General features: G+C 44.1%; 89 protein-coding genes and 3 tRNA genes (1 of these 92 cut by a window edge). 62 read left to right on the top strand and 30 right to left on the bottom strand.

Going from position 1 to position 101,314, the window contains the following annotated elements:
• From DKT75_RS13130 to DKT75_RS13155, 6 genes are all read left to right on the top strand, one after another.
• A protein-coding gene (locus DKT75_RS13130) for an acyl CoA:acetate/3-ketoacid CoA transferase (RefSeq protein WP_109823894.1) crosses the window boundary here: on the top strand, nucleotides 1-1,762 show its 3' portion. 170 nt of this gene lie to the left of the window's left edge; only the last 1,762 of its 1,932 coding nucleotides appear in the window; its start codon lies off the left edge, out of view; it ends in the stop codon at nucleotides 1,760-1,762.
• A 473-nt stretch (nucleotides 1,763-2,235) separates the two neighbouring features.
• Entirely contained in the window at nucleotides 2,236-3,231 is a 996-nt protein-coding gene (locus DKT75_RS13135) for a TRAP transporter substrate-binding protein (protein WP_109823895.1), read from the top strand.
• A gap of 98 nt (nucleotides 3,232-3,329) precedes the next feature.
• Entirely contained in the window at nucleotides 3,330-3,824 is a 495-nt protein-coding gene (locus DKT75_RS13140) for a TRAP transporter small permease (protein WP_109823896.1), read from the top strand.
• Nucleotides 3,821-5,131 carry a TRAP transporter large permease gene (locus DKT75_RS13145; RefSeq protein ID WP_109823897.1) on the top strand — a complete coding sequence of 437 codons (1,311 nt, stop codon included), beginning with the start codon at nucleotides 3,821-3,823 and terminating at the stop codon, nucleotides 5,129-5,131. The genes DKT75_RS13140 and DKT75_RS13145 overlap by 4 nt, the downstream gene beginning before the upstream one ends.
• Nucleotides 5,132-5,310: 179 nt before the next feature.
• Nucleotides 5,311-5,658 (top strand): RidA family protein, encoded by a 348-nt coding sequence (locus DKT75_RS13150; RefSeq protein ID WP_109823898.1) that lies wholly within the window; start codon nucleotides 5,311-5,313, stop codon nucleotides 5,656-5,658.
• Between the two features lie 67 nt (nucleotides 5,659-5,725).
• Nucleotides 5,726-6,136 carry a GFA family protein gene (locus DKT75_RS13155; RefSeq protein ID WP_109823899.1) on the top strand — a complete coding sequence of 137 codons (411 nt, stop codon included), beginning with the start codon at nucleotides 5,726-5,728 and terminating at the stop codon, nucleotides 6,134-6,136.
• Between the two features lie 33 nt (nucleotides 6,137-6,169).
• Here the strand turns inward: DKT75_RS13155 and DKT75_RS13160 are convergent, their stop codons facing one another.
• The gene (locus tag DKT75_RS13160) at nucleotides 6,170-6,439 is read right to left on the bottom strand and encodes a helicase-related protein (protein WP_281271427.1); all 270 of its coding nucleotides are present in this window, start codon (nucleotides 6,437-6,439) and stop codon (nucleotides 6,170-6,172) included.
• A gap of 94 nt (nucleotides 6,440-6,533) precedes the next feature.
• On the opposite strand from DKT75_RS13160, the gene DKT75_RS13165 reads away from it, so the two are divergent.
• Nucleotides 6,534-6,782: a VF530 family protein gene (locus DKT75_RS13165; RefSeq protein WP_109823901.1), complete on the top strand. Its 249-nt coding sequence runs from the start codon at nucleotides 6,534-6,536 to the stop codon at nucleotides 6,780-6,782.
• A 139-nt stretch (nucleotides 6,783-6,921) separates the two neighbouring features.
• Here the strand turns inward: DKT75_RS13165 and DKT75_RS13170 are convergent, their stop codons facing one another.
• Nucleotides 6,922-11,085: a DEAD/DEAH box helicase gene (locus DKT75_RS13170; RefSeq protein ID WP_109823902.1), complete on the bottom strand. Its 4,164-nt coding sequence runs from the start codon at nucleotides 11,083-11,085 to the stop codon at nucleotides 6,922-6,924.
• Between the two features lie 24 nt (nucleotides 11,086-11,109).
• Nucleotides 11,110-11,589: an SsrA-binding protein SmpB gene (gene smpB, locus DKT75_RS13175; RefSeq protein WP_109823903.1), complete on the bottom strand. Its 480-nt coding sequence runs from the start codon at nucleotides 11,587-11,589 to the stop codon at nucleotides 11,110-11,112.
• 88 nt (nucleotides 11,590-11,677) lie between these two features.
• Between smpB and DKT75_RS13180 the strand changes: the two genes are divergently transcribed.
• From DKT75_RS13180 to holA, 3 genes are read left to right on the top strand one after another with little or no spacing between them, the layout of a single operon-like run.
• A complete protein-coding gene (locus tag DKT75_RS13180; RefSeq protein ID WP_109823904.1) occupies nucleotides 11,678-12,115 on the top strand; it encodes a type II toxin-antitoxin system RatA family toxin in 438 nt (145 codons plus the stop codon).
• Nucleotides 12,102-12,410 carry an RnfH family protein gene (locus tag DKT75_RS13185; protein WP_109823905.1) on the top strand — a complete coding sequence of 103 codons (309 nt, stop codon included), beginning with the start codon at nucleotides 12,102-12,104 and terminating at the stop codon, nucleotides 12,408-12,410. The genes DKT75_RS13180 and DKT75_RS13185 overlap by 14 nt, the downstream gene beginning before the upstream one ends.
• Nucleotides 12,407-13,444, top strand: coding sequence for a DNA polymerase III subunit delta (gene holA, locus DKT75_RS13190; RefSeq protein ID WP_109823906.1), 1,038 nt, complete (start codon nucleotides 12,407-12,409; stop codon nucleotides 13,442-13,444). The genes DKT75_RS13185 and holA overlap by 4 nt, the downstream gene beginning before the upstream one ends.
• On the opposite strand, the gene DKT75_RS13195 is transcribed toward holA, so the two are convergent.
• The 3 genes from DKT75_RS13195 to DKT75_RS13205 are packed head-to-tail and all read right to left on the bottom strand — an operon-like array spanning nucleotide 13,441 to nucleotide 15,848.
• Nucleotides 13,441-14,592: a cytochrome-c peroxidase gene (locus tag DKT75_RS13195; RefSeq protein WP_158278867.1), complete on the bottom strand. Its 1,152-nt coding sequence runs from the start codon at nucleotides 14,590-14,592 to the stop codon at nucleotides 13,441-13,443. The genes holA and DKT75_RS13195 overlap by 4 nt on opposite strands.
• Before the next feature lie 28 nt (nucleotides 14,593-14,620).
• Nucleotides 14,621-15,046 carry a hypothetical protein gene (locus DKT75_RS13200; RefSeq protein ID WP_109823908.1) on the bottom strand — a complete coding sequence of 142 codons (426 nt, stop codon included), beginning with the start codon at nucleotides 15,044-15,046 and terminating at the stop codon, nucleotides 14,621-14,623.
• Nucleotides 15,036-15,848, bottom strand: coding sequence for an amidohydrolase family protein (locus DKT75_RS13205; RefSeq protein ID WP_109823909.1), 813 nt, complete (start codon nucleotides 15,846-15,848; stop codon nucleotides 15,036-15,038). The genes DKT75_RS13200 and DKT75_RS13205 overlap by 11 nt, the downstream gene beginning before the upstream one ends.
• Before the next feature lie 447 nt (nucleotides 15,849-16,295).
• Between DKT75_RS13205 and DKT75_RS13210 the strand changes: the two genes are divergently transcribed.
• From DKT75_RS13210 to DKT75_RS13260, 11 genes are all read left to right on the top strand, one after another.
• Nucleotides 16,296-16,721, top strand: a complete 426-nt coding sequence (locus DKT75_RS13210; RefSeq protein WP_109823910.1) for a hypothetical protein — start codon at nucleotides 16,296-16,298, stop codon at nucleotides 16,719-16,721.
• A 268-nt stretch (nucleotides 16,722-16,989) separates the two neighbouring features.
• Nucleotides 16,990-17,823: a helix-turn-helix transcriptional regulator gene (locus DKT75_RS13215; RefSeq protein WP_109823911.1), complete on the top strand. Its 834-nt coding sequence runs from the start codon at nucleotides 16,990-16,992 to the stop codon at nucleotides 17,821-17,823.
• A 117-nt stretch (nucleotides 17,824-17,940) separates the two neighbouring features.
• Entirely contained in the window at nucleotides 17,941-19,206 is a 1,266-nt protein-coding gene (locus tag DKT75_RS13220) for a glutamate-5-semialdehyde dehydrogenase (RefSeq protein ID WP_109823912.1), read from the top strand.
• Nucleotides 19,203-19,829 (top strand): nicotinate-nucleotide adenylyltransferase, encoded by a 627-nt coding sequence (nadD, locus tag DKT75_RS13225; RefSeq protein WP_109823913.1) that lies wholly within the window; start codon nucleotides 19,203-19,205, stop codon nucleotides 19,827-19,829. The genes DKT75_RS13220 and nadD overlap by 4 nt, the downstream gene beginning before the upstream one ends.
• Entirely contained in the window at nucleotides 19,829-20,197 is a 369-nt protein-coding gene (gene rsfS / locus DKT75_RS13230) for a ribosome silencing factor (protein ID WP_109823914.1), read from the top strand. Before nadD ends, rsfS begins: the two co-directional genes overlap by 1 nt.
• 10 nt (nucleotides 20,198-20,207) lie before the next feature.
• Nucleotides 20,208-20,681 carry a 23S rRNA (pseudouridine(1915)-N(3))-methyltransferase RlmH gene (gene rlmH, locus DKT75_RS13235; protein ID WP_109823915.1) on the top strand — a complete coding sequence of 158 codons (474 nt, stop codon included), beginning with the start codon at nucleotides 20,208-20,210 and terminating at the stop codon, nucleotides 20,679-20,681.
• A 3-nt stretch (nucleotides 20,682-20,684) separates the two neighbouring features.
• The gene (locus tag DKT75_RS13240) at nucleotides 20,685-21,257 is read left to right on the top strand and encodes a Maf family protein (RefSeq protein WP_109823916.1); all 573 of its coding nucleotides are present in this window, start codon (nucleotides 20,685-20,687) and stop codon (nucleotides 21,255-21,257) included.
• A 23-nt stretch (nucleotides 21,258-21,280) separates the two neighbouring features.
• The gene (gene rng, locus DKT75_RS13245; RefSeq protein WP_109823917.1) at nucleotides 21,281-22,768 is read left to right on the top strand and encodes a ribonuclease G; all 1,488 of its coding nucleotides are present in this window, start codon (nucleotides 21,281-21,283) and stop codon (nucleotides 22,766-22,768) included.
• A 57-nt stretch (nucleotides 22,769-22,825) separates the two neighbouring features.
• Nucleotides 22,826-24,268, top strand: coding sequence for a metalloprotease TldD (tldD, locus tag DKT75_RS13250; RefSeq protein WP_109823918.1), 1,443 nt, complete (start codon nucleotides 22,826-22,828; stop codon nucleotides 24,266-24,268).
• On the top strand, nucleotides 24,268-25,608 hold the full coding sequence (gene pmbA, locus DKT75_RS13255; RefSeq protein WP_211665422.1) for a metalloprotease PmbA: 1,341 nt from the start codon (nucleotides 24,268-24,270) through the stop codon (nucleotides 25,606-25,608). Before tldD ends, pmbA begins: the two co-directional genes overlap by 1 nt.
• A 72-nt stretch (nucleotides 25,609-25,680) precedes the next feature.
• Nucleotides 25,681-27,345: an AMP-binding protein gene (locus DKT75_RS13260; protein ID WP_109823919.1), complete on the top strand. Its 1,665-nt coding sequence runs from the start codon at nucleotides 25,681-25,683 to the stop codon at nucleotides 27,343-27,345.
• Here DKT75_RS13260 and DKT75_RS13265 read toward each other — a convergent pair.
• On the bottom strand, nucleotides 27,307-28,182 hold the full coding sequence (locus tag DKT75_RS13265; RefSeq protein ID WP_109823920.1) for a polysaccharide deacetylase family protein: 876 nt from the start codon (nucleotides 28,180-28,182) through the stop codon (nucleotides 27,307-27,309). The two genes, DKT75_RS13260 and DKT75_RS13265, sit on opposite strands and share 39 nt — an antisense overlap.
• Nucleotides 28,183-28,351: 169 nt before the next feature.
• Between DKT75_RS13265 and DKT75_RS13270 the strand changes: the two genes are divergently transcribed.
• Together DKT75_RS13270 and recJ are read left to right on the top strand one after the other, a co-directional pair.
• Nucleotides 28,352-28,428 (top strand) — tRNA-Pro (locus tag DKT75_RS13270).
• Nucleotides 28,429-28,532: 104 nt separating this feature from the next.
• Entirely contained in the window at nucleotides 28,533-30,257 is a 1,725-nt protein-coding gene (recJ, locus tag DKT75_RS13275; RefSeq protein WP_109823984.1) for a single-stranded-DNA-specific exonuclease RecJ, read from the top strand.
• A 24-nt stretch (nucleotides 30,258-30,281) separates the two neighbouring features.
• Here recJ and bamB read toward each other — a convergent pair whose 3' ends face one another.
• From bamB to DKT75_RS13315, 8 genes are all read right to left on the bottom strand, one after another.
• Complete coding sequence (gene bamB / locus DKT75_RS13280; protein WP_158278868.1) at nucleotides 30,282-31,481, bottom strand: outer membrane protein assembly factor BamB; 1,200 nt, start codon at nucleotides 31,479-31,481, stop codon at nucleotides 30,282-30,284.
• 4 nt (nucleotides 31,482-31,485) lie between these two features.
• Nucleotides 31,486-32,097: a YfgM family protein gene (locus DKT75_RS13285; protein WP_109823922.1), complete on the bottom strand. Its 612-nt coding sequence runs from the start codon at nucleotides 32,095-32,097 to the stop codon at nucleotides 31,486-31,488.
• Between the two features lie 2 nt (nucleotides 32,098-32,099).
• Nucleotides 32,100-33,380 (bottom strand): histidine--tRNA ligase, encoded by a 1,281-nt coding sequence (hisS, locus tag DKT75_RS13290; RefSeq protein WP_109823923.1) that lies wholly within the window; start codon nucleotides 33,378-33,380, stop codon nucleotides 32,100-32,102.
• Between the two features lie 20 nt (nucleotides 33,381-33,400).
• Nucleotides 33,401-34,417, bottom strand: coding sequence for a RodZ domain-containing protein (locus tag DKT75_RS13295; protein WP_109823924.1), 1,017 nt, complete (start codon nucleotides 34,415-34,417; stop codon nucleotides 33,401-33,403).
• 65 nt (nucleotides 34,418-34,482) lie between these two features.
• Nucleotides 34,483-35,205 (bottom strand): type IV pilus biogenesis/stability protein PilW, encoded by a 723-nt coding sequence (gene pilW / locus DKT75_RS13300; RefSeq protein WP_158278869.1) that lies wholly within the window; start codon nucleotides 35,203-35,205, stop codon nucleotides 34,483-34,485.
• Nucleotides 35,206-35,209: 4 nt separating this feature from the next.
• Nucleotides 35,210-36,322 (bottom strand): dual-specificity RNA methyltransferase RlmN, encoded by a 1,113-nt coding sequence (gene rlmN / locus DKT75_RS13305; RefSeq protein ID WP_109823926.1) that lies wholly within the window; start codon nucleotides 36,320-36,322, stop codon nucleotides 35,210-35,212.
• A 16-nt stretch (nucleotides 36,323-36,338) separates the two neighbouring features.
• Nucleotides 36,339-36,770, bottom strand: a complete 432-nt coding sequence (gene ndk, locus DKT75_RS13310) for a nucleoside-diphosphate kinase (RefSeq protein ID WP_109823927.1) — start codon at nucleotides 36,768-36,770, stop codon at nucleotides 36,339-36,341.
• Between the two features lie 133 nt (nucleotides 36,771-36,903).
• Nucleotides 36,904-37,488: a Maf family protein gene (locus DKT75_RS13315; protein WP_109823928.1), complete on the bottom strand. Its 585-nt coding sequence runs from the start codon at nucleotides 37,486-37,488 to the stop codon at nucleotides 36,904-36,906.
• Nucleotides 37,489-37,652: 164 nt separating this feature from the next.
• Between DKT75_RS13315 and DKT75_RS13320 the strand changes: the two genes are divergently transcribed.
• The 6 genes from DKT75_RS13320 to pgsA all read left to right on the top strand — a co-directional run bounded on the left by DKT75_RS13320 (nucleotide 37,653) and on the right by pgsA (nucleotide 42,961).
• Nucleotides 37,653-38,186 (top strand): YceD family protein, encoded by a 534-nt coding sequence (locus tag DKT75_RS13320; RefSeq protein WP_109823929.1) that lies wholly within the window; start codon nucleotides 37,653-37,655, stop codon nucleotides 38,184-38,186.
• A gap of 38 nt (nucleotides 38,187-38,224) precedes the next feature.
• Complete coding sequence (rpmF, locus tag DKT75_RS13325) at nucleotides 38,225-38,431, top strand: 50S ribosomal protein L32 (protein WP_109823930.1); 207 nt, start codon at nucleotides 38,225-38,227, stop codon at nucleotides 38,429-38,431.
• 92 nt (nucleotides 38,432-38,523) lie between these two features.
• Complete coding sequence (gene plsX / locus DKT75_RS13330; protein ID WP_109823931.1) at nucleotides 38,524-39,561, top strand: phosphate acyltransferase PlsX; 1,038 nt, start codon at nucleotides 38,524-38,526, stop codon at nucleotides 39,559-39,561.
• Nucleotides 39,562-39,571: 10 nt separating this feature from the next.
• Nucleotides 39,572-40,537, top strand: a complete 966-nt coding sequence (locus DKT75_RS13335) for a beta-ketoacyl-ACP synthase III (RefSeq protein ID WP_109823985.1) — start codon at nucleotides 39,572-39,574, stop codon at nucleotides 40,535-40,537.
• A 13-nt stretch (nucleotides 40,538-40,550) separates the two neighbouring features.
• A complete protein-coding gene (gene uvrC / locus DKT75_RS13340; protein WP_109823932.1) occupies nucleotides 40,551-42,371 on the top strand; it encodes an excinuclease ABC subunit UvrC in 1,821 nt (606 codons plus the stop codon).
• A gap of 38 nt (nucleotides 42,372-42,409) precedes the next feature.
• Nucleotides 42,410-42,961 (top strand): CDP-diacylglycerol--glycerol-3-phosphate 3-phosphatidyltransferase, encoded by a 552-nt coding sequence (gene pgsA / locus DKT75_RS13345; RefSeq protein ID WP_109823933.1) that lies wholly within the window; start codon nucleotides 42,410-42,412, stop codon nucleotides 42,959-42,961.
• Between the two features lie 65 nt (nucleotides 42,962-43,026).
• Here the strand turns inward: pgsA and DKT75_RS13350 are convergent, their stop codons facing one another.
• Nucleotides 43,027-44,034: a class 1 fructose-bisphosphatase gene (locus DKT75_RS13350; protein ID WP_109823934.1), complete on the bottom strand. Its 1,008-nt coding sequence runs from the start codon at nucleotides 44,032-44,034 to the stop codon at nucleotides 43,027-43,029.
• A 124-nt stretch (nucleotides 44,035-44,158) separates the two neighbouring features.
• Here DKT75_RS13350 and DKT75_RS13355 point away from each other — a divergent pair, with 124 nt between their 5' ends.
• From DKT75_RS13355 to DKT75_RS21835, 7 genes are all read left to right on the top strand, one after another.
• Complete coding sequence (locus tag DKT75_RS13355) at nucleotides 44,159-45,124, top strand: phosphotransferase (RefSeq protein ID WP_211665424.1); 966 nt, start codon at nucleotides 44,159-44,161, stop codon at nucleotides 45,122-45,124.
• A gap of 115 nt (nucleotides 45,125-45,239) precedes the next feature.
• Entirely contained in the window at nucleotides 45,240-47,831 is a 2,592-nt protein-coding gene (leuS, locus tag DKT75_RS13360; RefSeq protein ID WP_109823936.1) for a leucine--tRNA ligase, read from the top strand.
• Nucleotides 47,832-47,852: 21 nt separating this feature from the next.
• A complete protein-coding gene (locus DKT75_RS13365; protein ID WP_109823937.1) occupies nucleotides 47,853-48,347 on the top strand; it encodes an LPS-assembly lipoprotein LptE in 495 nt (164 codons plus the stop codon).
• A gap of 60 nt (nucleotides 48,348-48,407) precedes the next feature.
• On the top strand, nucleotides 48,408-48,740 hold the full coding sequence (locus DKT75_RS13370; RefSeq protein ID WP_109823938.1) for a DUF1820 family protein: 333 nt from the start codon (nucleotides 48,408-48,410) through the stop codon (nucleotides 48,738-48,740).
• A gap of 67 nt (nucleotides 48,741-48,807) precedes the next feature.
• Nucleotides 48,808-48,898: transfer RNA gene (locus tag DKT75_RS13375), tRNA-Ser, on the top strand.
• A gap of 85 nt (nucleotides 48,899-48,983) precedes the next feature.
• Nucleotides 48,984-49,074 (top strand) — tRNA-Ser (locus DKT75_RS13380).
• Nucleotides 49,075-49,203: 129 nt separating this feature from the next.
• Nucleotides 49,204-49,380, top strand: coding sequence for a lipoprotein (locus DKT75_RS21835; protein WP_158278870.1), 177 nt, complete (start codon nucleotides 49,204-49,206; stop codon nucleotides 49,378-49,380).
• A gap of 110 nt (nucleotides 49,381-49,490) precedes the next feature.
• On the opposite strand, the gene DKT75_RS13385 is transcribed toward DKT75_RS21835, so the two are convergent.
• From DKT75_RS13385 to DKT75_RS13390, 3 genes are all read right to left on the bottom strand, one after another.
• The gene (locus DKT75_RS13385) at nucleotides 49,491-50,369 is read right to left on the bottom strand and encodes a hypothetical protein (protein WP_109823939.1); all 879 of its coding nucleotides are present in this window, start codon (nucleotides 50,367-50,369) and stop codon (nucleotides 49,491-49,493) included.
• A 370-nt stretch (nucleotides 50,370-50,739) separates the two neighbouring features.
• Nucleotides 50,740-50,931 (bottom strand): hypothetical protein, encoded by a 192-nt coding sequence (locus tag DKT75_RS21740; RefSeq protein WP_146201378.1) that lies wholly within the window; start codon nucleotides 50,929-50,931, stop codon nucleotides 50,740-50,742.
• Between the two features lie 291 nt (nucleotides 50,932-51,222).
• Nucleotides 51,223-52,089, bottom strand: coding sequence for a DUF72 domain-containing protein (locus DKT75_RS13390; protein ID WP_158278871.1), 867 nt, complete (start codon nucleotides 52,087-52,089; stop codon nucleotides 51,223-51,225).
• Between the two features lie 193 nt (nucleotides 52,090-52,282).
• Between DKT75_RS13390 and ybaK the strand changes: the two genes are divergently transcribed.
• Entirely contained in the window at nucleotides 52,283-52,750 is a 468-nt protein-coding gene (gene ybaK, locus DKT75_RS13395) for a Cys-tRNA(Pro) deacylase (protein ID WP_109823941.1), read from the top strand.
• 128 nt (nucleotides 52,751-52,878) lie between these two features.
• Here the strand turns inward: ybaK and DKT75_RS13400 are convergent, their stop codons facing one another.
• Nucleotides 52,879-54,162: a DEAD/DEAH box helicase gene (locus tag DKT75_RS13400; RefSeq protein WP_109823942.1), complete on the bottom strand. Its 1,284-nt coding sequence runs from the start codon at nucleotides 54,160-54,162 to the stop codon at nucleotides 52,879-52,881.
• A gap of 296 nt (nucleotides 54,163-54,458) precedes the next feature.
• Here DKT75_RS13400 and DKT75_RS13405 point away from each other — a divergent pair, with 296 nt between their 5' ends.
• From DKT75_RS13405 to DKT75_RS13415, 3 genes are all read left to right on the top strand, one after another.
• Entirely contained in the window at nucleotides 54,459-55,088 is a 630-nt protein-coding gene (locus DKT75_RS13405; protein WP_109823943.1) for a phosphoadenosine phosphosulfate reductase domain-containing protein, read from the top strand.
• A 24-nt stretch (nucleotides 55,089-55,112) separates the two neighbouring features.
• Entirely contained in the window at nucleotides 55,113-55,403 is a 291-nt protein-coding gene (locus DKT75_RS13410; protein ID WP_109823944.1) for a hypothetical protein, read from the top strand.
• Nucleotides 55,404-55,558: 155 nt separating this feature from the next.
• The gene (locus tag DKT75_RS13415; RefSeq protein WP_109823945.1) at nucleotides 55,559-56,233 is read left to right on the top strand and encodes a GTP cyclohydrolase II; all 675 of its coding nucleotides are present in this window, start codon (nucleotides 55,559-55,561) and stop codon (nucleotides 56,231-56,233) included.
• A 20-nt stretch (nucleotides 56,234-56,253) separates the two neighbouring features.
• On the opposite strand, the gene DKT75_RS13420 is transcribed toward DKT75_RS13415, so the two are convergent.
• The 3 genes from DKT75_RS13420 to DKT75_RS13430 form a co-directional block, all read right to left on the bottom strand.
• Nucleotides 56,254-57,120: a 1-aminocyclopropane-1-carboxylate deaminase gene (locus tag DKT75_RS13420; RefSeq protein ID WP_109823946.1), complete on the bottom strand. Its 867-nt coding sequence runs from the start codon at nucleotides 57,118-57,120 to the stop codon at nucleotides 56,254-56,256.
• 64 nt (nucleotides 57,121-57,184) lie between these two features.
• Entirely contained in the window at nucleotides 57,185-57,709 is a 525-nt protein-coding gene (locus DKT75_RS13425; protein ID WP_109823947.1) for a YgaP-like transmembrane domain, read from the bottom strand.
• Nucleotides 57,710-57,839: 130 nt separating this feature from the next.
• Nucleotides 57,840-59,642: an endonuclease/exonuclease/phosphatase family protein gene (locus tag DKT75_RS13430; protein WP_109823948.1), complete on the bottom strand. Its 1,803-nt coding sequence runs from the start codon at nucleotides 59,640-59,642 to the stop codon at nucleotides 57,840-57,842.
• A 97-nt stretch (nucleotides 59,643-59,739) separates the two neighbouring features.
• Here DKT75_RS13430 and DKT75_RS13435 point away from each other — a divergent pair, with 97 nt between their 5' ends.
• Complete coding sequence (locus tag DKT75_RS13435; RefSeq protein ID WP_109823949.1) at nucleotides 59,740-60,075, top strand: DMT family transporter; 336 nt, start codon at nucleotides 59,740-59,742, stop codon at nucleotides 60,073-60,075.
• On the opposite strand, the gene DKT75_RS13440 is transcribed toward DKT75_RS13435, so the two are convergent.
• Entirely contained in the window at nucleotides 60,055-62,544 is a 2,490-nt protein-coding gene (locus DKT75_RS13440) for a GGDEF domain-containing phosphodiesterase (RefSeq protein ID WP_109823950.1), read from the bottom strand. The genes DKT75_RS13435 and DKT75_RS13440 overlap by 21 nt on opposite strands.
• A 161-nt stretch (nucleotides 62,545-62,705) precedes the next feature.
• Here DKT75_RS13440 and recC point away from each other — a divergent pair, with 161 nt between their 5' ends.
• Entirely contained in the window at nucleotides 62,706-65,984 is a 3,279-nt protein-coding gene (gene recC / locus DKT75_RS13445) for an exodeoxyribonuclease V subunit gamma (RefSeq protein WP_109823951.1), read from the top strand.
• Nucleotides 65,985-66,037: 53 nt separating this feature from the next.
• On the opposite strand, the gene DKT75_RS13450 is transcribed toward recC, so the two are convergent.
• The 3 genes from DKT75_RS13450 to DKT75_RS13460 all read right to left on the bottom strand — a co-directional run bounded on the left by DKT75_RS13450 (nucleotide 66,038) and on the right by DKT75_RS13460 (nucleotide 69,586).
• Complete coding sequence (locus DKT75_RS13450) at nucleotides 66,038-66,559, bottom strand: outer membrane beta-barrel protein (RefSeq protein ID WP_109823952.1); 522 nt, start codon at nucleotides 66,557-66,559, stop codon at nucleotides 66,038-66,040.
• 369 nt (nucleotides 66,560-66,928) lie between these two features.
• A complete protein-coding gene (locus tag DKT75_RS13455) occupies nucleotides 66,929-67,552 on the bottom strand; it encodes a thioredoxin family protein (protein WP_109823953.1) in 624 nt (207 codons plus the stop codon).
• 21 nt (nucleotides 67,553-67,573) lie between these two features.
• Nucleotides 67,574-69,586, bottom strand: coding sequence for a protein-disulfide reductase DsbD family protein (locus tag DKT75_RS13460; protein ID WP_109823954.1), 2,013 nt, complete (start codon nucleotides 69,584-69,586; stop codon nucleotides 67,574-67,576).
• 211 nt (nucleotides 69,587-69,797) lie between these two features.
• Between DKT75_RS13460 and DKT75_RS13465 the strand changes: the two genes are divergently transcribed.
• The 3 genes from DKT75_RS13465 (at nucleotide 69,798) to DKT75_RS13475 (ending at nucleotide 71,583) form a co-directional block, all read left to right on the top strand.
• The gene (locus DKT75_RS13465; RefSeq protein ID WP_109823955.1) at nucleotides 69,798-70,469 is read left to right on the top strand and encodes a hypothetical protein; all 672 of its coding nucleotides are present in this window, start codon (nucleotides 69,798-69,800) and stop codon (nucleotides 70,467-70,469) included.
• Between the two features lie 66 nt (nucleotides 70,470-70,535).
• Nucleotides 70,536-71,009: a hypothetical protein gene (locus tag DKT75_RS13470; protein ID WP_109823956.1), complete on the top strand. Its 474-nt coding sequence runs from the start codon at nucleotides 70,536-70,538 to the stop codon at nucleotides 71,007-71,009.
• A gap of 82 nt (nucleotides 71,010-71,091) precedes the next feature.
• On the top strand, nucleotides 71,092-71,583 hold the full coding sequence (locus DKT75_RS13475; protein WP_109823957.1) for a hypothetical protein: 492 nt from the start codon (nucleotides 71,092-71,094) through the stop codon (nucleotides 71,581-71,583).
• 8 nt (nucleotides 71,584-71,591) lie between these two features.
• On the opposite strand, the gene DKT75_RS13480 is transcribed toward DKT75_RS13475, so the two are convergent.
• Together DKT75_RS13480 and DKT75_RS13485 are read right to left on the bottom strand one after the other, a co-directional pair.
• On the bottom strand, nucleotides 71,592-73,307 hold the full coding sequence (locus tag DKT75_RS13480; RefSeq protein ID WP_211665425.1) for a tetratricopeptide repeat protein: 1,716 nt from the start codon (nucleotides 73,305-73,307) through the stop codon (nucleotides 71,592-71,594).
• Nucleotides 73,308-73,546: 239 nt separating this feature from the next.
• The gene (locus DKT75_RS13485) at nucleotides 73,547-74,506 is read right to left on the bottom strand and encodes a P-loop NTPase family protein (protein ID WP_109823959.1); all 960 of its coding nucleotides are present in this window, start codon (nucleotides 74,504-74,506) and stop codon (nucleotides 73,547-73,549) included.
• A gap of 219 nt (nucleotides 74,507-74,725) precedes the next feature.
• On the opposite strand from DKT75_RS13485, the gene DKT75_RS13490 reads away from it, so the two are divergent.
• From DKT75_RS13490 to DKT75_RS13515, 6 genes are all read left to right on the top strand, one after another.
• Complete coding sequence (locus DKT75_RS13490; protein ID WP_109823960.1) at nucleotides 74,726-75,736, top strand: Ldh family oxidoreductase; 1,011 nt, start codon at nucleotides 74,726-74,728, stop codon at nucleotides 75,734-75,736.
• Between the two features lie 150 nt (nucleotides 75,737-75,886).
• Nucleotides 75,887-76,357, top strand: coding sequence for an Hsp20 family protein (locus tag DKT75_RS13495; RefSeq protein ID WP_109823961.1), 471 nt, complete (start codon nucleotides 75,887-75,889; stop codon nucleotides 76,355-76,357).
• A gap of 141 nt (nucleotides 76,358-76,498) precedes the next feature.
• A complete protein-coding gene (locus tag DKT75_RS13500; protein ID WP_109823962.1) occupies nucleotides 76,499-77,500 on the top strand; it encodes a metal-dependent hydrolase in 1,002 nt (333 codons plus the stop codon).
• Between the two features lie 6 nt (nucleotides 77,501-77,506).
• Nucleotides 77,507-78,184: a response regulator transcription factor gene (locus DKT75_RS13505; RefSeq protein WP_109823963.1), complete on the top strand. Its 678-nt coding sequence runs from the start codon at nucleotides 77,507-77,509 to the stop codon at nucleotides 78,182-78,184.
• A gap of 186 nt (nucleotides 78,185-78,370) precedes the next feature.
• The gene (locus tag DKT75_RS13510; RefSeq protein ID WP_109823964.1) at nucleotides 78,371-79,501 is read left to right on the top strand and encodes an FIST C-terminal domain-containing protein; all 1,131 of its coding nucleotides are present in this window, start codon (nucleotides 78,371-78,373) and stop codon (nucleotides 79,499-79,501) included.
• The gene (locus DKT75_RS13515; RefSeq protein ID WP_109823965.1) at nucleotides 79,492-81,675 is read left to right on the top strand and encodes a sensor domain-containing protein; all 2,184 of its coding nucleotides are present in this window, start codon (nucleotides 79,492-79,494) and stop codon (nucleotides 81,673-81,675) included. Before DKT75_RS13510 ends, DKT75_RS13515 begins: the two co-directional genes overlap by 10 nt.
• 10 nt (nucleotides 81,676-81,685) lie before the next feature.
• Here DKT75_RS13515 and DKT75_RS13520 read toward each other — a convergent pair whose 3' ends face one another.
• Complete coding sequence (locus DKT75_RS13520) at nucleotides 81,686-82,978, bottom strand: sensor histidine kinase (RefSeq protein WP_109823966.1); 1,293 nt, start codon at nucleotides 82,976-82,978, stop codon at nucleotides 81,686-81,688.
• A 105-nt stretch (nucleotides 82,979-83,083) separates the two neighbouring features.
• On the opposite strand from DKT75_RS13520, the gene DKT75_RS13525 reads away from it, so the two are divergent.
• From DKT75_RS13525 to DKT75_RS13575, 11 genes are all read left to right on the top strand, one after another.
• Nucleotides 83,084-83,539: a nuclear transport factor 2 family protein gene (locus DKT75_RS13525; RefSeq protein WP_109823967.1), complete on the top strand. Its 456-nt coding sequence runs from the start codon at nucleotides 83,084-83,086 to the stop codon at nucleotides 83,537-83,539.
• The gene (locus tag DKT75_RS13530; RefSeq protein WP_109823968.1) at nucleotides 83,536-84,261 is read left to right on the top strand and encodes an SDR family NAD(P)-dependent oxidoreductase; all 726 of its coding nucleotides are present in this window, start codon (nucleotides 83,536-83,538) and stop codon (nucleotides 84,259-84,261) included. Before DKT75_RS13525 ends, DKT75_RS13530 begins: the two co-directional genes overlap by 4 nt.
• The gene (locus DKT75_RS13535; RefSeq protein WP_109823969.1) at nucleotides 84,258-85,517 is read left to right on the top strand and encodes an NAD(P)/FAD-dependent oxidoreductase; all 1,260 of its coding nucleotides are present in this window, start codon (nucleotides 84,258-84,260) and stop codon (nucleotides 85,515-85,517) included. Before DKT75_RS13530 ends, DKT75_RS13535 begins: the two co-directional genes overlap by 4 nt.
• Nucleotides 85,517-86,260 (top strand): DUF1365 domain-containing protein, encoded by a 744-nt coding sequence (locus DKT75_RS13540; RefSeq protein WP_109823970.1) that lies wholly within the window; start codon nucleotides 85,517-85,519, stop codon nucleotides 86,258-86,260. Before DKT75_RS13535 ends, DKT75_RS13540 begins: the two co-directional genes overlap by 1 nt.
• Complete coding sequence (locus DKT75_RS13545; protein ID WP_109823971.1) at nucleotides 86,257-87,519, top strand: SAM-dependent methyltransferase; 1,263 nt, start codon at nucleotides 86,257-86,259, stop codon at nucleotides 87,517-87,519. Before DKT75_RS13540 ends, DKT75_RS13545 begins: the two co-directional genes overlap by 4 nt.
• Complete coding sequence (locus tag DKT75_RS13550; protein WP_158278872.1) at nucleotides 87,497-87,997, top strand: DUF2878 domain-containing protein; 501 nt, start codon at nucleotides 87,497-87,499, stop codon at nucleotides 87,995-87,997. The genes DKT75_RS13545 and DKT75_RS13550 overlap by 23 nt, the downstream gene beginning before the upstream one ends.
• On the top strand, nucleotides 87,997-88,557 hold the full coding sequence (locus DKT75_RS13555; RefSeq protein ID WP_245923208.1) for a DUF3833 domain-containing protein: 561 nt from the start codon (nucleotides 87,997-87,999) through the stop codon (nucleotides 88,555-88,557). Before DKT75_RS13550 ends, DKT75_RS13555 begins: the two co-directional genes overlap by 1 nt.
• A 63-nt stretch (nucleotides 88,558-88,620) precedes the next feature.
• Nucleotides 88,621-89,592, top strand: coding sequence for an NAD(P)/FAD-dependent oxidoreductase (locus DKT75_RS13560; RefSeq protein ID WP_109823973.1), 972 nt, complete (start codon nucleotides 88,621-88,623; stop codon nucleotides 89,590-89,592).
• A 64-nt stretch (nucleotides 89,593-89,656) separates the two neighbouring features.
• On the top strand, nucleotides 89,657-90,202 hold the full coding sequence (locus DKT75_RS13565) for a thioredoxin family protein (RefSeq protein ID WP_109823974.1): 546 nt from the start codon (nucleotides 89,657-89,659) through the stop codon (nucleotides 90,200-90,202).
• 12 nt (nucleotides 90,203-90,214) lie between these two features.
• On the top strand, nucleotides 90,215-90,931 hold the full coding sequence (murI, locus tag DKT75_RS13570; protein WP_109823975.1) for a glutamate racemase: 717 nt from the start codon (nucleotides 90,215-90,217) through the stop codon (nucleotides 90,929-90,931).
• Nucleotides 90,932-91,053: 122 nt separating this feature from the next.
• Nucleotides 91,054-101,314: tandem-95 repeat protein (locus DKT75_RS13575; RefSeq protein ID WP_146201380.1), on the top strand; the 10,261-nt coding region annotated here is incomplete at its 3' end.

Consider the following 101,314-nt stretch of genomic DNA (forward strand, 5'->3'; position numbering starts at 1 on the left):
TGCTGCCCCAGGTGATGGACAAGAGCGAGGCTTAAATCGCTTAGCGATTCCTGGCTTGGTGAAGCGCGCCATCGGTGGGCACTGGTCATTAGTACCGAAGTTAGGTGCGATGGCTATTAATAATGAGATTGAAGCGTATAACTTACCCCTAGGTTGTATCTCACAGTTGTATCGGGATATTGCTGCGGGTAAGCCCGGCATGTTCTCTAAAGTAGGGTTACATACGTTTGTTGACCCTAGGCAAACGGGTGGTGCGATCAATGATTTGACGACTAAGCCACTCGTTGAACTCAAAGAAATCGATAATGAAGAGTGGTTGTTCTATCGATCCATTCCTGTCGATGTGGCATTGATTCGAGGTACTACGGCAGATCGCCTTGGTAACATTACGATGGAGCGTGAAGCGTTGACGTTGGACATGCTGTCGATTGCGATGGCTGCGAAAAACTCAGGTGGCTTAGTGATTGCGCAAGTTGAGCGAATTGCCGCTAATGGTAGTCTGGACCCTAGACAAGTAGTTATACCGGGTAATCTGGTGGATTGTGTTGTGGTCTCTGGCTCTGAGGAACATCTTCAGACTTATTCTACCGCTTATGACCATGCATTTAGTGGTCGTATGAGGGCTGACGTTGATCATGTGCAGTATATGGATCTTAACGAGCGCAAGATTATTGCGCGTCGTGCAGCGATGGAACTTCCAATTAATGGTGTCGTCAATTTGGGTATTGGTATGCCTGAAGGAGTATCTGCGATTGCTAATGAAGAGGGGATTATCGATAACATCACGTTGACAACAGAAGCGGGTGTTTTTGGTGGTATTCCTCAGTCTGGGCTCGATTTTGGCGCGGCAATCAATGCCAGTGCTGTTATTCAAACCCACCAACAGTTTGATTTTTATGATGGCGGTGGTTTGGATTTAGCCTGCTTAGGTATGGCAGAAGTTGATGCTCGCGGTGATGTGAATGTGAGTTGCTTTAAAGGCCGTTTTGCTGGCGCAGGTGGCTTTATTAATATTTCACAAAATGCCCGTAAGGTAGTGTTTGTGGGAACCTTTACCGCAGGGGGCTTAAAGGTTGAAGTGTCAGGTGGTGAGTTAAAGATCATTCAGGAAGGTCGTAACCGTAAGTTCTTGGAGGCAGTCGAGCAGATTACTTTCAACGGTGAATACTCTAGAACGCAAGGCCAAGAGGTACTTTACGTCACGGAGCGTTGTGTATTTCGTTTTTGTGACTCAGGGTTAGAGCTAACTGAGATAGCCCCTGGTATCGACTTAGAAAGAGATATTTTGAGTCAAATGAACTTTACGCCGCTTATTAGAAACGTAAAACTTATGGATGCGTGTATTTTTGATGAGCGACGTATGAAGTTGCGCAGTCATTTACTTGATATTCCGATAAAAGATCGATTGGTTCACGACGAAAAAACTAACATCGTTTTTGGGAACTTAAGTGGACTACGAGTCAGCTCAGTTGAGCAGCTTGAAGTTTTAAATGATGAATTAAATTCGTTTTTCAAAAATATCGGTAGAAAAGTTAACCTTGTATCCAACCATGATGGGGTGGATATCTCTTCTAAAATGGAAGCCAAGTTCGTTAACATGTTGCAGCAATTGGAGCGTGATTATTACCTCAAGGCATCCCGTTATTCTACGAGTGCTTTCCTTCGTCAGAAGCTTGGTAAAGATCTTAAGAATCGTTCTATTCCTTCTCATATTTTTGAAACGCGTGAAGAAGCCGCTTCTTTTATCTCTAAAAGTAAGTAGAAAAAAAAGACTCCAGAAGACATGTTTCCCGCTTTGCACTGCGAGGCGGGAATTTAGACTTTCCAAGTACTAGACTATTCCGTTCGTTTTAGATCATTCCCCCCTTTAAATTAATAAGCAGGCTTAAAAGTAAGCACTGTTTTATCGTTAAATTGACTCCTTTAGAAGTTTTTTTTACTTACTAGTACAACGGTACACTGGTTAAATTTCACTAATTCTATTTATCTAATATGCTACATAATTTGTTTATTTAGCTTTCACTATTGTCTTATCTTGGTGATAAATGTTTTTTTATAAGTGTTTTTAAGCGACTTATACACATTATTGCAATGTTTGTTTGCGCGCTTGATCTTTGTATTTGTAAGAAATAACTCGTAGACAGCTTACAAATTTTTACATATAGTCGATTCAACGGTTTGAGCGGTGTCGCTATCGATATCCACTTCAACCTCATCATTATCTGAGGAGAAATTATGTTATTTAATAAGAGCGTTAAGACGCTTGTAAAAGCTACTTTAGTAGGTGTTGCAATTGCAGCGTTCACTTCATCTGTAAGTGCTGAAACTTTACGTGGCGCAAGCATGTTCGACGATAAGCATACCTTTACCAAGACAATGGTTAAGTTCGGCGAGTTAGTTGAAAAGCATTATGATGGTGACGTTGAGTTTGACCTTCGTTTGAATAGTGAGTTGGGTGTTGAGAAAGATTATGTAACTTTCCTAAACCAAGGTGTAGCAATTGATTACACAATTCTTGCGCCTTCAAACATGGCTCGTTTTGCACCTTCGATTCCATTAATGGATATGCCTTTCTTGTTCCGTGATCTAGAGCACTGGAATACTGCATTAGGTAGCGATGTAATGGCTCCTTTAGAGAAAGAGCTTTCTGACAAGGCAGATATTGTTATCGTTGGTTATGCAGGTGGTGGAACACGTAACTTATTATCTAAAAACCCAGTGGGTAATTTAGAAGAGTTAAAGGGTCATAAAATGCGTGTTATGGGTGCACCTATTCAGGCACAAATTTTTGATGCTTTAGGCGCAGCTCCATCGGCTATTGCATATAACGAAGTTTATAATGCTATTCAAACAGGTGTTATTGCTGGATTTGAGAACGAAGCGGCAAGTATTCAGAACCTAAAGTTCTACGAAGTAGCTCCTAACGTTACTTTGACTGGCCATACAATTACTGTACGTCCAATCGTATTCAGTGGTAAGAAGTTCCGTAAACTGCCTGCTAAGCTTCAAGAAGCAATCATGCAAGCGGGTAAAGAAGCGGGTGCATTTGGTCGTGAACTTGAGTCTCGTGAAGATGCTATCAAGCTGAAAGAAATGTCTGATGCTAAGCAAATCATTGTTTCTGAGTTTGAAGGCCGTGAAAAGCTATTAGACATGGTTAAGCCAGTACAAGATAAGTTCGCAGAAAGCATTGAGGCAACAGAGTTACTGAAAGCTATTCGTAGCAAGTAAATAAGTCGCGTTACCCCCGTTCTGATATCCCCGTGGTCTTAATTGATCACGGGGATGTTTTTTTTAAGTTAACCCAATTGCCTCCTTGAGGATTATTCATGATTAAACGCGGATTAGAATCGCTGTGTACCGTACTTCGGGTGATGTTAGCTATATTAGTCGGAGTCCTAATTATTCCAGTTGCGATGCAGGTGATTGCTCGTTATACCGGCATTATTCCTGTCTACCTTTGGACCGAAGAATTAGCCACCTTTATTTTCGTCTGGGTCGTTATGATCGGTTCGGTGGTTGCTGTTTGGGATGGTACGCACTTTGACGTACAAGTCCTTCCAGATAGTTCTAGCCCATTTATTTTGTTTATCCAAAAAGCGATTGTACTTATACTCGTGGGTGGTTTTGGTGTGTTGTTCGCTTGGTACGGCATCGACTATGCGAAGTTTGGCTATGCTCAACATTCAGTGATGATGAATGCTAATTATTTGATAACGCACGTCACGATTCCACTGGCCGGATTGCTGTGGGGCGTTTTTTCTTTCTTCCGCTTAAGCGAAGCATTTACAGAATACAAATCGACTAAAAAGGTTGCTTCATGATTCTTTCTACCGGACTTGCTTGCGCGCTATTAGTGGGCGGCTTTTTACTTTTGGTTATCCTGCGTGTGCCAGTGGCATTTGCTTTGGGTATTGCCACCATTCCTGTTGTTGCGATGGATTTGCGTTTGACGCCATTCATCATCATCGACCGTATGTTTCAGTCGTATAACTCGTTTATATTATTGGCCGTACCGTTCTTCTTGTTAGCCGCCAACCTTATGAACTCGGGAAAGATTACCGATAAGCTCATCGACTTGGCAAGGGTGCTCACAGGCTGGATGCCGGGCGGCTTGGGTCATGTAAACGTTGCGGTATCAATGCTGTTTGCAGGTATCTCTGGGTCGTCTACAGCGGATGCAGCAGGTTGTGGAAAAATTCTTATTCCTTCGATGATTAAAGAAGGCTATGACCCGCGTTTTGCTATTGCACTGACTGCTTGCTCATCGGTTATGGGTGTCATCATTCCTCCAAGTATTTTGATGATTGTTTGGGGTGGTGTGATGCAGGTATCGGTTGGGGCATTGTTCTTAGCTGGCGCAATACCCGGCTTAATGATTGGTTTCGCGCTAATGGCGACGGTGTACGGTTACGCGAAAGTGTACAACTACCCAATCGCTGAGAAGCCTACACTTAAAACAGCCTTTAAAGCGTTTAAAGGTGCTTTCCTTGCGATGTTAACGCCAGTGTTCGTTATCTACGGTATCGTTGCTGGTGTTGTGACACCAACTGAAAGTGCAATTATTGCAGCGGGTTACTCGTTGTTCTTAGGTATGGTTGTTTACAGAACAGTGACGGTACGTGAAGTAGGGACTATCCTTTATGACACAGGTCGCTTTGCATCAATCTCGTTATTCGCGATTGGTACAGCGTCAGTGTTTGGTTGGTTGTTAGCATTCTATAAAGTGCCGTTGTTGATCATTACGTTTATGACTGACATGCAGCTAGGTAGCTTTGAAACTGCATTGGCTATCGCGTTCCTATTCTTGTTCTTCGGTTTGTTTATTGATGCGATTCCGACGATCATTATTTTGGGAACCGTGTTACTACCTGTAGCGGCTCAAGCGGATATTTCTCCGATTATATTCGCTATCATCGGAATCATCTCGTTGGCGTTTGGACTGGTTACTCCTCCTTATGGTCTATGCCTGCTGATCTCCGCCTCCATTGGTGGGATGAATGTGACTCAGGTGTTGAAGGAAGTGGTTATTATCCTTATACCGATGTTGCTGATTTTGTTGTTGATTATTATCTTCCCTGAGATTGCGCTTTGGTTACCTAAGCAACTTATGCCGGCTTCTTTTAATTAAGAGCGTTTCAAGCAGTTAGTACTGAAGAGGGAGTAATGAGATTTCATTGCTCCCTTTTTTGTTTCATGGAATGAGTAAGTTGTTTGGGAGGTTATTGTTGGGAGTATATTATTTATTCTATTAAAAATAACCTCTCTGTGTCGACCTTATAGACTATTTAGTAGTAGAGGAAAATATCAGTGATAGATCGCAAACATGGTATTTATAATGGCCGTAACAAGTCCTCCGCCTATAAAGACTTGGCATGGACGGTAGCCACATCATCGGATACCTCGTTAGATATCAAAGGGCAAACCAAATCAACACTAGATACAATTCAAGATAACCTAGTTGAGCTTGGTAGCGATAAAACTAGAATAGTATCTGCTCAAGTCTATATCGCAGATATGAAGTTCAAATCATCGATGGATGCTGTTTGGTGCGAATGGTTTGGTGAAAACTCTCAAGACTGGCCACAAAGAGCTTGTTTAGGTGTAGATCTTGACGGTGATGTGTTAATTGAAATAACCGTTACAGCAGTCCGTTAACTTACTTGTTAGTACTTCACTCAAAATGATAAATAACAAGGTGTTTGAAGCAAGCAGGAATAGAATCATGATCCAAAAGATTGGAAATACCAAAATTCAACCCAAGCACAAAGCTACATGTCACTGCGGTGCAGTTGAGCTTGAAATAACTTTGCCAAATGGTATTGAGAGTCCAAGGCGTTGTGACTGTTCAATTTGTCGTAGAAAAGGAGCTATTGTTGCTTCGGTTAAACTGGATAATATTCGAATAGTAAAAGGCCAAGATGTATTAAAGCTTTATCAGTTCGATACAAAAGAAGCTAAGCATTATTTTTGTACAAATTGTGGTATTTACACTCATCATCAGCGTAGATCAAATCCGACTGAATATGGTTTTAATGTAGGGTGTTTAGAAGGCGTTAACCCTTTTGATTTGGGTGAGATTGTTACTAATGACGGTGTAAATCATCCGTCTGATCGAAGCGCTCCGAGTGCTTAAGTGACGTGTCTAACGTAAACTACCAACACACAATCAAAGCGACTTTCTAGCAGACAAACTTCCACTAATATTACCACTTTCCAGTAAGCTATCAGCAAGATCACGTTTCTGCTGATGCTGTTTAATGATCTTCTGCTCGATAATATTTTCAGCAACTAAGCGATAAACCGTCACAGGGCGCGTTTGTCTAATACGATGCGCACGGTCAGACGCTTGATCTTCAATCGAAGGGTTCCACCAAGTATCCATGTGAACTACGTAGTTGGCTTCCGTCAAGTTTAGATCTGAGCCACCATCTTTCAAACTGATTAGGAATACATCGCCTATAGCTACTTCGCAGTTGCAACTTTTGGCGTTATGCTATGTATACTTTCAGAAAGGTAAGAAAATTTATAGTATGAGTAATAAACAGGAAAATAATTTCTTACACGGTATTACGTTAGAAAAAATGGTAACTGACCTAGTTGAGCATTACGGCTGGGACGGATTGGCTCAAAGGATCGATGTTAATTGCTTTAAGAGTGACCCATCAATTAAGTCATCTCTAAAATTCTTACGTAAAACGCAATGGGCGAGAGATAAGGTTGAAAGTTTGTATATTTCAACATTTTCAAAACCATCACCGTGGGATAATTTTAAAAAATAAGTGGGGCTTTTGTTGCCAGATCATTAGAGATTAGATAAACACTTCAGCACATGAATCAAACTAGATTTATCGCAGACATAAAAAAGGAGCAATGAATTACCATTGCTCCTTTTGAAATACTTCCAGCTAAACCTTAGCCTTAAATATCTCGAATAAGCGCCAACATTTCCTTAGCACCCAAACTACCACTAATATCACCACCTTCCAGTAGGCTATCAGCAAGATCACGTTTCTGCTGATGCAGCTTAATGATCTTCTCTTCAATAGTGTCTTGAGCAACCAGACGATAAACCGTCACAGGGCGTGTCTGCCCAATACGATGAGCACGGTCAGATGCCTGATCTTCTACCGCAGGGTTCCACCAAGGATCCATATGAACCACGTAGTCAGCAGCGGTAAGGTTTAGACCAGAACCACCAGCCTTCAAGCTGATCAGGAATATATCGCCTTCACCCGCTTGGAACGCGTCTACACGCTCTTTACGCTGTGCCATGCTGGTACTACCATCAAGGTACTGATAAGAGATGCCAGCTTGATCTAGGTACTCACGAATCAACTTCAAGTGCTTAACGAACTGACTAAAGACAAGCGCCTTATGGTCGTTCTCAAGCAGCTCTTCGGTCAGCGTCGCAAACTGCTGTAACTTACTACTTGGTAGCGTCGTTTCAGGCATAACCAATTTAGGGTTACAACTTGCCATACGTAGGCGCGTAATCGCAGCCAGTACTTTAAGGTGATCACCACCGTTCTCAGATTTACCCGGCTCCAAACCTTCAATAGCTTGCAGTCGAACCGCTTCATAAAGTGCGCGCTCGCCTTCACTTAACGGTACTTCTAGCGTTATCTCAGTACGAGGAGGTAGCTCACTAAGTACCTGTCCCTTAGTACGACGCAGCATAAATGGTTGGATCAATGCGCGAAGTGCATGACGTGCGCCATCATTCTTATCGCGTTCAATCGGCAGCATAAAGCGCTTCATAAACTGATCTTGTGTGTGCAATAGGCCCGGATTCAAGAAGCGGAATAAGCTCCAAAGCTCACCCAAATGATTCTCAATCGGTGTACCTGTTGTTACCAAGCGGAAGTCAGATTTAAGCTGGTGTGCGGTACGTGTACGCTTAGCGCCAACATTTTTAATGGCTTGAGCTTCATCCAATACAACCGTTGTCCACTGTGCTTCAATGAACTGTTCAGCATCTTGCTGAAGCAAACCGTAACTACAAATAATTAGGTCATTGGGCCCAGCATCTTTCAGTATTTCATCACGTTCTTTACCGCGATAAAAAATAGGGGTCAGTGTCGGTGCAAACTTTTCAGTTTCACTCATCCAGTTGTTACAAACGGATGTTGGTGCAACGACTAACGTTGGACCTTGCTCTGAACGCTGTAGGATCAATGCCAGTGTCTGGATAGTTTTACCCAAACCCATGTCATCGGCTAGACAGGCACCTACGCCCCATTCAGCCAAGCGGCATAACCACTGGAAACCTTGTTCCTGGTAGTCACGTAGCTCTGTATTAAGCGTGTCAGGTACTGCAGGAGTAAAGTCTTTTAGCGACTCTAGTCGTGCGAGGTGTTTAACCCAAGCGTCATCAACAATACGCTCGCCAATGTCTTGTGTTAACTCATCAAGCGCCAACGCAGCAAGACTACTAATACGAATTTTGCCTTCGTGCTCTTCAGCTAAGCTGTGTAGTGCATTCAATTTTTTCTGAAGCTGACGGGTTAGGGCAACATACTCGCCATCACCTAACTCAATAAAGCGACCGTTGCTTGATTTAGATAAGTCTAAAATCTGTTGCAGCGTTAGTACTAAGTCGTCATTAACAACTAAGCTACCATCTAACTGGAACCAGTCATCTGACTTGTTGATGTTAAGGCGCATACTGCCGCTATCAACACGAGACTCAACACGTAGTGCTTCACCTTCTGGCCAAGCGATAACGACTTCTTCGCCTAACTCACGTAGCTGCTCTAGTAGCTCCAAGCAATCCTGAGGATCTTCGATAATGTATTCATCATCGTAGTCATCTTCGTCATGCTCAAGCGTTGCACTGTGCATCAATATATTTTGCTGACGCTCAGTCTCTAAGCCAAGGTCACGTTCGGTTTTGTACTTATCGCCATAGTGCTCAGTAACAAGCTTTCTACGACCTTGTCCCGGAGGGTAAAGTGGACCAAACGAACCAAACGGCTTAACACGTAACGTGGCACGTAAACCTTCACCATAAGGTAATAAGTTAGCGTGAATACGCGTGTCAGACTCAACATCTTCTGCGTCAACCACACCTTCAAGGTCAGACTGAATACTGATCATCGGTGCTAGTGAGCCAAGTGTGTCGCGCAGCTGAGCTTCAGCTTCACGAGGAATAACCAAGCCTTGTGCCAAAATGTCATGCAGGCGCATAACCTGATCGTTTTTGCGGTAGATGCAAAGACGGGTTGGTGTTTCTTTCTGAAGTACAAACTGGTCATTCGTTTTGCTTGAGAATACCGGTGGATAGAAGCTGATGCGTAACTTGTCACCTTCCTCATTAACCAATAGTTCAAACTCACTCTGAACCACTTCAAGCGGTGTATGACGAGATTGATCCCAATACAAAGCAGGGTGGCTCACCAACACTGGCCAAGCTGTATTCATGTCAATATAGCAAGGCGAGCTAGTGTCTGACTGTAAGTCAAAGTCAGGTCTATGCTGGATAAGGTTACATAGCTCAACATCTTTATCGCTAAGGTAAGCTAGCTCGGTGTACTCAAGCTTTAAACGTGCCAGTGACAGTGTGCGACCTTTTGACCATCCACCGGCAGCTTTGCGTTTTTGCACTTTCGGCATCAAGTTATAGCTGTCGTGGGTATCGGCTTCAAGCAACCAAATTAAGCGTTCTTCGCTGTGACGAACTGCTTGTACTTGGTGATCTGCCAGCATGTTTAGCGCATCAAGTGCACGTTCCCACTTAGCTTTTGGTGTAATTAGACTAAACAGTGAGCTAGTGCCGAGTGCTTTGTGCGCTTGCTCAGCAATCGCCTTATAGTCTTCTTGTGACTCAGGCTTACCTAAAAACGCGAGCGCCTGTGCGTACTCTGCTGCTAACCAATGGTAATTGGCATCACTTGACTGTTTGTAGCGTGTTTCTAGTTCTGCCTGTGTGACTTCATCTAACTGCTGACTCAGCCAATGCGTTAACACGCAGAATAATAATAGATTTAACTGACCGTGCTCAATATCCACAGGTGTTTTACTAACACTGAAGACACCTGTCGAAACAGACTCTAAATACTGTTGTAGTAACGTATGGGTAGAGGTGCGTTGGCTTTGCGTTAGCGCCAATCGAGCAATATGCAGATGATCAGCGTTTGGGCTAGCCATTAACGCAAGCGTCGGCAGAACAGTGAGTTCATGGTTCAGTGTGATAACACTTGAGCCTTTCCCTTCGACGTCCATCCCAATTATTTCGAGACTTGCATCAACACCAGAATGAATAAGGTGGCGAATTGACTCCAATAAGATATTAGCAGGGTTATGTGCTGAATCATCTGGCGCAACATCTAACGCGTCTAACTGACCCGTTAGCAAACAGTATAGTGTTTGCGTTTCAAGTATTTCGTCAGTCGCTTCAGCTTGCTCCGTACTCTCTGAAGTCGCTTTACGTTGCTGCATCAACTCCCACAACGGCTGTAGGTTTTGCAGCTTCTGCATACCAGTATGCGCAAGGTCTTTAAATGCGTCAGATAGGATCGCAGGTTTAAGTGTTTCTAGTACTTCCGGATCTGGCGGCGTACCAAAAATAGGCTCATAAAAGCCTTTAGCATCCAGCGGTGTTTCGCTGTCTGAAAACTGTGCATAAGCTGTTTTAAGCGTCTCACGTAATCGCTCGCGGTCACCTCTAAATAGGTGAATACGAGCGTGAGAAATACCGTGTTCAAGATCCTGCCATGTCACCATGCCGTCAACTTGGCGTGGTTCAAATGCTTCTAAGATGCTTTCTGAGTAACTATCAAAGGTGCCATTACGCATAGCATCCATGGTAATTAGCTCACGCATTTCAGAGAGACAAGCAAAACGGTTGATGCCGGATGTAATCCAGCCACTATCCATCAGACCTTGAAGCACGGGTTTCAAACTATGTAGATTGAAACTCTCATCTCCGTCTGGGTTTTTAATGCCAACTTTGCGTGCACAGATTGCCAGTGGTGTCGCTGCCGTAGGAGCATAGATCACCGACAATAAGTGCAGTAGAGAACGCTCTAAGTCAGGTAGTGCTTGAAATGTGGATAGATCAAATTGAACGGTATTATCAGTCATAAAAGGTCTTAATAGATTTTAAGCTTAGGTGTTTTTCAACACGCGTTGTTTGTCGCGATTCCAATCTTTCTCTTTAGAGTCAGCGCGCTTATCGTGTGTCTGTTTACCTTTTCCAAGGCCGATCTCGAGCTTCACTCTGTTATTTTTCCAATACAGAGCGAGCGGAACAATAGTATAACCCTTACGCTCGACTGATTGACTCAGCTTTACTAGCTCTTCAACGTGAAGAAGTAGCTTACGGTTACGTAGTGGGTCAGCGACGATGTGCGTTGAGACAGTACTCAACGGGGATATGTGGGTGTTGTTTAACCACGCTTCGCCTTTTTTGATAAAGACGTAACTTTCTTTCAGTTGAACTTTGCCTTCTCGAAGGCTCTTAACCTCCCAGCCTTCCATCACCAAACCTGCTTCGAAAGTATCTTCGATAAAGTATTCGTGACGTGCAACCTTGTTCAACGCGATTGTTAAACCACCATGCCCTTTTTTCTTTTGCTTCTTAGCCATCCGTGTATTATACCCTCAGGTTGATTGCATTCGATACCGCTATTCGTTGATATTTTTAAGCAAGACACGTTTCAGGAAAGTTTACGCTATGCCCAGCATTAATCGCAGTGCACTGGTTTCTTACAGTGCAGAGCAAATGTACCAACTGGTCGATGATATATCCGCTTACCCAGAGTTTCTACCCTGGTGTGGTGGTTCTGAAGAGCATAATCGTTCTGAAGACCAAGTAAAAGCCTCCGTTACAATCCAAAAAGGCGCTATAAATAAGGTGTTTACCACGCAAAACACCCTTAAAAAAAATAGTCTAATTGAATTAAATTTATTGAACGGTCCCTTCAAAAAGTTGCATGGAACGTGGCGTTTTGAGCCACTTTCAGAAAAAGCCTGTCGAGTTACCTTCGATTTACACTTCGAATTTTCCAATATGTTAATCGGTTTGGCTATCGGTCCGATCTTTAATCAGATCGCAAATACCTTCGTTGATTCCTTTGTTGAGCGCGCCAAGGTCGTTTATGGCAAGTCTTAATGTGGAGATCGTTTACGCCATGCCTGAGAAGCAAACGTTGTTGAGCTTTGAGGTAGAAGAGGGCACGACGCTCGACCAAGCGATTGGTTTATCCGGCCTTCAAACACATTATCCAGACCTTGATTTTTCAGAAATGAAAGTGGGCCTATTTGGCAAGCTAACACCGCGCACTCATGTGTTGCGAGAGAAAGATCGTATCGAACTTTACCGTCCGTTATTAGCTGACCCGAAAGAAGTCAGAAAACAACGTGCGGCTGCAGGCAAGAAAATGAAAAAAGGCGGGGATACAAAGTGAATGTAAATGCTGACCAGTTTTTGCGTTTATTTGATGACGGTAAGCCGTTAAGCCCGATCTACTTGTTAAGTGGTGATGAGCCTCTGCAAATGATGGAAGCGGCTGATGCTGTGCGTAAAGCGGCACGAGATCAAGGCTACATTGAGCGTGAAATACTACGTGTTGAAGCAGGGTTTGACTGGTCATCACTTGGACAATCTGCTGATGAAATGTCATTGTTTAGCCAGCAAAAAATACTTGATCTTCGCTTAGAAAAACAGTCACCCGGCGCAAAAGGTAGTAAAGCACTGAGTGAATATGTGAAGCGTATTCCTGAAGATAAAATTCTACTAATAACGTGTCAGAAACTGGACTACCGGCAGAAGAACAGTGCGTGGGTCAAAGCGTTATCTGGTGCGGGTGTCTTTGTACAGTTTTGGGACTTATCGCTCGCGCAAACATTAGGCTGGGTGGCAAAGCGCCTGCGTCATAATGGACTGCAGCCAACGCAAGAAGCGGTGCGACTACTCACTGAGCGTGTTGAAGGTAACTTGCTTGCTGCCGCACAAGAAATTGATAAGTTAAAATTACTCTACGGCAAAGCGCAAATTAGTGAAGTAGAAGTTTTGGAAGTGGTCAGTGATAGTGCGCGTTTTAGCGTGTTTGATCTATCGACTGCAATAACCTCTGCGGACAGTCGTCGCGTACAACATATTTTGTATCATCTGCGTCAAGAAGGTGTACCAACGACTCTGGTGCTTTGGGTGGTGAATGACTTAGTCACTCAGCTGTCAGAGGCGAGCTTTGTCATGCGAAATGGTGGTAATGAACAACAAGCACTGAGCAAAGTACCTAAGCCCCGTCAAAAGGTATTTCAGCCGGCATTGCGTCGGTTACAGTCAGCGGATTGGCCGCACATTACAGAAAAGGCTATTGAAGTTGATCGCTTGATCAAAGGTTTGAGTCAGGTTGCGAACAAAGGCGATGCCCGTGTTTGGGTTGAGTTATTAGACTTGAGTTTGTTGCTAGCAGGTACTGAGATTGTCGGTAGTTAATCAGACAGTGAATGTAGAAAAGCGACAAGGTCACTGACCTCATCTTTAGAAAGCCCGAGTGGTTTTAAAACCGCTTCACCGTCCGCGTGTAAGCGTTCCATATCAATATTATTGTAGTGCTGTACGACATCTTCCAATGTTTTAAGCGAACCGTTGTGCATATAGGGTGCTGTTTTGGCAACGTTACGCAGGCTTGGTACGCGGAATATCCCAAAGTTAGAATGTAATTGAGTCACTTTCTGCACTGCCCAAGCGCCTGTCTTGTTTGGATCGTCGTTGTACTTTCCGTCTAGCGTAAAAGGTGACTCCTTTAAGTCAATAATACCTTGGTGACGACCTTTATCAACGACACCGGATCGGATGAAATAGGGCACGCCAGCATCATGAAACTCACCATTGGTAAACAGTGCGCCTTGATGGCAAAAGCTGCATCGTCCACGACCAACAAATAGTGCCAAACCACGTTGAGCGGCTTTTGGGTAGTTGGCTACCGTTACCCAGTCTTCTTTGGCTGCGGCATCTCTAAAGGTATCAAACGGTGTTTTGCCAGTGACTAATGTTTCTTGGTAGGCCGCTAGGGCTTTACCGATATTAACCAATATTTCCTCACTTGACTGAGGTTCGGGAGCGCCGAATAGTGCGTTGTATTGATTAGCTAAGTCCTTAGCGCTTGCAACATCCCGTATTTTTTCTATCGGCAAGTTCATTTCAGAAGTATGAAGGATAGGTCTTATCGATTGTGCCCAGAGGTTGTCGTTGCGCCCGTCCCAGCCGAACCAACGGTTAAACCTTACATTGACGAGTGTTTGGGTGTCGCGGTCTAACTCATGGTGGTTAAGTGATTTGGCTGACTCGCTAGTTGAGTCATTGGTAAACGCTTGATCGGGTGAATGGCAGGAAGCGCAGCTAGTGCTGTTGTCGCCAGACAAAGCGGTACTTGAGAATAACTGCTTACCAAAGGCAATAGCATCGCTATTTCCTGAGACTCGGTTACTTGGGTCTATCGGTGAATTAGATATTGATGACGGAGGCCAAGGGCCATGTGCTAAGGCACTGGATAATATTTGTGGCGACAGCTGTAAGTCTTTTTTACTTTTATCATTCGCAAGCACTAGGCCACAGTTTCCGAAAAGAACCACTGCCGCCATGAACAAAACCCAGAGTCGCTTCATGTGTCTAATTGATGGTTATGTTTTGTGAATAGTGTACTGCGAAGTCTCCCGTATACGTCGAAATATTCACAGTCCATTGGCCCGGCATGTGGAACAGGAAGTCCTTAATTTTGTAGGTCTGACTTGCGACGTCAAACGTAACGGTCGGTGTGTAGTTCATCCCATGCTGATGTGCAGGCATGATTGCAGTGGCGGTGACACGATCAGGTTGGTCTTTTTTGGTATCACAAAGGGCAACGTGAAATGAAAATGGCTGACCAAGGGTGATGTCATCTTTAGTTAAGTCACTCATAACAGGACCGCTCTCAGCTTCAGCTGTTTGGAGAAAGCTCCAGCCAGAGCCTGACCGACACTCTTGCGCAACAAACGCATAAGCGTCCGCTGCGAAACAGACGATTAAAAAAGTGATGGTTAATAGTTTATTTCTCATTGTGTAAACTCAGCATTGTTTCAGCGTTCTCATACGCAATTTTCTTAGCAATGGTTGCAGGTAAATCTTTTAGCCAACCACGCGTGTAATCTGCATGTGAGCCAATGTAGTACCAGCGTTCAGGCGCGAAGGTATCTGTGCCAACGACAAAGCGATCTGGAAACTCTTCAAAGGCGGCACGCCACTCTGCAGGTACTTTGTTTTCACTGGCTTGGTCGTCTCGAAACGCCAAGTCACTCCATAGGTTTTTATGCTTACGTAAAGACGCACGAATTTCGTCTGGTCGGCCAAACCCTGAGTGTGCCCACAGCACACGAGCGTCAGGAAATGTTTTGAATATGCGGTCAATAGCATCCGCATCGGAGTGAGCGTGTAGTAGTAAGTCATGCTGTTTCGCTAGTGCAATCATTCGCTGCAAAACGGGTGTGTCTATGTCATCACCATAAGCGTGGAATTCACCCAGCGCCTTGTATTTATATTTTGCGAGACGTGACTCTACATAAGTAATAACGGTTGGGTCATGCATCCATGTACTTATCTCGCCACGTCGACGGTAAGGGCGAAGCGCAGGGACGACAATGTCAGGTGCTTCTTTATAGATAGCTTGTGTGCCGTTGTCGTCAGAGCTAGAAATTAACGCCTTCTTTAAGCCTGCCTTACGAAGAATGGCTGCGGCTTCTTTTGGTGGTACTTGGATAACAGCATCATGGCTATAATGAATATGGGCATCGAAAACAGGCATATCCTTAGCGGTAGCCAGAGATGAGAGCAGTGCTAAAGGCAGTAAAATTAAATGTTTCATACGATGACCTATGATGTGAATGTGTTGATAAAGATACTAACTGATTTTATTTAATGAAATGTGTACCAATTGTGAGCTTTACCTATTTTTACAATAGCTTACTGAACTTTAATGGACAGTGAAAGTAGCCCTAGTCTAGTTATGTAAGCGTTTTTTGGGAGTATTATTTAGACTTTTAAGTACCTCTATAACTTGATTTGGGAAAGGTATGCTTGTATACGTTGGCTCTTCGGTAGCTGATGGTTTTTCTAGCTAAAATTTAATGCATTTTTCAGCATCCTTTTTTTATTTTTACGCGTATTGGTTTTGGTAGCGGTTGTTAAGCCGCCTTTTGTATACAGTTCAGTGTCACACAGGAAGATAATTTAGTTGGCAACATAGCTAAAATCGTTAATTGAAACCTTCTGTCACTGTCGTTAATTAAACAACCACGAAAAAAATAACATTATGAACACAGACTTGAATCAGCGCCTTAACCTTTCACTATTCCTGTTACGTTTAGGCGTTTTTATTGTAATGGGTATTTGGGCAGTCGATAAATTTGTTAACCCAACGCACACCGCTGGTGTTTTGTTAAACTTCTACTCTATCCAAGATGTAGGCGCAGGCGCATCTTACGCAATGGGCGCTGTACAGCTTGTTGTTTTGGCTGCATTTGTAACAGGTTTTAAGCGTACATGGGCTTATGGCATCGTGTTACTTATGCACGGTGTTTCAACGTTTATCTCTTACGAGCGTTACCTAGACCCTTGGGCGGGTGCAAACTTATTGTTCTTCGCAGCATGGCCAATGCTGGCAGCGATTGCCGCTTTGTTCTTATTGGCTGAGTACGATAACTGGACAATTGATGGTCTGACTAAGAAAGAATACTAAGAATAAAGGGATGTAGAGGCTTACCCTCTCTGACTTTTATTTATAAAACCACGCAGGCTTATCGGTCTGCGTGGTTTTTTTGTTTGGAGTGCTGAGAAAGTAGGTTGTTTCGAATATACGCATTCAATTTTTTCTTCGTTTTCTGTCTACAAGTTAATTATCACTTTCGTCGTAAAATCAACCATAGATAAATTAAGAGCATTGTCTGACGGCCGATTTAACTCAGCTAATGTGATAATGTTGTTTTATTCGGAGTTGTTGAAGTTATATGAGTGATTCTATGGAAGATTGCAGTTGTTTAGAATTGAATGATCTAATATCGAAAATTTATCGAGTAGGTATGGACTGGTCGAGCTGGGAAGAGATCCTTGAGTACTTCTCATCTTATGTGGAAAACGGTACAGGCTCTGTAACGGCAAGAGAAAAAGAGTCATTTGAAATAGATAAAAATAATTTTTATATAATCAAAACATGGAATATAGATAAAGATGCAGTTGAGTCTTATCTAACTAAGCACTATAAAAATGATGTGTGGGCAAAAATTGAGTGGGATAGCCCTGTTGGGAAAGTCACTGTTTTGTCCGACCACTTACCTAAAACACAATTACTAACAACCAGTTTTTATCAGAACTGGTTAAAGCCCGTAGGTGTCTCGGACGGGATGGTCATTCAGTTATTTGCATCTAGGCACTTCAGGATCGTCTTAAAAATTTTTCATAATGACAATACTGATGCTGTTCTAAAGCTTTGCGAAGACTTAGAGAAATTACTTCCTCATCTTCGTTTAGCCACTGAAATTCATATGAAATTACTTGGTATTGACAGTGACTCTGAATATAAAAATCAAGCAATACAACTTAAGGAAAAGTATAGACTTACTCCAAGAGAAATTGAGGTTGCTAAGTCATCAGTTTATTTAGGGACTAACAAAAAAATAGCGAATGCCCTTGGTATTGATGAAAGTACGGTGAAAAAACATATTAAATCTATCTTACAAAAAATGAATGTGAGTAAGAAAGATGAAATATCACATAAGCTAATCTGCTTCATTAATCCTAAGCTAGAGTTAGTTCACCCAATCAATGCAAAAACGATAGAGTAACTAATAAATAGTTCTGAAAGTGAGAGCTTCCTTAGGGCAGTCTATGTAATCTCTACTACCAATAACTTCTCAAGTTCAATAATATAGACCTCTAATATAGAACAACTTAAGGACCCCATGACACAAGCAACTATCGCCGAATACATGCAACAAGTTGGTAAAAACGCACGACGTGCCTCTACCGTTCTAGCGGCTGCAGAAGCTGCAACAAAGAACAAAGCACTCAACGTCATTGCCGACTTATTGGAAGAGAAAGGCGACTACTTAAAGACACAAAACGCATTAGACCTAGAGGCAGGTGCTGCCAAAGGTTTAGATGCAGCCTTGCTAGATCGTCTAGCATTAACTGATGAGCGTATCGCGAGTATGGCAGAGGGCTTACGCCAAATTGCTGGACTGGCTGATCCCGTCGGTGAAATCTCAGGCATGTCTTACCGCCCCAGCGGAATCCAAGTAGGGCATATGCGTGTGCCGCTAGGTGTTATTGGGATCATTTATGAGTCACGTCCAAATGTTACGGCTGACGCTGCGGCTTTGTGCCTAAAGTCAGGTAACGCAACGATTTTGCGCGGTGGCTCAGAAGCGATTCACTCAAACAAGGCGATTGCCGAGTGTATTCAGCAAGGTTTACAGGCGTCAGGCTTGCCGGCTGACTGTGTTCAAGTGATTGAAACGACTGACCGCGCTGCGGTGGGTGAGTTACTGAAACTGAAAGATAGCGTTGATGTGATCATTCCACGCGGTGGAAAAGGCCTTATTGAGCGCGTAAGTGCAGATTCACTGATCCCTGTGATCAAGCACTTAGACGGTATTTGCCATGTGTTTATTGATGAGCAAGCGGATGAGGCGAAAGCATTAGCGATTGCTGTGAACTCTAAAACTCACCGTTACGGCACCTGTAACACAATGGAGACGTTGTTAGTTGCCGCACCCATTGCCGCTACGATTTTGCCAAAGCTTGAAGCGTTGTATGCAGAGCACGATTTAGAACTACGTGGTTGTGATCGCACTCGTGACATTTTGCCAAACTGCGTTGTTGCGACGGATGAGGACTGGGATACAGAATACCTAGCCCCAATCTTATCCATTAAAGTGGTTGATGATATGGACGCTGCTATTGTGCATATCAATGCGCATAGCTCGCAACACACTGACACTATTGTTACTGAAAACTTCACTAAAGCGCGTCGTTTCTTACGTGAAGTAGACTCAGCGTCAGTCATGATTAACGCATCAACACGTTTTGCGGATGGTTTTGAATATGGCTTAGGTGCTGAGATTGGTATCAGTACGGATAAGCTGCACGCACGTGGCCCAGTAGGTTTAGAAGGTTTGACCTCTGTTAAATACATCGTGTTTGGTGATGGCCATATTCGTACATGATAGGTATTCGTGGCGGTACGTTTGACCCGATTCACACCGCACACCTGCGCGCAACGCTAGAAGTTGTAGAGGCTTTGGCCTTATCGCAGGTGCGTTTATTGCCGGGTAGCATTCCGCCACACCGACCTCAACCGCTGGCGAGTGCAGAGCAGCGGTTGGATATGGTTGAGCTTGCGGTGCAAAGTAATGATTTATTCATTGCTGATGACCGTGAATTACGTCGCGAAGGTGCGTCGTATACGGTCGATACGCTACGATCTTTTCGTGAAGAGTTTGGTGAAAAAGAGCCTCTGGCGCTGATTATTGGCATGGATGCGTTTCTTGATTTTACCAAATGGTATGAATGGGAGACCATCATATCGCTCGCGCATCTGGTAGTTACCTCTCGACCCGACTATACTGCGCAACCGTTGCAAGCTTGGGCAGAAGCCATTCGCAGCGATAATATGCAGGAACTGCACGCCAATGCGGCTGGTAAATTGTACTTTGTACAGACCACGGCACTGTCAATTTCCGCAACCGATATTAGACACCATCAGCAAGAGGGGCGAAGTATTCGCTACCTAGTTCCTGATGTGGTTTATGATTATATTAAGCAAAATCAATTATATAGAATACCATAATGGAATTAGATAAATTAGTAGAAGTAGCTCGTAAAGCCCTAGATGACATGAAGGCAATTGATATTCAAGTGATTGATATTCAAGGTAAGTCATCAATGACTGACTTCATTATCTTGGCAAGCGGTTCTTCATCGCGTCACGTTAAGTCTTTGGCAAACGGCGTTTCTGTTGCTGTAAAAGAAGCAGGCGATGAGCCAATGGGTACTGAAGGTGAAGGCGAAGGTGAGTGGGTGCTAGTTGACCTTAACTCGGTAATCGTTCACGTGATGCTTCCTGACGTTCGTGAGTATTACAAGCTTGAGAAGATGTGGGAACGTCCTGAAGCTGTTGAGAAAATCGCAGCGGTTCGCGAAGAAAACGAAGAGTAATTCTTCAGACATGCAGATTCATTTGATCGCTGTCGGCAATAAAATGCCAGACTGGGTGAAAAAAGGTTATGAGGAGTATGCAAACCGCATGCCTCCTCATTGCCGGATCGTATTGAAAGAAATTGTCCCTGAAAAGCGTGGCAAAAACGTCAATGCGGCTGACATTCAAGTCAAAGAAGCAGAAAAAATACGTCAGGCGTTACCGCCAAAGTGCCATATCGTGGCATTGGATGGTTTAGGTAAAATCTGGAGTACCGAGAAACTCTCGGAGCGTATGGAAGACTGGATGATGGGCGGCTCGGATATTGCGCTGATCATTGGTGGGCCTGACGGTCTCACTCGCGACTTCATACGTCTTGTAGATGAGCATTGGTCGCTGTCGAATTTAACATTCCCTCATCCTATGGTGAGAGTGATTGTTGCAGAGCAGCTTTATCGTGCTTGGACGATTACAGAAAATCACCCTTATCATCGAGCAGGTTAAATCATGCCTCTAGTATTAGCTTCTGCGTCACCTCGTCGACGCGAGTTATTAACTCAGATAGGCGTGTCTGATCTGATTCAGCATCCTGTTGATATTGATGAAACGCCACGTGTTGGTGAAACCGCTGTTCAACTTGTGCCACGTTTAGCATTAGAGAAAGCTGAGCAGGGTGTCATTGAGCAAGGTGATGAAAACCCCGTTATCGGTTCAGATACTGTAGGCTTATTAAACGGTGAAGTTTTGTGCAAGCCGGTTGATTATGCCGATGCAGAACGCATGTTATTAAACATGTCCAATCAATGGCACGAGATATATACCTCGGTTGCATTGATCTATAAAGGCGAAAAATACCAAACAACCTCGGTTAGCCGAGTCAAATTTCGTGAGCTATCGGTTGCAGAAATCAAAGATTACTGGGCAACAGGTGAGCCACAAGATAAAGCAGGCGCGTATGCTGTTCAAGGCTTGGCGGCTGTCTTTATCGAACGTATTGAAGGTTCCTATTCTGGTATTATGGGATTGCCGCTGTTTGAAACCGCACAGCTGATGCAACAAGCAGGCTACAAATATAATTAAACAATAAATTTAGGTGGTGAGTTGTGAGTGCAGAGATACTAATAAATGTCACCCCGCAAGAGTGTCGGGTCGCGATTACTGAAAATGGTGCTCTAGAAGAAGTGCTGGTGGAGCGCAATGCTCACCAAGGCATCGTTGGAAATATTTATAAAGGGCGTGTCAGCCGTGTGTTACCCGGTATGGAAGCGGCGTTTATTGATATTGGCCAAGAAAAAGCCGCGTTCCTTCATGCGTCCGATTTATCGGTGAAAAAGAAGGGTGATTTCATGGGTGACTCTTTAAGCAAAGAAGATCAGCCGCAGCCCAAAATAAACCAAGTACTTCACGAAGGCAGTCAAGTGATTGTGCAGGTGGTGAAAGACCCTCTCGGTACTAAAGGTGCTCGCTTAACGACTTATGTCACCATTCCTTCGCGCTACTTAGTGCTCATGCCTGATACGCCAACCATTGGTGTGTCGAGCAAAATTGAGACTGAAGAAGAGCGTCAACGTCTTAAAGCATTGGTTGCAACGATTCGCGAAGAAGAAAAGTACGACTTTGGTTTTATCATTCGTACTGTAGCGGAAGGCGTGTCAGACGAAGCGATTCGTTCGGATATGCGCTTCTTAAACAGGGTCTGGACGAAAGTCACGGAGCGTTCAACGCGCTCTAAGAAAGTCGCACAGCTTTATTCTGATTTGCCGTTAGCCAAGCGTATTTTGCGCGATGCGGTGAATGATGAGATCGGTAAGATTTTAGTAGACTCACGTGAGACTGCCCAAAGCTTAAATGAGTTCTGTGAGACGTATATTCCTGAGCTAGAAGGCAAGATTGGTCATTACCCTGGTGAGCGTCCTATTTTTGATTTGTACGGGGTTGAGGATGATATTCAAAAAGCCTTGAAGCGTAAGGTGCAGCTTAAATCGGGCGGCTACTTGATCATTGATCAAACAGAAGCGATGACCACGATTGATGTGAATACGGGTGGGTATGTTGGTAATCGCAATCTTGAAGAAACTATATTTAAGACTAACTTAGAAGCTGCGCAGGGTATTGCTAAGCAAGTCCGCCTGCGTAATCTGGGCGGCATCATTATCCTCGATTTTATCGACATGCAGACCGAAGCACATAAAAAGCAGGTGATCATCTCACTTGAGCGCGCACTGGAGCATGATACGGCTAAGACAGCGGTAAGTGGCGTGTCGTCATTGGGCTTGGTTGAAATGACGCGTAAGCGAACGCGTGAGAGCTTGCTGCAAGTTTTGTGTGAGCCGTGTGTTGTATGTAACGGTCGTGGTTTTGTTAAAACGGCAGTCACTGTCTGCTATGAGATTTTCCGTGAGATATCGCGTGAAGCACGTCAATTTGATGCAAAAGAATTGTTGGTACTTGCATCGTTAGACGTTGTAGATCTACTGTTGGACGAAGAGTCAGACAGTTTGGCAGAGCTGCAAGAGTTCATCGGTACGCCGATACGCTTCCAAGTTGAAGCGTTGTACACCCAAGAGCAGTTTGATGTTGTGATACTTTAGTCCCATAGTCTAAATAATAACTAACGTAATGTGCCGTGGCACGATAGGCAAAATAATATGAATCTAATGGATGTTGCCGAAGCAACTTTATTGACCCCGTATGACTTAGACACCAATAAGCTAGATCGAGTATTTGATGCGCTAGTTGGGCCTAGCACAGACTTGGCCGACCTTTATTTTCAATCCAAACGCTCGGAAGGGTGGAATTTGGAAGATGGCATTATTAAATCGGGTTCGTACAGCATTAGCCAAGGGGTGGGTGTGCGTGCGGTCAGCGGCGAAAAAAGTGGTTTTGCCTATTCTGATGATATCGGCCTTGATGCGTTATTGGCGTCTGCAAAGTCAGCCTCTGCAATTAGTAAAGCGGGTCAAAATGGTCGTGTTAATGCGTGGAAGCGCCAGTCTGCTTTTGACGCACGCTATACCGCTCACAGCCCGTTAGATAGTCTTACAGAAGTTGAGAAAATAGAGCTACTGCGTCTAGCGGATACCACTGCTCGTGCGGCTAGTCCGTATGTTGAGCAGGTGATGGCTAATATTGTGGCGACTCATGAAGTTGTGTTAGTGGCTGATCATAATGGTCATTTAAGTGCTGACGTGCGTCCATTGGTACGCATGGGTGTGACGGTCATTATTGAAAAAGATGGCAAGCGTGAAAGTGCCGGTTCAGGTGGTGGTGGTCGTTTTGGTTTGGACTATTTCACTCAAGCAGACCGTGTGAAAGGCTACGTGGACGAAGCAGTTAGACAAGCATTGATGAAATTAGAAGCTGTGGATGCGCCAATGGGCGAGCAAACAGTTGTCCTCGGTAATGGTTGGCCGGGTGTGTTGCTACATGAAGCCGTAGGGCATGGTTTAGAAGGTGACTTTAACCGTAAGGGTACTTCAGCATTTAGTGGGCGTATTGGTGAACAGGTAGCGTCTAAAGGCGTAACTGTTGTTGATAACGGCACTATGCAAGATCGTCGTGGCTCGTTAACGGTGGATGATGAAGGTGTGCAAACACAGTGCACGACATTGATCGAAGACGGCATCCTGAAGGGCTACATGCAGGATAAAATGAATGCAGGCCTGATGGGCGTAGCGTCTACAGGTAATGGTCGTCGTGAGTCTTACGATAGCTTGCCAATGCCTCGTATGACCAATACCTACATGCTTGCAGGTGAGCGTGACCCTCAAGAGATTATTGAGTCGGTTGAAAATGGTTTGTATGCGGTCAATTTTGGCGGCGGACAGGTTGATATTACTTCGGGCAAGTTCGTATTTGCAGCTTCAGAAGCTTACCTGATTGAAAACGGCAAGGTGACTCGTCCAGTTAAAGGCGCAACGTTGATTGGAAATGGCCCTGAAATAATGAACCGCATTAGCATGATTGGTAATGACCTTGAGTTAGATCCAGGTGTTGGTGTGTGTGGTAAAAGCGGGCAAAGCGTACCAGTAGGAGTAGGTCAGCCTACTTTGAAAATTGATGGAATGACAGTTGGCGGGACGGCAGGATAATGAAAACAATGGACTCTCAAAAACAGCGTTTACTCGACTTATCAAAGCAAGCTCTCGATGAAGCTAAAAAATTGGGCGCGAGTGATGCAGCCGTGGGCATTAGCACAGGTGATGGTTTATCTGTCGATGTACGCATGGCTGAAATTGATAAATTAGAATATTACCGCGACCAAGGTTTAGGGGTGACTGTGTACTTCGGTCAGCGCCAAGGTGCATCAAGTACCAGTGATTTGTCGGAAGGTGCTATTCGCGATGCGGTTAAAGCAGCTTGTAATATCGCTAAATACACCTCTGAAGATGACTGCTTAGGACTTGCGGATGCTGACCTAATGGCAACCGATATTCCAGACTTTGACTTGTATCACCCTTGGGACTTGACCGCTGAGCAAGCGATCGAACAAGCGATTGCCTGTGAGAATAGTGCGCGTGAGTTTGATCCGCGTATTACTAATTCAGATGGTGCCAGTGTTTCGACTTACAGCGGTATTAGTTCGTATGCAAATACTAATGGCTTTGCGGACGTTAGAGCGAGTAGCTCACACTCACTGAGTTGTTCTGTGATCGCTAACGAAGCTGATGGTGGCGGTATGCAGCGTGATCATTGGTACACCAGTTCACGTTTTTCTGATCAGTTAGATAGTGCAGCGTCAGTGGGTCGAAGAGCGGCTGAAGAAACACTTTCTCGCTTGGGTGCTCGTAAATTAACGAGTCGTCAGGCACCTGTTTTATATATGCCTCAATATGCGAGTGGCTTGCTGGGGCACTTTACCTCAGCGATTAGCGGTGGCTCTTTGTACCGCAAAGCCAGCTTTCTGGTTGATAGTATTGATACTAAGGTATTTCCTGATTTTGTTAATTTGTATGAACGTCCTTACATTTATCAAGGAAATAGTAGTTCTGCTTATGACGCTGAAGGCGTTGCAACACAGGACCGTGATTTTGTTAAAGATGGGATCGTTCAATCATATATTTTAGGCAGTTATTCTGCGCGTAAGCTAGGCTTAAAAACGACTGGAAACTCGGGTGGTTTGCGTAATTTTACGGCTGATTCTACTGGGCAGAACTTTGATGAAATGCTCAAACTAATGGATACAGGTTTATTGGTTACTGGCTTAATTGGTAGTGGAATTAACGGTATCACGGGTGACTATTCACGTGGCGCAGTTGGCTTCTGGGTTGAGGGGGGCGTTATTCAGTACCCTGTGGAAGAGATTACTATAGCGGGTAACTTGAAGGACATGTTTAGCAATATTGCAGCGATTGGTAATGACCGTGATGAGCGACTTTCAACGCGGACTGGCTCTATATTAGTTGAGCAAATGATGATCTCAGGAGAGTAGTGCTATTTCAGCCTCCTTGGCGTATTATAAATGAGGGCATTTATAATAAATCTAAGCGCGTGAGGGGTTGGATTGGAAAAAATCTGGCTAAACCAATATCAAGAAGGCGTTCCTGCGGTCATTGACCTTCGGGAATTTTCTTCGCTTGCAGATATGTTCCGCCGTAGTGTGGAGCGTAATGCAGACAAAACTGCTTTTATTAGCTTTGATAAAAGTATGAGCTACCGACGGCTTGATGTTTTGAGTCGTCGGTTTGCTAGCTACCTCGTCAATCAATTGGATTTGAACCAAGGCGACCGTATTGCCTTAATGATTCCAAATCTAATGCAGTACCCAGTTGCATTTTACGCTGCTTGTCGTGCCGGAATCGTTGTCGTTAATATTGACCCGCTGTGTACCCAATCTGAGTTGCGCTATCAATTAAAAGACTCAGGATGCCGCGCAGTTGTTTTACTTGAAGACTGTGCTAGAAGGTTGTCGCGTATCATCGCAGAGACCGATGTTGAGTCCGTTATTGTTACTCAAGTGGCAGACCTGCTAGGGCCTGTAAAGCGATTAACAATGAACAGTTATCACAAGTGGATAGCGGGCCGTGTTCCCATCTACCATTTACCTAATAGTGTCTCATTTAGTCAGGCACTGCGTTCATCTGTTTCAATCTACGCTGACCCTATAATCAATGCGCATGACCTTGCGTTATTGCAGTACACCAGTGGCACCGAAGGTGTTCCAAAAGGGGTCATGCTTAGTCATCAAAATCTCTATGCCAATGTATTACAAGCGAGCGCATGGACGTCGACAGTTGTCTCATTACAGGGAACTGCATTGGCTGTAATGCCATTTAGTCATATCTTTGGTTTTACTGCGAATTTCCTTTTTCCGATCAGGCAGGGTGCTTGTAGTTTACTGGTTGCAGACGCTAGAGACTGTGAGTCCATCGTCAAAATCATGGAGAAAAACGCCTGCTCAAGTCTTGTGGGTGTGAGTACTTTATTTAATAAACTCTTAGAGGCCAAAGGCTTTGAAGATTTGGACTTTAGCGAGTTAAAAATATGTCTTTCTGGTGGTATGCCGATACATAAAGCAGTGGCACGAAACTGGTCACAGGTAACCGGTTGTGAAATTACAGAATGTTACGGAATGACTGAGACGTCACCTGCAATTACAGCGAACCCACTTAGTTTATTAAAGTATAGCGGTTACCTTGGCGTTCCATTGCCTTCAACCGAAATATCTATTCGAGATATGCGAGGTAACGAGTTAAACCAAGGTGCTGAGGGCGAGCTTTGGGCCAGGGGTCCGCAGGTCATGCTGGGTTACTGGAAGCAGCCACAAGCAACTTATGGTGCGTTGTGTAAGGATGGTTGGTTTAGAACGGGTGATGTTGCGATGGTATCCGAAACCGGTATGGTCAAAGTAATTGATCGCCTACGGGATATTGTTAATGTGTCAGGCTTTGTTGTCTATCCCAGTGAGGTAGAGAAGCTAATGCTTACTCATGAGAGTGTGGAAGATGTTGCAGCGGTTGGTCTGCCAGATGATCGTTCTGGCGAAGTTGTTAAGCTCTTTGTTGTGGGAAAAGATGGCTTTGATGATACTGAGGCGCTACACGCATTTTGTAAAATAAAATTGAGTGGTTATAAGCGCCCCAAAGAGATTGAATTTGTTGAAAAGATACCACGTTTCAAGTCGGGCCGATTATTGCGCCGCGAGTTGAGAAAACCCAGCAGCACTTAATACCGGTGTTTGACTGCTTGTTTCGTTGCTTTTCGTTTCAGCATAATAAGCCTGCTTAAACGATGTCATGTCATAGTCTTTAATCAATCGACTTAATTTATTAGGTACGCCTTTGCGTCCTACAAACTGAGTGATTAGCCATTTAGCGGGTACTTTCCCGTATTCTTTTTTTACAAACTCCAGTTCATCAGCATCCACTTCATAAGGATGCATATAAAATACAGAAGAGTCTGGTAGTGGCTTACTTAAAAAGCGAGTCATTTGGTAAGGCGAAAGTCTGAAATATCCACCACCAAAGTAGGGCAGTTTGTAACTGCCAGCAGTGATGTAGCTTAAGTAGTGCTCGTCTATTTCGTAGTCTTTGAAGATACTTAAATCGTACTTTTTTTCTATACCGTACTTGATCACCTTCATCGGGAATAGCGAAGAGTCATAACGAATACCATTAGTCGCTAACGCTTCGCAGAACTCAGGGAAAAGGTGTTCGCGAATGGAGAAGTTGGGCGCACGAAAGCCAATGACTTTTTGGCCGCCTGCATCTTCAAGCAGTTTGACGGACTTGCTGATATCTTCCAGCATTTCCTTACTACTCATGCTGTAGATATTTTGATGTGAGTAGCCGTGAGAGGCGACTTCGTGGCCTTCTTCGGTCATACGTTGAATGAGTTGTGGGAACTTTTCAGCAACATTACCTAAGGTGAAGAATGTCGCTTTGGTATTATTCTCAGACAGGATGTCCATCACTTTGTGAGTGCTATGTAATACGCGCTCAGTGACAGGGTGATTTCGATTTAGAACAGACTGTGACCAGTCTTCAACATCAACTGTAAAAATCATTTTCAGCTCATTATTGTTAGATTTATAAGACAAGAATGCCGTCAGTCGGTTATAAAGTCTTGTAAAATGAGGACTAACGGGAGGCGATCAGATAAATGGTTAGGCTTGATGTGGACTATTTTAACACTTCCGTTATTTTATAAGTTCGGGTATTATTCTCCGCCTGAATCGGGGCGTAGCGCAGCCTGGTAGCGCACCACACTGGGGGTGTGGTGGTCGCAGGTTCGAATCCTGCCGTCCCGACCAGTATCCTTTCTTAAGTTAGCTTTCTTTTAGCTAAATAATACGCCATCATCGATAACCCAATCGGTGCTCTACAGCGAATGCCGATAGCAACGCTGAGTATCCTCATGACAAAAGCAACACTAATCCGCCGCACAATCCCGACTGATCTTCCTGAGTTAAGTAATTGCTCCGCGTTGTTACAACGTATAGTCGCAAGTCGTGGTGTGGTAGATGATGAGGCGCTCTCAACAGAGCTTAAACAGCTTCACCCGATTGGAAGCTTGTTAGGTATAACCGATGCCACCGATCGTCTGTCAGAGGCTTTAAAGCAGCAAGAGCGCATACTCATCGTTGGTGACTTTGATGCAGACGGTGCAACCGCTACATCTCTCATCGTTAGAGCGTTACGAGGTTTTGGTTTTCAGCATGTTGAATATATTGTACCTAATCGATTTGAATACGGTTACGGTCTCACGCCAGAAATCATTGATGTCGCAAGTCCTCATAACCCACAATTAATTATTACGGTCGATAATGGTATTTCCAGTGTTGAAGGCGTGGATTATGCCGCGTCACTGGGCATCGACGTCATTATTACCGATCATCATTTGCCGGGTCGTACTGCACCTGCTGCAGTAGCGATTGTTAACCCAAATCAGCACGGTGATGACTTTGCATCAAAGAACCTAGCGGGTGTAGGTGTTGTTTTTTACCTAATGCTAGCGTTCAAACAGGTGTTATCTAAAACGAGTTATTTTGCTGATTCAGGCGTTACGCCACCCAATATTGTTCAGTGGTTAGACCTCGTTGCGCTCGGCACTGTTGCTGATGTCGTACCATTGGATACCAATAATCGTATTTTGGTGGAGCAGGGCTTGCGACGTATTCGCAGTGGTCATTGTAGCCAGGGCGTATTGGCGCTACTAAGAATAGGTAAAAAGAACCCTCAACAAGTCACGAGTCAAGATCTTGGTTTTGTGTGTGGGCCACGATTAAATGCAGCTGGGCGCTTAGATGACATGTCACTCGGTATAGAGTGCTTGCTAACAGAGTCCGCTGATACAGCGATGGACTTAGCGGCTGAGCTTGATGAAATGAATCGTACGCGTCGTGAGTTAGAGTCGGGTATGAAGGAAGATGCGTTAAAGCAGCTAGATACGATTGATTTAGATCGTGATCAACTACCTCCCATTATTTGTTTGTTTCATGAAGAGTGGCATCAAGGTGTTGTCGGGATTATTGCAGCGCGTATTCGTGAACGTTATTTCCGTCCTTGTATTATTTTTGCACCGGGTACGACAGGTGAAATCAAAGGTTCTGGGCGCTCTATTCCCGGTATTCACATGCGCGACGTCATTGATCGGGTTGCAACCAAGCATACTGGTTTAGTTGAAAAGTTTGGTGGGCATGCAATGGCGGCCGGATTGAGCCTCAAGAATAATGACTTTGCTGAGTTTAAGGATGCAGTAGAGGCGATCGTCACTGAGCACACCGAACCAGAAGTGTTCCAAGAAGAAGTTCTGAGTGACGGCAGTCTAGAGACTGAAAATTATAGTTTAAGTACTGCTGAAGAGTTGGCTCAACGCATCCCGTGGGGACAAGGTTTTCCCGCACCAGTGTTTGACGATGTGTTTGAGATTGTAGAGCGAAGGGTGTTAAAGATGGTACATCTTAAGCTTATGCTTCGAGCGAAAGGTCACTCTGCGTTATTGCCTGCGATTGTATTTAACGTTGACCCTGAGGCGTGGCCTCAAGTGGGAGATAAAGCGCATCTGCTCTATCAGTTGGCAGTGAATGAATACAATGGCCAGCGATCGCTACAACTAATGGTGCAGCGACTGCTGGACTAAGTATTTCTTAATGACTACTAGCAGTTACTGAGATTTAGTCGCTGTTAGTACACCGCTACGACCAAGGGTATAAATAACGCCATCGCTATTAAGTGGAGGCGTATTGTAACCTGCAGGGTCACCTGAAATGCGGCTAGTAATTTTACCTTTCGGTGTCGCAATCCAGTGTATATTTCCTTGCTTATCTGCCACAACAATATGACTACCGTCTTGTGTCAGTGTCGGTGCTGTTGGTTGGCGGTTTTCAAGAGCATCTTGTTTCCACATTTGCTGTCCATTTTTTGGATTCAGCTTCCAAACATTACCGTTGTCATCGGTACTGTAAACACCACCAGCATTAGCCTCTGCACCCGTAAATGATGAGAATGCTCTCGTCCAGCCAACCGTACCTTCACCAATGTTAGCGCCAACAATACGTCCGTTGCCGTTACTTGTGAATAATGCGGTACCCAATGACTTTAGACGACCATCAATATCAGCAAGCTTGTCTACTTCAGAGCCGCTTTTTTGTGTTGATAATTTGATTTCCCACACTGGTTGACCTGTTTTAAGGCCGTAAGCCGCAACTACGCCGTTATCAAAACCAGCAATGACGCCATTACTAACAACTAAAGGAACACTTGCGCCATAGAGTGAAAGTTCAGGTGTGCGCTGAACACGTTGCCACAGGATCTCACCATTCTTGCTGTTGAGGCCGTGAAGCTTGCCATCAATAGTACGAACAACCACCACGCCTAATGACGCTTTTGATACTGCTAAAACTTCTGTTTCAACGTTGCTAATCCACTTGATAGCACCAGTAGTTGCATCTAACGCAACTGCTTTACCGCTATTAGTACCTGCGAATACAAAGCCTTCGCCACCGTTTACACCACCGGTGATGTGTTCTCCAAGAGACTGTTTCCATAGCGATTTACCGCTATTTTTGTCCCAAGCAGAAACACCACTACCAGCTGCCGCATACACCGCGATGTTATTGGCGTATGGGTGAATCTTTACGTGGCTTAAAGCGGTGCCAGTATTAACCTGCCACAACTTACTTGCTGTGGCAGTACTAGTAATCTTCTCAAGTGGTTTTAGCACGGGAGCAACATAAGATGCTTTTTGTTGCCCGCCTAATAGTTGACTACCCGGAAAGGATTGACCGCTGCAGGCGGAAATTCCAATACTTGCCGATAAAACCAAAATACTGTTTAAGACATGGGGGGGTAGTCTTTTATTCACGTGGTTACGCTCCTTTACCAAGGTTATCACGCTTCATTTGCAAGTACTGAACCGAAGTTCCGTCAGCGCTTGAGATGGCTTTGTCATAAGCCGTGCGTGCTTTGTCTAAATCCTTTTTAGCAACAAATAAGTCGCCTTTGATCTCTTCTACTAAAGAAGTGTAAGCCACGGCTAGACCCGTATCCAGCAAAGATTCTGCTTCGCTTAATTTTCCTTCAGCGATATAGACACGTGCTAATCGAAGTGTCGCAATGTCCGCTACATTCTTGTCTTTTGCATCTAATGCTACCTTCAAAGAAGCAATAGTTGCCGCAGGATCAGTCTGACTAGTCTCAGCAGCTGACGCTAGCGCAGCAAGTGCTGCATAAGGTGTAGAGCTATATTCTGATGTTACAAAGTTCAATGCTTTAACTTTATCAGTTGTTGCAATCGTTGCTTTTTGAAATAGAGCTGAGGCCGTTTCAGCTTGGTCTAAGTTGTATTGCTTCCATTGTTGAAAACCAAATACACCTGCTACAGCAACAGCAACACCTACTGCAACTGAGGTACCATTTTCACGCCACCAAGCTTTGAGTTCTTCCGAACGCTCGTCATCAGTCTTTAATTCATCAGCCATTATTATTCTCCGTCAAAATCTATAGTTGCTAGGTGTGAAGCTAAGTCATCAAATGAGACTTGGCTTTGCTCGCTTTTAAGGCGTAGCGGTTTCAAGCTTACGACTTTTTCAGTCAGCTCGTTATCACCTAAAATAATTGCGTAAGTAGCACCAGACTTATCAGCACGTTTCATTTGTGCTTTAAAGCTGCCACCACCACAGTTGTTTGTTATGCGTAAGTTAGGAAGTGCATCACGTAAATTTTCTGTGATCTTCAGTCCTGCCTTTTCAGCATCAGAGCCTTGCGTGACCACATAAATATTGGGTGCAAAGTCAGGTGTTTCAATACCTTGCTCCTCTAGTAATAGCAGGATGCGCTCTAAGCCCATTGCAAACCCAAGGCCTGTGTTTGGCTTGCCGCCCAATTGTTCAACTAAGCCATCGTAACGACCACCGGCACAAATAGTACCTTGTGTGCCAAGCTCAGTAGTTACCCACTCAAATACGCTGCGACAATAATAGTCTAAGCCACGAACTAGGCGAGGGTTAACGACATAGTCGATCTCCATCTCTTCTAGTAATTCTTTTAAGCGATCAAAGTGAATTTGTGATTCTTCATCCAAGTGATTTAGAAGCTGTGGTGCTGCTTCGATCATTTCCTGCATCGCTGGATTTTTACTATCTAGTACACGCAGAGGATTAGTTTTCATGCGACGCTTAGAGTCTTCATCAAGCAGCGCTTCATGCTGCTCAAAGTAGGCAACTAGTACGTCACGATATTTTGCGCGTGCTTCACTGCTACCCAATGAGTTGATTTGTAGTTCAACGTTCTTGAGACCTAGTCGCTTCCAAAGACGCGCAGAGATTGCAATAACTTCAGCATCAATGTCTGGACCTGCGATACCAAAAGTCTCGATACCTGCCTGATAAAACTGGCGGTAACGACCTTTTTGAGGGCGCTCGTGGCGGAACATTGGACCGATGTACCAAATTCGTTGTTGCTGGTTATACATGAGTCCGTGCTGGATACCTGCACGGACGCAACTAGCAGTACACTCAGGACGCAGCGTTAGGCTATCGCCATTTCGGTCGTCAAATGTGTACATTTCCTTTTCAACAATATCTGTAACTTCACCAATTGAACGACAGAATAGATCTGTTGACTCAAGTACAGGCGTACGAAGTTCACGATAACCGTATTGTGTAAAAAGTTCACGAATGGTGTTTTCGAGATGCAGCCATGAAGCTGACTGATCCGGCAGGATGTCGTGCATCCCGCGGATCGATTGAATGACTTTAGCCATAGTTAATATAAGTTTCTGCGTTATTCGATTGTAAAGTTAGCAACACTGCCGCGGATAAAAGGTGTCATATCAAACGGTTTTCCATCAACGGTTAGCTCAAGACCTTGTGCGTTACCAACACGAATAACCATTGGGCGAGCAAGTGTGAGTTCTTTGCTTTCACCTTTTTGAGAAAGGGCTTCAAAGAGCTTTTTCTTATCATTGTCACGAATACGCATCCAAACTTCATCATTAAAGGTTAGTTTTAGTACGCTGCTGCCTTCTGGCGTTGCTGTCGTGCCTTCTGCTGTTTCATCAGTCGCTTTTGCATCAGCTACTACTTGTTCTGTCGCTGCCGTAGCGTCTGTACTAGCAACTGTTGCATCTGCCGTAGCAGGTGTGTCTGCTGATACTGGAGCATCTCCAACGCCAGGGAAGCTAACGTTGCCATCAGTGCCTACAACTGCTTGGCCAGTACCAGTACTGTTCGTTGCATCAAGTGCTGAGCCACCGATAGGTAGTGGTGCTGGAATATTGCCAGTCAATAGAGGGTTGTCGCTCTGGTTTGTCAGGGTGAACCCTGGGTCAGATTGATCCGAAAACGAACTCCACGTATTGCCAGCCCATTCTCTAACGCTAGGTATCATGCTTAATATAGCAAGCAAACCAACTAACAGAATAAGCAACGCAAGCTTCAACATCCCCGAGCTCATGCCACGCTTTTTATTTCTAGTCGCAGGAGGGGTGTTGAAGTGGTAGTCCAGTTCGTTCGGCTTAGCACCACGTAACTTTTCGTAAGCGTTGATCATATCGGTAGGATCAACCTCTGTGTACTTTGCAAAACTGCGTATGTAGCCACGCACATACGGAGGCTCAGGCAACCCATCAAGGTTTTCAGCTTCGATAGCCGTAATGATTTTTGGCGATAGGCATAACGCTTCAGCAACCTGATTTACGTTTAAACCGTGCTCTTCCCTGTGGCGACGAAAGATAGAGGATAAATCACCCGGTAGTACGTCAGTTGCTACAGGTAACTCGTTTGTTTGCTCTGTTGCCATGAATGCCTAATTCCGTTTTATGTTGCTTCGCTATCAAGTGATGGAAGCTACTTACCAGTCTTTATTTACTTCTTCGATAATTTACTGCTGCATTGGTTAACAGCGCTTAAATCACCTAGTTGTGTATTTATTTTTTCGCACAGCAGTACTGTTTCAGGTACTACGTGGTTGTTCTCGTTGTAGCGCTGAAGGAAAGCTTGAGCTAGCGAGTAATCACCTTGCTCATATTTTAACTTTGCCATCTGAAATAGTGCGGATCCGAAGGTCGGTTTTCTTTCGAGTGATTTTCGGAAATATGCTTCAGCTTTTACAGTGTCCCCCGACTTTTTCGCGCAAATTCCAGCGTTAGTGTATGCGAATTCAGGCGTAGTATAAAGCGGATCATTAATTGCAGCTAAAAATTGTTTTGAAGCAGCTTGATAGTCGCCGTTTCTGCACAGGTGAGAGCCATAATTATTCAATAAGTGAGGATCTTTTGGTGAAAGGCGAATTGCGCGACGAAAATATTTGTCAGCTTCTTGGTTTTTACCAAGGCGCTGCTGCAATAACGCAAAGTAGTGGTGCACTTCACCAGAGTTAGGGTCTTGATCGAGTGCTTTCTTTAGTTTTTCGTTAGCTAGGTTAAGGCGGCCTGTTCGAGTGTACTCAGCACCAAGTCTTGCGTTGTAGCCAGCCGCTTCTGCTTTTTTAGGAGCAGGGCGGCTTTCATTGCTGCTACACCCTACGAGAGTAGCAAGGCATAAGATAAGTACGGTAAATGATTTTATTGTTATTATTTTTGTGTTCATTTTTCTAGGTGATTCCTTTTTCCAGCTTGGCAAAGTGGATAGTGCGTCGACTGCGGTCTTGAACTTCACCAGCAAGTTGTCCGCAAGCCGCATCAATATCTTCACCCCGTGTTTTACGGGTCATGACGACCATGCCAGCATTCGCTAAAATATCATAGAACCTGTGAATCCTATTATTCGACGAACGCTTGTAGCGTGTGTCTGGGAATGGATTAAATGGTATCAGGTTGACTTTAACTGAGAGTCCTTTCAGAACGTGTGCCAGCTCACGAGCATGCTCGTCAGTGTCATTCACGCCGTCTAGCATTACATATTCCATTGTAATGTGTTCACGTGCTGCTTTGCCTTCTAAGAAACGATGGCAAGCGGCGAGTAATTCTTTAATTGGGTATTTCTTGTTGACAGGGACTAGTTGGTCTCTGAGAGCATCATTGGGTGCGTGCAAAGAAACAGCCAGCGAAACATCGATACGATCACGAAGGCGGTCTAATGCAGGAATGACACCTGAGGTACTTAATGTCACGCGGCGCTTACTTAGGCCGTATGCATTGTCATCAAGCATTAAGGACATTGCATCAACAACGTTTTCGAAGTTAAGCAGTGGTTCGCCCATGCCCATCATTACTACGTTAGTAACAGCGCGGCTTGAGTTCGGGTCAGGTTGGAGGGCTTTTCTAGCAATCCAAAGTTGGCCAATGATTTCAGAAACGGTTAGGTTTCTGCTAAAGCCTTGTCTTGCGGTAGAGCAGAACGTGCAGTCGAGTGCGCAGCCTACTTGTGAGGATATGCACAGTGTTCCGCGTTCAGCTTCTGGTATATAGACTGTTTCAATACAGTTGCCGTCATGTAGACGCAGTACCCATTTGTGGGTGCCGTCTTCAGAGGCTTGATCTAATATCACTTCAGGCAGGCGGATCTCAGCCACTTCGGCAAGATCCGCTCGCATGGTTTTACTAATGTTTGTCATCTGATCAAGGTCATCAGCGAGATGCTGATGTAACCACTTGATCAGTTGCGTGGCACGAAATGGCTTCTCTCCACGTTCAATTAGGAAAGCTTTCATTTTGTCACTACTCAGATCGAGTAGATTCGTTTTCTTCGTACCAGCTTGACTCATTACTTAAACCTTAATCTTAACGTAGACGAGGGCAAAGCTCTTCTTTTGCAAAGAAGTACTCAGTCTCGATATTAGCATTTTCTAGACTGTCAGAACCATGAACAGCGTTCTCATCAATGCTTTGAGCGAAATCAGCGCGGATAGTTCCAGCGTCTGCTTCTGATGGGTTAGTTGCGCCCATTAGTTCACGGTTCTTAAGAACAGCGTTCTCGCCTTCTAGAACTTGAATCATAACAGGACCAGAAGTCATGAAAGAAACTAAGTCGTTGAAGAAAGGACGCTCTTTATGTACTGCGTAGAAACCTTCAGCATCAGCTTGGCTAAGCTGCTTCATTTTAGAAGCTACAACCGTTAGGCCTGCCTTTTCAAAGCGAGAGTAGATTTCGCCGATAACATTTTTAGCAACTGCATCAGGCTTAATGATTGAGATTGTGCGTTCGATAGCCATGAAAGACTCCAAATTATAGTGTTAAATTCCAAATACTTCGATGCCCATAGGGGGCAATTCGGGCGCCATTGTACTGTTCGTCGCATGGGGCGTAAACAGAATAATGAGTTACTTTCAATGTTTTACCGGATGTTTACGGTAATTCTAGCCCAAATGATCTTAGTATCCCGCAGAGTCGTATTAATGGTAGCCCAATTAATGCAGAAGGGTCGTCTCCTTCCATACTTTTAAATAAAGTGACACCCAATCCTTCTGATTTGAAGCTTCCTGCACAGTTATAAGGTGTTTCTAGTCGTAAGTATCGATCTATCTCCTCTAATGTTAGTTCTCTAAAGTGTACATAATAAGGAACAAGGGCGAGTTCGTAGTTGCCAGTCTTACTATCGAGTACGCATAAGCCTGTCAAAAAGCTGACTTGTTGTCCTGAGCTTTCTAATAATTGTTTAACGGCAGCATCGTGGTGTCCGGGCTTTCCATGTATGTTGCTATTTAATACGCTGCATTGATCTGAGGCGATGATTAGGCTGTCCTGGTGTCTAGACGCAACTTTGCGAGCCTTCTCTAAGGAAAGTCTCCTTACAAAGTCTTCTGGTGATTCATCTAAAAGTAGGCTTTCATTAATATCGGGAGAATCAGTAATAAAGGTAAGGTGGAGGCGTTCTAGTAGTTCTTTACGAAAACTAGAGCTAGATGCGAGTACTAAAGATTGCTTAGACATAATAATTTGGTGTTGATGGGCTTTCTGGAGTCATATTATAGGTGTGCTTATGACTAACGATTTGACCGAGTATGCATATAAAAGGCTAATAAAACCCTTTCTTAGTGAAAAGTAACGAAAAATACTTTACATGCCTAGGTAGAAATTCTTATAATCCCGCGCCTATGTCAACTAGGTTACCAATAGAAGTTAATCCATTCCGTCTTATCGAGCAGCGGCGCGAGCTCGACGGCGAATTTCCGATTAATCGCTTCTCACGAATCGCAGATCTATTAGCGGATAACGAAGGTGTTATCGAAGCTACGTTATCTTTTGGAAAAAATGAATTAAACTTACCCTCCATACATGGACACTTAACAGGGCAGTTACAACTGATCTGTCAGCGTTGCATGAAGTCGTGTATTTACATTATCGATCATCCAATTGATCTGGTAATGGTAACAAGTGATGAGGCGGCTGAGCGACTACAAGGTAGTCACGAAACCTATCTAGTTGAAGAAGGGCGGATTTTCCTTCAAGATTTTGTCGAAGATGAGATTTTGTTAAATATTCCGCAGATGGTAATGCATGATCAATGTGACCCTGCGCGACCATTGATAGAGGCATTACCAGAGACCGTATCGCAAACACTGGATGATGAGAAAGAAAATCCTTTTGCAGTGTTGCAAAATCTTAAGAAACCAGGCAATTTAAATTAACGTACTTCACAGTCGTTTGCCTACTTGGAGCTAGAACCATGGCAGTACAGAAAAGTAAAAAAACACGTTCAAGACGTGGTATGCGTCGTTCACACGATTCTTTGACACCAGCAACATTGTCTGTTGATCCAGTATCAGGTGAAACTCACCTACGTCACCACATGACTCCAGACGGTTTCTACCGTGGTCGTCAGATCATCGCTCCTAAAGTAGTAGCTGAAGATCTAGACGAAGGCGAAGAGTAAGCGATAATTCGCTCTCTAACAAAGATCTTTAGAATCGCGGGCTTGTCCCGCGATTTTTCGTATTGCACACTAAAAAACATTGGAAGTCAGACATGAGCTCGCACTACCGTATATCCTTGGATGCCATGGGTGGCGATCATGGTCTTTCAGTAACTGTTCCTGCTGCTTTGGAATCCCTAAAGAAGTACGATGATATTTCTCTTATTCTCGTTGGCGATGAGGCTCAAATTACCGAGCATCTTACGCAACACAGCGCAGCTGATAATCCTCGCATTACTGTTCGCCATGCTTCACAAACCGTTGGAATGGATGAGCCACCCGCATTAGCGTTGCGTGGAAAAAAAGACTCTTCTATGCGTATAGCAATTAACCTTGTTAAAGAGGGTGAGGCAGACGCAGTTGTGAGTGCCGGTAATACTGGGGCTTTAATGGCTACAGCACGGTTCGTTTTACGCACACTACCAGGTATTGATCGTCCTGCTATCTGTAGTCAAATTCCGTCAAATAACGGGCATACACATATGCTTGATTTGGGCGCTAACATTGACTCGACGGCTGAACATTTATATCAGTTTGCGGTAATGGGTTCAGAGTTAACACGTGCTATCGATGGTATTGAAGAGCCTACTGTCGGCTTACTTAATATTGGTCAGGAAGACATAAAAGGAAACGAGCAGGTTAAATCTGCAAATCGTTTGCTGAAAGCAGGTCACCTGAACTATATTGGTTACGTCGAAGGCGACGATATTTTCTCCGATCACGTTGATGTTGTTGTCTGTGATGGTTTCGTTGGTAATGTTTCGCTTAAAACTATAGAAGGTTTAGCAAAAATGTTATCTAACGAGCTTAAGAAGCACTTCACGAAAAACCTGTTAACTAAGTTAATGGCTTTGGTCGCGATGCCTGTTCTAAAAGCACTGAGTAAACAGTTTGATCCTAGAAGCTACAACGGCGCAAGTTTTCTGGGTCTACAGGGGATCGTGGTTAAAAGCCATGGTGGGGCAGACAGCTTTTCACTAGCAAACGCAATCAGTGTTGCTCGAAAAGAAGTGATCGCAGAAGTACCACAAAAAATTCGTCATCGCTTGCAAGCGCTAGTCGATGATGAGCAACAAGCAAAAGCATCATAAAGGTTTAACTATGTATTCACGCATTACGGGCACGGGCAGTTTTCTACCGCCAAAGATTTTGACCAATCATGACCTGGAAAAGATGGTAGATACCTCTGATGAGTGGATTTTTGAGCGAACGGGGATAAAAGAACGTCACATTGTTGATGGTGAGACCGTCTCCGAGTTAGGCGAGCACGCATCTCGTCTTGCGCTTGAAATGGCTGGTAAAACAGCGAATGAAGTTGATCTAATAGTATTTGCGACAACGACAGCGGATGTCGTTTTCCCGAGTACGGCCTGCCTACTGCAACAGCGTTTAGAGATTACTAATGAATGCACGGCGTTTGATGTTCAAGCAGTATGTACTGGTTTTGTCTATGCCTTAGGTGTTGCTGATAAGTTTATTAAGAGCGGTACACATAAGTGTGCATTGGTTGTTGGCGCAGAAGCAATGTCAAATATCATCGATTGGACTGATCGTGGTACGTGTATTTTGTTTGCTGATGGCGCAGGTGCTGTTGTACTGGAAGCTGATGAAGAGCCAGGAATACTATCTACACACCTTCATGCGGATGGACGCTACGAGCATTTACTTAATGTAACGGGCGGTATTTCAAAAGGGCGTGAAGCTTATCTGAAAGGTGAAGCGTTCTTACAGATGAAAGGAAATGAAGTTTTCCGTTTTGCTGTAAAAACATTGGGTCGTATTGTTGATGAAACATTGGCTGCCAATAACATGGATAAGTCGGATATCGATTGGCTAGTACCTCATCAAGCCAATATCAGAATTATTACTGCGACCGCGAAAAAGCTTAAAATGTCGATGGATCAAGTTGTTGTGACGGTTGAGCGGCATGGTAATACGTCAAGTGCATCGATTCCTTTAGCCTTAGATGAAGCGGTTCGTGATGGACGTATTCAGCGAGGCCAGACAATATTATTAGAAGGGTTCGGTGGTGGCTTTACTTGGGGTTCTGCACTCATACGCTACTAGTGTGTACTAGCTTATGACTGAGCCGACGCCAGATACTTTTGATAGCAAGGCATTCTTAAAAACAGTGCCACATAAGCCCGGCGTTTATTGCATGATGAGTGCTGATAATACGGTGCTCTATGTTGGTAAAGCTAAAGACTTAAAGAATCGTGTTTCCAGTTATTTTCGAGGGAATCTAGTAAACCCTCGAATTTGGTCAATGGTAAAACAAGTACGCAACGTACAAATAACCATTACTGAAACCGAAGCTGAAGCACTACTCTTAGAAAGTAACCTCATTAAAAAGCACAACACGCGTTACAACGTGGTGCTGCGTGATGATAAAAGTTACCCTTATATTTATGTGTCTGATGGTAAGTTTCCTCGAGTGACTTTCCACCGTGGCGCTCGTAAAAAGAAAGGCCAGTTCTTTGGGCCTTATCCAAGTGCAGGGGCTGTTCGAGAGACATTGGGGCAGTTACAAAAGCTATTTTTAGCACGTCAATGCGAAGACAGTTACTTTAGTAATCGCTCACGTCCGTGTCTGCAATATCAAATAAAGCGCTGTACAGCGCCTTGTACTAACGAAATTTCTGCTGAAGATTACCGTGAGAGCATAAGTCATACCGTTCAGTTTTTGCAGGGTAAAAATGAGCAACTTACCGACTCATTAGTGTCTAAAATGGATGAAGCAGCGACTCAGTTGAGGTTTGAGCAGGCGGCTGATTACCGCGATCAAATAGAAAAAGTCAGGCTGATTTCTCAGCAACAGTACATAAGTGGCGGGCAAGGTGATGTGGATGTCATTGCTCTACAGCTGGCCTCAGGCATGGCTTGTGTACAGGTGATGACTATTCGCGGTGGTAATAACTTAGGTAGTCGTAATTATTTCCCTAAGCTTCCTGCAATGGCTTTGCAAGAAAACAGCATAATGGCTCATTTTATCGGACAGTACTACCTCAGTCGTACGATACCTGCCAAGCTGCTTCTGAGTCATGAGCCAGATGGTATCGATGTATTAAGCGAGATGCTTAATTTAAAGTCGGATCGAAAGGTGTCGGTGACCTCTAAAGCGCGAGGTACTAGTGCACGATGGGTTGATATGGCGACTAGGAATGCGCTGCATGCCTTGCAAAATCAGCTGATATTAAAAGATAGTGTTGAAAAGCGAATGGATGCGTTGCAAGAGGCGTTGTCATTAGACTATATTCCAAACCGAATGGAATGCTACGACATCAGTCATACCCAAGGAGAGGCGACAGTGGCTTCCCGTGTAGTGTTTGGTCCAGAAGGGCCGATTAAGAGTGAGTACCGACGTTATAATATAGAAGGTATTACGCCCGGTGATGACTACGCTGCAATGAATCAAGTACTTACTCGACGCTTTGGCAAGGTTGAGGAAGATGCTAAGTTACCCGATATTTTGTTTATTGATGGTGGAAAAGGTCAGGTAAGTGAGGCGATTAAAGTGCTCTCATCACTACAGATTTCCGGTGTTGATATCGTCGGTGTGACTAAGGGCGAAGGCCGAAAAGCTGAGCTAGATACATTGACCATTGGTAAACGACGAGTTGAGTTACCTCATCACTCAAGTGCGTTACACTTGATACAACAAATTCGAGATGAAGCGCATCGCTTTGCGATTACAGGGCATAGGCAGCGACGTCAGAAAGCACGTACATCGTCTCCACTTGAAGGTATAGAAGGGTTAGGGCCTAAGCGGAGACAAGAGCTACTCAAGCAGTTTGGTGGTTTAAGAGCGATTACACGAGCAAGTGTAGAAGAGTTAGCTAAGGTGAACGGCATTAGTCGGGCTTTGGCTGAAAAAATTTACGACCGGTTTAATGGTGAATAGCGGTCTACGGTCGTAACATAATCAGCTATGGTAAAAATATGATATTTAACATACCGATATTTCTGACGTACCTCAGAATTGCAGCAATTCCCGTCATGGTGGTGTTGTTTTACTATGACTATCCGTTAGCCACTGCCGTAGTGTTTGGTTTAGCAGGGCTTACAGATTGGGCTGATGGTTACTTAGCAAGACGCTGGGGGCAGGAGTCACGCTTTGGTGCCTTCTTAGATCCTGTCGCAGATAAGTTAATGGTCGCTGTAGCCTTGATCTTAATCGTAGAAAGCCAAGCGAATGCATGGGTGACTATCGCAGCAGCATTGATTATTAGTCGTGAGTTGGTGATTTCAGCGTTACGTGAATGGATGGCAGAAGTAGGGCAGCGTAGTAAGGTTGCTGTTGCTTTCATTGGTAAGTTAAAGACCACTGCACAAATTATGTCTTTGATATTTTTGCTTTACGATAAGACGCTATGGGGTATTCCTTTCCACGAGTTAGGTTTGATCTTCCTTGCGATAGCAACAGTATTGACGATGTGGTCAATGATTCAATATTTGACTGATGCATTTCGTCCAAACTCAGACGAAAAATAAGCATTAAAAAAGGCGCTAACCGTTAGCGCCTTTTTTGTAACTTCAGTATTTTAAGCTGTCGGTAATTAGTGATAGCTAAGGATTATTTCAACTTCTTGCTTAGAGCCCATGATCACTGCAACACGCTGGTGAGGGTCGCCATTCGGCACAACATCCATGATTGACTTATAACCTGTAGAAGCAACTCCGCCAGCTTGCTCAACGATCATCGCCATTGGGTTTCCTTCGTATAATAAGCGAAGTTTTCCGCCAGCTTCACGGTTACGTGCGTCGATTGGGTACAAGAAAACACCACCACGACAAAGGATACGGTGAATCTCACCAACCATTGCTGCAACCCAGCGCATATTGTAATCCTTACCTAGAGGGCCATCTTCGCCAGCTAGGCAGTCAGCAAAGTACTGTTGTACCGCAGGTTCCCAGTGACGCTGGTTAGACGCATTGATTGCAAATTCACTCGTTGTTTCAGGAATCAGCATATCAGGGTGAGTTAATATGAATTCACCAATGCTTGTGTCAAGCGTAAAGCCGTTTACACCGTTGCCCGTCGTCAATACGAACATAGATGATGGGCCGTAAAGACAATAGCCTGCTGCAATTTGTTCAGTACCAGGGCGCGCAAAGTCAGCAGCCGTTGGATCTTTCTTATCAGCTGGCGCTTTCAATATTGAGAAGATTGCACCTACGTCAATATTTACATCCATGTTAGATGAGCCGTCTAACGGGTCAAACGTAACAAGGTAGCTACCGCGGATCTTGCCTTCAGGTAGTGTCAGAATTTCATCTAACTCTTCTGAAGCCATGCCTGCGCAATGGCCATTGTTCTGTAATGCATCAATGAATAGATCGTTTGCGATCAAATCCATTTTCTTTTGTGCATCGCCCATAGCATTTTCGGAGCCAGCTACACCAAGTACACCTGCTAGTGCACCTTTATTAACAAGTGCGGCAATACCTTTACAAGCAATGCTGATGTCATTGAGTAAGCCGGTGAATTCGCCAGTTGCCTTGTCTCCAAGACGACGGTTTTCTTCGATAATAAAGCTTGAGAGGGTAGTGCACTGCTGATCCATGAAAAAGTCCTTTAAGCGAATGAAAGAAAGATCTTATTCTAGACTAGTTACATTGCCAAAGGTATCGGCTAAGTGGCATATAATGTATTGGTATATGGTTTGTTATTAAAAAGTGGGTTTATTCGTGAAAGAAGTGATTTTAAAAGCGACAGGCGCAGAGGATATTTTTCTGGCTGAAACCATTCAAAGTCTTTGGAGTGGTTACGGAAGTTTAGATCGTTACGGGCTGATTGGTGGTACTGGTGGCTCGGTAATCGTCAAACATGTGCGCCTACCAAAACAGGCGCAACATCCTCGCGGTTGGAATACGGATAAGTCACATCTTAGAAAGTTACGCTCTTATGAAGTAGAGAGTCGTTGGTATCAAGATTGGGCACATCGTTGTGGTGAGGATTGTCGCGTGCCTAAGACATTAGCGCTACAGCAACAAGAGGGCGAGTTTGTTATTATGCTTGAAGACTTAGACGCAAGTGGCTATCCCGCTCGAAAAAGCACAGTGTCTATGGTTGAAATCAACGCATGTTTAACGTGGTTAGCAAATTTCCATGCAACTTTCATGGAAGAAAACCCCGTCGGACTGTGGGAAGTCGGCACTTACTGGCACTTAGACACACGTCCTGATGAGTTTGCAGTCATGGAAGAGGGTGAGCTTAAACAGGCCGCATCAATGTTAGATAACGCGTTGTCAAAAGCACCTTTTCAAACAATCGTTCATGGTGACGCTAAGTTAGCTAACTTTTGTTTCTCGTCAGATGGAGCAGAAGTAGCCGCTGTAGATTTCCAATATGTCGGTGGTGGCTGTGGAATGAAGGATGTCGCTTATTTTATTGGTAGTTGTCTAGATGAAGATGAATGTGAGCAGATGGAAGCGGAGTTGCTGGATATTTACTTTGGCGCACTCAAAAAAGCATTGTTGATTTATTACCCATCCATTGACTCTTTGCAGGTAGAACAAGCATGGCGACCTTTGTATTCAGTGGCGTGGACAGATTTTTATCGCTTTCTTAAAGGCTGGAGCCCTAATCATTGGAAAATACATAGTTATAGTGAGCGACTGGCTCAACAGGTGGTGAAAAGTTTGATGCTTTAGGTGTTTTTTTTAACTTATATGCTAGGAATACCTTTATTAACTATGATTCATGACTAGCAGACATCAGCAATCCTCGGTATCCTTCCTCTCTTTATAGATTAATACCAGTACGCTTATGCAGGAACAATACGATCATTCTACCGTTGAAGCCGCCGTTCAAACTTTATGGGACGAGCAAAATGCTTTTGCTGTAACTGAAGATGAAAGCAAAGAGAAGTACTACTGCCTGTCTATGTTCCCTTATCCTAGTGGTAAGCTGCACATGGGGCACGTGCGTAACTACACTATTGGTGATGTAATCAGCCGTTTTCAGCGCATGCTGGGAAAGAATGTGCTGCAACCAATGGGCTGGGATGCATTTGGCCTTCCTGCTGAAAATGCTGCAATTAAAAATAACGTACCGCCTGCTGCTTGGACTGACGCCAATATCGACGATATGCGTGGCCAACTACAGCGCATGGGCTTTGCTTATGACTGGTCGAGAGAATTAGCAACCTGCAAGCCTGACTACTATCGTTGGGAGCAATGGTTCTTCTTAAGACTGTTAGAGAAAGGTTTAGTTTACCGTAAGAAAGCAACGGTAAACTGGGATCCGGTTGATAACACGGTACTAGCCAATGAGCAGGTTGTTGATGGTCGCGGTTGGCGCTCTGGTGCTTTGGTTGAGCAACGTGAGATTGATCAGTGGTTCTTAAAAATCACTGCGTATGCTGATGAGTTACTTGAAGATGTTCAGAAGCTAGAAGAGTGGCCAGCACAAGTTCGCACAATGCAGGCAAACTGGATTGGTCGTTCTGAAGGTGTAGAACTTGAGTTCGGTCTTGAAGGCTCCGAAGACGTAATGTCAGTATTTACCACACGCCCAGACACTTTATTAGGTGTGACGTATGTAGCGGTTGCTGCACAACATCCTATCGCACTTGCTGCTGCGGAAAATGACGAAGCGCTTAAAGCCTTTGTTGATAGCTGTAAGAATGCTAAAACAGCAGAAGCTGACATGGCGACCATGGAAAAGCGTGGTATGCCAACAGGCGCTTACGCTATTCACCCACTGACTGGCGAGACTGTGCCTGTTTGGGTTGCTAACTTCGTATTGATGTCATATGGCTCAGGCGCAGTAATGTCTGTACCCGCACATGATGAGCGTGACTGGGACTTTGCTAAGAGCTACGGTTTACCGATTAAGCAAGTGATAGCACCTGCAAATGGTGATGACTTTGATGTTCAAGAAGCGCCTTTTATTGAAAAAGGTACTGTGGTTAATTCCGGTAAATTTGACGGATTAAGCTCGGACGAAGCATTTGATGCTATTGCAGAGCTATTAAAGTCTGAGACTAAAGGCCGTAAGACGATCAACTATCGTTTACGCGACTGGGGTGTTTCTCGACAACGTTATTGGGGCTGCCCAATTCCAATTATCTATTGTGATGATTGTGGTGCAGTACCTGTGCCAGAAGACCAGCTACCAGTTGAGCTTCCACCAGAAGTAACATTTGACGACTCTGGCTTATCGCCAATCAAGCAAATGCCAGAATTTTATGAAACAAAATGTCCAACGTGTGGCGGTGATGCGACGCGTGAGACAGATACCTTTGACACATTCTTTGAGTCATCTTGGTACTACGCACGCTTCACAGGGCCTGATAACGACAAGTCTATGTTGGATGAGCGTGCTGATTACTGGTTGCCAGTTGATCAGTACATTGGTGGTATTGAGCATGCGGTATTGCACTTATTGTATGCGCGTTTCTTCCATAAGCTGATGCGTGATGAAGGTCTAGTGGATAGCGATGAGCCATTCACAAAGCTACTAACGCAAGGCATGGTACTGGCTGACACGTATTACACTGAGAATGATAATGGTGGTCAAAACTGGATCGCTCCTCAGGATGTAACAATTGCGCGAGATGAGCGTGGTAAAGCAACCGGTGCAACGTTAACAGCGACAGGTGAAGAAGTTAATTCACCGGGCATGAGTAAGATGTCTAAGTCGAAAAATAACGGTGTAGACCCGCAAGCGCTGATTCAGCAGTACGGTGCAGATACATTGCGTGTGTTCTCAATGTTTGCAGCGCCGCCTGATCAAAGCATGGAATGGTCTGACTCTGGTGTTGAGGGTGCAAACCGTTTCCTTAAGCGTGTATGGCGCATGGTTAATGATCATGTTTCTACAGGTGAAAAAGCTGAGTTAGATACGTCTGACTTGAGTGACTCACTAAAGAGCTTGCGTCAGAAGTTGTATCAAACATTGACGAAAGTGACGGATGATATGCAACGTCGTTACACCTTCAATACCGCTATTGCAGCGAATATGGAGTTGATTAACGAGATATCTAAGATTAAAGATAATGATGAGCAGACTCGTGCTGTACGTCAGGAAGCCTTAGAAATTGCGGTATTGATGCTTGCGCCTATCGCGCCACACATTGCTCAAGAGCTTTGGAATGGTCTTGGTAACACTGACACAGTGATTGATTACCCTTGGCCAGAAGTAGACGAGCAGGCACTAGTACAGAGTACTGTTCAGTTGATGGTTCAAGTCAACGGTAAGCTTCGTGGTAAAATCGATGTTGATGTTGATACGGACGAAGACACTATCAAAGCACTGGCTCAGTCAAATGAGAACGTGGTTCGCTTTATTGAAGATAAGACGATTCGCAAAGTGATTGTGGTGAAAGGTCGATTAGTTAACATTGTTGTTGGCTAACTCACGAAAAAGGAAGGCAGTATGCGATTGACTCGGTTGACTAAGCTGGTAGGAAGTGCGGTGCTCTGTTTAACGTTGAGCGCGTGTGGATTTCAGCTACGTGAGACAACGCAGCTGCCGACCGAATACCAACAGATTGGCTTACAGGGTAATGACCTTGAAAAAGGGCTCGGCGATGTATTGCGAGATGCCTTTATTGATGCGCGTAGTGAGCTACGTACTGATAAAGGGCTCAGTACCCAGCTAGTTATTAGTAATTTAGAAGAAGACGATCGTGTCGCATCCTATGATGCTGACCTTGATGTTCGTCAATATTTGTTATTCCTGGTTTTTGATTACGAAATAATGGTGGATGGTAAAGCGGTTGCTAAACAACGCATTCGCTTAGATAAGACCATTAACTACGACTCTGACTATGTACTGGGTAAGCAGGAAGAAGAAGAGCAGATTCGTAAGACCTTGCGTGAAGATGCGGCACGTTTGATTCTACTGAGACTTAAAAGTATTACACCGTGATTGCGGTGCTAAGATTTTTCTGGTAGAAAGGCCGATCAATTTACACAAGGTGGGTTCTACGTGAACGATTCACGGCTTTATAAAATTAGCTTTATCAATCGAGATAAGGTTTACGATATCTTTGCTAAACAAGTGTACGAGTCTGACTTGTATGGATTTTTAGCAGTTGAAGAAATTGTTTTTGGCAATGCTAGCGATATAGTTATCGACCCTAGTGAAGAGAAGCTTAAAGCTGAGTTTAGCGGTGTAAAGCGTAGTTTTATTCCTCTGCACAGCATTGTTCGTATTGATGAAGTGAAAGAACGTGGTACGTGTAAGATTTCTGACTATGAAGAGAGTGATAATATCTCTCTTTTCCCTGGCGCTTCTAGTGCTGCAGATGAAGAGAAATAGCTTAAAGAAAATACTTTAATAAAGTACTGGCGTGTATCTTAATTATTGATTATTATACGCGCTCTTCGGAGAGGTGGCAGAGTGGTCGAATGCACCGGTCTTGAAAACCGACGTAGGTTTGTAGCCTACCCAGGGTTCGAATCCCTGTCTCTCCGCCAAGAATTTTAAAAAGCCTGCATAGCAGGTTTTTTTATGACCGTAGTACTAGCGTCTACTTTAATTTTTTATTATAGTACGCGCACTGGAGAGGTGGCAGAGTGGTCGAATGCACCGGTCTTGAAAACCGACGTAGGTTTGTAGCCTACCCAGGGTTCGAATCCCTGTCTCTCCGCCATACATTTAAAGCCTGCTTATTGCAGGCTTTTTTGTGCCTGTAAAAAATCATACACATCAGTCTATTTTTTAGGGATACTCGTTTCTTTGAATACCGATTTTGGGCGACTAAAAATTAAAGGAAAATACGATGAAGAAAATATTTTTGATATTATTACTGACTAATTTTCTATCTGGTTGTGTTGCAGTAGTCGCTGGTGCAGCGGGTGCGACAATAGCTAACCCTAAGGGCGCAGGACAAGTTATAGAAAACACAGGTGAAGCGATTCGTGATTTAGGAAAAGATGTAAAAGAAAAAACTAAATAATATATTAAGTTCGACGTTATTTTAAAAGAGCCTGCTTATAGCGGGCTTTTTTGTGGATGCACCCATCGTTCTTTTCTGAAGAAGCGATGGGTGATAGGTAAATTCACCTATTAATAGAGCGAGGCTCCTGCTTGCTGAGTATTTTGTACTTTTGACGCTGTTGAACGCATCGACTCTACTTTGTTGTTAGAAAAGCCTTGAGTCCAAAACTCATCCCACAGATCGATAAACTCTTTTGTATTCTCCATCAGAGACTTTTTATCAAACCCACCAGCACCCTGAGCGAGTATTAGCCACAAATCATTTTGGTGGTAATCATCACAGGCGTTATTTTCTTCGTCATCAGAAACACCATGAACTTGGTAATAGCCTTGTTCTACTGGAATCCCCAGTGCACCAGTGTTCAAGCGCATCACAGGGCTAAAGATCATCACTATTTCTTCAGCAATAGCGAGTAGGGTGAGTAACAGTGGGTAATCATCATAGGCTGTTAAGAAGCACTCTTTGAGTTTCAGGGTCATCGCTGAAGGAGTGAATCGCTCTCTATCTTGATCTGTGATGCTCAAGTCAGTCATTAGGTTCTCAAATAAGATTAGATGAGACTTTTGCGGAGTACCTTGGAAATCACAAGGTTCGCCAATTTTATAATGGAAGCCAAACTCATCCAATGTATTCAGTGTTAATAGGAATCTTGCATAAGCTTTACTACCAGGCTTCATCACGTTTTCAACGCGCTTGGATTGGAACTGAGCCATTAACAAAGCATCGGTAAAAATGTGGACGATTTCACGATACTCCATGTGCATCGTTTGTATTTCTTGAAGTGAAAATTCGTTATTGGCTAACTGAGTTACGATAGGGTGTTTTTTTATTTTATGGTTTTTTACTAGATCAACTAACTCGTGAACAAAAAGCATATTCTGGTTCCATGTTTCTTTGCCTACGCTTTCGATCATTTCGTCTATAACATTCTTACGTATTAAATCCATTAAAAATCATCCTTAGTTAACATTATAAAACTCAAGAATAGGACTGCTGAATACAACCCTAAACCCTATATATTGCACTAGCCATTTTACTATATAGGTTATTTAATGGATTTATCGGGGATAATTTGACCGTATTTGTGCTTTAGTAATAGGTGATTTTTATATTTATTATAAGTTTTTAACAAGAGGGGATATATCTGAAGATAGTCGCTAATCGAGCTTTCCATGTGGTACTTATATGGATGCCAACTTGAAGCCTGTGTGACGATGAATGTCTAATCACGAGGTATGATTAAAGCGCCTTTATAGCACACACAAAAACGCCCGCTATAGTAGCGGGCGTCTATTACGTCTCCATCAAACCACTAACTTAACTACGACGAAAACGTACCAAAGCTACTCCAAACAACGAGATCAATAGGAATAGTGGAGACATAGCACCACCTCCTTTTTTCTTCGTCGTCGTAACAGGAATAATGTTTAGCCCTACAATCACAGGATCTTCCATCGCGTATGAGTTGAAGTCACCTAACAATAGGGAGGGAAAAGTCCTACTGGGCATAGGATTACCCGAGAATGACGGAGCTTATTGCTTGAGTGTTAAAGTTTTATGTATTTCAAGCCGTAATTTTTTAAAATAACCTAAATATAGCCTTAATAGTTGTGCACAAAAATTGTGGATAAGTGTGTTGATAGCAAAATCATAAGCGGTCTAGAGCTATACGCTATAAGGGGTTGAGTGTGTTGGTTAAAAAACAACCAGAATAACCTACAGACGTTTTTGACCGCTAAGTCATTTCTTTGAATCGTGCCATGTCGCGACGTTTGGGTATCGCTCATGGGCGCTAATAAATTACAACAAACTACCTTGTTTAGGCTGTTTATCCCAAAGTGATAACGGTGCAATATCCGGTCTTGCAACATGTAATTGCTCAGCAAACCACTGTGCTAACTCCGGCGCTTGTTGGTTACCTGGTGTGTGAAAGAACATCCAAGGCGTTTTACCTTCATCAATCCATTGAATAAATTTTTTCACCCATTGGCTAAGGCTGGTGTGGGCTAGGTTTATATCAACAGGGCTGATGAATCTCACCAGTGGTTGTTCACCAGTTGCGATGACATGCGTCGGGACACGTGGCTTTTTCTGTTTTGCATCCCGTGTTTCGTCGTCATCTTTCATATTTGCAAACAAGCAGCGAGTGTCAAAAATCACTCGGTTTACTTTATGTCTCATCAATATTTGATTAAGAAGTCGTTCGTTATCTGACTTATCAAACAGCCTCAAGTTACGAACTTCAACCGCATAAGTGTAGTGACTGGGTAATCGACTGAGAAAAACATTCAAATCGGACAGATGCTGGGGGGCAAATTGCTGACTTAGTTGTAGCCAAATTATACCGATGCGATCTTCAAGAGGTGCAATTCGCTGAAGAAACTCAACGACCAAATGGTCACAAGACAGCAACTCACCACTGTGGCTAATGGAGCGTGGAAATTTGAAGCAGAACCTAAAGTCGTCGGGTGTTTGAGTGACCCACTGAGCAACACTGGCTTCGCTAGGCACGCCATAGAAGCTATGGTTACCTTCGACAGAGGTGAAGTGTTGCGAGTAAAGCGTTAACGAGTCAGTTGTTCGCTGATCAGGCGCATACCACTCAGGGTGATGCCATTGAGGTAAACCTATTTTGTATGGTCGCGGTTGACTTGGCTGCTTACTCAATGGAGCTATTCCTAAAGCGTTGAGGAGTGATGACTATACCTAAGCGGTTATGCGTTGAATATATAACTGTTGAGCCGTAAGTGCTTCTAATGCTAAAAAGTGAGACTCGCCATACTGGCCTAAATGATTGAAAATAATCTGTGTGTGAACTGTTTGACCGTTCAATGAATATTTTGAAATACGAGAATGAATAATGACGCCAGCAATAAACTTAGCGAAGAAATCAAAAACACCTCATACCATTCATGAGTATACACACGATGCTGCGAGTGAGTCCTATGGGTTAGAAGCCGCTGAAAAGCTGGGTGTGCCAGTAACGCAGGTATTTAAAACACTCGTAGTAAAGCTTGATGGAAAAACCTTAGCAGTTGGCGTACTACCTGTGTCAGAGATGCTAAGCATGAAAGCCATTGCTAAAGCAGCAGGTGCAAAGAAAGCAGAGATGGCTGACCCGAGCGAAGTAGAGCGCGCAACAGGGTATGTATTGGGTGGCGTGAGTCCTTTGGGGCAAAAGAAACGCCTTAAAACAGTTATCGATCAGTCCGCATGTGACCAACAAACCATTTATGTGAGTGCGGGGCGACGTGGGCTGGAGATTGAACTAAGTCCTGAAAGTCTGAAAAAACTGGTTTCTGGTGCCTATAGCTACATAACGCAATAAGTTACGTATTTTATTTAAAGCTTAAACCAAACAAGTAGATATGAGTTTTAAAGAGGTGGGGAGTTTCGGGTGAAAGAGTAGGCTACTTCGATTAGTAGCCTACTTATAGAGTGGTCTAAAGCGCTAGTTTAAGAAGGCTTCTTCTTTCTAATTGTTTTGTTAGTACCCGGCTTACCCTTCTTAAGGTCACCATCTGGTGTTTTCTTAATAACGGTCTTAGTACTTTTATTAAGGCGAAGAGGGCGCTTCTGATCAGAGACCTTCTTCACTAGTTCTTCGCGATAATTCACTTGGTAACCAGGACGGTTGATACGCTTAATCTTCTGTCCAATCATGCGTTGAATGTTTGCAAGGCTACGCTCTTCTTCACGACTCACAAAAGAAATAGCATGACCTTTTTGTCCTGCACGACCAGCACGGCCAATACGGTGAACATAATCTTCAGCAAGGTAAGGCAAGTTGAAGTTAACAACGTACTCAAGACCTTCGATATCCAAACCACGTGCAGCTACTTCAGTCGCAATTAGGATTTGTACTTTAGCCGACTTAAAGTCAGCAATCGCGCGACGGCGAGAACCTTGACTCTTATCACCATGACAAACAGCAACAGGGTGACGCTTCAGCTTCAGTCTTAACTGGTCTGCTTGCTCTTTAGTACTCGTAAACACCAGCACTTGGTACCAGTTATATTCCTCTAGTAACTCTAGGAATAATTCAATCTTACGGCGCTCTTCAACCGCGTAAAGCACGTGATCTACCGTGTCCGCAGTTTCATTGCCTTTACTAGCGCGAATAGTCTGGTGGCCGGTCAGGATCTTGTGTGACAACTCATTGATCGCAGCGGATAGTGTCGCTGAGAACAATAGTGTCTGACGCTTTTGGTTTGTTAGCTTTAGGATGGTGACAACATCATTAACAAAACCCATGTCTAACATGCGGTCAGCTTCATCTAATACAACATAGTCAACATCAGACAACTCTACGTTGCACTGCTCAAGATGCTCAAGTAGTCGGCCCGGTGTCGCAATCAGTATATCCACACCTTCTTTCAGCATGTTTGCTTGGCCTACGAGCTTAACGCCACCGTAGACTGAAGCGACTTTGAACGGCAAAAACTGAGCGTACTCACCAATCGTACTAGCAAGTTGTTCTGCTAGCTCACGTGTTGGCGTCAAAATAAGTGCGCGAGGGGTCGTTTTATCATCGTTTCGCGGCTTGTCGATCATCTGCTGCAATACAGGAATGGCAAAAGCAGCTGTCTTACCTGTACCTGTCTGTGCAGTTGCAAGTAAGTCCTTACCACGGCGAGCCGGTATAATGGCTTGCTCTTGGATGGGCGTCATCTCTGAATAGCCGCAGGCGTCAATGCCTTTTTGTAGGTCTTTATGTAGGTCTAATGATGAAAAAATCATGGTGTATTTCCTTATTACTGCAAACTGCGGCAAATTCAAGAGCGGAGTATATAGGAATTTTTTAGGAGATAGCGCGTGTTTATTAGGATTAAGCGTTGTAAGTGTCTAATAAATTAGGGTATCTGCACGAGATGGTTATTTAATCGATAAAACGGGCATAAAATAATATTCATAATTAGGTATAAGTAAAATCTATCTATGACAAAAATGAATTTATACATCAATTTATATCATTTTAACAGATACCACTAAGTCTCTATTATCTCTTCATCAGATCAGCAATAGCAATTAGAGACATGACGATTAATATAGAACAACTTAACGCAGACGTAGCCGGAAAAAGGCCACAGGACATCATCAAGTTAATATTTGCTGCTGAGCCAAGCGCGTTTGTGACGACTAACTTTGGTCCTCAAGCAACTGTTCTTTTGCACATGCTGACACAAGTACAGCCTGACATTCCCGTGATTTGGATTGATTCAGGTTTAAATAAAGTAGAGACCTATGAGTTCGCAGACATTGCAGCTGAAGAGTTGAACTTGAATATGAAGGTTTACACGCCAACGATAACGGCGGCACGTTTTGAAGCGGTTATGGGCGGTATTCCAAGTCTTGATGACGCTCGACACACTGAGTTCACTAAGCAGTTCAAGTTAGACCCATTTCAACGGGCGATGAACGAACAGACAGGTAAACTATGGTTTTCAGCAGTACGTCGCGAGCAAACCGCTGTACGTGCAGAGATGGACTACGTTGCAGAAGGCCCATACGGCTTGATGAAGGTAGCACCACTTTTAGACTGGACTGCGGCGGATATGGAAAATTATATCGAAGCGTTTGATCTTCCAAACGAGACTGACTACTTCGATCCGACAAAAGCTGCAAATGACCGTGAGTGTGGTTTACACACATTACAGGTTAAATAAAAAATAATTCAGGAGAATGATGCAATGACACAAGTAACGTTCGTAAAAAAGAAACTTGAAAATGGCGACTGGTGTGCCAAATGTAATGATGTGTCTGCTCGTTTAGAAAAAGACGGTACGGCAGGTTTCATTGATCGCACAGTCGTTGCAGACTTGGCAGACCCTAAGTCAGAGGGCATCCAATTGGCTGAGCAATACAGTATGGATCGTGCACCTTTTTTTGTTGTTAAAGATTCTGAGACAAATTCAGTAGAAGTATTTGATGTCTATTTCAAGTTTAAGCGTCACATGGAACGCTTTGCTAAGACAGCATAATCGATAAAATTGATATAAAAGCCTGCGTATAACATCGGTTATGCGTGGGCTTTTTTCATTAAATCAATAGTATAGGATTCTCTGTCAGGTAAAGTATCTTTGTGGTGCAAGTTTTTGTTAAAATTATATTTTGACCCCCTAGGATGTTCCGTCACATGGCGAACTTTAAACACACCGATACAAAGTCAGCAGGTACTACACCAGCGACTTCTCGTGTTCGCAATCAAGTTATTATTCCTCTTGAAAAGAAAGATGGAAGTATTGAATCGACATTCGTCAGTTTCGATGGTCTTGTCGATGGCAAAGAACATATTGCGATTGGACTAGGTGACTTCCAAAATATCGAAATACCCTTAGTACGTCTACACTCAGAGTGTTTGACAGGGGATGTTTTTGCTTCTCAACGCTGTGACTGCGGTGATCAACTTCACGAAGCAATTGACCTTATTGAGAAAGAGGGTGGATACATACTTTACCTTCGCCAAGAGGGACGAGGAATTGGTCTTTATAATAAGCTGGATGCCTATGCATTGCAGCTTGAAGGCTACGATACCTTTGAGGCAAATGAGCAGCTAGGCTTTGCAGATGACTTGCGAGATTTTGAAGTTGCTGCGCAAATGCTACATAGCTTGGGTCTAACTAAGCTACGTTTACTCAGTAATAACCCTGATAAAGTTAAGCAATTAGAACAGTACAACATTGAAGTTTGCGAAATGGTGACTACTGGTGCTTATATCAGTGCTGGCAATCATTCATATCTGAAAGCAAAAGTGGCTAAAGCCAATCACCAGATGATTGTGCCGATGGAGCATGATCAAGACGATAGCTGATCTATTCATACTTATTCGACTTATGAGAAACCAAGGCGTCTATAGCGGGCTAACATACTATTGTTTCCACTGACGCCGCCGTTGTGAATATAAAGTATCGGCAGGTCGCACTTCCAGTCTTTAAGTACTAGCCACGTTTTGGCATCGTACATCAGTTCAAACTCTATCCCACTTGCATTATTTAATGACTGGTATATCTCCAGTAACTCTGGGTAAGGCTTTCCAAAGTGATAAGGCTTTTCACTCTCTAAAATAACTGGGTAGCGTGTTGCATTGGGGAGTAGCTGTTTAAATAGCTGCGTTAGCGTGTCTGAGTTACCAATACAGGGCACTGTGTAAACGGTATAAGGTAAATGCTGTTGTAAATACAGCGCAGTCGTTCCAGTCCCTGACGGTTGAAAAATCGCGATATCTTCCAAGCTCTGCGTGTCACAAAACGTTTTAATCTCATCTGCCAGTTTTTGTATGCCGAGTTCTGCTTCGGGCATAGCTATGCCTTGCGGTATGTACAAAGTGTCCAATGAGGTTTCAGTGTTTAGTGGTAGGCCTGAATCGTTGATATGCCAAAGCATGCCACACGCTAACGCTTGTTTGAGGTTGCCATTCGGTGTCTGTTTTAACCACTTGGGCTGTGTGCGTGTGTAGTAGTGAAATTCAATGTTAAGTAACTTGCAGAGTTGAGCGATAGCCAGCATTGCGTTTGACTGAGCGCCACCATGACTAATGACACGCTTGTAACTAGAGAGGTCATACGCGTCTAGTAGACCGTATAACTTACGCGCTTTATTGCCATTTAGTGGTGTGAGTAAGTCATCTCTTTTGACAAAGTAATCCCGTCCGGCAAAGTTAAAGCTATCTATTGTTGAGTGTTGCCAGTGGATTTTCATAAGTGGGACGAGCGACGATCAGGAAAGGAATGCCAGCGCAGTAAAGACTACGCTGGCATTATTATTATGATTTTTTGTTGGAGTCTGTCGCTTTTGCGATTTTATCTTTTGCAGAGTCAACTAACTCGCCTGCATCTTCTTTTAGGTCGCTAAACTTCTCTTTAGCATCCTTAGTAAATTCGCCACTCTTGATATCATCAACCACATCACTGGCTTTTTCTTTCAGATCATCAAATTTCTCTTGAGTGTCTTTACCAAGGTCGCTGCTTTTGAATTCATCGTACTTTTCGCCAGCTTTCTCTTTAATTTCGCCGGCAGTTTCTACTGCTTCGTCTTTAAAGTCGCCAAGGTTGTCAGCCGCTCGGTCAGTTAAGTCTTCGCTAGCCGCTGCTGTTTCAGCGTCTGTAGCAGTACTTTTACCAAGGAATGAATATAACGGACAAAAGCTCAGTACACCCGAAGCAATTAACACTATTCCGATCAGTGATATCAGGAAGCCTGCACCAAAAAAACCGATAAGTAGTAGTGCAATACCTGCACCAATACGGATGTTCTTATCTTTTCTACCTACGTTACGTGCCAGTTGCATGAGACATACTCCATTAAATGTGGGGAAAGGGTAACTACTTATACTATTGATCTTTTACATAAGAAATTCAAGCGCATACTTACTATTATTCACGCTTATGAATGACAATTAATGTAGGCGTTTTATGCACTTATTTGCACAATAAACCCGTTAACAGTGCCTCGTCATTTAGCCACTTCATACTGTCAGCATGTTTATCAATAAATGGGTTTCGAATACCGTGGTTCTTAAAAACCCATTCGTTATAAGCCACTTCCCATTTTGACGGCACATCGGTCTTTGCCCAGTGGACTAGCGTCTTAACATGCTCAAGATATAGCTCGTCTATTTCATAAACGAGTAACATATACAAAATAGCGCGTGCAATGTCGCCTTGTGAACGTTTTGGAACGACCCACTCTTCATCCGCATCCGTGCCGGTACTGGCGTAAGCATCGGGGTTTAGGTGAATATGTTCTGGGCGAACGATTTCATCACCATGAAAATCAAACTGAAAACTTGAACGACGGGAGTTTAGCTTTCGGTCAGCAGGTACCCAGTTAAAGGGGTTAGTCTCCGCACCAAACCGAACATTGCGCGGTATGCGTTTGCGAATCATGTATTCTTGTAAAAAAGAACGAGGTACAATATGTTCAATAGTATGGCGCTTCTTTTGCACTAAAGTATCGACTGGGATAGAACCGTAAACAGACTTTACCCAGCCAAAATCATCATCAAAAAAGAAAGACCAAAACTGCTTCCACTTATCTTTTGATTTCAACTGACGGTAACTATTTCGAGACTCGTACACGCCACCAGCCGTTTCGATAAAAGCTAAACGTTCGCACTCGGTTGCTGCACCTTGTTTGGTCCAAATTTGCTTAGGCTTTTTCTTAACAACTGCTTTTTTCTTAGGCTCGGGAGCCGTACAAGGAATAATCTCGATACATACTAAACCGTGGTCAGACTGCAACTTGTTATCAATGCTGTCGCCGCGAATATGATGGTTAAAGACCTCATAATCACAGACTTCACCAATCGCATCTTTGTTGCGAGGGTTAAGCGCGTTAGATACTAGAATATGATCTAGAACATTCGGGTTACCCTGGTGCAAATGTGTGTATGGGCGCGCCTTAGAGCGAGCACTAGGCGCTAACGAAAAGCTGTCAAACAAGCGGCAGTCATGCAACGCACGCTTACTTTCCTCAGGCCAATCGTCATAGTCCACGCCGCCAATGTCATAAGCCTTTTGACGCTGTGTAAGAATATCGAGTGGTGACGAATGTTCATCATCGTTTAAGTCACCCATGACCACGATCTTATTACAAACTTCGGATTGCGCCATCGCGTCATGATAGAGCAGCGTCGCTTCTAGACCCCGTTGAATCATAGACAGGGCATCACCCCGTGCGCGACGCAGGAGGGTGTCTTTATAGCGCGCTTCCCAAGGTGTGGAGTCAGGGTAGGTGAGCTCCTTATCCATGACTGCACGTTTTGACTTGAGGTGGACAACATAAACGACCACATCACCAATATCTGGCGTATCAATCACCGCTCGCACTGGCAGGCGGCTAAACTTAAACGCATCATCGATAGGAAGTACGTCGCTCGCATCAGCATTTTGATCAACCGTAGCGGTAGACTTGATAGGGAAGCGAGAAGCCAATGCAACAACAGGACTCGTCAGTACCGCACTGTCATCGTCTAAAGCCTTTGGTGAGTCTACTGTGACAAAGTAAGGGTAACCGAGTCCGTTAACTAAGGTTTCTAGTACTTTAGGGCTGAACACTTCTTGAAAGCCGACGATGTCAGCGTCCATTTCTTTTAATTGATCGCTAACCCATTGTTGTTTTTTTTTCCATTCGCGTGACTGGTAGGTGTTTCTATCTTCACGCTCGTACCAATATAAACCGTGCTCGGAAAATTGGTATAAATTAATGGTGGCAAGTTTCATTTAGCGTCAAATCCCTTATATTACTTTTCTCAAAAAAGTTGCGACTTGTTAACGATGATGTTATCAACGGCACACGTTTATTTTTGATGAGTTAGTAATGTTTAAAACATATGCAATTCTTGTAGTCGCCATTCTTGCTGAAATTATCGCGGCTAATGCTTTGAAGTCGTCGAATCAGTTTACGCGTGTCTGGCCAACAGTCCTATCGCTCAGTTGTTATTGTGTTTCATTGTTCTTGTTAACGCTAGTTTTGAAAAAAATGTCACTAGGCATAACTTATGCGATTTGGTCAGGAATGGGTATTGTATTTGTGGCGATCATCGGTGTGCTTTGGCACAAAGAAGCATTAGATATGCCTGCTGTTTTAGGGATGTTACTGATAATAGCGGGTGTTATGGTGATCAATTTATTTTCAAAGGTGGTTGGCAGCTAACAGTGGTCGTGACTCTTGATGATCATCATCACCTTTTTGCTTGATCAGGTAAGTCTCAAACACTTCTGCTGAAACAGGCTTTGAGTAAAAGTACCCTTGTGCAAAGTCACAGCCACCGTCAGAGAGTAGCCACGCTTGCTCCTGCGTTTCTATACCTTCTGCAATAACCTGCATATCAAAAATGTGAGCGATCTTGATAATCTCTAAGCAAAGCGCCAAGTTCTTATCATTTCCAACAATATTAGATACAAAACTACGATCAATTTTTAAGTAATTACTTTTTAGGTTTTTCAAGTAAGCCAGGGATGAGTAACCCGTACCGAAGTCATCTAGCGCCAATTGAACGCCACCATTTCTGAATGCATCTAACTTAGCACGCACTTTGCCGTCCAAATCAAGCATCAGATTTTCAGTGATTTCTACGACTAAAGACGTGTAGTCAACACCCAAAGTGTCCATGTATGCATACCAATCATTGACGATGCAGTCATTATGGTAATACTGGATGGGGGATGTATTAACACTCAGTTGGAAGTTTGGCTCATACTTTTGTTGCCACTCAGCAAGCTGTTTAGTACCTTTCTGAAATACCCAATTACCAATGTCAACGATCAAGCCGGTCTCTTCAGATAGCGGAATAACTTCGTCAGCACCCACTATGCCTCGTGTCGGGTGATTCCAACGGAGAAGGGCTTCAGCCTTAACAATTTTGCCTGACTCAAAGTCAATAATAGGTTGGTAGTACACCTCAAACTGTTCTTCTTTATAAGCTTCACGCAACTCATTAATTGAGCGCATTCTATTTTTAGCAACGGTACGCATGTCTTGCGAAAAGTAGTTGTAACGATTACGTCCATTTTCTTTGGAAGCGTACATTGCTTGGTCAGCATTCATGATGAGAGTATCAATGTCCGCGGCATCTTCTGGATAATGCGTGATGCCGATACTGGCAGAAACGTGGAAGGTTTCAATGCCAATAACAAACGGTCTAGCAAGCTCCGACAACACATTGTCAGCAATATCTGCGATTATGTCTTTTCCTTTAGCATCCTCAAGCACAACGGTAAATTCATCACCCCCTAAGCGGGCTGCAATGCCGTGACCTTTTACACAGGCGTTTAAGCGTTTGGCAGCTTCCTTAAGTAAGGAGTCTCCAAATTGATGACCGTGGGTATCATTAATGGTTTTAAAATTATCAAGGTCTAGTAGCATAAGCACGATAGGGCCTATGTTCTTACGTTTATACCGTTGAATGGACTTGCTAAGCTCAGATTGAAATAAGCGCCGGTTAGGTAAGCCAGTCAGCAGGTCAATATTCGCTTGTCTCCAAATCAGCGCCTCAGCATCTTTATGTGAAGTGATGTCGGTTTGTGTACCAACTACTCGAGCTGCTAAACCTAATTCATTTCTACTAATCACCATGCCGCGAGACAGCGTCCAGACCCAACGGCCATCTTTGTGTTTAACGCGATGCTCCATGGAAAAAAAGTCAGTATCGCCTTTTAGGTGCTTAAGCATCGTCGCAGAGCAGGACGGTCTGTCTTTAGGATGAAGTACTTCTGTTGTCCACTTATCCATTGTGGTGATGAACTCACCTTCCTCGTAGCCCAGCGCGTTTAAAAACTGTTTAGAGAAATAAATATCATCACTCACAGGGTTCCAATCCCACACGCCATCACCTGAACCCTCAAGCGCGAACTTCCAGCGAGCTTCACTGGCAGAGAGTCCTTTTTGTACTTCTTTCTGAGCACTCTCAACCGCTTCTTGATAATTATTTATATCAAACAATAAGCGGTTAAAAGTCTTCGTTAAGTCACCAATCTCATCATCACTGTGTATTCTTTGCATATATTTCAGTGGGTTCTTTGGGTCAGCCAATAGGTTTTGAATATTACCTTTAAGATTTTGAATAGGGCGTAGCACTATCCAATATAAACCGGCTGTTGTGGTAACAGTCACAAATAGGCAAATCAGAGCGATAAGGCCTAATATATTAATAATGTGCTGTAACAGTTCTTCTTTAAAACTACTAATGTCTGTCCGTAAAACAAGCCAGTAAGGGTCATTGCCAGACATGATTTGTTTGGTTGTTTCTAGTCGTGTGTGATCTTTAGAAATCGAAGGAGCAGGAGACTTAAGTTTGATATTAGATGTGTTTACTGTCTCTCCAAACTTAATCGGGCAGTCAGTCATATTACAGACGGCATAACCCTTCACCAGCTCATGATGGCCTAGCAGACGGCTGTAAATTTCTGGGTCAGATACCTTGTTTTCATACTGCAGCGATGACTCTAGCGTAGAAATAAGAATACTCGCATGACTCTCAGCCATCATCTCTTTATGATGCTTTTCAGTGAATAGTGAAGGCACTAAAATAATTATTTCAACAAGGACAATGCTCAGCATTACCGTACTGGCAATCTTGAGATTGAGTCTTGATGAAAGTACTTTCTTAATTATTGAAGTCATAAAATGGATGCGTTTTTAGTGACGTATAATACCGAGTTTACGTGCGAAGATTTACTCCCAGCTTAACCGCCGATGAGTGGTAATTATTAACTGCATTAAGGTGTTAATAATCATACAATCGACCTGCTTCTACATTAAACGTCTACTACTGAGAGCTCATTATGTTCGTCTTGCATACTTCAAACCGTGCTGAAAACTTGTTAGAACACCTGACGAAGATATTGGAGACACCTCAGCCATCCGTTTTTTCTAAAGAAGTTTTTTTGATTCAAAGTCAGGGCATGGAGCGTTGGTTGTCGCAGCAATTGGCAGAGCGTTCACAGTTATGGGCTAACTTTGAATATCTGTTTCCAGCACGTTTCTTTAATGAAATGACCAATAAGCTTGGTTTGAGCTTGCAGCAACAAGCCTTTGGTCGTGAAAATATGCTGTGGCAGTTTGAATCGATCTTACGCACTATTGACGCTGATGTTTATAAGCCAATCAACCAATATTTAACAGGTGTTTCGGTTGAACGCAAGCGTTATCAGTTAGCTCAACAATTAGCCTATCTGTATGATCAATATCAATTTATGCGTCCTGATTGGCTCGCTACGTGGGAAAAAAACGAGAAAGTTGAGTTACAAAATCCGAGTGACATAACCGACAGAACTCAGCTCTGGCAAGCTGAACTGTGGCGCGAACTCATTGGTAGGCAAGATGGCGAAGGCATTTCTCACCACGGTGAGCGTTGGAAGGATGCAATCACAGAGCTAGAAACTCGCCGTCGAGGAGACCTAGAAAAGATACTTCCAGCCCGTATTTCGGTACTAGGAATCAACACATTATCGCCAATGTACCTCGCTTATTTGCAAGCATTGTCAAAACATATACAAGTTCACTTCTACCTTCTAAACCCTTGTGAAGCGTTTTGGGCGGAAAGTAACACAGCAGTGAAACACCAATTACGCTTACAATCTATACAAGCGGGTCAAATACACGGGGTTGATGAAGCACCGATCAATCCTTTACTTGGAATGCTCGGGCAGCAAGGTCGAGACTTTCAAGTGTTGTTGTTGGAGCAAGAAGCCAATGAAATAGAGATTACCTCGTTTGATGCGGTCAAATCCACGGGTGAGCCTAGCCTACTTGAGCAACTGCAAAACGACATCTTGTTTAATGAAGCTGGCGATACCAGTTTTCAGTTACAAGATGATGATTACAGTCTTTCGATACATGCCTGCCACTCGCGCTTACGTGAAGTAGAAGTCCTTAAAGATCAGTTGCTGGCAAGCTTTGACAAACATCCTGATCTCGACTTGCGAAATGTAGTGGTCATGGCACCTGACATTCAAACCTACTTACCCTACATAGATGCGACTTTTGACGACATTCCTTATGCGGTGGCTGACCGAAGCTTGCGACAGAGCAACTTATTGCTCGATATATTGTTGCGCTTTTTTGACCTCAGCCAAAGCCGTATGTTGTGGAACGAAGTCCTCGCGGTATTAGAAGAGCCTGCGGTACGAGAGCAGTTTGGACTGTTCGACGACGATATTCTTATGGTCAGACACTGGGTTGAAGAAACCCGCATACGTTGGGGTGAGTCAGCGGAGCATCGTAAAGACATTGGTGTGGGTGAGTTTAGCGAAAACAGTTGGCAAGCAGGCTTGGAGCGTTTGCTCATGGGTTACGCCGTACCGAGTGACGCAGAGTTTTGTGATGACATACTACCGTATAGCGACATTGAAGGCTCACAGGCGCAAGCTTTAGGTGGTTTTTACAGCTACTTTAAACTGCTAAAAACAGCGCGTGCTGAGTTATCTAAAGACCGCACCTTAAAAGAGTGGGTTGAAAAGCTCATAGGGTTTGCTGAGCAATTAATACTGCAAGACTCTGAAACCGAGTCACAGTGGGGACAGTTGCGAGAAATGTTTGAGCAACTGACTGAAGTTGCCGAAGAACACACAGAAACACTGACCCTACAAGTGCTTATCGACTACCTAGAGTCCACGGCCAGCGAGTCTAAAACAGCCACAGGTTTCATGCGTGGCCAGCTGACTTTCTGCTCCATGTTACCGATGCGAGCGATTCCGTTTAGCGTGATTGGTTTGTTGGGCATGAATGAAGGTGAGTTCCCTAATATAGATGGCCGAGCAGCGTTTGACTTGATGGACAGCGAGTTCCGTCGTGGTGACCGTTCTCGTCGTGCGGATGAGCGTTATCAATTCCTTGAAACCTTGGTGTCGTCACGCAAGCAAATACTTATTAGTTACATCGGGCAATCGATTAAAACCAATGATGAAATACCACCGTCGGTTGTGGTGTCTGAGTTGCTTGATGTGTTGGACCATTATTATCAAATAGCGCCTGAAACAGTGGTGACTAAACACCCGCTGCAAGCATTTAGTCCACGCTACTTTGTGCCGCAAGATGACCCGCGTGTGAAGCTGTTTAGTTACTCTAAAACGGCTGCTGATGTAGCCATGCGCCTACAATCCAACACTAAACCTGACACCGAATTCTGGTGGAAAGGTGAGCTACAAAACCGCGAACCGCTTGAGCTTGCAGCTGACAGTAAAATGGTGATCGACCTTCAAGATCTGTTCCGTTTTTATAATCACCCGCAGCGTTACTTTGTTGAAAAGCACTTACAACTTCGCATTCAACGACCTGAAGAATTAGCAGGGACGAGTGAGTCGTTTGAACTGGATAACTTAGAAAAGTTCTTTGTGAATCAGGAATGGCTAGCGCGACACTTGAGTGAGGATGGCGAGGCGGTTGGTCATGCCTTTTTGAAGCGACTACGTGCCGAAGGGCGCTGGCCTCATGGAGTCTTGGGTGACCAGCTTTTTGACAATATGTCAGGTGAGCTTTCAGGCTTTGTTGAGAAGCTACGCGAGCTAAACATTGGTAACAAGCACGAACCAACCTTAGTTGATTTTACCTTGGGTGACTACCGACTGAAAGGCGCGTTGAGTAATGTTTATGATAATGGCAACCTGCTATATCGTTATGCGCGCTGTAAGCCTAAAGATAATATGACTGCATGGCTTAATCATCTGATTGGCCTGAATGCGCCAGAGGTTGAGGCTAACACCACTTACATGATGCACATGGATGGTTACTGGAAGTTTGATGAAGTGGCTGACAGTGAGAGTCGGTTACTGGCGCTGCTAGATGCTTACAAAACTGCGCAATCTGGTTTGAGTCCATTGTTATTAGAGCCAGCTTTTGCTTGGGTGACGCGAGAGCTAAATGCCAAATCACGCTCCAAGAAGACACCTCAAGACGAAGCATTGGCAACACTTGAAACTACTTATGGACAGGATAGTTATTGGCAGCTTTTATATCGTGGTGGTGATGTGAGTGAACTGCTCGAAGCTGAGGCGTTTAAGCATCTAACAGAGAGCTTGGTAAAGCCTTTGCTGACTTCGCGCAGTGGTATTAACGACACGTAAATAAAAAAGGCGGCCAATCGAGCCGCCTTTTTAAATATAGCTACTTCCTTTACTTAGAAGCGATAACCTACAGAGCCATTTACAAGGTTGATGTTTTCATTGCTACCATCAAGTTCGTACTGCTTTGCCTCTAAGCGCATTTGTAAGCGTGGAGTTGGGTTGTACTCAACGCCCGCGCCGTAAACTAGGTCAGTATTCGCTGCATAAGTGTAACCAAACTCCTCAGCTTCCCAGTCCCAATAGCCTAAACGGCCAAATAGCGACACTTTTGGTGTGATTGGAAGGAATCCTAAAACAGATGCTTCAACGCCATATACATCTCGAGAGATACCTCCTTCCTCAATGCCAGTTACCGAGACTAAGCCAATTTCTGCTGCAAAGTAATTGTTCAGCTGTTGCCCCAAGTAGGCGATAATCGCGCCATCTTTAACGTCTGGGTAAATAGCTTGGTCATTAACTTCATAATCGGCTGAGCCATAGCTTATGCCGCCATATAGACCGTTTTGAGGGGCCGCAGAAGCAGCGCTAGCAATTAATGACAAACCTAATGCTGCAATGGCTAGTGTTGATTTCATTCTAAATAATCCTTTTATAAGTATCCGTTGAATAAGCGAAGGCTGATTCTTGACGGTAAACTTAACAAAAATAATTATTAAATAAGATAAGTTTTAGCTATAAGCGGTAGTTTTGTGTTTTAACGGTATCAGTACAAAAGCTTAGTCACGTTGAAATGAACGGCCATGGAGAAGTCTATCTACTTCACTTAGACCCTCATTAAGCCCGCAGGAGTGGCAATAACCTGAAAAGCAATAAACAGATTAAAATCATGACAACACTCTATGGGGTAAGCGGCGAAATTATACCTAGATAAGCGTGCTAGAAGCAGCTACATAAAGAAGGAATCCATAGCGGTAGCTGCCTTGAGAGCTTTTTAAAAAATGGTTTTAGTACTTAACTGAACAACCATAAGCACGTGTAGAAGCGACCTGAATAGCGTCGCCTTTCATGCCAGCGTCCAACGCTGCTGCAACGTAGTTTGTCGACTTAGCAATAACCGCTGGATTTGCTGAGCTGTTATCGTCGATCGCGCCTGCATAAACCACAACGCCTTCTGGGTTGATCACAAACATATGTGGCGTCGCTTTGGCACCAAACGCACGTCCCATGCCGCCGTCTTCATCTAGTAAATAAGCGGCACTTAGCGCAGAGCCATTACTCTTAGCTTCAGCGATTGCTTCGTCTGCTTCCAAGTGACCTTGGCGACCAAATGCAGATGAAATCACCGATACCCACTTAACGCCTTTATCCGTGTACTTCTTTTGAAGTGCCTGCATGTTTTCGCTGCCGTAGTGCTTACGTACATAAGGGCAGTCTTTGTTAAACCACTCGACTACTAGCCATTCGCCTTTGTAGTCAGCTAGGGTTTGAGTCTTGCCGCTCGCATCCACTTCTGAAAAGTCAGGTGCTGGTTGGCCAGGTTGTGCGGCTGAAAAAGCGAACGCAGGTACAGCGATAAGCGCTGCAAATGATAAGCTTTGTAATGTCGTCTTCATGACTTGTTGAAACATCATCGTCTCCTTTTATGAGAGTTAAGGGGTGTTAAATAAGTCGCGGATCATTCCGGCTTGTAATAGTTGAGGCAATAACTCGGCCTGTTTAGTTCCAGGGGCGTACCACGCGTAAACGGGCACTGAGTTACGACCAAACTGAGCTAATGACTCGGTAATCGCTGCGTCGTGGTGTGTCCAATCGGCACGTACCAGCAACACTTTGTTTTCTTTGAATAAGGCTTGAATAGGGTCAGTGTCGAGTACTAGCTTTTTATTTACCTGACAGGTAATGCACCATGCCGCAGTGTAATCGACAAAGACCGCCTGATTATTCGCACGTGCTTCTGCGATTTTTGCCGCATCAAACGACTGCCAACTGCTTGTTGAAAGCGTTTTCTGGGAGCTAGCAGGTGTTGTTATAACCGATGTAAATGCGGCAGCTAAAGCGATAACCGCAATACCCGCAGCCATCCAGCGTCTAGCTTTAGAAGCAGAGCGTCCAAGCCAAATGGCAAAGACTAATGACACCATCAACAAACTCGCAATCAGCCAACCGTTATCGCCGACTAAACGTCCTAGCACCCACAGCAACCAAATCACTGTTAGGTAAAGCGGGAAGGCTAAGAACTGCTGCAAGGTCACCATCCAAGCACCGGGCTTGGGTAGGCGACGCAATAGTGCAGGTGATAAACACAACAGTACAAATGGCGCGGCCAGACCTGCGCCAAGACCAAGGAATATTGCCATCGCAGAAGTGGGTGGTAATGTTGCCGCTGCACCCAGCGCCACGCCCATAAACGGCCCAGTGCAAGGCGTTGCAACAAACACTGCCAGAACACCTGTGATAAATGCACCACCACGATGATTACCTGCTGCGGTCATGAGTCTGTGACCGAACTCAAACACACCGCTAAAGGACAAAGCCATCAGCCAGAATAAGGTGATCAACGCTAAAATAACGGGTGCGGATTGCAGCTGAAAGCCCCAGCCAATCGCACTGCCACTGGCGCGTAATAGCAGCAATAAACCGCCTAATGCGCCAAATGTCACCAACACACCTGCGGTATAAGCAAAGGCTTCACTGAGTCGTTTTGATGCGGGTGACTGGACTAAGCCCATCATCTTGATCGATAACACGGGGAATACGCAGGGCATTAGGTTAAGGATCATACCGCCAACAAAAGCGGCTAACAGCAGCAACCATAAGGGCTGCGTTGCTTCTACTGGAATAGGTTGAGCGGCTGCGGCTTGAATAGGCACGTTGCTTAAACGCCATGCTTTCTCACCATCCGTCACGACAAAGTCAGTGGTCGCTACTTGGTTGGCAGACACGCGCTCGAAGGTGTAACTCATGCCGTTACTAACTTGCTTAACCTTTGGCTCTGCTGCTGCGATTAGGTCGGCATCTAGTGGGAAAATAGTCGCTTGTTTAGTGGCGTCACTAAGCGTCAGAGTGATTTCGGTCGCACTGGTTGATGTAAGGCTTTGTACTGACCATAGATTACTTGATGAAGCTTGCGGCACACGGTTAAGAAAGTTATCTCGTAATGCTAAGTCGCCTGACTTCCAGTTAGCTGTTTTGCCAATAGGGCGGGTTAACGTCATTTGCCCAAAGCCCGGTATGCAGTCGATTTTGCAGACTAGCCACTCCAGATCAACCGTTAGCGATAATGACTCCGCGCCAGCTTCAGGGGTGATAGGTAGCAGGTAAGCGACATTGCCTTCGTAGCCGAGGTTGGTCAGGTGAGCGACGGGTAAGCGTGTTGGGAATGGCCACTTTACAGGGTCAACGGTTGCGCCTGTTGCTTGTATGTCAAAGCGCGGTGCTGCGCCTGAGTCTCCCGCATTTCTCCAATACACATGCCACTTGGGGTCTACTTCAAAGTAAAAACCGATGTGTTCAGTGCTGCCCGACGCGAAGGTGTCAGGCGCAAGCCAGCGAACCTTTACGTGGTCGCCAGAGGTAGTTTCTTCAGCACTGACAGGCGTCGTCCAAATAAGGAAGAGACTAATAAACCAAAATAATGCCACTGTGTAAGTGGGTAGTTTCATTGCGTTTGATTCCTTTGTGGTAGGTCAAGCAGAGCATGTACCAAAGCTTCGAGACTAAAGGTTTATCAATAATGACACTAATTACGGTTTTTTTAGATTGCTAGGGGCATGCTTTACAAAGATTTACCCTATTGAATATTACTGTGGCGCATTTCTCTGGGTTTGATTGAACCGATCGATAAAAATTTGTAATTTGAATACAATATCGTCTATGAAAACAATATTCGAATCAAAAGATTGGGCAACATGCTCTACCTGCGGCAGTGCTCGCAACCGAGGCGATAGCTGTGACTATTGCGGGAGAGTCTATAGTGATGTCATTCACCAAAAACAAAACCCAGCAACAACCTTTCTCAAGTCGTTAAGTCATAAGTACCAAGTTGAGCGGCAGGGTGATGAACTACGCATTTCATGGCGCTGGGGTGGTATGAAAAGTGCTGGGTTACTGATCTTTTTTGCGATTTGGAATTCGCTCATCTTTTCAGGGGATTATGGTTTCAGCGATGACATTAGTTATTGGGAAGCGTTTTTGTCGATCTTTCCCATACCAGCGCTTCATATGGTCGTCGGGATTATTGGGCCAATTTACATTTTAGTGCGCATGATCAATAGCACGACCATTAAAGCGAATAGTCAGACGCTCACGGTGACCCATCATCCTATTCCATTGGGAAAGCGTCATCGTTTTCAGTCTTCTGAGATAGAACAGCTATTTGTTTCTGAGACTCAGGTTTCTGGTAAAAAGAAAAGCAGGTCTGTGCCAGAGCTGCAACTCATTACCAAGTCTGGCGTTCGTCATCGCTTGCTGAAAGGAAAGAAGACGGTCGATTTCTCAGATTATGAAATGATGCGAGAGCAGTTATCGAATGCACTGGATATATAGTTAGCGTCGCTACAAGTTGTTGCGCGTTATCAGTAATTAACTAAGCCGACTTTGAGAGGTGGCATTATGGAATTCAACCTGAGTCAAGATTATATCAGAAAGCAAATCCGTGGCCCTTTTGTGAATATGATGGTCATATCAATTCCCACAGTTGCTTTTGTAGTAGGGAACTTTGTGTTTGAAAGTGTGATGCATGGAGTTGCGGGACTTATTGTACTGGTCGTTATACTTCTGATTTTATCTATTGAAGCCATAAAAAAATCTAAATATTGGAAGCGTTTCGGTCCGAGTATTTCGGTTTCAGTACATGATGATTATATTATCGACAAAGGACTTGATGGTGAGAGTAAAATAGCTGTTCAAGCGATTGACTCTGTTCAGGTTAAAATGAAAAAGGGAGATGTCAGGTCTATAAATCTTAAATCGGTCACAGGCATGAACGGAGAGTTGAAAGGGTATGAAAATATGAAACTTCTTTCTGAAAAAATATCTTCAGTCGTTGGTGAAGATAAAGTAAGTGTGTCTCGTTCTTTTTTCTAAAAACGCACCGGTAATATGAATTGCATCGTATTCTCAGTTGATGCGATAGTTACCTTAAATAAAATTGACTTGAGATACACCTATGACACGTTTCGCCGTTATCTTAGTGATTGGTTTGCTGTCTTCATCTTCCGTGATCGCTGACTCACACAAAGCAATTACCAGCTCTGCAACAGGGCAGGCGGTGACGAATATATCTGCCAATGGTGGTTATCCATTTGATGGTCGCGTTGATGAAAAGTCAGACTTGGATGACTTACTCACATTAGCATGGGGCGAGGCTTCTTTAGGACTTCACCGTGGTCATCGAGAAGTTCGTGCAGTGCTGGAAGTCTTTCTTGGCATCAATCACGACGAAATGCACGTCTTGATGGAAGACCATAATTTGAATCTTGCTAAGACTTGTGAATATCTTGGTTTGGAACCAGAAAAATTGGTTGAGTCTCTAACGGCAAGCTTTAATCCGTTTATTCAACAAGGCGTTGATGGCGGTGTGATTACAGCGACAGAAGCTGAGAGCTGGAAGAAGCAAATACGTGGGGAGTTTAGCCGTCGGGTTTATTGGGTGGGTTGATGGCTTCTTTAATCATTTAAATACATCTCCCATCCTTCAAGTCCATTTGGTAAATCAAGCTGCTCGGCCAAACCTGTTAATGCTTCCAACGATTGCGCATGCTCAATTTTTTTAGCGATTTGATAGGCTTCTGCCCAACTTTTGTACGCTTCTTTTTGTTGGCTATTTTCCCATTGAATATGACCAATATTTATAGTGGTAACACATAACCCAGCTGCATCGCCGATTTCCTGTTGAATTGCCAGAGATTGCTGTAGGTATTTGAGTGCCGTTTCATAGTTGCCGCGAACGCGATAGATTTGGGAAATATTGTTGAGCGTTGCGCCTTTGCCGTACTTATCGCCGATCTCCTGTTGAATGGCAAGAGATTGCTGTAGGTATTTGAGTGCGGTTTTATAGTCGTCGCGAGCGGAGCAGGCTAGTGAAATATTATTGAGCGTTATGCTTTCGCCGGACTTATCGCCGATCTCCTGTTGAATGACCAAAGATTGCTGTAGGTATTTGAGTGCGGTTTCATAGTCGCCACGAGCTTGAGCAATAGTAGCCATATTGTTGAGTGTTGTCCCTTCGCCGGACCTATCGCCGATCTCTTGTCTTATGGTCAGAGAGTGCTGTAAGTATTTGATTGCGGTTTCAAAGTCGCCACGAGCCTTGAATATTTGGGAAATGTTATTGAGCGTTACGCCTTCGCCGGACTTATCGCCGGTCGCCTGTTTAATGGCCATCGATTGCTGTAGGTATTTGAGTGCGATTTCATAGTCGCCGCGAGCGTGCGCAGTAGTGGCCATGTTGTTAAGTGTTGTGCCTTCGCCAGATTTATCACCGATCTCCTGTTGAATGGCCAGAGATTGCTGTAGGTATTTGAGTGTGGTCTCATAGTCGCCTCGGGCCTTGAATATTTGGGAAATATTATTGAGCGTTGAGCTTTCGCCGGACTTTTCGCCAAGCTTTTTATATATCTCGTCTGCGGTTTGGTAGTGTTCTAATGCTATTGTTTTGTTTCCAAGATGGCTATTTAAAAGTCCTTGATAATTAATCGCTCTTGCTTTTGATTTTAAATCTTCAAGTGCACAAAGTGTCGGTAACCAATGATCCAATATAGTGTGACGTTCCCCATGCAGCGACAGCTGTGAAATTGTATTGAATGCGCTAGCGGTCAATTCTTCTAAAAGTTCGTTAGATTCTTCTGTATTTGCTTTTGTAAATAAAAGCTTCCACCACTTAAAAGCGGTTAACTCTGATGTGTAGTCTACGGCTGCTCGTGAGATGAAGGCATGTGTATCCTGGGGGGATAATTCTTGAGCAGTCACCAGAGACCTTTTAAGCGACCGTGTAAAACCACCTGTTCTATATTGAGAGTCTTGTAAGAGAAAATACTCCGCAAAAATATCAGGTTGCAGCGAACCACTAGGGTTACCAGATAACTGTTTTATAACCTCGATGTAGCGTTCTAGCTCGCTTTCACTATTGGCTATATCTGTTTCGTTTAAAGCATCATAAACATGATTTTCATCATGCTCTAGGTCTAAGCCACCCGACAATGTTGCGATAGTGAGTAGTTTATAAATCGAGGCTTTTTCATTTTCTGAGTATTGACTAAGTGTTGCTTGCCAGCGCTTTTCCTCACGATCTAACACATGTTTTAAAAGCTCTGCTTGCGTCCAGTTTCTAACTTGATGAATACTGTGATGTTTAATCGCGCTAGCAACCATGCCAATAAACAATGGTCGGCCATTGTTACTGAGTGTTTCAAGTACCTCCCAAAAGTCACTGTCTTGGTCTGGTAGTTTTTCCTCACACTCTAATGAGTCGAGAAAGCTCTGTAGTGCCTGTTGTTGTTCTGGACGAGTGAGCGGGTGGAGTTCGTGCGGCTCTGGCGTATGTAAATAGCTTTTGCGAGTAGTTGCATTGGCTGAGCTTGAAGTCAGCGACTTCCACCAGCTTTGTTGTTCGGCAACTCGCTCTAAAATAAGTAGCGAACGGGGAAGTCATAGTCGTTTTGGTGCTGGATAAAATGGTCAATCCAGTTGGCTATTTCGTCTGGGTACTCTGCCGCGTAGTCGATAGTAATTATAGTTGGCCTAGCTGGTTGCCAGTTATCTAGAGCATCTGACTTGCCAAGTTTGTCTGAGTGCAGAAAGCCGACATCACAATAAGTTTGGCGTGAAAGCAGAGCATCTAAGGCAAGGCGGCTTTTGCCAGTGCCGCCTTCACCGGTAATGACTAGCCAGCTAAAGTTTTTGTCAGTGTCAAAAAACTCGTTGAGTAACTTTAGGCTGTTATCACGACCGATAAGCTTTGCTTGGCGACTTTTAAACGTGAGCCATAACGGGCTGCTTTTTTGTGCTTGTTGGTCGAGCGCATTCTCAGTATCTGTGATTAGGAATTCTGGGGTTTGAAGGTCTAGGTTGAAACTGAGTTGTTCAACGATGTTATCTAGTTGTCTACGAAGTGCGTCCTGTGCTTCTGTTTGTTGGTTTTGACCCAGTAACAGTTGGACTAAGCCTTGTTGCTCAGGCTTTAAATTTTCCCAGCGTGCTTTATTTGTGATTAGACCTGCTAAGTGTTCATCAGAGGCGATGGTAAACGCTTCTCCAAGGGCATTATCGGTTCTTGTTTTGAGCGTATTGAGGATGTTTTGGGTAAAGTTGAAGTACCATTCTTTTTCACTCATTCTATCGTGGAGTTTGGTCATCCAAGCCTTACCAACGATCTCGCCAGCTTGAGCTAGACGAGCAATGATAAAGGGTGCGACGTATTTAAGCGCCAGTCGTACACTCGCTTTATTAATGCCAGTTTCTTCGTGAATCCACTGTGCCAAGACTTTGTTTTTATCATCATCGGTAAAGTACTCCTTAAAGGCGATTAGCTCATCTAAGATTTCCGAGAAGTCTTTGCTGGGGGGAGTGGGTGTCTTTGGCATTTCACATCCTTATGGTTTGTATAGAAGATTAGCACGGAGTGATGATTTTCAATAATATATCGCTGCGTTTTGGTCAGCGGTATTTATTCGCGCCATTTTAGGCCTATTTATGGCGCGAATAACGGGTCTAATCGCGCCATAGCACTCAAGACCATTCAGTGATTAGCGTCATTTTCATATAAGCTGTACTTCACCTCGCCAAAACAATGAGCCATAAAAATGAACACCGTCACCCTAACACTAGACGAAATCCACACCCTCGCACGCGCTGCTCTCCTAAAAGCCGGCAGCAACGAAGAGATGGCCAATTGCGTCGCAGACACGGTCACACGCGCAGAACGTGACGGCTCACATTCACACGGTCTTTTCCGTATTCCAGGTTATGTCGCGTCACTTGTTAGCGGCAAAGTAAACGGCAACGCCAACCCCAAAGTAGAACACATAACTCCAGTGATGATTCGTTGTGATGCAGACAATGCTTACGCACCGCTTGCCCACGCAAGATGCCTCGATCAGCTAGCAGAAGCGGCGAAAACCTACGGTATAGCGATGGCGCAAATTACCCGTTCTCATCACTTCGCAGCGTTGTGGCCTGAGACCGAAACGCTGGCTGAAAAAGGACTCGTCGCATTCACTTGTGTGAACTACATGCCGATGGTTGCGCCCTATGGTGCTAAGGAAAAAGTCTACGGCACCAACCCCATTTCATTTGCATGGCCAAGAGAGGGAAGTACCCCTGTCGTTTTTGACATGGCGACCTCAGCAATGGCGATGGGTGACATACAAGTCGCTGCACGAGATGGTAAAACACTGCCTTCGGGTGTTGGCTTAAATGAAGCGGGCGAACCGACTACCGACCCGAAGGATATCGACCCAAATACAGGCGGTGGAATGATCCTGCCATTTGGAGGCTATAAAGGCTCACATATCTCAATGATGGTGGAATTATTGGCAGGGCCATTGATGGGGCAAACGGTGAGTTTTGAAACCGAAAAAACAGATAATAACGATGGCGGCCCACCTGCTGGCGGTCAGTTTATTTTAGCCATGTCACCTGAAATTACCTCAGGTACGGCAGACTGGGGAACTGGTGCAGACTCGTTATTTGATAAGCTAAAGTCGTTTGATGGTGTGCGTTTACCCGGTGAGCGCCGCCACAAAAACAGACAAGATACTGGCCCAAGATCAATCAATGCTGAGTTGGTAAAAACGGTGTCTGATTTAGGATAAAGATTATTTAATTTATAAATTATTTCAAAATATTTTCTTGAAAAGCAAAAATACGGCCTCAGATTATTTTTACCAACACTTCGACTCTCTGGGTGTTTTGTTGGTAACAATCATTTTTAATTTCGTATGGCTTCTAATGGAGAATATGTCATGAACACGATCGATTTATCACCGCTTTACCGTAACAGCATTGGCTTTGACCGCATGGCTTCATTGCTAGATAACGCAATGAGAACAGAGTCTGCAAGCTCAGGCTATCCCCCTTATAACATCGAGGTGCTAGAGGAAAACCGTTACGCTATTTCACTGGCGATAGCAGGTTTTGCTGAGAGCGACCTAGATATAAACGTAGAAAAAGGCGTGCTCACCGTCCGTGGCAAAAAGGACGATGAAGCAGAGCGTGAGTACCTACACCGTGGTATTGCTAACCGTGCTTTTGAGCGCAAGTTTAACCTTGCTGATCATATAGAAGTAACGGGCGCAGACCTTGCCAACGGCTTACTCACCATCAACTTGCTTAAAGAAATTCCAGAGGCGATGAAGCCACGCACTATCTCGATTAACTCGGGTACGTCAGCGGTTGGAAAAGCAACTGAAGAGCCAAAAATACGAGCCGCATAAAGCTCAACTAGCAGTGTACGCACTGTTTCAAAACTAGAAAGTAATAGAGCGTGAATGGGAAACTATTCGCGCTTTTTTATTGATTAATCCAAGACATAAAAGCACTATTGGCTTCGCTATTTTAAATTATTAGGAACAACTATGGATCCAATCACTCAAGGTGCTTTTGGTGCGGTATTTGCGCAGTTGCACGGCCGTAAAAAAGACATCGCGAAAGCGGGTGTTATCGGTGCGTTAGCAGGCATGGCGCCCGACTTGGATATCCTTATTCGTTCGATGAATGATCCGTTGTTGGCGTTGGAATACCACCGTCACTTCACGCATTCGCTATTATTTATTCCCTTTGGTGGTTTGATTGTTAGCTTGGTGCTACACCCCTTATTGGGCCGGCGATGGGGGCTGAGTTTTTTACAAACCTTGCTGTGGTGCATTATTGGTTATGCCACTCACGCTTTGCTGGACGCGTGTACTAGCTACGGCACGCAGTTGCTTTGGCCGCTGACTAATACTCGTTTTTCATGGGACATTATTTCCGTTATTGACCCATTGGTGACCGTGCCAATTTTGGTACTAACGATACTGGCGGCTCGTCGAAAGGCGCGGGGCTATGTGTTTTTAGCCATTGCGTGGTTGGTGTTGTATTTTGGCTTTGCGGCTTACTTGCACGAGCGTGCATTGGCAGAAGGCGTGAAGCTGGCAGAGTCACGTGGACTAGAGGTGGTAAGGCTTGAAGCTAAGCCTAGCTTTGCAAATATTGTCGTTTGGAAGATCATCACGGAAACCAAAGATACATTTTATGTGGACGCGATTAAACCGTTTGGTGACACGCCCAACGTTTGGGAAGGGCAGTCGTCTAAGAAGTTAGACATTGACCGTGACTTACCGTGGTTGGATAAAAGTTCTCAGCAAGCGAAAGATATTGAGCGTTTCCGTTGGTTCTCTATGGACTATATTGCACTAGATAAAAACAACCCAAACCGCGTGGCTGACATCCGTTATTCACTGTTACCACAAGAGATTCAACCGTTATGGGGAATCGATTTGTCGCCAGATGCGACGCCTGAAGATCACATCGTTTACTATAATGATCGTGGTGATAGTCGTGGTGCAGTTAAGCGTCTATGGCAAATGATATGGGAGTAATGTTGCATGTTAGTGCTATTAGTTGAAGACCATCGTTTATTAGCCGAGACACTTATCGACTACCTTGCGACGGAGTCTATTGACGTGGACTACGCCTCGACAGGGACGCAGGGGTTTGAGTTGGCGACGACTCAGACGTTTGACGCGATTATTTTGGATGTAAACCTGCCGGGTATGGATGGGTTTACGATCTGTCAAAAGCTGCGTCAGCTGCACAAAATAGACACGCCCATTATCATGTTAACGGCGCGAGATCAGCTTGATGATAAGCTGTCTGGGTTTGAGCATGGCGCAGACGATTACTTGGTGAAGCCGTTTGAAAACCAAGAGTTAGTGATGCGTTTACAAGCTTTGGTTAAGCGTAACCGTGGCCAAGTGACTCAGAAGCAGCTCAGCATTGGTGACTTGGTGTTAGACGGTGGTAGCCAGCAAATTACACGTGCTGGAAAGTCGGTGGAAGTGTCACCGACTAGTTTCCGCATTTTAAATATTCTTATGCGTGAGTACCCCGACGTGGTGACGCGTGAAGCCATGGAGCAGGAGTTGTGGGGCAGTGACGTGCCTGACACTGACGTGCTGCGCAGTCATATTTATAATCTGCGTAAAGGTGTTGATCATCCGTTTGATCAGTCAATGGTGCAGACGGTGAAGGGTGTTGGGTTGAAGCTGGTTGTACCTTTTTGACCAGTTTATTGGTGTTGGAAAAACTAAAGTATCTAGCCTTAGCGTGGTAGAGGACTTATGTGGTGAGATTGTCATGTCGTTTACTGTTGTTTTTGACTTATTATTAATCTCCACTCGTCCAATTATATATTTATTTTGATGTTATTTAGGTTATGGTTAACCCATAAAAAATAATGTTGAATTCTTATGAACAAGTCTCCTCAAGTTCTGTTTGATCGTGAAGCCCGCTCGATGGCGTATTTTGAAAAACAACTTCAAGATGTTGAAGAACGTGGGATTAAAAGTATCACGTTTCTGATTGCTTCCGAGTACCTTCAAAACCAAGACACAATTGATCCCTTTTTAAAGAACATGACTGTTCCAGTGTCGGGTGGTGTATTCGGTGAAGTTATCTATGACGGTCAGTACTTTACGGATGGGATGATTGCCGTTCTCTGGTTTCACGAGACACGAGTATCGACGTTTCTGGATGCTAGCAACTTGAGTTCAGTATTATATCAACAACAAGATTCTATTTTAGAAGGCACAGACCATAAGACTAGTTTGGTCTTTTCCAACACTAAAATGCGAGCGGCAGAAGCGGCTTTAGATACGCTTTACTATCGAAATGGACAAAGCTCTCAGTATGCAGGTACCGGCACAGGTATCTTGTCAGACCTAGATGGTAGCAGTATTGTTACTAATGATGGCTTGGTTGCAGATGCGGTGCAAATTACTTCGTTTCCGTATAAGCAAAAAAACCATGTTGGTCATGGTTGGGCGGTTTTATCTGGCCCACACTTGGTGACAGAGTCGGAACAAAATAGGGTTAAGACCTTAGATTATCAAGCGATAAAACCTTATTACGAAAGCCTGATTAAAAATAGCGTCGGTGACGAAGCGAACGATCTGACGTTTCAACAAATGATAGAAATATATCCCATCGGCATCCAGCCTTACGATGAGGATATGATCGTAAGAGCCATACAGTCTTCTGATGATGAGGACATGCATTTTTTCGGTGACATCCCCGAATTTTCAAGTGTTTATATTCTTTCTGGTAAACAGGAAAATTTACTAAACTATGTGAGAAATAAGGCTGATAGTTTTAAAACGATAGCCAGTGAGAAACCAGATCTCTCGATTGTTTTTAGTTGTTCTGGTCGACGCGCCCACATGGCAGAAAAGAGCGATGAAGAGTTAGCTATTCTGACTAATAGCATGGGTAATAGTCGTCAGATTATTGGTGTCAGATCAATTGGTGAAATTGCGAGTAACAGTACCGGTCTGGCGTGTTTTCACAGCATGTCTTTAGTTGTGGCTAATTTATGGATATGAATGCAAATGCAGCCTATCACTTAGTGATGTTGCAGCAAGAGTTAGTGATGGTATTGGGCTCTTCTTCTGAGCCAGATGAGATTTTGCAGCGTTTTACTATGCGTGCTATCAAAGCGCTCAACCTTCGCTGTATCTACATCATACAAAAAGAAAATAAAGCGGTAGGGCTTGAGGATTATCACCATCGAGTGCCGTTGTTGGCACCTAGCATTGAAACGCATCCTCACCTAGAAAAGTATGTCTCTGCTGACTTGCCTGAATCTAGTGAGTTTGTTGAAGAGATCGTCATTGACCACGTTTATTGGTACTGCTACAGCATTAAAAACTTAGGTTATATGATCATTGAACGAATGGCTAAACCGTTTAATGCTGGTTTAATAACGGCTCTAAACGCGCCTATTACGAGGTTCGGCCAGATCTATGTCGATAGGATGCAGTTTCTCTCGATTGATCGAGACCATGATCATATAAAAACTATTTCTGAGCATCTTAAAACAGAGAAAAATAAGCTGACACACATCCTTCACGCGATTAAAGATGCAGTGCTGGTGTTTGATGATAATGGTGTGGTTGATTTTATGAATCCAGCCGGAAGAAGACTACTAAACGTTAAAAAATTCTCTAGTATTAATAATAACGTCACAAAGTATTTCAGAATTTTAGATAGTGTGAAATTCCAAGATATTACAAATGAGATTTTTAAAGCCTGTCAAAAAGAAGGTAGTTGGTTTTACGAGAAGCCAGTCGTTTTGTCGCTCACCGATAATTGTAGGCTGGTGGTTCGTTTGAATGTGCAAAGTATTCCGGACCATGTGAAAGAAGGACAAGAGGGAAGTCGCTATTACGTGTGCACTTTCAACGACATCACAGAAGCGCACCAGTTGCAGCAAGAGCTAATATGGCATGTAAACCATGACCCTTTAACTCAGGCATTTAATCGTCGTGGCTTTGAAGAAAAAATGAATCAGATCATTACTGACAAGCGTACTAAGCCTTCGGTATTGATCTGTATGGACCTTGACCGCTTTAAACATGTGAATGATATCGGAGGTCATTTAGCCGGAGATGCGCTGTTACAACAAGTCACTACGCTAATGCTTCAAGAGATTAGCGACAATGACGTGTTAGCGCGTGTTGGTGGGGATGAGTTTTGCGTTATTTTAGAGAATTGTACGATAGATAATGGGCTAAACATTGCTGAGCGTATTCGTAAGAATATTGACCGTCTGCGTTTTCGCTGGGAAAGAAATATATTCACAGTCGGCATCAGTTTGGGTGTGACCAAAATTAAAATTACTGACACGGATGCGGATGCTATTTTTCTTCGTGCTGATGAAGCGTGTTTATCGTCTAAAGAAAACGGTCGTAATCAAGTCACACTAGCTGATAAAAATACCTCTAAAAAGGGTGATGTTGAATTAGACCTCAGTTACCTTCATTGCGTTAATTTGGCGTTACTCAACTTAGATGATAGTTACCAGTTTGTTTTGTACCGACAGCGCATTATTCCTGTGTCAGATGTTACTAAAACGTCACATGAGGAAGTGCTATTACGCATTCGAAAGGATGGCAAGTTGATTCCTCCTAATGCCTTTTTACCTGCTGCTGAGCGTAGTGGAAAGATCAGTGAGATCGACCTTTGGGTACTTAAAAAGACGCTACGGTATTTGCGAACCAATAAACAATGCACTTTGAATGTGAATATTTCAGGGGTGACGTTAAGCACTGCTAATAGTCGTGCGATGTTGTATGACCTTATTTCTGAGTTTCCATTAGAAGCTAACTATTTGTGCTTAGAGATTACAGAGACTTCGGCAATAACTAACCTTTCTAAGTGTATTGCTTTCATGGGAAAGCTGAACTATTTGGGCGTATCTTTTGCCCTAGATGACTTCGGAACAGGGGTGTCGTCTTTTAGTTACCTGAAGAATCTACCTATCAAATACCTTAAAATCGATGGTTCTTTTATTCGAGATATTTGTGATAATGAGATCGACGCGATTGTGGTCCAATCAATTGTATCTGCCGCAAAGGCAATGAATATTTTGACGGTTGCAGAGTATGTCAGTAACTCAGATATTTTGGCCAAAGTGACAGAGATAGGCGTGGATTATGTACAAGGTTATTACCTTGGTGAGCCAACGACGCTTGTTACAGAGAAAGCATTTAGCTGAGGTGAACCCGCTAGTGATTTCTTATCAAAGTGACTGTTACCGTTGTACCTTTCTCTACCTCGCTATAAATCCCTAAGCGCCAATCAAAGCGCTGGCAAAAACGTCTCACTATATCCAGCCCCAAACCATAACCACCTTGTTGTGTACTTGAGCGCTCAAACGGCTTTTGTATGCGTTCTATTTCGTCCTTAGCAATGCCTTTACCACTGTCACTAATACTGACGCTACTTTTCCGTATCGTGACGATTACCGTGCCTTTTTCTGTGTAATTGCATGCATTTCTCAATAAGTTGCTGAGCACAATACTGACGGCTTGATTGGGTGCTTCGACTTGCAAGTCAGCCTGTTCTTCCAAACTAATCACCACATGTTGGTCAGCGTTGTGGGTATTGTTTACTTGTTGAATTAGGGTAGGGAGTAACTTATTGAGTGTCACTGTCTCTTTGTTTTCTTGTCCTAACTTGCTGTCACGTGCCAATACCATTAGCGTTTCAATCATGGATAGCATGTCATTTGATGTCGTTTGCATTCGCTTGATGGCGCGTTGCTGAGCGGGTGTTTTGTCCTTTTGTTTATCCAGTATTTCAAGTGACCCTTTGATGACGGCCAGAGGTGTGCGAAGTTCGTGACTCACATCATGTGTAAACTCACGCTCGCGTTGCAGTTGGTTTTTTAACTGCTGGGTAAACCCTTTGAGGGAGTCGGCAAGCACGCTCACTTCGTCTTTGCTATGTTCTTGTGTGTACTTATCCAATTGCAATGAGTCGAGTTCGTCCTTCGAGAGGTCAAAATGACGCATAGTTTGGGCTAATGACATCAATGGTGAGAGTGTTTTGCGTGAGTACTTGTAAACAAACCAGGCTGACAAATAGATGATGATAAGCACCATACTCAGTGGCATTACACCAAAGTAAAACGATAGCGCACGGACACTTTGTTCATCAAACAATAGGAATAACTTCTTATTATCCCGAACCTCAGTAAACAAAATCGGCTTGTGCCCGTCAAACACAACTCGTCCATAATTATCGCTAATATCACGTAACTCAGTCGGAACGTTGTTTAAGTTGTCATCTATTGATATGTAGCCGCGTAGGTTGTCAGTGTTTGGTACTGGGTGGTTTGGGTTTTGTTCTAATTGTGCCCAATAGTGTATGGCCTCGTTTTTTAAGGCTGTTTTAACCATGACCTGCTCAACAATGATGGCCGCGACAAAAACACCCAGCACCGTTACAGTACTGATGAATAACAGTTGCAGCACAAATACTCGAATCAGTTTGTTGTTGATACCCGACTTTTGCAAAATATTTTCCTATCTTCACGTTGTTTTGACATTGTCATTGGCACACTAAAGCCATTGATTATTCATTGTGTCCTGAATTAAGAACACTGTCGAGGCTAGAAAGTTATGAGTACAGACAACGCGTCACATCCAGTAGAGCCTAAGATCATCACTGATTTCGCTGAGCTTTATCAGTCGCTGAATAAGGATAATTTGCATAGGTTATCAGAGGTTTATAGTGATGATGTGGAGTTCATTGACTCGTCTCATCAGCTACAAGGTATCAGTAATTTGACGGATTATTTTGAGGGGCTTTACAGCAACTTAGAGTACTGCAGGTTCGACATTAAATACATTCAATCAGACAGTTCTGGCCATGCTTTTTTAACATGGCAAATGGACTTTGCGCACCCTAAGTTATCGGGTGGCAAAAATATTACAGTAGACGGTGCTACAGACTTACGGTTTGAGGAAAAAATTACCTATCACCGTGACTTTATCGACATGGGTCAGATGCTTTATGAGCATATTCCTGTGCTTGGGTCGGTTATCCGTTTCATTAAGAAAAAGGCGATCTCATGAAAACGGTTCTTATTACTGGTGCAACATCCGGTATTGGTAAGCAGTTAGCGTTGAACTACGCAAAAAGCGATTGGCATGTTGTGGCGTGTGGCCGCAACAAAGGCGTGCTTGCTGAGCTTGAGGCTAACGAGAATATAAGCACACTGGCGTTTGATATTTCTATTCCTAATGAAGTGGTTGAGGCGAGTAAGAAACTAGAACAGCCGCTAGATATGTTGATTTTAAACGCTGGAACCTGTGAGTACATGGATGACGTTAAGCACTTCGATACGGAAATGTTTCGTCGAGTGGTTAATAGCAATTTACTCGGTACGTCAGATTGTCTAAGTGCTTTTTTACCGAAAGTAAAAGACGGCGGGCAATTGGCGTTGATGGGCTCAAGTGCAAGCTTCTTCCCGTTTACTCGTGCTCAGGCGTATGGCGCAAGTAAGGCGGCAATTGCTTACTTAGCACAAACCTTAGCGGTTGATTTGGCACCACAAAAGATTGCTGTGAGTCTGGTTAGTCCTGGTTTTGTAGAAACAGCATTAACCGCTAAAAACGACTTTAATATGCCAATGAAAATCTCGGTAGAGCAAGCGTCAGATGAGATTCAAAAAGGTTTGGCAAAGCGTAAACTGCATGTTAAAACGCCACGTTTATTTACATTTATATTGGGCTTGGTTGGTAAGTTACCGATGAGCTTCCAGCACTGGTTGTCACTACGGATGGGGCAGTCATGAGTAATATTGCAATTATTGGCTCGGGTATTTCTGGGCTTATTTGTGGTCATAAGTTATCACCTAATCATCAAGTTACTGTCTTTGAAGCGAATGACTACATCGGCGGCCATACTGCAACGATTGATGTTGAAGTTGATGGAAAGCCATGGGCGATTGATACGGGTTTTATCGTGTTTAACGACCATACCTATCCACACTTTCAGGGCTTGATGGACGAGCTAAAGGTGGAGTACCAAGAAACGAACATGAGCTTTAGCGTCGAGAATGCGAGTACTGGTTTGGTTTATAACGGTAATACACTGAGCAGTTTATTCGCGCAGCGCAGTAACTTCTTTAAGATGAAGTTTTGGCGTTTGATCTCTGAAATTTTGCGCTTTAACAAACGTTGTAAAGCACTTAATAAAGGCGAGATTGATCCTGAGTTAAGCGTCAAAGAGTTCTTGGATAAGGAAGACTTTAGCCCGTACTTCGCAGAGAATTATATTTTACCAATGGCTGCTGCTATTTGGTCAGCAAGTCTCGGTGAAGTTGAAGCGTTTCCGCTACGTTTTTTCATTCGATTTTTTGATAATCACGGTTTATTAAACGTGGTTAATCGTCCGCAGTGGTTCTCTATTAAGGGCGGATCGCGTGAATACATTCCGGCAGTCACAGCAAAATTCAAAGACGATATTCAGTTATCAACGCCTGTTAGTAAGGTATTGCGAACGGATGACGGGGTTGAGATTACGCTCGGAAATGGTGACGTTCAGCATTTTGATGAGGTGATTTTTGCGTGTCACAGTAACCAAGCGCTAGCGTTATTGGGCGATGCTAGTGAAGCAGAACAGAGTGTATTGGGCGCTATTCCATACCGCCAAAACGAAGTGGTACTCCATACCGACCGCAATATGTTGCCTGAAATACCAGAAGCAGTGGCGTGTTGGAATTATCACTTATCGGGTGTTGCTGAAGATAAGGCAGTCGCCGCGTCGGTTACTTACAGCATGAATTTATTACAGTGTTTACCAGAAGGCGCACCAGAGTTTTGTGTGTCGCTGAATACCACTGACCGTATTGATCCAAGCAAAATACTACGGACGTTTCATTATGATCATCCGGTGTTTAGCCGTGACATGGTGGCTGCACAAGGCCGTCGAAATGAGATTTGTGGGCAGAACAAAACACACTTTTGTGGCGCGTATTGGTACAGCGGATTTCATGAAGATGGCGTACGCAGTGCGGTAGATGTCGCACTACGTTTTGAGAACGCCTGATGGATAGCGCCATCTACTCGGGTCGAGTTAGACATCGTCGTTACGGGGAGAAAAGTAACGCTTTTAACTATAAGTTATTTTTGACGGCTTTGGACTTGGATGAGCTAAATGATGGCTTGTCTATTGGACGATGGTTTGGTGTAGAAAAAAAGGCAGTACTGAGCTTTAGGCACAGCGATTACCTAGACGGACAAGGCAAGCTGACAGCGCAAAAAGTGTGGCACAAAGTGGAGTCGTTAGGGGGTGAAAACTGGGGTGGGAAAGTAACCCTGTTAGGGCAGTTACGTTGCTTTGATATTTATTTTAGCCCAGTGAATTTTTACTACTGTCACGATCGTGGTGGAGAGTTGCGTTACTTGGTTGCTGAAGTGAGTAATACGCCGTGGAATGAGCGTCATTGTTACTTGGTTGAGCATAAGCAAAATGTCATGACAGACAAGACGTTCCATGTGTCGCCATTTATGAATGAAGACATGGCTTACCGCTGGCGCTTCACACCACTAAATCCACGTTTGTATTTAAATATAGATAACGTAGAGCCAGATGGTAATAAGCTATTCGATGCGACTATTTACATGGACAAACAAGCGTTTACGCGCAGCAACTTAATCAAACAATTAATTAAAATTCCTGCCATGACGGTAAAGACGATGTTGGGGATTTATTGGCAGGCAGCAAAGATATACCTCAAGGGTATTTCTTATGTCACCTATACGAAAAAGAGCAAGGAGTTAAAAAAATGAGTTCACAAGTGGGCATTGCAGAGTCAACGAAACCGACGTGGTGGCAAGCAACGGCTAGAAGCATGTTGTTCAAACTGCTAGGAAAACTTGAGGAAGGCTCGTTAACGATTCAAGAGCAAAATGAGACTCATCACTTTGGGGTAGAGGGTAGTGACTTGAGTGCGCATGTGATTGTGCATGACCAAAGTCTTTACAGCAAAATTTTGACGGGTGGAACTAACGCAGCTGGAGAATGCTACTTTAATGGTTTATGGGATAGCCCCGACGTTACCGCTGTCGTGCGTATTATGGTACGTAACGAAGCGTTGATGGATACGATTGATCAGAAGTACACCTTTTTCACGAGCACTGCTCAGCGTTTTTATCACTTTGCGAAACGTAACTCTAAGGAAGGTTCTAAGAAGAACATCGTGGCGCACTATGACTTAGGAAATGACTTTTATAAGCTGTTTCTAGACGAGACCATGATGTACTCCAGTGCTGTATTTAATACGCCTGAGACAACCTTGCATGAAGCGCAACTACAAAAGCTTGACGATATTTGCCAGCGTTTGCAGTTAAAAGCGGGTGAGTCGGTTATTGAGATTGGTACAGGGTGGGGCGGTTTTGCACTGTATGCTGCGAAAAATTACGGTGTTCATGTTACTACAACGACTATTTCAGAAGAGCAACATGCGTGGGCACACGCTGAGATAGAGAAGCAGGGTTTGGGTGATCAAATCACGTTACTTAAAGAAGACTATCGTAACCTTGAAGGACGCTACGACAAGTTAGTGTCTATCGAAATGATTGAGGCTGTTGGGCATAGCTATTTGCCGACATTCTTTAAAACCTGTAATGCTTTGCTGAAGCCAAATGGCAAGATGTTGATTCAAGCGATTACTATTGCCGATCAGCGTTATGACCATTACCGCAAGCAGACTGATTACATTCAGCGCTATATATTCCCGGGTGGTTTTTTGCCATCGACGGGTATTATGAATAAGACGATTGCCAAGCACACTGACATGAAAGTCGTGGGTACTACGGACATTGGTTTGGACTATGCGATCACGCTAAAGAAGTGGTCGGAGCGTTTGAAGTCAGTGCGTGGTGAGCTTGCGGGTTTAGGGTTGGATGATACCTTTTACCGCATGTGGCAGTTCTACTTTTACTACTGTGAAGGTGGGTTCCGTGAGCGTGTAATCAGTACTGTACACCTTGTTGCCGAAAAACCTCGTTATGTGGATCCAGATCATGCCGCCGTTCTCAATAGCTAATATTTTTGTCTTTCAAGCCGCCTGGTTTAGTGCTGCATTGTTACGTGACCAAGCCTTTTGGATAATGGTTCCGTTGCTAGCATTGCACTTTTACTTCACGACTAGCAGGCGTGCTGATCTTAAGTTGGTTTTGTTTCTATTACCGTTAGGTTTATTGGTAGAAATGGGGCTGATACTGTCGGAGCTTGTGTGGTACGAAAGTGCGCTGACTCTACCTGTTTGGATGGTGTTGCTATGGGTGCATCTCATCATTAGTTTCAATCATAGTTTGAGATGGTTGGAAAAAGTGCCTTGGATAGCAGTTGCAGTATTGGGTGGTATATCGGGAGCAACGAGTTATGTTGCCGGTAGTAACTTTGGTGCCATGTATATGGCTCCGCCAGAAATCAACACTTTAGGGATTCTTGCAGTGCTTTGGGCATTGCTTATTTTACTGATGTCCCGAGTTGCTAAATACAATAACAAGAGGGTCGTTTAATGTACGCCTTAGCAAAACAAATACGATTGGGTTTAATGGTATTGGCCGTCATTGCTGTTTCAGCAATGGGCTTAAGTAGTTGTTCTACTAATAGCATTCAAGATGTCACCAGCGTCAAACCTGAGCTGAAGATAGAAGAGTATTTCCTTGGGAAAAGTAAAGCGTATGGGATTTTGTTTGACCGTAGCGGCTTGCCAACCCGTAACTTCTTGGTGGACTTGGAAGGTACTTGGGACGAGAAAACACAAATGCTAACGCTGGATGAGTACTTTGAGTTTGATGATGGTGAAAAGAGCTTTCGCCAATGGAAAATCAAGAAGCTAGCGAATAACAAATACACAGGTGAAGCCGATGATGTAGTGGGTACTGCCTACGGTGAGGCTAAAGGCAATGCGCTTAACTGGAAGTACGTGTTGGAAGTGCCCTATAAAGGCAGTACTTTGGCACTCAACCTTGATGACTGGATGTACTTGAGCGATGACGATGTATTGATTAATCGTGCCACTATGTCTAAGTTTGGCTTTAAAGTGGGTGAAATTCTCATTAGCTTTAAAAAATAAGTGATACCTTCTATTGGATAGCATCACCGTTTTAACTTAATAACATTACTTAACAGGTAGATCATGTCAGAGATTCCAACGCACACCGACGTTCTTATTATTGGTGCAGGCATGGCGGGCTTAGCCGCTGCTGCAGACTTAAACGCCGCAGGCAAGCAAGTCCTTGTGATTGATAAATCCCGCGGTTTAGGTGGTCGTATGGCTAACCGTCGCATGGGTGACGGTGCAATAGCAGAGCATGGTGCGCAGTTTGTAACAGCTAGAACTGAGCGTTTTAAAGCGCTGTTAAGTTCATGGGAAGCATCAGGCGCTGTTAAAGAATGGTATCGCAGTGGCGGTGAAGACGATGATACTTACCCGCATTATCGTGGCGCTCCGACGATGAGTGCGATGGCTAAGCAATTGGCTAAAGGCATTGAAACAGTGCTGGGTAAACGGGCGGTATCGGTCACGTTAGATGGTGATGATTGGCTCACAACATTAGAGACAGGCGAGGCTATTCACAGTAAAGAAATGCTGATTGCGTCACCTGTGCCGCAGACTCTAGCCTTATTGGAAGCTGGCAGTGTCGCGATGAGTGAGGCTGATACAGCACAGTTACAAGGGATTGAATATCACCCTTGTATAACCGTGATGGCAGTATTGCATCATGAGCCTGAAGTGCCTGAGCCTGGTGGGTTAGAAATGAGCGTTGGGCCGATCTCATGGTTGGCAGATAATGTTCAAAAAGGCATAACAGAAGTACCTACGATTACGTTGCAAGCGAATGCTGAGTACAGTCGTGATAACTGGGACCGTGACCGAACTGAAGTAGGCCAAGAATTGTTAGACATGGCAGAGCATCTGTTGGGCGCGTCGGTGAAGAGTTTTCAAGTTCACGTTTGGCTTTATAGTAAACCGGTTACTACTGAAGCTCACCCTTACTTAGTGGTGAGCCAGGCGCCAAAAATGGTTCTAGCGGGAGATGCATTTGGTGGTCCTCGAGTAGAAGGTGCAGTGCTATCTGGATGGGCTGCAGCCGAAGAGTTACTGTAATAGCGTGATTTAGGGTATTCTTACCCAGTTAGTCTTCTCTGAAGGCACCTAGAAAGGATACCCTATGTTGTTGGATACACCGTTGTGTGACTTTGGTTGGAAAGCACCAGACTTCACGCTCAAGAGCTTTGATGGTAAAGAATACACCTTGCCCGAGCAAGTCGGTGATAATGGTTTACTCGTCGCTTTTATTTGTAACCATTGTCCTTACGTTATCGCAGCTGTGGAGCGTTTAGCAAAAGACGCGGTAACGCTAAAAGCTCAGGGTATAAATACGGTCGCAGTGATGTCTAATGACTATCTGCTTTATCCAGCAGACTCTCCTGCAAATATGAAGTTGTTCGCAGAAAAATACCAGTTTATATTTCCATACTTAGTCGATGAAGATCAGTCTATTGGTAAAGCGTATGGCGCGACCTGCACACCAGACTTCTTTGGTTTTAATAACGTGAGTGAGTTGCAATATCGTGGCCGTCTAGATGATGCGGGTAGTGGTGACAGTGATGGCCGCACTCCCGAATTACTGGATGCGATGCGCTTAGTGGCGCAAACAGGCACAGGTCCCGCTGAACAGCAATCGAGTGTAGGCTGTTCTATTAAGTGGCGTTAATCCTTTCGAACGATGAACAATAGTCCTATTGGTATTTTTGACTCGGGAGTGGGCGGCTTGTCCGTCGCTCGCAGCATTCGTAAGTTACTGCCGTGTGAGTCTTTACTCTACTATGCCGACTCCAAACACGCCCCTTATGGCGAAAAATCTCAAGCCTTTATCCTAGCGCGTTCGCGCTACATTACCGCGCTTTTGCTAGCGCGTGGCGCCAAGGCAATTGTGGTCGCGTGCAATACGGCGACTGTCTCAACCATAGAAACACTTCGTAAAGAGTTTGCGGTACCCATTATTGGTGTAGAGCCGGGGGTTAAGCCTGCTATTCAGTTGACGAAAACAGGTCGAATAGCCGTTTTGGCGACTCAGTACACCGCGGATAGTGACTACCTTAAGCAGTTAGTGGCTCGTCATGCGAATGGTTGTGAGTTTGTGTTACAGGGGTGTCCAGGATTTGTTGAGCAGATTGAGAATGAACTGATTAATACGCCTGAAACGGAAGTATTGGTGCGGAAGTATGTTGAGCCATTGTTGGTGCAAGGTGTTGATACATTTGTGATGGGATGTACGCATTATACGTTTTTGGTGCCGATTATTTTTAGGATTGCTGGGGAAAGTATACAAATCATTGAGACTCAGGATGCGGTGGCGGAGCAGGTTGGGAAGCGGTTGATGGAGGGTGGTTTGTTGGGAGCTGGAAAAGGAGGTCTAGAGGTGTTTAGTAGTTCTGTGTAATTTCCCGCTTGTCTTAAAGTCGATATTTTCTTGAGGGTCGATTGTTGAGGTTTAGTGTTCTATAGGTTAAGTTGTGCCCGCAAGTACGTACTTTACTAAGAATATCAGTTGGGAATGACATCATGCCTCTACAAATGATCAGAAGACTATTAGTTAGTTTCGGGTTCGTTTTATCTGCTATAAACCCCGTGGCGCTATATGCTAATACCCCAATAAATAACCTAGCACCTGATTGTAATAGTGCTTTTCCTAGCCCCCTTAGTAAAATATGGCCGCCAAATCATAAGTTCACACAGATAAGCATTTCTGGCGTTGTTGACCCTGACGGTGACGCTGTATCAACCCAGATACAATGTATAAAACAAGATGAACCGCTCAACTCCACTGGTGATGGAAATACCGCTTATGATGGATATGGTGTTGGTACTAGTAGTGCTTTCATTCGAAATGAAAGAAAAGGCAATGGAAATGGTCGTGTCTACCATGTGAGTTATTTAGCTACTGACTCTCAAGGGGCAAGCTGTGGTGGCACAGTTCAAGTATCGGTTCCTAAAAGTAAAAAGAAAGAAGCGGTTGACGATGGTTCGATTTATGATTCGGTAGATAATAACGAAGCAAATTGTGGCGTTGTTGAGGTTAATAATCCACCGATATCAACAAACCTATTTGTTGAATTAAATGAAGATCAAAGTGCTGTCATTGAATTATTAGCTTCCGACGCTGATGGTGATGTACTTTCTTACGCTGTAGACCAGCAGCCGAAGCATGGTGCTCTAGAGGGTACTGCACCAAATCTGATTTATATCCCTAATGAAAACTTCTCTGGCAGTGATGACTTCACATTCAAGGCAAATGATGGGGAGTTAGAGTCATTATCAGCTAAGGTTGATATCGTTGTTGCGCCACAAAATGATGCCCCAAAAGTTGAGAACCAATCTTTCGATACCAATGAAGATGTAGGCTTTCCGATCACGCTTTTAGGGTCGGATATAGACTCTGATACATTAAGTTTTACAGTTGTAAGTACAGCTTCGAACGGTGCAGTTACAGGTATAGCTCCAAACTTATATTATCAGCCAGAGCCGAACTTTAATGGCACGGATTCTCTTAGCTATAGCGTAAGTGATGGTCAAGTTAGTTCAGATCTTGGTGTGGTAACTATCAATGTGGCTCCTGTAAATGACAAGCCAACAGCAAATGCTGAAAACTTAGAAATTGAGGAAGATACGCTCTTACTTATTACTTTAACGGGAGAGGATGTGGACGGGACTCTTCTTACGTACTCGGTTATAGATCAGCCAAGTCATGGAGTGCTAAGTGGTGTAGCACCAAACCTTATATATACTGCAAATGAGAACTTCAACGGAGTTGATAGTTTTCAGTTTCAAGTTGATGATGGCACCGATAGTTCAGATCTCGCTACAGTCTCAATTACAGTATTGCCTGTTAACGACTTGCCTACTGTAAATGCAGGTGAAGATAGAAGTATTCTAGAAGGTGGCGTTCTTACCCTTTTGGCGACTGCTAGTGACGTTGATGGTCAAGTTGTAGCTCAGCAGTGGTTGAGTGGTGAAACTGAACTAGGTAACAATTTATCGCTGGATGTTAGTAGCTTATTGGTAGGGACGCACCTTTTTACAGTGATTGTAACGGATAATGAGGGTGCAACAGCTACAGATAGGGTAAGCGTCACCGTCGAGGCTCTTCCCAACACGCCACCAGTCGCTGAATCAGTTGCTATTACTCTCGATGAGGACGGCTCGAAGTCGTTTATGCTATTAGCAGCAGACGCTGAAAGTGATGACTTAACCTTCAGTGTTATTCAGAATCCTACGTACGGAAAAGTTTCTGGTGAAGCGCCAGACTTGGTTTATACCCCCGTTGATAATTACTTCGGCTCAGATACTATCGCCTTTAAAGTTAATGATGGTCAGGCAGATTCAGAGACTGCGTATATTAATCTAGAGATCCGCCCAGTTAATGATGCTCCAGTCGTAGAAACAAGCTCTAGTCAAACCGTTCTTGAAACTGAATCAGTCACTCTAAAGGCTACTGCCTATGACATCGATGGAACTATTGTAAGTTTACAGTGGATGAATAGCGATACAGTTATTGCTAATGAAGGAACGACCGTTGTATCAGGTTTATCTCTTGGTAGTCACACCTTTACAATTGAAGCAAAAGACGACTCCGGTGCAGTGGCAAGGGATAGTATTGTCGTCACTGTGAATAAAAACACTTCTTTACCTGGCTCTCTCTCAGGCAAGGTTGTTGATCAAGTTGGGGCTTATATTCCAAATGCTCAAGTTGAGTTGGCAACAGGTGAGTTAGTTGTCACAAATAGTTATGGTGAGTACTTATTTTCGACGGTATTACCAATGGAGCGTGCAGTAGTAACTGCATCTCATTATAGCTTTCTTCAAAATTCAGAAATTACACAAGTATCCTCTGAAAATGAATCTATTCAAAATATCGTGCTGTCACGTCCGAAAATTGTAAAAAGTTTTGATACTCAGGAAGGTGCTCAAATTACATCAGACGGCATGGAGATAGTTTTGCCATCTGGGGATTATAAAAATGCTCTAGGTGAAAGTTACTCGGGTAATTTGACGCTTTCAGCTTCGTACTTCCCCGTAACAACAGAGGAAGGCCAAAATGAGTTTCCTGGAGATAATCGTGCTGTAAATAATGAAGGTGTGGTTGGGGAGTTGGTGTCTTATGGTTTTACAAAACTCGAACTAGAAGATGATAACGGTAATCCAATTAATCTAAGTGATGGGCAAGAAATAACGATTTCAATTCCAGCTGATGAAGGTTTAGATAAACCTTCAACAATACCAATGTGGTACTACGATACTGATCAAGGTTTGTGGGTAGAAGATGGTGCTGCGACTTATGATCCGCTCACAAAGTCATACCGAACAGCTATCGATAGAGTAGCGACATGGAATTTAGATAAATATCTTGATGTTAGTTCCTTAGAAGTATGTATTGAAGATACAAATGGTAACCCAGTCGAAGGATATGTTGGCCTTGAGCCAACTAATGGGAGTTGGAGAAAGCTAAGTAAGACTAATGAGATTGGAAAATTAGTATTAAGCAGTATTATTGGAGATGACCGCTTTAACCTTTTTGGCAGTAGCAATGAAGGTAAGTTCGGTAGCTATAGAGCGAATCCATATTATATTGAAGCAGGAAGGAATAGTGTTGTTTTAGATAGTTGTATCGTAATTGATGAGCAACAGATTGCTAGTTTGATTAGTGTCACGGGAACTATTGTTGATGGAGATGGAAACCCTGTTCCCAGCGTTAGTATTGACGTGTATGAGAAAGACAGCTCTCCATCGCTCGGTGTTAATCGTAGTTTGTATCACTTACAAACTATTCAGTCAGATGAGAGCGGCAGATATTTATTAAGCTTTGATAGTAACAACCTCTCTGCAATCGAGGTTGCCTTGTTCGGTGACAAACAGATAACTCTTAAAGCGGAGGGGTTAGGTAAACAGGGTGATATAGACGTTACTTTAACTAATGATGCTTCGAGCTATGAAGTTAATCTACCTGTGTATCCTCAAACCCCTCCTGTAGCAAATGCCGGTGCTGACCAAGTTATTTACGAAAATACCACTGTCACTTTAAATGCAGATCGAAGTTATGACCTTGATGGACCGATAGATAGTTTTGAATGGAGGGAAGGCGGTGAAGTTATCAGCTCCGCCAGTTCGACTAGTAAGTTGGAGTACTCCCCAACAGTTGTGGGGGAACATCGCCTTGTTTTGACCGTAACTGATCAACAGGGCAAGAAAGCTAGTGATGAAGTAACTGTTCGTGTTGCTCCCTCAGAGTTTGAAGTATTTGCTGAAGCTGGAGCCGACCAGACAGTGTTGTTAGGAAGTAATATATCATTAGACTCGGCAGGTAGCAGGCATATTGAAAGTGGGGATTTTTATCAAAGAGTCTGGTCTATTGGTGGAGAACAAGTTTGTCAGTCATTGTCACGCTATTGTTATACTGGGTTAGGTTTGGGGGTTCACAAAGTAACCCTAACAATTACATCTAGCTCTGGAGAAAAAAGTCAAGATAGCCTGCTGGTGACAGTTATTGGTTTAAATCCACCTGTTGCTCTGGCTGGCGATGACCAAGTTGTATTTAAAGGCCGAAATCTGGTCTTAAGAACCTTGAGTTATGTCGTCAATGGTTCGGTTTCAAAACATCAATGGAGTATGAATGGTGAGTTGATATGTGATGTCCCTTCTTCGATAAGGGCCTGTGATTTCGATTCTACAAATTTACCTGTGGGTGAGTATGTGGTTACCCATACAATAATTGACTCAAATGGCTTAAGTGCTTCTGACGATGTGAGAGTAACTGTAAAGGAAACGGGTATAGGTACTGTGTATGCAGGGACTGATTTGATGGCTTTTTCTGGAGTACCGTTTACTTTAAATGGCTATTATAGTGTTCTTGATAGTTATGGTAGTGAGTTTAGTTGGGAAAGCCAAGAAGGTGTAATTTGTAACTCTCAAAACTGTAGTGATATTGTGTTCCCCGAGGGGGGGTACATACTTACATTTAGTGCTAAAGATGGAAATGGCTTCGATGCTTTAGATACTGTTAAATTAACAGTAGTAAATAGAGAGTTACATGATAACCCTATTGATGCTGGTCCAGATAGAACGCTGTTTAGAGGACAATTTACTGGTTATGACCCAACATATACAAACGGTAGTTTGTTTGGTTCTTGGTACAAAGATGGTGCTGCATTAACTTATCAAAAGTTGATAGATTTACCGCTGGGCAGTCACTTTTTAACCTTAAGAGGTGCATATCGAGATAATGGTGATAACCTAGTTGAAGCTGAGGATGATGTAGTTATCACAATCGTGCCAAGATACTCATATGCGTATCTTGCCGATGACCAAGAAATTCTCCAAAGCGAGACTGCTATTTTATCAGCATCTTGGCGTACATTACCGCAAACAATGCTGGGCACTTGGTTTCATGCTGATGGCACTTCAATCTGTAGTTCTCAGCGGACTCTCTTGACAACATGTTATGTTGAACCATCGAGTTTAAGTGTTGGTGAGCATGTCTTCACTTTTGAACATACCGATAACTATGGTAGCCCAGCAAAACGATATATAACTAAGGTAACGGTTCTTCCTAATCAGTCACCACGTATTTATGCTGGTATAGATCGGGTGATTAGTGTTGGTGAGTCAGTAAGGTTTTCACCAATAACCGTTGGTTATGGTGTATATGATCTGATATCTAGTAGTAGCTCCCTCGTTGCTAATGATTCTCAAAATTATGTTATCGAGTTTAAGTGGGAAGAAGGAGATACCCTGCATTGTGATACTAAAAGCTGCATTATCGAAGACTTACCCATCGGGACACATGTAATTACTCTGACGGGTACTGATAACAATGGTATGAGCAGTAGTGACCAAATTACTGTCGAAGTTCAAGACAGTGTGCTATCGGCAGATGCGGGATTGGATCAGTCAATATTTGAAGGGGAGTCCGTAACTCTAAAGACTGGTCTTAGCCCTGGAGCGATTACATCTTATAAATGGCATACCGCAGACACAATCTATTGTGAAAATGATATTGAATGTGAAATCAACAACCTTCCTATCGGCGCAAACGAAATAACCTTAACTATTCTGCGTGATGATGGCGCTGAGTCTAGCGACGTTGTAATGGTGAATGTTATAGATCTCGACTTATCCAATAGCTTTATTGTTTCAGCAGGAGTAGATAAGCAAGTCACTTCTGGGGAGGGTATTACGCTCGATGGAAGTAAGAGTCATAACTTCTATGCTGACATGGTTAAATTTGAATGGTTTAAGGGTGGACAGCTTCTTGCTACTGGCCAAACTAGTTATGTTCAGAGCTTATCGTTGGGTGTAAATGAAATTACCCTAAAAGTGACAGACAGCAACAATGTAATAAAACAAGATACCGTCTTAATTTCGGTTGGAGACGCAGAGAATAGTTTAATTGCAGTAGCAGGTGATGACCAAATTGGCTTAGAAGGTGCAACGGTTACACTTGACGGTTCTGCTAGTTTTGATCCTAACGGAGAGATTGTTAGCTACGAATGGTCAAAACAGAATATTGTAATTTCTGATCAAGTAGTACTCTCAATGGAGAGCCTTGCGATTGGCTTACATACTTTTGCTTTGAAGGTTACTGATAATGAAGGCAATGTAGCATCCGACACTGTAAATGTAAGTATTGAGGTCGTTTCAACGGTTGTGGCTCCAGAAGTAACTATACATTCACCTGAGAAGTTAACTATTATTACTGCTCCAACAGAAATTGTGGCCAGTATTAACGATAGTAATCTAGATAGTTGGACTTTATCTTATCGCTCTAGCGAGCAGCTAGGTGCAGAGACTATTGTTATTGCTCAAGGCACTCAGGCTGTTACTAATCAAGTGCTTGCTACTTTTGACCCTAGCCAATTAATCAATGGTCAATACACGCTTGAGTTAATAGCAATAGATAAAAGCAACCTTACGACAACTGAAACATTAGACTTACTTGTAGAAGGCGACCTAAAAGTCGGCAACTTCTCCGTCACCTTCGAAGACGTCAACATCCCGCTAGCGGGAATACCAATCGTCGTTACCCGTACTTACGACTCACGTCAAAAAGATCAAGACCTTGACTTCGGTTATGGCTGGAGCATTGACTATCAAAATGCACGTGTCCAAGAGTCTCGTCCAATAGGTCTCTCATGGGAGCTTAACCAGTACTCCGCCGGTTTCTTTGATAACTGGTGTGTTGAGCCAAATGGCGACCCTATTGTTAGCGTAACTTTGCCTAGTGGTCGCGTAGAAAAATTCGTTGCTAAAGCAAGCCCTAGTTGCCAGCAAATCACTCCTGCGTTGGATGTTGGAATTGTATTTGAGCCATTGTCTGGTACTTCATCAACACTCGTGCAGACAGACTACAGTACCGTTCGTATTGTAAATGGTAACTTAGTTGATTTGACTGATCCGAGTGTAAACGTTGACCCAAACAACTACCAACTAACCACCGCTGACGGCTATATCTACGACCTTGAACAAGGGTTCAATATCCGTAAAGTCACCGAGCCAAGCGGTCAGTCACTTACCTTCACAGGTGATGGAGTTCTTCACAGCACAGGTGCAAGTGTTAGTTTCACCCGCGATGAGAACGGCAACATCAGCGCAATCACACTGCCCGATGAAACCCAGATCACCTATGAGTATGATACAGACGGAAACCTAATAGCGCACAAAGACCAGCTCGATAATGCCACCACGTTTGCCTATAACAGTGAACATGGCTTAGTTGATATTCTTGATCCTCGTGGTGTACGTGTTACGCGTAATGAATACGACGAAGCAGGGCGCTTAGTGGCTCAAATAGATGCAGATGGCAACCGTATTGAGTTCACCCATAACCTTGGCAGTAACACCGAGATCGTCCAAAATCGCCGAGGCTTTACTCAAGTCTTCAGCTATGACGGTATGGGAAATATCCTCGCAGAAACTAATGGCGCAGGCGAAACCACTACACGAACGTATGATGACAACTTCAATGAACTGTCGCGTACTGATGCACTGGGTAACACCAGTACAGGGACTTATGACGACAAGCGTAACCAGCTCAGCGATACAGATGCCCTAGGCAACATCACAAGTTATACCTATAACAACAACAGCAAGCCGTTAACCATCACCAACCCTGATGGTACAGTAGGCATCACCAACGTCTATGATGGTAAAGACCAGCTTACCTCCCTGACTAACGCACTGGGTGAAACCACCAGCCTAAACTATGGCACGTGGTCTACCAGCCCAACAGAAATGGTTGATGCCGTCGGCACGCAAATGCAGATGACCTACAACCCCTTCGGTCATGTGCTCACAGAAACCAATGCCAATGGCGTCAAAACCACCAACGGCTATGATGTCTACACGGCAATGGGACGCAAAACTAGCGAAACCACCAGCCGTACCGATGCTCAAGGTGTCACGCACTTACTCACTACCCGTTACGAGTACGATGCTAAAGGCCGAGTGATTAAAACCACCGACCCAATGGGCCGCGTTACCGAAACAGAGTACACCGTCTTTGGGCAAGAAGCCGCGACTATCGACGCCGTTGGCCGTCGTACCGAGTACAGCTACAACGCGCGTGGACTGATGGAACAGATGACGTACCCAGATGGCACTACCAGCCAAATGGACTACGACCCTGAAGGCAATAAAATCAGCGAAACAGACCGCGCGGGTCGCACCACCTTAATGGAGTACGATGCAGCCAATCGCCTGATCAAAACCACCTACCCAGACGGCAGCACCAGCCAAAGTGAATACGATGCGGCGGGTAGAATGATCGCTGCAATCGATGCGTTGGGTAATCGTACCCAATACACCTTAGATGCCGCTGGCCGACAAATTGCTGTTACTGACGCTTTGGGTAACATTACCCAGTATGGCTATGACCAACGTGGTAATCGCATCAGCATGACCGATGCAAATAACAGTACCACCAACTACATCTTTGATCTAAGCGACCGATTGATCGAAACACACTTTGCGGATGGCACGACCAGCAGCACCGTTTATGACGTCAGAGGCCGCAAAACCAGCAGCACCGACCAAGCGGGCAACACCACCTTCTACGAATACGACGGTGTGGGTAACCTCACCAAAGTCATCAACGCACTCGGTCACGAAACCAGCTACAGCTACGATGAGCAAAACAACAAGCTCACGCAAACCGATGCAGAAGGCCGCACCACCCATTGGAGCTATGACAACCTCGGTCGTGTCACTAGCCGTACTCTACCTATGGGACAGGTTGAAACCTTTGAATATGACGTATCGGGCAACCGCATTGCGCATACGGACTTTAAAGGTCAACGTACCGATACTGAGTACGACATCAACAACCGTCCGATACTTCAAACAATTGCGGGAACGATTACCAAAAGTTGGACGTATGACGCAGTTGGTCAAGTACTCAGTGCTGACCAAGACGGTGATATCACCCGTTATAGCTATGACTCACTTGGAAGACTACTCACTGAGACAAAGCCTAGCAGCATTGTCCTAAGCTACCAATACGACCTGTCAGGTAATAAAACACAGTTCATCACTGAGCAAACCGACGCGAGTCAAGTCATCACGCGTTACACCTATGATGGGCTTAAACGTTTAGATACAGTAACGGATACTGAAGGTGGTGTGACTCAGTACACTTACGATGCCGTTGGCAACCGTGAGTCAATCACTCAGCCTAACGGCACTCAGGCAAGCTATCACTACAACAGCCTAAACCGCCTGACTGAGTTGCAGCACAAGACCGCTGATGGGGCGTTACTCGACACCTTTACCTACCAACTCAATGCCACGGGTCAACGAACGTCGATTACCGATGCAGACGGCACACTCAGCCGCTATCAGTACGATGCGATTCATCGCCTAGATGCGGAGGAAGTGACTGACTCTAGCGCCACTGTGACCCACACGGCTAGCTATGAATACGACAACATCGGTAATCGTACGCAAGGTGTGGTCAACGGTATTACTACGGCCTACACCTACGATGATAATGACCGACTGACGCAGCAAGGTGGCGAACACTACCGCTACGATGATAATGGCAGTACGCTGGAAATGACCATTGACGGCACAGTCACTGTTTATCAATACAATGCACTGAATCAACTTATTGAGGTAGAAACACGCGAAGCAGGCGTCATTACCGACACACTACGTTATACCTATGACATTAACGGCATCCGTACTAGTTCGCAGAAAAACGGCACAGACACCCGCTTCGTCATTGATAACAACCAAGCCTACGCACAAGTGGTGCAAGAGCAGGATGCAACGGGCCAAATCCAAGTCAACTACCTCTACGGCGACGACCTACTGCAACAGCAGCGCGATACTGATACGAGCTACTATCACTACGATGGTTTAGGTAGTACACGCCTACTCACCGATAGTAGCGGCACGCTCACTGACCGCTACCGCTATGATGCCTTTGGTGAAGACCTAGAAACACTTGGTAACACCGTAAACCGCTACCGATTCACGGGAGAACAATACGACGCCAACCTCGCGTTCTACTATCTTCGTGCCCGTTACTACAACCCGCACCAAGGGCGATTCACCCAGCAAGATACATGGATGGGGAATAACTCAGATCCGATTACCTTGCACAAGTACCTGTATGCGAATGCTAATCCGGTGAATATGGTTGATCCGACGGGGATGTTTAGTCTGGGGAGTGTGAGTGCAGCGAGCAATATTCGCTCAACACTCGCTAATATTCAGATCGATGTTGGACTAAATCTACTTGATGCAGCGCTAGATCCTGATAGTGCAGGTG

The sequence above is a fragment of the Leucothrix arctica genome (assembly GCF_003172895.1).
Classification (GTDB): Bacteria; Pseudomonadota; Gammaproteobacteria; order Thiotrichales; family Thiotrichaceae; genus Leucothrix; species Leucothrix arctica.

Bases quoted from the DNA above. Each gene is read 5' to 3' on its own strand.
- DKT75_RS13195 (WP_158278867.1), bottom strand. From the start codon at position 14,592: ATGGCGGCAGTGGTTCTTTTCGGAAACTGTGGCCTAGTGCTTGCGAAT.
- DKT75_RS13490 (WP_109823960.1), top strand. From the start codon at position 74,726: ATGAACACCGTCACCCTAACACTAGACGAAATCCACACCCTCGCACGC.
- rsfS (WP_109823914.1), top strand. From the start codon at position 19,829: ATGGAATTAGATAAATTAGTAGAAGTAGCTCGTAAAGCCCTAGATGAC.
- DKT75_RS13135 (WP_109823895.1), top strand. From the start codon at position 2,236: ATGTTATTTAATAAGAGCGTTAAGACGCTTGTAAAAGCTACTTTAGTA.
- DKT75_RS13170 (WP_109823902.1), bottom strand. From the start codon at position 11,085: ATGACTGATAATACCGTTCAATTTGATCTATCCACATTTCAAGCACTA.
- leuS (WP_109823936.1), top strand. From the start codon at position 45,240: ATGCAGGAACAATACGATCATTCTACCGTTGAAGCCGCCGTTCAAACT.
- DKT75_RS13215 (WP_109823911.1), top strand. From the start codon at position 16,990: ATGAGTGATTCTATGGAAGATTGCAGTTGTTTAGAATTGAATGATCTA.
- DKT75_RS13420 (WP_109823946.1), bottom strand. From the start codon at position 57,120: ATGAAAATCCACTGGCAACACTCAACAATAGATAGCTTTAACTTTGCC.
- DKT75_RS13145 (WP_109823897.1), top strand. From the start codon at position 3,821: ATGATTCTTTCTACCGGACTTGCTTGCGCGCTATTAGTGGGCGGCTTT.
- DKT75_RS13265 (WP_109823920.1), bottom strand. From the start codon at position 28,182: ATGATTTTTACAGTTGATGTTGAAGACTGGTCACAGTCTGTTCTAAAT.
- ybaK (WP_109823941.1), top strand. From the start codon at position 52,283: ATGACGCCAGCAATAAACTTAGCGAAGAAATCAAAAACACCTCATACC.
- DKT75_RS13385 (WP_109823939.1), bottom strand. From the start codon at position 50,369: ATGGATTTAATACGTAAGAATGTTATAGACGAAATGATCGAAAGCGTA.
- DKT75_RS13550 (WP_158278872.1), top strand. From the start codon at position 87,497: ATGCCGCCGTTCTCAATAGCTAATATTTTTGTCTTTCAAGCCGCCTGG.
- recJ (WP_109823984.1), top strand. From the start codon at position 28,533: ATGACAAAAGCAACACTAATCCGCCGCACAATCCCGACTGATCTTCCT.
- DKT75_RS13165 (WP_109823901.1), top strand. From the start codon at position 6,534: ATGAGTAATAAACAGGAAAATAATTTCTTACACGGTATTACGTTAGAA.
- murI (WP_109823975.1), top strand. From the start codon at position 90,215: ATGAACAATAGTCCTATTGGTATTTTTGACTCGGGAGTGGGCGGCTTG.
- DKT75_RS13410 (WP_109823944.1), top strand. From the start codon at position 55,113: ATGACACAAGTAACGTTCGTAAAAAAGAAACTTGAAAATGGCGACTGG.
- DKT75_RS13200 (WP_109823908.1), bottom strand. From the start codon at position 15,046: ATGAGAAATAAACTATTAACCATCACTTTTTTAATCGTCTGTTTCGCA.
- DKT75_RS13485 (WP_109823959.1), bottom strand. From the start codon at position 74,506: ATGCCAAAGACACCCACTCCCCCCAGCAAAGACTTCTCGGAAATCTTA.
- DKT75_RS13425 (WP_109823947.1), bottom strand. From the start codon at position 57,709: ATGCAACTGGCACGTAACGTAGGTAGAAAAGATAAGAACATCCGTATT.
- plsX (WP_109823931.1), top strand. From the start codon at position 38,524: ATGAGCTCGCACTACCGTATATCCTTGGATGCCATGGGTGGCGATCAT.
- rlmH (WP_109823915.1), top strand. From the start codon at position 20,208: ATGCAGATTCATTTGATCGCTGTCGGCAATAAAATGCCAGACTGGGTG.
- DKT75_RS13525 (WP_109823967.1), top strand. From the start codon at position 83,084: ATGAGTACAGACAACGCGTCACATCCAGTAGAGCCTAAGATCATCACT.
- DKT75_RS13430 (WP_109823948.1), bottom strand. From the start codon at position 59,642: ATGAAACTTGCCACCATTAATTTATACCAATTTTCCGAGCACGGTTTA.
- DKT75_RS13140 (WP_109823896.1), top strand. From the start codon at position 3,330: ATGATTAAACGCGGATTAGAATCGCTGTGTACCGTACTTCGGGTGATG.
- DKT75_RS13475 (WP_109823957.1), top strand. From the start codon at position 71,092: ATGACACGTTTCGCCGTTATCTTAGTGATTGGTTTGCTGTCTTCATCT.
- DKT75_RS13220 (WP_109823912.1), top strand. From the start codon at position 17,941: ATGACACAAGCAACTATCGCCGAATACATGCAACAAGTTGGTAAAAAC.
- DKT75_RS13285 (WP_109823922.1), bottom strand. From the start codon at position 32,097: ATGGCTGATGAATTAAAGACTGATGACGAGCGTTCGGAAGAACTCAAA.
- DKT75_RS13405 (WP_109823943.1), top strand. From the start codon at position 54,459: ATGACGATTAATATAGAACAACTTAACGCAGACGTAGCCGGAAAAAGG.
- DKT75_RS13295 (WP_109823924.1), bottom strand. From the start codon at position 34,417: ATGGCAACAGAGCAAACAAACGAGTTACCTGTAGCAACTGACGTACTA.
- recC (WP_109823951.1), top strand. From the start codon at position 62,706: ATGTTCGTCTTGCATACTTCAAACCGTGCTGAAAACTTGTTAGAACAC.
- DKT75_RS13560 (WP_109823973.1), top strand. From the start codon at position 88,621: ATGTCAGAGATTCCAACGCACACCGACGTTCTTATTATTGGTGCAGGC.
- pmbA (WP_211665422.1), top strand. From the start codon at position 24,268: ATGAAAACAATGGACTCTCAAAAACAGCGTTTACTCGACTTATCAAAG.
- DKT75_RS13465 (WP_109823955.1), top strand. From the start codon at position 69,798: ATGAAAACAATATTCGAATCAAAAGATTGGGCAACATGCTCTACCTGC.
- DKT75_RS13565 (WP_109823974.1), top strand. From the start codon at position 89,657: ATGTTGTTGGATACACCGTTGTGTGACTTTGGTTGGAAAGCACCAGAC.
- DKT75_RS13185 (WP_109823905.1), top strand. From the start codon at position 12,102: ATGGCAAGTCTTAATGTGGAGATCGTTTACGCCATGCCTGAGAAGCAA.
- DKT75_RS13555 (WP_245923208.1), top strand. From the start codon at position 87,997: ATGTACGCCTTAGCAAAACAAATACGATTGGGTTTAATGGTATTGGCC.
- DKT75_RS13495 (WP_109823961.1), top strand. From the start codon at position 75,887: ATGAACACGATCGATTTATCACCGCTTTACCGTAACAGCATTGGCTTT.
- nadD (WP_109823913.1), top strand. From the start codon at position 19,203: ATGATAGGTATTCGTGGCGGTACGTTTGACCCGATTCACACCGCACAC.
- DKT75_RS13450 (WP_109823952.1), bottom strand. From the start codon at position 66,559: ATGAAATCAACACTAGCCATTGCAGCATTAGGTTTGTCATTAATTGCT.
- DKT75_RS13500 (WP_109823962.1), top strand. From the start codon at position 76,499: ATGGATCCAATCACTCAAGGTGCTTTTGGTGCGGTATTTGCGCAGTTG.
- DKT75_RS13540 (WP_109823970.1), top strand. From the start codon at position 85,517: ATGGATAGCGCCATCTACTCGGGTCGAGTTAGACATCGTCGTTACGGG.
- DKT75_RS13180 (WP_109823904.1), top strand. From the start codon at position 11,678: ATGCCCAGCATTAATCGCAGTGCACTGGTTTCTTACAGTGCAGAGCAA.
- DKT75_RS13470 (WP_109823956.1), top strand. From the start codon at position 70,536: ATGGAATTCAACCTGAGTCAAGATTATATCAGAAAGCAAATCCGTGGC.
- pgsA (WP_109823933.1), top strand. From the start codon at position 42,410: ATGATATTTAACATACCGATATTTCTGACGTACCTCAGAATTGCAGCA.
- uvrC (WP_109823932.1), top strand. From the start codon at position 40,551: ATGACTGAGCCGACGCCAGATACTTTTGATAGCAAGGCATTCTTAAAA.
- DKT75_RS13530 (WP_109823968.1), top strand. From the start codon at position 83,536: ATGAAAACGGTTCTTATTACTGGTGCAACATCCGGTATTGGTAAGCAG.
- DKT75_RS13535 (WP_109823969.1), top strand. From the start codon at position 84,258: ATGAGTAATATTGCAATTATTGGCTCGGGTATTTCTGGGCTTATTTGT.
- rpmF (WP_109823930.1), top strand. From the start codon at position 38,225: ATGGCAGTACAGAAAAGTAAAAAAACACGTTCAAGACGTGGTATGCGT.
- DKT75_RS13435 (WP_109823949.1), top strand. From the start codon at position 59,740: ATGTTTAAAACATATGCAATTCTTGTAGTCGCCATTCTTGCTGAAATT.
- DKT75_RS13240 (WP_109823916.1), top strand. From the start codon at position 20,685: ATGCCTCTAGTATTAGCTTCTGCGTCACCTCGTCGACGCGAGTTATTA.
- DKT75_RS13440 (WP_109823950.1), bottom strand. From the start codon at position 62,544: ATGACTTCAATAATTAAGAAAGTACTTTCATCAAGACTCAATCTCAAG.
- rlmN (WP_109823926.1), bottom strand. From the start codon at position 36,322: ATGAGTCAAGCTGGTACGAAGAAAACGAATCTACTCGATCTGAGTAGT.
- DKT75_RS13455 (WP_109823953.1), bottom strand. From the start codon at position 67,552: ATGTTTCAACAAGTCATGAAGACGACATTACAAAGCTTATCATTTGCA.
- DKT75_RS21835 (WP_158278870.1), top strand. From the start codon at position 49,204: ATGAAGAAAATATTTTTGATATTATTACTGACTAATTTTCTATCTGGT.
- DKT75_RS13400 (WP_109823942.1), bottom strand. From the start codon at position 54,162: ATGATTTTTTCATCATTAGACCTACATAAAGACCTACAAAAAGGCATT.
- DKT75_RS13460 (WP_109823954.1), bottom strand. From the start codon at position 69,586: ATGAAACTACCCACTTACACAGTGGCATTATTTTGGTTTATTAGTCTC.
- hisS (WP_109823923.1), bottom strand. From the start codon at position 33,380: ATGGCTAAAGTCATTCAATCGATCCGCGGGATGCACGACATCCTGCCG.
- DKT75_RS13205 (WP_109823909.1), bottom strand. From the start codon at position 15,848: ATGAAACATTTAATTTTACTGCCTTTAGCACTGCTCTCATCTCTGGCT.
- DKT75_RS13510 (WP_109823964.1), top strand. From the start codon at position 78,371: ATGAACAAGTCTCCTCAAGTTCTGTTTGATCGTGAAGCCCGCTCGATG.
- DKT75_RS13315 (WP_109823928.1), bottom strand. From the start codon at position 37,488: ATGTCTAAGCAATCTTTAGTACTCGCATCTAGCTCTAGTTTTCGTAAA.
- DKT75_RS13515 (WP_109823965.1), top strand. From the start codon at position 79,492: ATGGATATGAATGCAAATGCAGCCTATCACTTAGTGATGTTGCAGCAA.
- DKT75_RS13350 (WP_109823934.1), bottom strand. From the start codon at position 44,034: ATGGATCAGCAGTGCACTACCCTCTCAAGCTTTATTATCGAAGAAAAC.
- DKT75_RS13365 (WP_109823937.1), top strand. From the start codon at position 47,853: ATGCGATTGACTCGGTTGACTAAGCTGGTAGGAAGTGCGGTGCTCTGT.
- ndk (WP_109823927.1), bottom strand. From the start codon at position 36,770: ATGGCTATCGAACGCACAATCTCAATCATTAAGCCTGATGCAGTTGCT.
- DKT75_RS13320 (WP_109823929.1), top strand. From the start codon at position 37,653: ATGTCAACTAGGTTACCAATAGAAGTTAATCCATTCCGTCTTATCGAG.
- DKT75_RS13210 (WP_109823910.1), top strand. From the start codon at position 16,296: ATGAACACAGACTTGAATCAGCGCCTTAACCTTTCACTATTCCTGTTA.
- DKT75_RS13335 (WP_109823985.1), top strand. From the start codon at position 39,572: ATGTATTCACGCATTACGGGCACGGGCAGTTTTCTACCGCCAAAGATT.
- tldD (WP_109823918.1), top strand. From the start codon at position 22,826: ATGAATCTAATGGATGTTGCCGAAGCAACTTTATTGACCCCGTATGAC.
- DKT75_RS13545 (WP_109823971.1), top strand. From the start codon at position 86,257: ATGAGTTCACAAGTGGGCATTGCAGAGTCAACGAAACCGACGTGGTGG.
- pilW (WP_158278869.1), bottom strand. From the start codon at position 35,205: ATGAACACAAAAATAATAACAATAAAATCATTTACCGTACTTATCTTA.
- DKT75_RS13155 (WP_109823899.1), top strand. From the start codon at position 5,726: ATGATCCAAAAGATTGGAAATACCAAAATTCAACCCAAGCACAAAGCT.
- smpB (WP_109823903.1), bottom strand. From the start codon at position 11,589: ATGGCTAAGAAGCAAAAGAAAAAAGGGCATGGTGGTTTAACAATCGCG.
- DKT75_RS13415 (WP_109823945.1), top strand. From the start codon at position 55,559: ATGGCGAACTTTAAACACACCGATACAAAGTCAGCAGGTACTACACCA.
- DKT75_RS13505 (WP_109823963.1), top strand. From the start codon at position 77,507: ATGTTAGTGCTATTAGTTGAAGACCATCGTTTATTAGCCGAGACACTT.
- DKT75_RS21740 (WP_146201378.1), bottom strand. From the start codon at position 50,931: ATGCCCAGTAGGACTTTTCCCTCCCTATTGTTAGGTGACTTCAACTCA.